Raw genomic sequence first — 114788 nt, 5'->3', positions numbered from 1 at the left:
GGCGGTCGTACGTGCACTCCTGGCAGCTGCTCGGCTCGCACGACTCGGCCCGGATCCGGACGGTGGTCGGCGACGCCGCGCGGCAGGAGGTGGCCGCCGGCCTGCTCGCCACCATGCCCGGTACGCCGGTGGTCTTCGCCGGGGACGAGCTGGGGCTGACCGGCAGCAACGGGGAGGGCTCGCGCACCCCGATGCCGTGGCACCGGCCGGAGCGCTGGGACCAGCACACGTTCGCCGCGTACCGGTCGCTGCTGGCGCTGCGCCGGGGCGAGCCGGCGCTGCGCCACGGCGGCCTGCGCTGGGTGCACGCCGACCCGGACACGCTGGTCTTCCTCCGTGAGGCGCCGACCGGATCCGTCCTGGTGTTGGCCCGCCGCGCCCCGGGCACCCCGCTCCGCCTCTCGGGCCTCCCCGCCGGAGAGAACGTCCACGGCGGCGCGCCCGCGCTCCGCCCCGACCCCACCGGCGTGGTCACCCTCCCCGCCGACGGCCCCACCTTCCAGGCCTGGCGCCTGCCGTGACCCCGCCAGCCCTGAGATCCTGCGCGTTGTCCCGGTGGCCGATGTCTGGTTCGCCGGGCACCAACCGCACGATCGCGGGAAGTCAGGGGGTGGGGCGGGAGGAGTAGGTGAGCAGGGTGCGGACGCCGGCCAGGTAGGTGGCGCGGTCCGGGGTGCCGGTCAGGATGTGCTGGGTGAAGTAGCCGGGGACCAGGGCGAACAGGGCTGCGCCGACCGCCTCCGGGTCGGCGTCCGCCGGCACCTCGCCGGCCTGCTGTGCCCGCCGTACCAGGGTGGCGAAGTGCTGGCGGAAGCTGTTGTACGTCGCCTTCACGAACTCGGCGAGGGCCGGGTCGCGCTGCGTCTCGCTCCACACCTGGATGGCCAGCGGGAGCACGCCGTCGGCCCCGGTCTGGGTGTCGACGTACGCCAGCGCCCGCTCCAGCGCGTCCATCAGCGGCAGCGGCGGCTCGACCGCGACCAGCTCGGCGAAGATCTGGTCCGCTCCGCCGATCACCGACTGGGCGATCGCGGTGATCAGGTCGTTCTTGCTCGGAAAGTAGCGGTAGACGGCACCGACCGAGAGCCCGGCCTCGGCGATCACGTCCTGCATCGAGGTGTGGTGGAAGCCGTCGCGCACGAAGCAGCGCCGGGCGGCGTCGAGGATCTGCTGACGCCGGGCGGCGAGGTGTTCGTCCGATACGCGTGGCACGACCCACATTCTAAAGCGAACGTTCGTTCTTGACGAAGGGGCAGGAGGCGGCGCACGCTCAAGAAAAGAGAATGAACGTTCGTTTTAAGGAGTCGCAGATGTCCGCTCAGCCGAACCGGGTCCGCTCGCCCTGGCTGCTGGCCGTCCTGCTCGCCGCGGCGGCGGTGGTGGCGCAGGCGCTGCTCGTACCCCTCTTCGCGGCACCGCAGGCCGACCTCGCGCCGCGGGACCTGCCGGTCGCCGTCGCCGGGCCGGCGCCCGCGACCGCCGAACTCGCCGGCCGGCTCACCGCCGCCCGGCCGGGTGCCTTCGCGGTGACCACGCTTCCGGACGCCGCGGCCGCCGACCGGGCGCTGCGCGACCGGGACGTGTATGCCGCCTTCGTCGCCGGACCGGACGGGATCGCGTTGCACACCGCCCCGGCGGCCAGCCCCATCGTTGCCGCGCTCCTCACCGAGGCCTCGGCCCAGCTCGCCGCCGGCCGGCCGATGCCGGTGATCCAGGTGGTCCCCGCCGACCCGAACGACCCCCGCGGCACCGGGTTCGCCTCCGGTTTCCTGCCACTCGCGCTGACCAGCATGCTTGCCGGCGCGCTGCTCACCTTCCTGGTCGCCCGCCGGAGCGCCCGGCTGGTCGGCCTGCTGACCTACGCCGTCCTCGCCGGGTTGGCCGGCACCGCCGTGCTGCACGGCTGGCTGGGCATTCTCGACGGCTCCCAGTGGCGGGAGGCGGGGGCGATCGGGCTCTTCGCGCTGGCCGCCGCCGGCATCGTGGCGGGTCTCGGCGGGCTGCTCGGCGGGCTCGGCATCGGGCTCGGCGCGCTGCTGGTCTTCCTCGTCGGCAACCCGCTCTCCGCGGTCGGCGCGGCGCCCGAGCTGCTGCCCCAGCCGTGGGGCGCGGTCGGGCAGTTCCTGCCGGTGGGGGCCGGTGGCACGCTGCTCCGCTCAGCGGCCTTCTTCGACGGGGCAGGCGCGGGCCGGTCCCTCGCCGTGCTGGCCGGGTACGCGGTGGTGGGCCTGGCCCTGATCCTGGTGGGCCGGTTCCAGGCCGGCGGACCGGCCGAGGCGGCGGCGGGGCCGGCTGTGCGGGCGGCGGAGATCACGGTATGAGCTCGGGTCGGCGGGCCGGCTACTACAAACCGTCGTTGGTGGGGGAGGATGACCGCCGTGGAAGCTCTTCGGCTGGTACTTCTCTACGTCCATCTGATCGGGTTCGCGCTGCTGCTCGGCGGCTCGATCGCCCAGTACGTCAACGGTCGGCTGCGGATCAACGCCGCCATGCTGTGGGGCTCGGTGATCGGCCTGCTGACCGGTTTGGGCCTCGCCGCCCCGCTGCGCGAAGGCGATGAGCCGGCGCCCGCCAAACTTGTTACCAAGTTGGTGCTCGCCCTGCTGATCTTTGTCATGGTCTTCTTCTCCCGTAAGCGGGAGTCGGTCAACCGGGGACACTTCCTCGCCATCGTGGGCTTGACCCTGGTCAACGCGGCAGTGGCGGTCTTCTGGCGGTAGCGTCGGGAGCAGGGGCAACGCCGCGGGAACCCGACGTTCGCGACACCGCTCCGGGACGATAGCGGCACGAATAGTGACCTGGCCCACGCAAGGGTTACGTAGGGGTAACAGGCACTCAACGTTCGTGCACGATTGTCGGCCGGTGGGTGGGCGCGGGCGTACGCTCCCGTCCGTAACGTGGGACGCCGGCGGCAAGCGCAGGCCGGCTCAAGGGCTGCCACCGCCGAGAACGCGGTGTGCAATGGGAAGGAGACGTCTTGCGCTCTGTGCGTGGGATGCGGATCGCCTCCGCCGTCATGGCGGGTGGGCTCGTGCTGGGCGCCGCCGCGTGTGGTGAGGCCCCCAAGGACGACAACGGCGCCGGCGACGGCGGCAAGAAGTACAGCGCCTGCATGGTGACCGACGTCGGTGGCATCGACGACAAGTCGTTCAACACCTCTGCCTGGAAGGGCCTGCAGGAGGCCAAGAAGGCCAACGACAACATCGACATCAAGTACGTCGCGTCGAAGGCCGAGGCCGACTACGAGGTCAACCTCACCGGATACGTCAACCAGAAGTGCGACTTCATCCTGGCCGTCGGTGGCCTGATGGGTGACGCCACCAAGAAGGCGGCGACCGCGAACCCGAACCAGCAGTTCGGCATCGTGGACGCCAACCCGGGCGTCGACAACATCTACCCGATGCAGTTCGACACCGCGCAGGCCGGCTTCCAGGCGGGCTACCTGGCCGCCGGGATGAGCAAGACCGGCAAGGTCGGCACCTACGGTGGCCTGCCCATCCCGCCGGTGACCATCTTCATGGACGGTTTCGCCGACGGCGTGGCGTACTACAACAAGGCGAAGAACAAGACCGTCCAGGTCCTCGGCTGGGACAAGGCGACCCAGAAGGGTTCCTTCACCAACGACTTCTCCAAGCAGGACGAGGGCAAGAAGGTCTCCGACGCGCTGGTCGCCCAGGGCGCGGACATCATCATGCCGGTCGCCGGCGGCGCCGGCCTCGGCACCACCGCCGCGGCCCAGGCCTCGAACGGCAAGTTCTCGGTGATCTGGGTCGACGTCGACGGCTGCGAGAGCACCCCGAACTGCCCGGTGCTGATGACCACCGTCGTCAAGAACATCCCGGACGCCGTCAAGGAGGCCGTGCTCAAGGCCGCCGGTGGCGAGAAGCTCCAGGCCAAGCCGGGCTTCGTGGGGACGCTGGCCAACAACGGCGTCTCGATCGCGCCGTACCACGACTTCGACAGCAAGGTCCCGGCGGACCTCAAGGCCGAGGTCGACAAGATCAAGGCGGACATCGCCGCCGGCACCATCACGGTCACCTCGAAGGCGCAGCCGACCAAGTGACCCGTCCGTCGGCCGCCGCGGTGAGATCATCGGCAGCGGAGGCCGGCGGGCACCGGGCTTGACGATCCGGCCGCCTCGGCGTACGCGGGGACACCCGCGCCGCCGGGGCGGCCGATCCGCTCCATCCGGCGCCGGGCCGGCTCGGTGCCCGGCGCGGCAGCGGCTACGCTGCACCATCGCTCGCACTCCAGGAGGTTGCGCTGAGACTCGAACTGCGCGGCATCACCAAGCGGTTCGGTGATCTGGTCGCCAACGACCACATCGATCTGACGGTGGAGCCTGGAGAGATCCACGCCCTGCTCGGCGAGAACGGCGCCGGTAAGTCGACCCTGATGAACGTCCTCTACGGGCTCTACCAGCCCGACGAGGGCGAGATCCTGGTCGACGGCAAGCCGCTGAAGCTGAAGGGCCCGTCCGACGCGATCGCGGCCGGGATCGGCATGGTGCACCAGCACTTCATGCTGGTGCCGGTCTTCACCGTGGCGGAGAACGTCATGCTCGGCGCCGAGCAGGTCAAGGGCGGCATCGCCGGCTTCCTCGACCGCCGGCGCGCCCGGCGCGAGGTCGCCGAGGTCTCCGAGCGGTACAACCTCCGGGTCGACCCGGACGGGGTGATCGAGGACCTCCCGGTCGGCATCCAGCAGCGGGTGGAGATCGTCAAGGCGCTCACCCGCGACGTCGACCTGCTGATCCTTGACGAGCCGACCGCGGTGCTGACCCCGCAGGAGACCGAGGAACTGCTCACGGTCATGCGGTCGCTCAAGGCCGCCGGCAAGTCCATCGTCTTCATCACCCACAAGCTGGGCGAGGTCAAGGCCATCGCCGACCGGATCACCGTGATCCGCCGCGGGAAGACCGTCGGCACCGCCTCGCCGACCGCCAGCCGCGACGAGCTGGCCGCGCTGATGGTCGGCCGCAGCGTCCGGCTGACCGTGGACAAGCAGCCGGCCACCCCGGGCCGGCCGGTCCTGGAGGTGGCCGGTCTGGTCGTCGACGACGACCGGCAGATCCGGGCGGTCGACGGCGTCGACCTGACCGTGCACGCGGGCGAGGTGCTCGGCGTCGCGGGGGTGCAGGGCAACGGCCAGACCGAGCTGATCGAGGCGATCATGGGCCTGCGCCCGACGCTCGCCGGCACGGTGACCCTGGACGGCCAGCCCGTGCACGGCTGGCCGACCAAGAAGGTGCTCCGCGCCGGGGTCGGCTACGTGCCGGAGGACCGCAGCGTCGACGGCCTGGTCAAGGAGTTCTCCGTGGCGGAGAACCTGGTGCTGGACATCTACGACCGGCCGCCCTTCGGCCGGGGTCTGGCCCTCAAGCCGGACGCCATCGCCAAGTCGGCGAGGGAGCGGATCGAGCAGTTCGACGTCCGTACCTCCTCGGCGAACGCCGAAGTGGGCACCCTCTCGGGCGGCAACCAGCAGAAGGTGATCGTGGCCCGGGAGCTGTCCCGGCCGCTGAAGCTCTTCATCGCCGCCCAGCCGACCCGCGGCGTGGACGTCGGTTCCATCGAGTTCATCCACAGCCAGGTGATCCGCGAGCGGGACGTCGGCACGGCGGTCATGGTCGTCTCCAGCGAACTCGACGAGGTGATCGGTCTCGCGGACCGGATCGCCGTGATGTACCGCGGCCGGATCATCGGCATCGTCGGCCCGGACACCCCGCGCGAGGAGATCGGCCTGCTGATGGCCGGCATCACCCCGGATACGGCGGATGCCAGGGCGACGCCGGCCACCGCGACGGACGGCCCGGCCGGCGAGCCCGGCGGCACGGCGGCCCCGGCCCCCGAGGGCCCTGGTAACGAGGACGAGGCATGAGCGAGCGCCAGCGAGCGAATCATCAGTACAGCCCCACGGTGTCTCATGCCGACGCCGAGCGCAGCGAGGCGGCGGCATGAGCAACCCGAACCCGGTGTCGGGCTCCCCGGACAAGGAGCCGGCGACCGAGTCCCAGGCGGCGCAGAACGCGGTCGGCAACACCGACCGCGCGGCCACGACCGCGACCGCCCCGAAGCGGCCCGAGGAGCAGCCCCGCCCCTCGCTGGGCCGGCTGTTCCTGGACAACCTCTGGGCCGCGAACACCGTCACCGTGACCGTGCTCGCCCTGGTGCTGGCGATGGTGATCGGCGCGATCCTGATCATCGTCTCCGACCCGGAGGTGCTGGCGACCTACAGCTACATCACCGCCCGCCCGGGCGACGCGATCAACGCCAGCTGGACGGTGGTCAGTGAGGCGTACGCGAACCTGTTCAAGGGCGCGGTCTTCGACCCGCAGGCGTCCGGCTTCACCGCGACGCTGAGCCCGATCTCGGAGACGCTCACCTACACCGCGCCGCTGGTCTTCACCGGCCTCGCGGTCGCGCTCGCCTTCCGCGGCGGTCTGTTCAACATCGGCGCCCAGGGTCAGGCGACCATCGGCGTCATCCTCGCCGCGGTCGCCGGCTTCGCCCTGCCGCTGCCGCCGGTGCTGCATCTGCTGGTCGCGCTGATCGCCGGCGCGGCCGGCGGCGCGCTCTGGGGCTTCGTCCCGGGCATCCTCAAGGCGCGGACCGGCGCCCACGAGGTGATCATCACGATCATGCTCAACTACGTCGCGGTCTACTTCCTCTCCTGGATCATCGTCCAGAACGGGGTGCAGAACCCGACCCGATCCGACGCGATCAGCAAGCCGGTCGAGACGTCGGCCCAGCTGCCCCGGCTGCTCGGCGACAACCTGCGGGTGCACGCCGGCATCCTGCTGGCGGTGCTGGCCACCTGGGCCATCGCCTGGCTGCTGACCCGCTCCACGATCGGCTTCGAGCTGCGCGCGGTCGGCGCCAACCCGGACGCCGCCCGGACCGCCGGCATCAGCGTCACCCGGGCGTACGTGCTGATCATGGTGATCTCCGGTCTGCTGGCCGGCCTGGGCGGCGCCAACATGGTGCTCGGCTCCACCGCCAACGCGCTCACCCCGCAGGTGGTCGCGCAGATCGGCTTCGACGGCATCCTGGTCGCGCTGCTCGGCCGGCTGAAGCCGTGGGGCGTGCTGCTCGCCGCGCTGCTCTTCGGAGCGCTGCAGGCCGGCGGCAACCGGATGCAGTCGTACTCGGGAATCTCCCTGGAGCTGGTCACCGTGCTCCAGGCGCTGATCGTCATCTTCATCGCCGCACCGGCCCTGGTGAAGGCGATCTTCCAGCTCCGGGCCGCCCGCGCCGCCCGGTTGCAGACGAGCCTGGCGAAGGGCTGGTAAGGCATGTCCACCATGGCTGTCCCCGGCGTCGCCGTCGCCGCGGTCGACGCAGGCTTCTGGACGCGGACCCGCAAGGCGGGTGCCGTCCTGCTGGCGCTGGGCTTGCTCGCGGCGGTGCTCTTCGGGGCCCTCGCCACCGGTCAGCAGGCCCGGTTCACGCTCAGCGAGACCGAGGGCGGCGCCGCCCTGGAGATCAACGGCACCATCGGGGCCATTCTCTTCGGGATCATCGCCGCCGCGGCCGGCGGCGCGCTGCTGGCCGTGCCGAAGCGCTGGCTCAGCCTGCTGCTCGGCGTCGGGCTGGTCGCCTTCGTGGTGAGCTTCCTGTGCTGGCAGGTCTCCGCCGCGCCCGAGGGCCGCAACTTCATGCCGCTGGTCAACGTCGTCCGGGGCACCTTCATCCTGGCCCTGCCGCTGATCTTCGGCGCGCTGGCCGGTGTGCTCTGCGAGCGGACCGGCGTGGTGAACGTGGCGATCGAGGGCCAGCTGCTCATGGGCGCCTTCTCCGGCGCCCTCTTCGGCAGCCTCTCCGGCAACGTCTGGGTCGGGCTGGTCGCCGCGGCGATCGGCGGCGCGTTCATCTCGCTGCTGCTCGCGTTCTTCGCCATCCGCTACCTGGTCGACCAGACGGTCATGGGCATCGTGCTCAACCTGCTGGCGGTCGGCATCACCGGCTTCCTCTACGAGCGGCTGATGCAGACCAACGCGGAGAAGTACAACAGCGCGCCCCGGTTCGGCACCTGGGAGATCCCGCTGCTCAAGGACATCCCGCTGATCGGCCCGGCGCTGTTCCGCGGGAACATCTTCCTCTACCTCGGACTGCTGCTGGTGCTCGTCATCCACCTGGCGCTGTTCCGTACCCGGTGGGGGCTGCGGACCCGCTCGGTCGGTGAGCACCCGATCGCGGCCGACACCCTCGGCGTCAAGGTGCTGCGCCTGCGCTACCGCAACGTGATCATGGCGGGGCTGGTCGCCGGCATCGGCGGCGCCTCGTACACGCTGGCGCTCTACTCCTTCACCAAGAACATGATCGGCGGTAAGGGCTTCATCGCCCTGGCCGCGCTGATCTTCGGCCGGTGGAGCCCGACCGGCGCGCTGCTCGCGGCGCTCTTCTTCGGCTTCGCCGACCAGCTCGCCACCTACCTCGGCGCGATCGGCAGCAGCATCCCCAGCCAGTTCCTGGCGATGCTGCCCTACCTGGCGACGATCCTGGCCGTGGCCGGGCTGGTCGGTCGGGTCCGGGCACCGGCGGCCGACGGCAAGCCGTACGTCAAGGGCTGAGCCCGAACGTCCGGTGCCCGGCGGGGGGATCCCGCCGGGCACCGTCGTTTCCGCGGGTGTCGACCGACACAGGGGTACCCCTTCCCGTGCCCGACCAGGGTGACTTGGGCAGAATGGTGGAATGACCGAGATCGACTGGGACCGGCTGCGGGCCGCGGCAACCGAGGCGATGCGGCACGCGTACGCGCCGTACTCGAAGTTCCCGGTCGGGGCGGCCGCCCTGGTCGACGACGGCCGGGTGGTGGTCGGCTGCAACGTGGAGAACGCGGCGTACGGCGTCACCCTCTGCGCCGAGTGCGGGGTGGTCTCCTCGCTGCACGCCACCGGCGGCGGCCGGCTGGTCGCCATGTCCTGCGTCGACGCCACCGGTGAGCCGCTGATGCCCTGCGGGCGCTGCCGGCAGCTGCTCTGGGAGAACGGCGGCCCGGACTGCCTGGTGGAGACGAAGGGCCGGCCGCTGCGGATGGCGGAGCTGCTACCACACGCCTTCGGCGTGGAGGATCTCGAGGCCGTCGTCGGGGAGACCCCGCTGCCGGTGGTGCCGGAGCGGCTGGCCGCCTGGCGGGGGCGGGGCAGCGTCTTCGTCCACCCGGACCTCTCCGCCGGACAGCAGGTGTGGACGGCGTACTGGGAGCGGTCCGCCGGGGACACCGAGGGCGCCGAGACCGGGGTGCTGGAGGAGGGCCCGAGCTGGGATGATCCCGCCGAGGCGATCACCTGGGGGCTGGCCCGGACGCCACGCGTGGTGGTGGTGGACGCGGCGGGCACGATCTTCTGGGCGGGTGAGGGCGAGCCGCCGATGGAGATACCGATTCGCTGGGGTGGTTGAGTTCTGGGGCGCGGTCACGGCCGTCGTTCGCTGTACCCGACGCGACTCAATGATGGGAACTCAAAGGTGAGTGCATTTACCGCGGTGGACGTCATTCGCGTCAAGCGGGACGGGGGTGTGCTGAGCGACGGCCAGATCGACTGGGTCGTCGACGCGTACACCAAGGGGCTGGTGGCGGACGAGCAGATGTCCGCGCTGGCCATGGCGATCCTGCTGCGCGGCATGACCGCGGCGGAGATCGCCCGGTGGACCGCCGCGATGATCGCCAGCGGGGAGCGGCTCGACCTCTCGCCGGTGGCCCGGCCGACGGTGGACAAGCACTCCACCGGCGGGGTCGGTGACAAGATCACCCTGCCGCTCACCCCGCTGGTCGCCGCCTGCGGCGGCGCGGTGCCGCAGCTCTCCGGGCGCGGCCTGGGCCACACCGGCGGCACGCTGGACAAGCTGGAGTCGATCCCCGGCTGGCGGGCCGCGCTCACCAACGACGAGTTCATCGCCCAGCTCCGCGACGTCGGCGCGGTGATCTGCGCGGCCGGCGAGGGGCTGGCCCCGGCGGACCGCAAGCTGTACGCGCTGCGCGACGTCACCGGCACCGTCGAGGCGATTCCGCTGATCGCCAGCTCCATCATGAGCAAGAAGATCGCCGAGGGCACCGGCGCCCTGGTGCTTGACGTCAAGGTCGGCTCGGGCGCGTTCATGAAGTCGGTGGACGACGCCCGCGAGCTGGCCCGGACCATGGTCGAGCTGGGCGGCGCGCACGGGGTGCGGACGGTCGCGCTGCTCACCGACATGTCCACCCCGCTCGGCCTGACCGTCGGCAACGCGGTCGAGGTGACCGAGGCGGTCGAGGTGCTGGCCGGTGGCGGCCCGGCCGACGTGGTGGAGCTGACCCTGGCCCTGGCCGGGGAGATGCTGGCCGCGGCCGGCCTGCCGGACGCCGATCCGGCGGCCGCGCTGCGCGACGGCCGGGCGATGGACGTCTGGCGGGCGATGATCCGGGCGCAGGGCGGTGACCCGGATGCGCCGATGCCGACGGCCAACGAGGTGGAGGTGGTCCGCGCCACCTCCGACGGCTTCGTCGCCGCCGTCGACGCGTACGCCATCGGGGTGGCCGCGTGGCGGCTCGGCGCCGGGCGGGCCCGCAAGGAGGACCCGGTGAGCATCCCGGCCGGGGTGGTGCTGCACAAGCGCCCCGGTGACCCGGTACGCGCCGGCGACCCCCTCTACGAGCTGCGCGCCGAGCACGCGGAGCGGATCCCGGCGGCGCTCGCCGAGGCGGAGCGCGCGGTCCGGATCGCGCCGGACGCGCCGGCGGCGACGCCACTGGTCATCGAGCGCATCGGCTGATCAATTACGGTCGACGGTGCCGTGGTGCTGGCCACTCGGAGCGGCTATTCTCCCTGCCCAGGGGGGACAGACCGGCGATGAGCCGTTGCGAGCAGACAGGGACCTGAGCCGTGCGTGTACCCGCCCCCGATCCCCGGGCCGTCCGTGAGGCGAGCCTCGACGAGCTCTCCCGGCTTGGCCTGCCCCTGCCGCCGCCCCAGTTCCCGCTGGTGTGGGAGCCGGGCGACGAGATCGAGCTGCGCCCCACCGTCGAGATCGAGGCCCGGATCGCGGTACTGCACGTGATCCTGGCCCGCTGCTTCGGGATGCCGGCGCAGGCGGCGATGAGCTGGCTGCTGGGCTCGCACCTGGTGGAGCTGGTGACCCCGCCGGAGTGGCAGTTCGTGATGGGCGGCAAGGGCGACCACCGGTCGTTCGTGCTGCACCATGACGCGCTCTTCTCGCTGTGCTGGGTGCTCGGGCTGACCAAGCAGCTCGACCCGACGGTGCCGGTGGACGAGCGGCTGGTGGAGCGGATGCCGCACCTTCCCGCCGGCGAGACGTTCGCCCAGTGGCGGTCCCGGATCCTGGCCGCCCCGCAACACCCGGCCGACGCGGCCGCCCTGCTCGACCTGCACTACTGCTTGGACTGGGCGTACCTGGAGACGGAGCAGGCCGGTGGGACGCCGCCCGGGCTGGTGGACGCGAACGCGATCGGGCAGCGCCGGTGGGCGCTGGAGTGGGCGGTGATCCTCCGCGGGCCGTACCACGACGAGCCGCCCGGCTGGGAAGAGGTCGACCTCTCCACCTGAGCGGGTCAGCGCGGCCGGTGCACGCCGAGTCGGACGGCGAGCGTCACCGGGACCGGCTCGGGCAGCGCGGCGATCCGCTCGGCGAGCCGGGCCGGGTCGGCGTGCCAGGCGCTCGGCCCCATCCCGACCAGGGTGGCCACCTCCGTCCGGGTCAGCGCGAGCCGGGCCCGGAGCACGTCGCCCGACTCCTCGACGAAGTGGGCGGCCAGGCTGCCGGCGACCCGGTCGGCCTTGGCCGGGTCGACCTTCAGCAGCCCGAGGGCGTCGACCAGTTCGACCAGGTGGTCCTCGGCCGGGGTGACCACCAGCAGCGCGCCCGCCGGGTCGAGGACCCGGTGGAACTCCGCGCCGTTGCGCGGGGCGAAGACGTTCAGCAGCACGGTGGCGGCGGCGTCGGCCAGCGGCAGCCGCTGCCAGGTGTCGGCGAGCGCCGCCGCCGCGCGCGGATGGGCCCGGGCCGCCCGGCGCAGCGCCGGCTTGGAGACGTCCAGCGCGAGACCGACGGCGTCGGGCAGCGCCGCCAGCACCGCCGCGAGGTACCACCCGGTCCCCGCGCCGGCATCCACCACCAGCGGGTACGCCCCGACCGGCGCGGCCACCTCGGCCACCATCGTGGCGAGGGCGGTGGCGATGGTGTCGTAGTGGCCGGCGGCCAGGAAGTCGGCGCGGGCGGCGATCATCTCGGCGCTGTCCCCGGCGTGCGGGGCGCGGCCGGCGAGCAGGTTGACGTACCCCTGCCGGGCGATGTCGAAGCTGTGCCGGCGCGGGCAGCGCAGGGCGCGGGCGGTGCCGGCGGCGACCTCGGCCAGCGGCTCGCCGCAGACCGGGCAGCGCAGCCGGTCGAGGATGCGGGGGTCCACGTCAGGCCGCCGGGCCGCGGGTCGCCGGCCTGGCCCGGCGGCCGTCCTCGCCGGCGAGGTGGTCGACCACCCGGTGGGTGAGCGCGCCGAGCGCCTCGACCTCCGCGGGGGTGAGCAGGTCGATGAGGTGGCGGCGGACGGCGGCCACGTGCCCGGGGGCGGCCGCCTCGATGGCCCGCCGGCCGGCCGGGGTGAGCGCGATGACGGAGCCGCGTCCGTCGGCGGTGCACTCCTCGCGGGCGACCAGGCCCCGCTGCTGCATGCGGGTCAGGTGGTGGGAGAGCCGGCTGCGCGACCAGAGCATCCGGTCGGCCAACTCGCTGAGGCGCAGCCGCTGGTCGGGCGTCTCGGAAAGGTCGGAGAGCACGTCGTAGTCGGGCTCGGAGAGGCCGGCGTCCTGGGTCAGCCCGCGGGCCAGCTCCAGGTCGAGCAGGCGGCGCATCCGCCGGTAGCCGCGCCAGGCGCGCTCCTCCCGCTCGTCCAGCCACCGTGGTTCTGCCATGTCGCCGATCCTAGCCCAATTATTGACATGTCATCGAAACCGCCCTAGGGTCGATGACATGTCAACCACATTGTCCGCCCGGCCGGCCCGACTCCTGCTCGGGCCGGCGCTGTTCGGGGCCAGCGTCGCGCTGCGGGTGGCGGCGTGAACGCCCGGCTGTGGGAGCTGTTCGGAGAGCGGGGGCGCGGCGTGGTGGTCACCCTGCGCCGGGACGGCCGGCCGCAGCTGTCGAACGTCGACTACCTCGCCGAGCCGGGCCTGATCCGCTGCTCCACCACCGGCGACCGGGCCAAGGTGCGCAACCTGCGCCGCGACCCCCGGGCCAGCTTCTATGTGACCACCGCCGACGGCGGGGCGTACGCGGTGGCGGAGGGCACCGTGACCCTCACCCCGCCGGCCGCAGTGGCCGACGACGCCACGGTCGACGAACTGGTCGAGGTCTACCGACGGATCCGCGGCGAGCACCCGGACTGGGCGGAGTACCGGGCGGCGATGGTGGCCGACGGCCGCCTGGTCGTCCGCCTGGCGGTCGAGCGGGTGTACGGCTGGCGCCCCTGACCGCCCGGCCCGGTCCCATCCCGTCCCACCCGCGCCGGTGACTAATGTCTGAGCATGGTCGCAATCCGGTACGAGGACATCGTCAAGGTCCCGAAGGCGCTGCTGCACGACCACCTGGACGGCGGTCTGCGGCCGGCGACGATCGTCGAGCTGGCCACCGAGGTCGGTCACGAGCTGCCCACCACCGATCCGGCGGCGCTGGGCCGCTGGTTCGTCGAGGCGGCGGACTCGGGTTCGCTGGAGCGCTACCTGGAGACCTTCGCGCACACCGTGGCGGTGATGCAGACCGCGCCGGCGCTGCGCCGGGTGGCCCGGGAGTGCGCGCTCGACCTGGCCGCCGACGGGGTGGTCTACGCCGAGGTCCGGTTCGCCCCTGAGCAGCACCTCGAGCAGAACCTGACGCTGGACGAGGTGGTCGAGGCGGTCGTCGCCGGGTTCGTGGAGGGGAGCGCGCAGGCCGCCGAGGCCGGCACCCCGATCCGGGTCGGGACGCTGCTCACCGCGATGCGGCACGCCGCCCGTTCGCAGGAGATCGCCGAGCTGGCCGTGCGGCACCGGGACGCCGGCGTGGTCGGCTTCGACATCGCCGGCGCGGAGGCGGGCTTCCCGCCGACCCGTCACCTGGACGCCTTCGAGTACCTCCAGCGGGAGAACTTCCACTTCACCATCCACGCCGGCGAGGCGTTCGGGCTGCCGTCGATCTGGCAGGCGATCCAGTGGTGCGGCGCGGACCGGCTCGGCCACGGGGTCCGGATCGTCGACGACATCACCCCCGGCCCGGAGCCGGCGCTCGGCCGGCTGGCCGCGTACGTGCGGGACAAGCGAATCCCGCTGGAGCTGTGCCCATCGTCGAACGTGCAGACCGGCGCCGCCCCGTCGATCGTGGAGCACCCGATCGGGCTGCTGCGGGACCTGCGCTTCCGGGCGACGGTGAACACCGATAACCGGCTGATGAGCGGGACGTCGATGTCCCGGGAGATGGCGCTGCTGGTGGAGGCCTTCGGCTACGGCTGGAAGGAGCTCCAGTGGTTCACGATCAACGCGATGAAGAGCGCCTTCATCCCGTTCGACGAGCGGCTGCGGATCATCGACGAGGTGATCAAGCCGGCGTACGGGAAGCTGATCGGCTGATCACGGGTGCTGGTGCGGGTGGCCGGCGAGCAGGGCGGCCACCCGGCGCAGCACCTCCCGAGCCCGGGCTGCCTCCGCGCCCAGTCCGGTCTGCCGGCGCAGCACCGCCGGCTCGGCGCGGAGCAGGGCCACCCCGCGGCTCAGCAGGACCCGGGGCGCCTTGCGCTGCTCGGCCAGGTCGCGGGCGAGCCGGCGGAGGAAGGTCGCCCCGCGCGGCCGGCGCAGCGCGTACGCCCCGGCGAGCAGGCCCCGGCGGCGGCACTCCTCGACGATCTCGGCGGCGAAGATCCCTTCGGCGATGAAAAGTGGCGATCCGGCGACGTCGAATGACCGGGTGGCCACCCTGCGGTCCGCGCCGATCGCATAAACCGGCACTTCGGCCTTGCCGTACCGGGCCAGTCGGGCAATTGTTTCCACCGCCGTCTCGGCGTCCCAGGAACTGGGCGAATCCCAGTCGACCTGTCCGTTCCGGCGCGGCAACGTAGGGTCATCGCCGTCCTTGTAGAAGTCGTCCAGGCACAGCACGGGAAGCCCGGTTCGATGTGAAATATACGACTTTCCCGAGCCGGACGGACCGGCGAGCAGGACGACGCGGTGACGATGTTCCATTACCTTGAGTGACTCCGGAAAGACGGATTGCGATCAAATTGCATCAACATCTCATCACACCCTTGGCGAGGGACAACCTGGGCTTTCTTCTTGCGGGGCGGCGTGATGGAATCTCGGGGGTCCGACCCGCCGGGTCGGTCGCTCGGCGTTGCCCAGGGCAACGTGCGGACGCTGTAATGCGAGGGCGGTGACGTGAGCAAACGGCCAAAGACGGCGGGCTCCTTCCTGTCGCGTCTACGCCGGCCGGCCAGCCGGCTCCGCGACATGCCGATCTGGTCCAAGCTCGGTCTGATCATGATCGTGCCGACCATCGCCACGGTCGTGGTCGGCACCAGTGGTCTGGTCGACCACCTGGAGACGCTCAACAATGCCAACCGGGCCGGGGACCTGGCCAGCATGATCAGCTACTCGGGTGACCTGGTCGACACGCTGCAGGACGAGCGGACCGCCGCCGTGCTGCTGCTGAATTCCGAGCCCGGGAAGGCCAGGACGCGGTACACCGACGCGTACAACGAGGTGAACCAGAAGGTCGACCAGGCCAACGGTCGGTACTCGCAGCAACGCATCAAGCTGGACGACCTGCCCGCCACGCTGGAGAAACTCCTCGGCGGGATCGACCAGAAGCTCACCGACCTGCCCGGCACCCGAAGCCAGGTCATCAACGGCAAGATGACGATCGGCCCAGTGAGCGCCGCGTACGGGGACCTCATCAGCGACCTGCTGCTGATCCGCGACTCGAGCATCCAGCTCGCCGCCGACAGCGACCTGAGCGACCGGATGCGCGCCGCCGCCGCCGTCGCCCACGCCAAGGAGTTCGTCTCCGAGCGCCGGGTGGTCGTGCACCGCGCACTTGAGCGCGGCAAGCTCGACCCGACCCTGCGCCGGGAGTACATCCGCACCCAAGAAGCCGAGCAGCAGGCGCAGGAGGCCTTCGCCGCCGTCGCCAATCAGCCCGAGGCCGCGTTCTACCAGCAGAACGTCGCCGGGGCCGACCGACATGAGGTGATTGTTTACGAGGGCCAGATCACCGTCAACGAGACCGGGAAACTGACGACGCTCTCCTTCGGTCCGGACGAGTGGGACACCGCGATGGTCGACAACGCCAAGCTGATCCGTACCGTCGAGTCGAAGTTCGACCGCGACGTGGTCAAGCAGGCCGACGACCTCCGGTCGAACGTGCAGCGCCAGGTCTTCCTGGAGACCGGCCTGCTGCTGAGCATGCTGCTGCTGGCCATCCTCTTCGCCTACCTGGTCGCCCGGTCGATGGCCCGCTCCCTGCGCGATCTGCGACAGGGCGCCCTCTCAGTGGCCCAGTACGGCCTGCCCCAGGCGGTGGCCCGCCTGCGCGACCCCCAGGTCACCGGGCAGCTCTCCCCGGTGCAGCTGGCCAACCAGATCGCCGAGCCGCTCCCGGTGCGAAGCAGGGACGAGTTCGGCCAGGTGACCGAGGCGTTCAACGCGGTCCACCTGGAGGCGGTCCGCACCGCGGCCGAGCAGGCAGCCCTCCGGGCGTCCGTCGCGACGATGTTCGTCAACCTGGCCCGCCGCTCGCAGATCCTGGTCGACCGGCTGATCGGTCACCTCGACCGGCTGGAGCGCGGCGAGGAGGACCCGGACCGGCTCGCCGAGCTGTTCCAGCTCGACCACCTCGCCACCCGGATGCGCCGCAACGACGAGAACCTCCTGGTCCTCGCCGGCGCCGACTCCACCCGCGTGCAGCGCGAGCCGGCCGCCCTGATCGACGTGTTCCGCGCCGCGCAGTCCGAGGTCGAGCACTACACCCGGATCGAGTTCGGCATCATCGATCGGGACATCGAGGTCGCCGCGCACGCGGTCAACGACCTCGTGCACCTGGTCGCCGAGCTCTTCGACAACGCCACCGCCTTCTCCCCGCCGGACTCCCAGGTCATGGTGGAGGCCCGGCGGGTCGGCGACCGCGCCTCCCTGTACGTGGAGGACCGGGGCATCGGCATCAGCCCCGAGCAGCTGCGTGACCTCAACGAGCGGCTCGCCACACCGCCCCAGGTGGACGTGGCGGTCTCCCGGATGATGGGTCTGGTCGTGGTCGCCCGGCTGGCCTCCCGGCACGGCGTCAAGGTCGAGCTGCGGCCCGGCGCCGACCGGGGCACCGTCGCCGACGTCACGCTGCCCACCTCCGTACTGGTGCCGCGCGCCCTTTCCGGGCGGGCGCAGCAGCCCCCGGCGTTGCCCGCGGCGAACGGCCCGGCGCCGGCCTTCGGTGGTCCGCAGCCGGTCGGCCCGGCGCCGGCCTTCGGTGGCCCGCAGCCGGTCGGCCCGGCTCCCGCCTTCGGCGCCCTGGCGGCCCTGGGCCACGGCCCGGCCACCCCGCCGGCCCCGCGCCCCGGTGAGTCGGGCAATCACGTGACTCTCGGCGGGCGGCCGTTCGACCCGGCGGAGCGCCACGGCTCCGGCACTCCGGCCACGCCCGGCGGGACGCGCCCGATGCCCGCCTGGTCGGACCTCACCGGCGCCAGCGGCATCAACGGCAGCGACTCGTTCGCGCCGCGCACCGCCAACGGCCAGCCGATCGACCCGCTGCCCCAGCGCCGCAACCCCGGCGACGGCGACCCGGCGAGTACCGGCCAGCAGCCGGTGATCCCACGGCAGCTGCCGAGCAGCCCGGAGACGCACCCGTACAACCCGCCGCCGGTCTCCGCCCCGCCGCTGCCGCCGATCTCGGGCGTGCCGGTGTCTGCGTCGCCGGTGTCCGGCTACCCGGTCTCCAGCCAGCCCGTCTCCGGTCACCCGGTGTCGGCCGCGCCGGCACCGGGCCAGCAGGTCTCCGCGCCGCCGGCGGGCCACCAGGCGCCGCAGGCGTACGCGCCGAGCGCCGGCGCGCCACCGGTCTGGCCGCCGGTGGCCACACCCGACCGGGATCCGGCGACCCCGCCGGTGCCGGAGCGGCTCGCCGCCGCCCTGGACATGACGACCGAGCTGCCCCGGGTGCCGCGTCCGGAGACGGCCGCCACGCCGCAGCCGGCGGCGCCGCCGGCCGTCAACCGGCCGCCGGTCGCGAACCGGCCGACGATGCCGCAGCAGGCCGGGAATCGTCCGACGACGCCGCAGCAGGCTGCGAACCGCCAGCGGTACGCGGACGAGACAATGGAGCTGCCGATCTTCCGGGAGCTCGAGTCGGCCTGGTTCCGCACCCGGCGACCCGGGCCGGAGGAGGCGGCAGCTGCCGCCGCCGCGCCGGCCCCGCAGGCCCCGCCGGCCGCCCCGGCGAACGGCGCCGCGACCCAGCAGTTCGCCCGGGTCGACGCGGCCGGTCGAGCCGTCCAGCAGACACCACCCGGGACGACAGGTAACGCACCGATGGCACACACTCCGACGGCCGGTGGAGCGCCGCGCGACAACGGGTCGGCCACGAACGGGGGTGCTCGCCCCGAGCACACCGACGCGCTGCCGACCCGGCGGCCGAAGCAGCCGCCGGCCGGCGGCTGGCAGACCGCGGCCGACGACGGCTGGCGGGCCGCCTCGGCGGCCACCGAGGTCCCGGTGGCCGAGACCACCCAGAAGGGGCTGCCGAAGCGGACGCCGATGGCGCAGCTCGTCCCGGGTGGCGTGGAGAAGCCGTCGGCCTCGGTGCAGCGTCGGACGCCGGAAGGCGTACGGGGTCTCCTCTCGGCCTACCATCGGGGCGTGCAGCGGGGGCGTAACAACCCGACCGACAGCAATTCGACCGGCCCGGAGGCAACCCCGGGCGGGCAGCAGTCCTCGCAGTCTGGCTCAGGCCCGGTGGCCGGGAGCGGGCAGAAGGAGCAACAACGATGACAACTACGCAGGATCTCGGATGGCTGCTGGCCAACTTCGCCGACCGGGTGCCCGGTGTCGCGCACGCGGTCGCCGTCTCCGCCGACGGCCTGCTTCTCGCGTCGTCTCGTGACCTTCCGCGGGACCGGGCGGACCAGCTCGCGGCGATCGCGTCCGGATTGGTCAGCCTGACCCAGGGCGCGGCCCGCTGCTTCGAGGGCGGGGCGGTGTTGCAGACCGTCGTGGAGATGGACAACGGCTTCCTGTTCCTGATGTCCATCTCGGACGGCTCGTCGTTCGCGGTCCTTGCCGCGCGCAGCTGCGACGTCGGTCAGGTCGGGTACGAGATGGCCCTGCTCGTCGACCGGGTGGGCGACGCGCTGACCCCGCAGCCGCGCACGGCTGTCGGAATGATGGGCTGACCGAGCTGACCAGCCGGTCGGCTCGGCAGGAACGACACAACAACAACGACGGGAACCACCGGGCGAGAGCCGGTGCCGGGTGCGAAGGAGGTGAGCGGCGACATGGATCGTGACGAACCGACCGGGGCGTTGGTCCGTCCGTACGCCGTGACCCGCGGTCGCACCCGTCCCCGGCTCGACATCGCCCTCGAGGCGCTCGTCGAGACGACGGTGCGCGGCCGGGCCGCTGCCAGTGGTAATGGCGGCCAGGGTCGTGAGCACCAGTACATCGCTGCGCTGTGTGACGGACGCGTGCAGTCGCTTGCCGAGATCGCGGCGCGGTTGCAGCTTCCGCTCGGCGTGGCCCGGGTGCTCATCGCCGACATGGCGACGGACGGCCTGGTCGCGGTCCACGAGCCGACCATTTTGGACGACTCGGATGACGCGGTGGGCACTGAACTGCTGGAGAGGGTGCTGAGTGGACTTCGCAGGCTCTGACATGTCGCACCGGCCGCCGGTCCCGAGCGGGCGCGTGACGTCGGCGAAGATCGTTATCGCCGGTGGATTCGGCGTCGGCAAGACGACGCTGGTCGGTTCGGTCTCGGAGATCACGCCGCTGACCACCGAGGCGATCATGACCTCCGCCGGCGTGGGCGTCGACGACACCCGGCAGGTGCCGGGCAAGACGACCACCACGGTGGCGATGGACTTCGGTCGTATCTCGATCGACCGTGACCTGATCCTGTACCTGTTCGGTACGCCGGGTCAGACGCGGTTCTGGTTCATGTGGGACGAGCTGGTCCGCGGCGCCATCGGCGCCGTGGTGCTGGTGGACACCCGCCGGCTGGCCGACTGCTTCGCCGCCATCGACTTCTTCGAGCACCGGCGGCTGCCGTACCTGATTGCCATCAACTGCTTCGACGGCATGCAGTACCACGACCCGCAGGACGTCCGGGACGCGCTGGCCATTTCCAGCGACGTGCCCGTGGTGGCCTGTGACGCCCGGAACCGCGAGTCGACCAAGCACGTGCTGATCTCGCTCGTCGAGTACGTGCTGACGATGCGTCGCTCGCGGGCCGTCGCGCCCGCCTGACCGACGTAGCCGGAACGCGCCCGGTGACCGCCGCAGCGGTCACCGGGCGCTTCTCGCTGTCCGGGGACGGGGCCGGCCCCTCCGCCGGGGTGCGGCCGGGCGGTCCCGACGGTCCGGCGTACGGCGTCCAGGCTGCCTGGTCAGCGTCGAGCTACCGGGCAGGCCGGATGACGGCGTACACCCTCTTTACCGTGGCGGCGTTGCGGCCCGGCAGGGTGTCCTCGGCCGCCGCGCCGGCGGCGAGGAGGAGGGGGCCCGGTAGCCGGGCCAGCCGGCGGGCGACGTCACCGGCGTCCGGGGTGAGCTTGTAGGTGCGCGGGCGGGCGATGGTCCACTCAGGAGCGATAGCCGGCGGAGCGGTACTCGTACTCCCGTTCGTCGTCCCGGTCGCCGGTGTCGCGGCTGAAGTCCCAGCCGCCGGCCGCCTCCCGGCCGGGGCGACCGCCCACCGCGAACCCGCCGATCTCCTGCCCGCGACGCCAGCCGCGGAAGTAACCGGTGGTGTTCTCGGCAAGGCTGGCCGCGTTCCGGACAATCCGCAGTGGACGCTCCTCGCGCAGCGGTGAGCCGGGGACGAGGTTGGCCTGCGGGACGCGCTTCGGCAGGCCCGCGGTCGTCTCGGCGCCGATCGCCGGGCGGGCCGCCTGCTCGGCGGCCTGCCAGCCGGTGTCCGCGGTGGTCGACCAGTCCAGCTCGGACTCCTCGGCGTGGCCGACGAACCAGGCCGACTTCGCCTGCGCGAAGATGAGCAGGTCGCCGTCGCCCTCGTCGGAGACCGGCGGAGGCCGGTGCTCCTTCGGCGCGGGCCGCCGCTCCAGCGGGGGCGGCAATTCGGCCCGGGGGTTCGGCCGGCCGGCGCGTTCCGCCTCGGCCCGCTCGACCAGCCGCAGCGGCGGAGTCTCCAGGCCCGGGTCGGTCGGCGGGTTCAGGCTGTCGCGCAGCGCCCGGTCGGCCAGCGGTGGCGGCTCGACCAGCCGCAGCATCGGCGGCTCCTGGGGCAGGTCGTCGGCGAGCCAGGGCGGGGTGACCCGACCCTCACCCGGGTCGGTCGGCGCGTCGACCTGCCGGCCGGCCCGCTCGCCGTACGGGTAGGCGGCCGGCGCGGCGGCGTTGTCGGCCAGGTCGTCGCCGTTGTTGACCAGGGGCCAGTTGGCGCGGGAACCCGGGGGAGCCGACTCCTGGCCGGGGCGCGGGGTCGGCACCGGGACGCTCAGGTCGGTCGCGCTGAAGCCACCGGTCGGCGCCGGCGGCGGCGGCGGCGTGGTCTTGGGCGGACGCGGCGGGATGATCGTCCGCTGCCGTTCGGCGCGGGCGCTGTTGATCGCCGCGGTGGTCAGGGTGGGCCGGAACGGCTCGCCGGCCTCGGCCGGCGGGACGGCGCCGCGCTGCGCCGGAGCGATCGGGGTGATGCCGGGTGGCGGCGGGGGCGGCGCGGAGACCGGACGGTTCGTCGGGGCGTCGACCCGGTGCGGCATCGGCGGCAGCTCGGGCCGCGAGGGCGGCGCGGAAATCGGCGTACCGCTGGCCGCGGCCGGGGTGACCGGTGCCGGGGCGACCGGTGGGGGTGCGACGGGGGCCGGGGCGACCGGCGGTGGGCCGAGCGGGCGGGGCGGCAGCGGGGCGGGGCCGCCGGTGACCGGCTCGGGGCGGCTACGGCGGCCCACCGGCTCGGGCTCGGTGGGCCGGATCGCCCGCAGGCCCGTCCCGGTGCTGTTCAGGCCGGGCAGCTCGCCGACCTGCTCGCCGCGTCGGGCGGCGGCCCGCCGGCCGGGGACCGGGGCGGGCGTGGTGACCCGGGCGCTGAGCGCGCCGACCAGGGCGTCGCAGCCGGCGTCGCAGGCCCGGACGGAGGCGACCGCCTGCCGCACGGTCTCCGCGACGGCGGAGGTGAGCGCCCGGTTGACCGTGGCCCGACGGGGCGTCTCGGAGATGGCGACCCGCAGGGCGGTCACCGCGTCGTTGACCTCGACGGCGCTCGCGAGGCCCTCGGCGGCGAGGTGCGCGGCGACGGCATCCGCGGCGACCGAGACCTCCCGGCCGTGGGTGACGGTGCCGCCGAGCATGCCGGGCTCCGGCAACGCGTCCAGCACGGCCAGCGAGACCGGCTCCGCCGGATCCGGGTAGGCCCGCAGGGCGGCCGGGTAGAGCTCCCGGAGGACCTCGCGCAGCGCCACCGCGGCGGAGTGCCGCCCGTTGGCCAGAGCCGCGTGTGCGGCCAGGACCTGCTTGTAGTTGGCGAGGTCCCGGGGCGCCGGCAGGGTGACCGCGGAGAGGGCGCCGGCCTGCAGGGCCCGGGCCAGCCCGACCGCGCGGCGCTCGGCCGGCGGGGACTGCATCTCCTCCAGGGAGTCGTCGTCGGCGAAGCGCTCGGCGAAGTCGTCCACCGAGTCGTCGTCGGCGATCGCCAGGGGACGCCCGGCCGCGCTGAGCAGCGAGGTGACCGTGTGGTCGTCGCTGTCGGCGGCGATCGCGGCACCGCTCGGCCCGCCCGACCGCTCCACGAGCAGCGTGACCAGCTGGGCGTAGCCCGCCGGGTCGTCGCTGATCTCGCAGACATGCAGCAGACGGCCCGCGTCGTCGACCACAGCGGACGTCAGCGCCGAACCGGCCGAAGCCGATCGGTCGGCCGGATCCGCCGAGGCCAGACCGCAGTACACGCGCACGAGCGCCACGGCGTCGTCCTCCTCCCGGGACACAGGTCGTTACTTCTGCCAGAGACTGATGCTCCCCGTTACGGGTCAGTCGCGCCAGTCCACGACAGCAGAGATCTTGCCGACAATGGTGCGCCAACCCAAACTTGCGGTTTGTGCCCCGATTTTCTTCAGGCGGCGTCGGCCCATGAAAGCACCGATCCCGCCCTTGACAGTGGCCCGCAACGCCTCGTCCAGGTCGTCCAGGCTGGAGCCTGCGGAGAGCATGTCCAGCACCGCGGGTATCCGCAGGGCGTACGCCACGTCACGGGCGACCTCGCCGGCCTCGATCAGGAGGGTGGGATCCCACGTGTCGTGCCCGCCGCGGAGGTTCTCCACCACCAGGTCGAGCTCGTAGGTGTCCTCGTCCAGCGGGGCGATGTCGGCCGGTTCGACCCGTTCGGACAGTTCATTCCAGCTGTCCAGTTGGGACAGGTCGTTGGGCGCACCGGATCGGATGAAACTGACCAGCGACTCCGGCGTCTTGAACAGCAGCAGCCGACCGCGGTGGCTGAGGAAGACCGGCACCTCCTCGTCGCCCGCGGCCTCCTCGGCCTCGTCCTCGTCCTCGTCCTCGGCCGTCTCGTCCGCCGCGTCGGCGGCGCCGCGCCGACGGCCCTCAGGCCGCTCCTCGGCCTCGTCCTCGGAGAGGGCGGCGAACTCCTCGTCGAGGATCACCACCTCCTCGTCCTCGTCCGCGGCGGTGAGGACCTGGCGACGGGCCAGGAAGGGGTCGTCCTCGTCGCGCTCGGCGACGTCGGTCGGGGTCAGCTCCCGCGCCGGCCGGTACGCGCGCAGGGTGAAGCCGGTGCCGGCGGGCAGGGCGATCTCCACCGGGTCGATGCGCAGCTCGTCCCAGAGCGCCCGGTCGGCCGCCGGGCGGTCGACGTCGACCTCGTCTGCTGCGACCGACGCGGTGGTGTCGTCGAGCTCAGGCTCGTCGGCGTCGGGTCGTTGGGGCGACTGGCGGGCCACGCTGACCTCCGTGTGCTTTCGGGTTTGCCCACCCGGCGGCACGTCTCGCCGCCGAGTGACTCTGCGCACATACCCTAGTGGGCGGCGGGCCGGGGGCGGGAGCGCACCCCGGTGGCGCCCCGGCCGGCGGACAAGTAGCGTTGCTACGCATGAAGGCCCAGGCGCTGCACGGACATCTGGACGCGCTGCTGCTGGCGGTGCTGGAGCAGGGCGAACTCCACGGGTACGCGATCATCGAGGCGCTCCGGGCGCGCAGTGGCGGCACGCTGGACCTGCCGACCGGCACCATCTATCCCGCGCTGCGCCGGCTGGAACGGGCCGGTTACGTCGCCAGCTCGTGGAGCACCGTCAACGGCCGGGAACGGCGGACCTACCAGCTCACCGAGGCGGGCGGGCGGGCGCTGGCCGGCGAGCGGGCCGGCTGGCGCGAGTTCAGCGCGACCGTCGGCCGGTTTCTCGGCGCCGACCAACCGCCGTCCGCGCCGGCCTGAGCCGGGGCGGGGCGCCGCCGCCATGCCGGCGCCCCGAGCCGCCGGCCGCCCCGCTGCGCCCGCCGGATCACCGGGTGGCGAGCAGCCAGCAGCGGGCGGCCCGGGCCAGCGCGAACCAGCCCACGCTCACCAGCACCGTCCCGACGATCATCGGCGGCCAGGTGAGGGCCGCCTCCCAAAGGCCGATCGACCAGGCGACCAGGGCGCTACCGGCGAGCACGCCGAGGCCCAGCGCGCCGGTCAGCCCGAAACCCACCGCGCGCTCGAGCCGGGGCAGCCGGTCCGACCCGTGCCGGGCGGCCAGGAACCCCAGCAGCAGCCCGGCCACGGCCAGCCCGGCGACCAGGCCCCAGATCCCGTTCATGGAGGCGGAGAGCACCTGGTAGCCCTCCGGCGGGGGACCGCCGCGCCAGTTCGCGCCCCGCCAGGTCAGGTCGCCCCCGGCCATCAACGCCACCGCCACGACCAGCGCCCGGACCGCCAGCCGGCGCAGCGCCCCGGCCGTCAGCTCGGCCTGGTAACCCGGGACGAGCTGGGTGGCCGTGCCGAACTCGGCCACCGCGCGCCGCTCGGCCTCCGTCGTCGGCAGGCCACCCTCCCGGTACGCCTCGGCGGCGTCCAGCAGCGCGTGCCGCGCCTCGGTGAGCAGGTCGGCCTTCAACCGGGCCGGCCCGCGCAGGTGTCCGGCCAGTTCGCGCACCCGCTCGTCCACGAGCACCTCGTCGTACCCCCGCATGGCACCCAGCCTGCCAGCCGGCGTGGGCCGGCGCGTCCGGGGAATTCCCGGAGACCGCTCAGGGGGTCAGGGCCATGTACCCGCGTTCCGCCGCCGCCTGGAGCAGCCACTGCTCCCGGTACCAACCGGGCCGGGCCATCAGCTCGGCGTGCCGGCCGCGCTGCGCGACCCGGCCGGCGTCGAGCACCACGATCTCGTCCAGCTCCGCCAGGCCGCTGAGCCGGTGGGTGATCAGCAGCACGGAGTGTCCGGGCGGGGTGGCGGCGAGCGCGGAGGCGAGCACCGCGTCGGCCGCGGCCGGGTCCAGGCCCTCGGTGGGCTCGTCCAGCACCAACACGGCCGGCGCGGCGAGCAGCGCCCGGGCCAGCGCGAGCCGCTGCCGCTGCCCGCCGGAGAGCTGGCCACCCTCCTCGCCGACCATGGTGTCCCAGCCCTCCGGCTGGCTGCGTACCCAGTCCAGCAGGCCAGCCGCCCGGGTCGCCGCGGTCAGCTCCGCCTCGTCCGCGCGGGGCCGGCCGAGCAGCAGGTTCTCCCGGACCGAGGCGTGGAAGACGTACGCCTCGGCGAGCAGCCCGCCGATCGCCCGGGGCAGCTCCTCGGCCGGGTACTCCGACAGGTCGCGCCCGTCCAGGGTGACCCGGCCACCGTCGGGGCGTACCGCGCCGGTGAGCACCGCCGCGAGGGTGCTCTTGCCGGCGCCGCTCGGCCCGACCACGGCGACCCGGGAGCCGGCCGGCAGATCCAGGCTCACCCCGTCCAGGGCCGGCGCCGCCCCCGGCCGGTAGCGCACGCCGACCTGGTCGAAGCGCAGGTCGTGCGGCCCGTCCGCAACGGCGGCCCGGCCCGCCGCGGCCCCCGTGGCCGCCCCGCCGCCCGGCACGGGCGCGGTGCCCGGGGCCCGGGCGGGTTCGGCACCGGGGGCCGGGACGGGCTCGCCGAGCAGTGCCGCGACCCGGACCAGGGCGGCGCGGAGCTGGGTCCACTGGCGGGCCGCCCCGACCAGGGCGGACGCGATCTCGACCGCGGCGAGGGCACCCACGGCGAGCACGCCGACCAGCACTCCGCCGACCCCGGCCCGGAGCGCGACCAGCACGACGGCGGCGGCGGTGGCCCCACCGACGAGCACCCCGGCCGCGTCCACCGCGAAGCCGGTGGCGGCGAGCCGGCGTTCCAGCCGGGCCAGGCGCCGCGCCCGCCGCTCGGCGGTGGCGAGCGCCCGGCCGGTGGCCCCGAAGGCGGCCAGGTCGGCGGCGCCGTGGGTCAGGTCGATCGCGTCCACGGCGAGCGCCCCGCGCAGCGGGGCCACCTCGGCGGCGGCCCGGCGGGTGAGCCCGGTGGCCAGCGCGGGCAGCGCCACCCCGGCGACCAGCAGCCCGGCGGCCAGCACCCCGGCCGCGGGCGGCGAGATGAGCGCCGCCCCGGCGACCGCGAGCGCGCCCACCAGCGCGGCGGCGGCCCCCGGTACGAGCACCCGCAGCAGCAGGTCCTGCACCGCCTCCACGTCGGAGACGAGGCGGCTCAGCGCGTCACCGGAGCGCTGCGCGGCGGCGTCCCGGCGGACGGCCAGGGTCGCGAAGACCCGGGCCCGGACGTCGGTGATCAGGCGGAGCACGGCATCGTGCCCGGCGAGCCGTTCGGTGTACCGGAACACGCCCCGGCTGATGGCGAGCGCGCGGACCGCGACGATGGCCACGGTCAGTCGGTCCAGCGGCGGCCGGCCGGCGGCGCTCATCAGCAGCCAGGTGGCGGTGGCCATCAGGGCCAGCCCGGCGAACTCGGTGGCGGCGGCGAGCAGTCCGGCCCCGACGAGCCGGCCCAGGTACGGCCGCGCCAGCCGCAGCACCGCCTGCTCCGCCCGCACACCGCGTCGACGGGTGGGGTCGTCGGCGGACGCCCCCGTGCCCTGGCCGGCTCCGGCGGCGACCACCCCGACCGGCGCGGCCGCGGATCCCGCGCCGGCCGCGGTCCCGGCGCGCGGGGGCTCGTCGGATTCGGGCTCGGTGGGCGCGCTACCGGAGGACAGCTCCGGTGGGTTCGTCTCCCCGGGTGTCGGGGTCCCCAGGTCGCGGGCGGCGGGCGTGGCGCCGTCGGGCGAGACCCCGCCCGGCACGGCCCGCCCCGGCTGGTCGGGGCGGTCGGGGACGATCGGTCCGGTGCTCATCGGCTCGCCCTTCCGGCCGGCGCCGGGGTCAGCTCGGTGACCCGGCCGTCGGCGACGCGGAGGATCCGGTCGGCGTCCTCCAGCAGCGCGGGCCGGTGCGCGACGAGCAGCGCCGTCCGCCCGTGGACCAGCCGCCGGGTGGCGGCCAGCACGACCGCCTCGCTGGCGCTGTCCAGCCGGGCGGTCGGCTCGTCGAGGAGCACCACCGGGGCGTCCCGGAGGAACGCCCGGGCCAGCGCCACCCGCTGCCGCTGGCCGCTGGACAGGCCGTGCCCGCGCTCGCCGAGCTCGGTGGCCAGGCCGTCGGGCAGGGCGGTGACCACCTCGTCCAGCGCGGCGTCGGCGATCGCGGTGGCGAGCGCGCCCTCCGTGGCGTCCGGGGCGCCGAGCCGGATGTTGTCGACCAGCGAGGCGGCGAAGAGGTGCGCCCGCTGCGGCACCCAGGCCACCTGCCGGCGCCAGGGCTCGGGGTCGACGTCGGCGAGGTCCACCCCGGAGACGGTGACCCGGCCGGCGGTGGGGGTGACGAAGCCGAGCAGCAGGCCGAGCAGGGTGCTCTTGCCGGCGCCGCTGGGGCCGATGATCGCGATCCGCTCACCGGGGCGGATGGTCAGCGTGACGTCCCGCAGCGCGGTCGTCCGCTCGTATTCGACGGTCACCGACTCGAACCGGATCTCGCCGCGCCCGTCCGGGGCGGGCCGCCCCTCGGCCGTAGGTCGCCCCTCGGCGGCGACGGGCGCGGCGGAGACGGTGAGTGCCTCGTCCAGCGCGGCGAGCCCTTCCATGCTGGCGTGGAACCGGCTGCCCGCCGCCCGCAGCGGCAGGTACGCCTCCGGGGTGAGCAGCAGCACCAGCAGCGCGGTGGAGAGGGTGATCCCGCCGCCGAGCAGCCGGATGCCCACCGGCACGGCGACCAGCGCCACCGAGAGGGTGGCGACCAGCTCCAGCACCAGCGCGGAGAGGAAGGCGATCCGCAGCGTCCGCATGGTGGCCTGCCGGTGACCGTCGGCCATCCGGCGGACCACGTCGACCTGCGCCCCGGCCCGTCCGAACGCGCGCAGCGTCGGCAACCCGGCGACCATGTCGAGGAAGTGCCCGCCGAGGCGGGAGAGCCGGCGCCACTGCCGCTCGGTAGCGGCCTGCGCCTGCCAGCCGAGCAGCGCGCCGAAGACCGGAATGAGCGGGATGGTCAGCGCGATGATCAGCGCCGAACTCCAGTCGGCGAGCACGATCCGGGCCAGCACGGCGAGCGGCACGGTCACGCTGAGCACCAGCTGCGGGAGGTAACCGGTGAAGTAGGCGTCCAGCGCGTCGAGGCCGCGACCGGCGAGGGTGGCCAGCTGCCCGGCCCGCTGCCCGGCGACCCAGCCCGGACCGTGCCGGCCGACGGCGCCGAGCAGGTCCGCGCGCAGCGCCGCCTTCACCGTCGCCGCCGCCCGGGCGGCCACCGTGCCCTGGGCCCAGCTGACCAGCGCGCGGGCGGCGACCGTCGCGATGAAGCCGGCCAGCGCCGCTCGGTGCAGCCGCCCGTCGACCGCGCTGGCCAGCAGCGTGGCCAGGGCGGTGGCCTGCGCGACCACCAGCAGCGCGGTGAGCCCGCCGAGGAGTGCGAGCACGGCGAGGTCGCGCCGGGCCGCGGGGACCCGACGCAGCAGACGCGGGTCGAAGGGGCGGCGGTTCACCAGTACACCGGTGCCCTGCCGTCGGTCCGTCCCCGGAACACCCACCAGCACATTGCCTGAAAGCCTAGTAGGGCCGGCAGGAGCGGCAGCGCCAGCCAGCCCAGCAGCCGCAGGGTGGGCCCGCTCGCCGCCGCGTCGGCCACGGTCAGCCCGACTCCCGGCTCGACCGTGGAGACCAGCACCCAGGGCCAGAGCGCCGCCCCGACCAGCGCCACCGGCAGCGCCAGCGTCGCGCTGGTCGCGGCGAAGGCCAGCCCGGGCCGCCCCCGGCCGAGCGCCGTACGAGCCGCCAGCAGCGCCGCCACCAGCGCCACGAGCAGCAGTACGGCCGCCGCCGGTTGCGCCACCGCGGCGCGTACCCGGCCGGAGAGCAGGCCCAGCACGGCGGCCGTGCCGACCGCGGCGAGCGCCGCCGGGACCAGCCGGCCGGCCAGCCGGGCGACCGGCGCGGCCTCGGCGGCCGGCAGGCGGAGCGTGAGGAACGTCGCACCCTGCGCCGCGACCAGCGACAGCATCGCCACCGCGGTGGCCGCCACGAACGGCGTGCCCAGGTGCGTCAGCCCGGCGACGTGGCCGTCGGACCGCAGCGGTACCCCCTGGAGCAGCCCGGCGAGCAGCGCACCCCAGCCGAGTGCGGCGAGCGCGCTGCCGGCGACGACCACCCGGTCCCAGCCGGCCCGGGCCCGTTCGCCGGTCGGCCGGCTGCGCAGTTGCACCCCGGCGGTCACCAGGACCACCCCGGCCAGCGCGCCGAGCACGGCGGGGTAGAACCCGGAGAGCAGTTCGCCCTCCAGGGTGGGAAAGGCGCCGAAGAGGATGCCGACGGTGGCCACCAGCCACACCTCGTTGCCGAGGAAGAACGGGCCGACCGCGTTGAGCGCGGCCCGCCGGGTGGCCGGGGCGGTGCGCCGGGCGAGCAGCAGCCCGACGCCGTAGTCGTAGCCGCCGAGAACGAGGTAGGTGGCGAAGAAGAGGCCGAGCAGGGCGTACCAGGCGAGTTCCACGGCGGGCTCCCTCAGGCGAACACGGGTTCGGGGCGGGTGTCGGCGTCGGGCTCGGGCGGGCGACCGAGGGCGGGGTGGGCCGCGCCGCGGGCGGCGTGCCGGGCGAGCAGCACCCAGTTGGTGACGGCGAGGGTGCCGAGCAGCAGGCTGAAGCCGATCAGCGAGGTGAGCATCACCCCGGCGCCGACCGGGGAGACGGCGTGCCCGGTGGGCAGCAGCCCGTACGCGACCCAGGGCTGGCGGCCGACCTCGCGGGCGATCCAGCCGAGGATCACCGCGACGAAGGGGAGGGGCAGGGCGAGCAGGATCACCCAGAGCGGAAAGCGCAGCCGGATGATCCAGTCCCGGAAGAGCAGGGGCACCAGCAGCGTGCCGAGGAAGAGCGTGAAGCCGATCAGGATCATGAAGCCGAGCCCGACGCTGGAGAGCGCCGGCGGGGTGTAGTCGCCCGGGCCGAACCGTGCCGTCCACTCGGCGACGAGCGCGTCCCGCTCCGGGCCGCCGCCGAACTTCGTCGGCTGTACCCGCCCGACCGGGCCGAACTGGGCGAAGCCGAAGCCGACCAGGAAGACCACGGAGATCGCCGTGGTGAGCACGCCGAGCCGCAGCGACGTCCGGAACAGGGCGAAGTCCGGCGTACGCCGGATCAGGTGCCAGGCGCTGACGGCGGCCATCAGCACGCCGCCGGTGACCAGCCCGGCCGAGACCACGTGGCCGAAGGCGAAGCCGAGGGTGGGGTTGGTGAGCAGCGCCCCGAAGTCGGTCAGGTGGGCGATCCCGTCGCGGACCTCGTAGCCGACGGGATGCTGGAGCCAGGAGTTGGCCACCATGATCCAGAACGCGGAGGCGTACGCGGTCAGCGCCACCCCCCACAGCAGCGCCAGGTGTACGCCCCGACGCAGCCGGTGCCAGCCGAAGATCCACATGCCGAGGAACGTCGACTCCAGGAAGAACGCCACCAGCGTCTCGATGGCCAGCGGCGCGCCGAAGACGTTGCCGACGTAGCGCGACAGCCCGCTCCAGTTCAGGCCGAACTGGAACTCCATCACGATGCCGGTGGCGATGCCGAGCACGTAGTTGATGACGTAGAGCTGGCCCCAGAACCGGGTCAGCCGCTCGTACATCGGTTTGCCGGTGATGAACCCGGCGGTCTGCAGGCCCACCAGGAGGGTGACCAGGCCCAGGGTGACCACCACGAAGAGGAAGTGGATCGAGGTGGTGGTGGCGAACTGCAGGCGCGCGAGGAGCAGGGTGTCCATGGCCGCCCTCCAGGCGTTGACTCGCTTGTCATAGCGAGCCTACACGTAGATTGCCTACGCATCGCTACTACGTCACGTAGTACGAAACTGTACGACGCGGCGTAGTAGTACCTGGCGTGGGGGTGTCGGGCGCGGGGCCGGAGGAAGTCAGCTCAGGAAGAGGGAGATCGGCAGGGCGACCAGGGCGGTCGCCACCGCCAGCGCGGTCGCGCCGATCAGCCGGGGCGGGCGGTCCGCCACCAGCAGCCGCTGCACCCGGACGTCGAGGTCGCGGTCGCCCATGCCGAGCGCGCCGGCCGGGGTGATCCGGTGCCCGGCCGCGGCGAACCGGCGCAGCGCCCCCGCCAGCGGCGCCTCCGCGTGCAGTTCGCGGGCCTTGTCGTCGGCGCGCATCTCGACCAGCAGGGCCACCCGCTCGTGCGCGTCGCGGACCCAGCGGAACCAGGGCAGCGCCCGGCAGAGCGCGGTGAACGGCAGCAGCACCAGGTCGTGCCGCTCCTGCGCGTGCGCCCGCTCGTGGGTCAGCACCGCCGCCAGCTCGGCCCGATCCAGCAGGCTCAGCGTCCCGGCGCTGACCACCACCCGCGGCTTGACCCCGGGCAGGCAGTACGCCGCCGCGCCCGGGTGGTCGAGCACCAGCGCGCCGGGCACCGTGGGGTCCCGCCGGGCGACCAGGGTGAGCAGGTCCCGGTGCCGACGCTGGGCGCGGACGGTGCCGTGGATGCTCCGGACGGTCGTGGTGAGCAGCACCGCGCCGATGCCGAAGCCCACCCCGACCAGGCCGAGGTGGATCACGTTCAGCCCGGCCGGCAGGGCGCCGTGGGCGAGGTCGGTGGCGAGGGCGAGCAGCGCGCTGCCGGTCGGCCGGTCGTACGCGGCCAGGCCGGCCGCCATCGGCAGGCCCATCGCGGAGAGGCCGAGCGCGAGCCCGACCGCCTGCCAGCAGACGATCGCCACGCGGGGGGCGCGCCACGTCCAGGTGGACGCGGCCAGGACCTGCGCGGTCAGCCAGCAGGCCAGGATGGTCGCGGCGAAGTGCACGGCGTACGCCACGGCGGCCGCCCTACCGGTCCGTCGCCTCGTCGGCCAGCGCCGGCCGCCCGGCCCGCGGATCCTCGACCCGGTCGGTCAGGCCCGCGCCACCGTCGTCCGGCCCGGTCAGACCCGCCTCGCCGCCCAGCGCCGCGCGGAGTACCTCCGCCTCGGTGCCGGTGACCGAGCGGGCGAAGCGCACCAGCGCGGCGTCCCGGCTGCCACCGAGGTCGAGCGCGTCGAGCATCAGCTGGGCGATGTGCGCCTCGCGGCTGGCGGACGGCCGGTAGCGCCAGGCCCGGCCCTCGCGCTCGCGCTGCACCATGCCCTTGCCGGCCAGCCGGTCCAGCACGGTCATCACCGTCGTGTACGCCAGCTCGCGGCCGTCGAGGGCGTCGGCAACCTCCCGCACGGTCACGCCAGGAGACGTGGTGGGGACCGAGTCCCACAGCACGTCCATCACCGCACGTTCAAGATCCCCAAGCCGCGTCACGCCGCAATCCTACCCCCCGTAGTAGAACCCTTCCCGAGACAGCGCCCGTGCGCCGAACCCCCACCCGGACCCTGACCGGAACGGGTTTCCGGGGGGCCCGCCCACGGAGCGATCAAGCCTGACCGCCCGGAGTGGGTGGGCTCCCCCGCAAACCCCGACAGTGACCCGCGATCACACCCCCTTGGGGTGCCAGACGGTCTTCGTCTCCAGGAGGGTGGTCATCCGGGTGACGCCCGGATCGGCGGTCCAGTCGTGGTCGGCCGGGGCGGGGCGGAGCACCCGCTTGAGGTTCTGCGCCGCCTTGACCTCCAGGTCCGCCGCCAGCTCCGCGTCGGCCACCCCGGTCAGGTCGATCGCGTTGACGTCCATGTGCGCGGCCAGCGTCGGCGCCGTCTCGCTGATCCTCCCGGTGAGGATGTTGACCACCCCGACGGGCAGGTCGGAGGTGGCCAGCACCTCGGCCAGGGTCACCGCCGCCAGCGGCTGCGCCGGCGAGGCCGCCACCACCACCGTGTTGCCGGTGACGATCGCCGGGGCGATCACGCTGACCAGGCCGAGCAGCGCCGGCTGCTCGGGTGCCACCACGGCCACCACCCCGGTCGGCTCCGGCGACGACAGGTTGAAGTACGGCCCGGCCACCGGGTTCGCGCCGCCGTACACCTGGGGGAGCTTGTCCGACCAGCCGGCGTACCAGACCCAGCGGTCGATCGCCGCGTCCACCTCGTCGGCCGGCACGCCGAGGGCGACGAACTGCTCGCGCCGGCCCTCCAGCATCTCGGCGACCCGGTAGAGGATCTGACCCCGGTTGTACGCGGTCGCCCCGGCCCACCCCTTCACGGCGGCGCGGGCGGCGAGCACGGCGTCCCGCGCGTCCTTGCGGGAGGCCAGTGGAACGTTGGAGTCCTGCACGAGATACGACCGTCCCGACTCGCTGCGGGGGAACTTCCCGCCGATGAAGAGCTTGTACGTCTTACGTACCGCGACCCGCTCAGACATTGAGGTAGCCCTCCAGCCCGTGCCGGCCGCCCTCGCGACCGTAGCCCGACTCCTTGTAGCCGCCGAACGGCGAGGTGGGGTCGAACTTGTTGAACGTGTTGGCCCAGACGACGCCGGCCCGGAGCCGGTCGGCCGTCCAGAGGATTCGCGAGCCCTTGTCGGTCCAGATCCCGGCCGACAGCCCGTACGGCGTGTTGTTGGCCTTCTCCACGGCCTCGGCCGGGGTGCGGAAGGTCAGCACCGACAGCACCGGGCCGAAGATCTCCTCGCGGGCGATCCGGTGCGCCTGGGTGACCCCGGTGAAGATGGTCGGCGCGAACCAGAAGCCCCGGTCGGGCAGCTCGCACGGCGGCGACCAGCGCTCGGCGCCCTCGGCGGAGCCGGCGTCGGAGAGCTCCTTGATCCGCGCCAGCTGGGCGGCCGAGTTGATCGCGCCGATGTCGGTGTTCTTGTCCAGCGGGTCGCCGACCCGCAGCTGGGCCATCCGCCGCTTGAGCGACTCCAGCACCCGGTCGGCCACGTTCTCCTGGATCAGCAGCCGGGAGCCCGCGCAGCAGACGTGCCCCTGGTTGAAGAAGATGCCGTTGACGATCCCCTCGACCGCCTGGTCGATCGGGGCGTCGTCGTAGACGATGTTGGCCGCCTTGCCGCCCAGTTCCAGGGTGAGCTTCTTGCGGGTGCCGGCGACGGAGCGGGCGATGGCCCGGCCGACCTCGGTGGAGCCGGTGAAGGCGACCTTGTCCACGCCCGGGTGCTCGACCAGGGCGCGGCCGGTGTCGCCGGCCCCGGTGACGATGTTGACCACGCCGGCCGGCAGGTCGGCCTGCTGGCAGATCTCGGCGAAGAGCAGCGCGGTCAGCGGCGTGGTCTCGGCCGGCTTGAGCACCACCGTGTTGCCGGCGGCCAGCGCCGGGGCGATCTTCCAGGCCAGCATGAGCAGCGGGAAGTTCCACGGGATGACCTGGGCGGCCACGCCCAGCGGCCGCGGGTTCGCGCCGAAGCCGGCGTGCTCCAGCTTGTCGGCCCAGCCGGCGTAGTAGAAGAAGTGCGCGGCGACCAGCGGCAGGTCGACGTCGCGGGACTCCTTGATCGGCTTGCCGTTGTCCAGGGACTCCAGCACGGCCAGCTCGCGGGAGCGCTCCTGAATGATCCGGGCGATCCGGAACAGGTACTTGGCCCGGTCGCGGCCCGGCATCGGGCCCCAGACCTTGTCGTACGCCTCCCGCGCTGCGGCCACCGCGCGCTCGACGTCACCCGCGCCGGCCTCGGCGACCTCGGCCAGCACCTCTTCCGAGGCCGGGTTGATCGACTTGAAGCTGCCGCCGTCGGTGGGGTCGACGAACTCGCCGTTGATGAAGAGCCCGTACGAGGGCTTGATGTCCACCACCGAGCGGGACTCGGGGGCGGGTGCGTATTCGAACATCGGCTCTCAGTCCAGGGTGAAGTAGTCGGGACCGGAGTAGACGCCGGTCGTCAGCTTGGTGCGCTGCATCAGCAGGTCGTTCAGCAGGCTCGACGCGCCGAACCGGAACCAGTCCGGGTCCAGCCAGTCCGCGCCGACGGTCTCGTTGACCATGACCAGGTACTTGATCGCGTCCTTGGTGGTCTTGATGCCGCCGGCCGGCTTCACGCCGACCTGCCGGCCGGTGGCGGCGCGGAAGTCGCGGACCGCCTCCAGCATCACCAGGCTCACCGGCAGGGTGGCCGCGACCGGGACCTTGCCGGTGGAGGTCTTGATGAAGTCGCCGCCGGCCAGCATGGCCAGCCAGGAGGCGCGCCGCACGTTGTCGTAGGTGGCCAGCTCGCCGGTCTCCAGGATCACCTTGAGGTGGGCGTCGCCGCAGGCTTCCTTGGTGGCCACGATCTCGTCGTAGACCTCCTTGTACCGCCCGGACAAGAAGGCGCTCCGGTTGATCACCATGTCGATCTCGTCCGCGCCGGCCGCGACGGCGGCCCGGGTGTCCGCGAGCTTGACCTCCAGCGGCGCCTGGCCCGAGGGGAAGGCGGTCGCGACGCTGGCCAGGTGCACGCCGCTGCCGCGCAGCACCTCGGCCACGTACGGGACCATCGCCGGGTAGACGCAGACCGCGCCGACGTGCGGGCAGGACAGGTCGGCCGGGTCGGGGCGCAGCGCCTTGGCGGCGAGCGCCCGCACCTTGCCGGGAGTGTCGGCCCCTTCGAGGGTGGTCAGGTCGACCATCCGGATGGCCAGGTCGATCGCCTGGGCCTTGGCCGTGGTCTTGATGGAGCGGGTGCCGAGCTGTGCCGCCCGCTGCTCCGCGCCGACCTGGTCCACGCCGGGCAGGCCGTGCAGGAAGGTCCGCAGAGCGGTCTCGGATCGTCCCAGCTCGGAAAGGTCCGACCGGGCCGACGTCGCTGTCGCCGTCATGCCCCGAAGTCTACGCACCGGAGCCGGCAGTGATCTTGGTCACCGCCCGTCCTGCCACACGTGAGCGGCGTCGCTGGTCACCCCGCACCCGCAGTGCCCGGGCGGGCGGACCGGTAGGTTGAGCGATCGTGGACGTACATGTCATTGACCATCCGCTCGCCCAGTCCCGGCTGACCGCCATGCGGGACGCCCGGACCGACTCGTCGTCGTTCCGGGCCGCGCTGCACGAACTCACCACCATGCTGGTGTACGAGGCCGCGCGCACCTTCCCGGTAGAGAAGTACCCGGTACAGACCCCGGTCACCGGCGCGGAGGGCACCCGGCTGGCCAACCCGCCGCTGCTGGTGCCGGTGCTGCGGGCCGGTCTCGGCATGGCCGACGCCGCCCTCGCGCTGCTGCCCGAGTCCTCGATGGGCTTCGTCGGCCTGGCCCGGGACGAGCGGACGTACGAGCCGCGCGCCTACATGGAGTCGCTGCCGCGGGACCTGGCCGGCCTGCCGGTGCTGGTGCTCGACCCGATGCTGGCCACCGGCGGCTCGCTGGAGCACAGCTGCCGGCTGCTCGCCGACCGCGGCTGCACCGACATCACCGTGCTCTGCGTGCTGGCCGCCCCGGTGGGCATCCAGCGCCTGGAGCAGTCCGGCCTCCCGCTGCGCCTGGTCACCGCCTCGATCGACGAGGGCCTCAACGACCGCATGTTCATCGTCCCCGGCCTCGGCGACGCCGGCGACCGCCAGTTCGGCGGCATGCCCCGCTTCTGACCGGGACAGCCCGCGCCGATCATGGAGTTTGTGGCAGGGGACAAGCGTCGCCCACCGGCGGAAAACCGGCGCCACAACTCCATGATCGACCGGCGGTGGGCGCGTTGGCTGCGCGGGGGTGCGGGGAGGCGCTAGCGTTCGGGGCCATGACTGGTGTTGCGCTCGCCGAAGAGCTGCTGCTCCTCGCCTATGACGACGAAACCGGCAAGGCGACCATGCCGCGGATCAGCCTCGACCTCGGGATGGCCGCCGCGGTGCTGATCGAGCTGGCCCTGGCCGGCCGGATCGCGTACGCCGAGGGAAACCTGGCGGTGATCGACCCGGCGCCCACCGGCGAGCCGATCGCCGACGAGGTGCTCGGCCGGATCGCCGCCGACACCCCGCACACCCCGTCCTCCTGGGTCCAGCGGCTGCGGCACGGCCTGCGCGATCGCATCCTCGGTGACCTGTGCGGCCAGGGCGTGGTCCGGGACGTCGACGAGACCGAGCTGGGCTTCATCCACGTCCACCGGTACCCGGTCACCGACCCGTCCGTCGAGGTGGACATCCGCCGGCGGCTCGCCGAGGCGCTGACCAGTGGCCAGCTGCCGGACGAGCGGACGGCCGCGCTCGCCACCCTGGTCGCGGTGCTGCGGATGGAGCCGGCGCTCGGGCTGTCCGGCGATGACGCCCGGGACGCCCGCCGCCGGCTGGAGGAGATCACCAACGGCGCCGGTTTCTCCGGCAACGTCAGCCTGGACGACTCCGTCGTCCGCCCCTCGGTCGCCCTCGTCGTGACCGCCCTGGGCCAGGCCGTCGACGCCGCCCTCGGCAAACGGACCTGACCCCCGCCCGCGGGCGGGTCAGAGGCCGAGGGTGGTGGCGATCTCGGTGCGGAGGGCGGCGATCGCGGCGGCCGCGCGGGCCCGGGCGGCCGGGACGTCGCCGTCCGCCACCGGCTCCACCACCTCCAGGTACGCCTTGAGCTTCGGCTCGGTGCCGGAGGGCCGGATCACCACCCGGGCCGCGTCGGTGTGCAGGATCACCACGTCGGCCTCGGGCAGCAGATCCGTCGATTCGGTGACCGGGTGCCCGAGCAGGCTCGTCGGGGTGGCCGCCCGGATCCGGGTCATCATCGCGGCGATCAGCCCCAGGTCCTCGACCCGGACCGAGAGCTGGTCGGTGTGGTGCACGCCGAACTCGGCGGCCAGCTCGTCCAGCCGGTCGTTGAGCGTGCGGCCCTGCGCCTTGAGGCCGGCGGCCAGCTCGGCGACGATCAGCGCGGCGGTGATGCCGTCCTTGTCGCGGACGTGCTCCGGGGCCACGCAGTAGCCGAGCGCCTCCTCGTACCCGAAGACCAGCGGCTTGGCCCCGCCACCGGCCCGGACGATCCACTTGAACCCGGTCAGCGTCTCGTCGTACGGCAGGCCGCGGGCCGCGCACATGGCCCGGAGCAGGGACGACGACACGATCGTGGTGGCGTACAGGCCGGTCACGCCCCGGCGCATCAGGTGGTCGGCGAGCAGCGCACCCACCTCGTCCCCGCGCAGCATCCGCCAGCGGGCGGGCCCGTCCTCGCTGGCGACCGCGGGGCTCGCAAGCTCACTCTTCGCGCTCGCAGCATCGTCGCGGACGACCACCGCACAGCGGTCCGCGTCCGGGTCGTTGGCGATCGCGATGTCGGCGTCCGTCGAGTCGGCCAGCGCCACCAGCTTGTCCACCGCGCCCGGCTCCTCCGGGTTCGGGAAGTTGACCGTCGGGAAGGCCGGGTCCGGCTCGGCCTGGTCGGGCACCACGCCCGGCACCGGGAACCCCGCCCGCGCGAAGGCGGCGGTCAGCACCGCCGCGCCCACCCCGTGCAGCGGGGTGTACGCCACCTTGAGGTCGCGCGGCCCGTCCGGGGCGATCAGCGCGACGGCCCGCCCCACGTAGGAGGCGACCAGGTCGTCGCCGAGCACCTCGCCGGCCGGGCCGAGCGGCACCGCCGCCAGCGGGCCGACCGCCCGGATCGCCGCCTCGATGCCGGCGTCGGCCGGCGGCACGATCTGCGCCCCCGCGCCGAGTTCCCCGCCGAGCTGGGCGCCCAGGTAGACCTTGTAGCCGTTGTCCTGCGGCGGGTTGTGACTGGCGGTGACCATCACGCCGGCCACCGCGCCGAGGTGCCGCACCGCGTACGCGAGCACCGGGGTGGGCAGCGGCCGGGGCAGCAGCAGCGCCGGACGACCCGCACCGGTGGCGACCTGGGCGGTGCGCTCGGCGAAGGCCCGGGAGCCGTGCCGGGCGTCGTACCCGATCACCAGCGGGCCGGTCCCGCCCTGGGCGGCGAGCCAGCCGACCAGCCCGGCGGCGGCCTGGGTGACCACGGCGAGGTTCATGCCGTTCGGGCCGGCGCGCAGCGGGCCGCGCAGCCCGGCGGTGCCGAAGGTCAGTGGCCCGGCGAACCGGTCGGCCAGCTCCGGCCCGCTCGCCGGCAACCCGTCGAGCACCTCCCGCAGCTCGTCCCGGCTGGCCGGGTCGGGGTCGTCGTCGAGCCACCGCCGGGCCTGCTCGCGAAGGTTGTCAAGGTCAGTGGTTTCCGCCGCCATTGCCTCTTGATAGCACGGCGGCGGATCACCACTGACGGTTGCCCTGACTCAGTTGGCTCCGCCGAGCTGGAAGGAGCCCGCCATCGCGTCGAAGATCGGCCGGCTGTCGGCGAACTTGGCGTCGGTCGAGGAGAGGTAGAACGAGTAGACCTTCCCGTTCTTCACCACGCCCCGCCACACCCCGTGCCGCATGGCGTCGCCCTCGCCGCAGGTGTACTCCAACTCGGCCGCCGGCTCACCCGCAAGCTTCTGCTCGGTGATCGACACCTGCTGGTACGGCTGGGGGCAGTTCTTGCTCGTGTCGCTCTTCGCCTTGAGGTTCCGGGAGGCGAACTCCGCCCAGCTGACCGAGGTGCCACTCCACTTCTCCGCGATGATGCGCACCTTCCGCCCGCTGTCGGCCGGGTCGACGAAGTCGACGTACAGGCCGCCGGTCTGGCGCTGCCAGCCCTTCGGCACCTGGACGGTGATGCCCTTGGCCGAGTGCTCCTGCATGTCCACGCCCGGCCCGGCCGGGGCCGTCGCGGTCGGCAGCGACGTGACGATCTGCCGGTTCGGCTCGTCGTCCCCGCCGAACAGCGCGACCGCGCCGACCAGCAGCAGCACGGCCAGCCCGCCGGCCGCGGCGAGCTGCATCTTGCGCGGCCAGCCCTTGACGGCGCCGACCAGCTTGCCGCCGGTGCCCTTCACCGCGCCCAGCGCGCCACCCGGGCCCGAACCGCCGGACCCGGTGCCCGGCGAGGTCCACGGCTGCCCGGTGCCCGGCACCGACCACTGGCCGCCGCCGTACACCGGCTGGGTGGCCTCGGGGGCGCGGCCGTACACCGCCTGGGTGGCGTCCGGGTGGCCGCCGCCGATCCGTTGGGTCGCCTCCGGCGCGCCCTGATGCGCGAGGCGCTGGGTGGCGTCGGGGGAGATCCGCTGGGTGGCGTCCGAGGTGCCGTACTGCGTGCCGGCACGACCCGGCGGGGGCATCGCGCCAGTCGGCGTGTGCAGCGGGCCGGCGAGGGCGTCCGCGCTGGTCTCGTCGAGCGCGGCTCCGCTCGCGGCGGCCGCCGGCTCGGGGCGCTCGCCCCGGCGCAGGGCGGCGAGCCGGTCGGTCAGCGACTCGCCCGGACCGATCATCGCCCGGCCGCCGATCTGGCCGCTCGGCTTCGGCTCCGGCGCGGCCGGCGGGGGAGCGGTCGGCCGCTGCACCGGCACCACGGCGTACGGGTCGGTGACCGAGTTGACCGCGGTCGCGGTGCTGGTCAGCGGGCCGGCGAGCAGCTCACGCAGCATCGCCCGGGCGGTGTGCACGTCCAGCCGGCGGGCCGGATCCTTCTCCAGCAGCCCCATCAGCACCCGGGTCAGCGGGCCGCTGCGCTGCGGGGTGGCCGGCGGGTCCTCGACCACGGCGTGCATGGTCTCGATCGGGTCACCCTTGTCGAACGGCGGCCGCCCCTCGACCGCGGTATAGAGCGTCACGCCCAGCGAGAAGAGGTCGCTCGGTGGGCCGAACTCCTGCCCCATCGCCCGTTCCGGCGAGATGAAGTGCGGCGACCCGAGCACCATGCCGGGCGTGGTGAGCTGCACGTCGGTGGGCATCCGGGCCACCCCGAAGTCGGTCAGCACGCAGCGACCGTCGGAGCAGATCAACACGTTGGCCGGCTTGACGTCGCGGTGCAGCACGCCGATCGCGTGCGCGACCTCCAGGGCGCCGAGCAGGGCGATGCCGATCTTGGCGACCGCGCGCGGCGCCACCGGTCCGTCCTCGATCACCATGTCGGCGAGGCTGCGGGCGTCCAGCAGCTCCATCACGATCCACGGCCGGCCACCCTCGGTGACCACGTCGTACACCTGGACCACGGCCGGGTGCTGGATCGCGGCGGCGGCGCGGGCCTCGCGCAGCGTCCGCTCGTACATCGCGTCGCGGTCGCTCGGGGCGAGCCCGGGCGGGAGGACGACCTCCTTGACCGCCACGTCACGGCGCAGCAGCGTGTCTGTGGCGCGCCAGACCGTGCCCATGCCGCCGTTGCCCACCGGGGACCGCAGCGAGTAGCGGCCACCGATGGTGGTGCCGGGTGCCGCGCGTCCGTTCGGGGGACTGACCGGTCCACCGCTCCACGTCGGGATCTGAGTCACAGAAAAGCCACCGGGGGATATCGAGGGGGGCTGGGACACAACCCCCCTATCTTGCGGGTTCCGACGGCCGATGCGAAACCCGACGCGGCGGACGTTTACCTACTCGACGCTATGTGGCCGGCCGTTCACCTCCCGTCGATGGTTGTCGACGCGGTGTGCGGTATCCCTCACCCATCGACGTCCCGTCGCGTCCTACCATCCGGTGATGAGCGAACGGCGGTCAAGCGAGTCCGGTTTCCCGATCAAGGCCGTCTACACGGCGGCCGACCTTCCGGAGGACCTGGACTCCCGGCTCGGCGCCCCGGGCGAGTTCCCGTACGCCCGTGGGGTCTACCCGACCATGTACACCTCCCGCCCCTGGACCATGCGCCAGTACGCCGGCTTCGGCACCGCCACCGAGTCCAACGCGCGCTACCACCAGTTGTTGCGGGCCGGGACGATGGGCCTGTCCGTCGCCTTCGACCTGCCGACCCAGATGGGGTACGACTCCGACGACCCGATCGCGCACGGCGAGGTGGGCAAGGTGGGTGTCGCCATCGACTCCATCGAGGACATGCGGCTGCTCTTCGACGGCATCCCGCTGGACCAGGTCTCCACCTCGATGACCATCAACGCGCCGGGTTCGGTGCTGCTGCTGCTCTACCAGCTCGTCGCCGAGGAGAACGGGGTCGCCGGAGGCGCGCTCAATGGCACCATCCAGAACGACATCCTCAAGGAGTACATCGCCCGGGGGACGTACATCTTCCCGCCGAAGCCCTCGCTGCGCCTGGTCGCCGACACCTTCGCGTACTGCCGCAAGGAGGTGCCGAAGTGGAACACCATCTCCATCTCCGGCTACCACATGGCGGAGGCCGGCGCGACGCCCGCGCAGGAGATCGCGTTCACCCTGGCCAACGGCGTGGAGTACGTCCGCGCCGCGCTCGCCGCCGGGCTGGCCGTGGACGACTTCGCGCCCCGGCTGTCGTTCTTCTTCGTCGCCCGGACCACGCTGCTCGAGGAGGTCGCCAAGTTCCGCGCCGCCCGGCGGATCTGGGCCCGGCTGATGCGTGACGAGTTCGGCGCCAAGGACCCGAAGTCGATGATGCTGCGCTTCCACACCCAGACCGCGGGCGTCCAGCTCACCGCCCAGCAGCCGGAGGTCAACCTGGTCCGGGTGGCCATCCAGGGGCTCGGCGCGGTGCTCGGCGGCACCCAGTCGCTGCACACCAACAGCTTCGACGAGGCGATCGCGCTGCCCACCGAGAAGGCGGCCCGGCTGGCGCTGCGCACCCAGCAGGTGCTGGCGTACGAGACGGACCTGACCGCCACCGTGGACCCGTTCGCCGGGTCGTACGTGGTGGAGGCGATGACCGCCGAGATCGAGGCGGCGGCGACCGAGCTGATGGAGCGGGTGGCCGACCACGGCTCGGCGGTGGACGCGATCGAGGCGGGTTTCCAGAAGCGGGAGATCGAGCAGTCCGCGTACCGGATCGCCCAGGAGATCGACTCGGGCGAGCGGGTCGTGGTCGGGCTCAACCGGTTCGCCATCGACGAGGAGGAGCCGTACGAGCCGCTGCGGGTCGACCCGACGATCGAGGCGGCCCAGGCGGAGCGGCTGGCGAAGCTGCGGGCGGAGCGGGACAACGACGCGGTCGAGCGGGCCCTGGCCGAGCTGCGTGCCGCCGCCGAGGGCGCCGTGAACGTGCTCTACCCGATGAAGGAGGCGCTGCGGGCCCGGGCCACGGTCGGCGAGGTCTGCGGCACGCTGCGCGCGGTGTGGGGGACGTACCGGCCGAGCGACCGCTTCTGATCCTCATCGACGCGGCGGTCCCGCCGGCGCCCCGGTGCCGGCGTGGGCCGCCGTTCCCGCGTCCGAGCTGCGCAAACGGGCCTCGCCGGAGGTGGCTGCGCGGCGCTACAGTCGATTTGCTCCCCGCAGGAACGCGGAGCGGAGGGTGCGACGCGGACCTCCCGGGCGACGTCGCCCGGCCCGTCCGCCGGCCCGGGGGCAGTGCGGCCCGCCGCCCGCGCGAGTGTGCGGATCGGGAATGCGGGTAAGCCGGTCGGGTGAACGGGACGGACAGCCTGTGCGGTCGGGTGCCGGTCGGCCATGTCACCGTCGGGAGTCGCCCGGCCGCACAGCGTTGCGGTTCATCGTCGGAGCGGCAGTTAATTGTCGCGACTAATGCGACAATTCGGAACGACGGCCCGGGTTTTCGTGACCGGTGAATCGGTTACGCGTTGTAGGAGGTGGGGGGCAGATGACGGCGTCCGACCGCGATCTACCTGCTGTCCCGCAGATATTCGAGCCCTCCCACCAGGGCATTCGTGACGCTGTGCGGTCCGACCGCTACGGGAAAGATGTTGCCCAGCGTCACCGTCGGAGGTCTAGGCTGTCTGCTGTTCTCCCCGATGATCCATCCATCTCTAGTGATCGAGAATTCGACGTGACGAGTGCGTTGACGCTGCCCACCGGCGGTCACCTGGCGTCGTCCTGGCCGGAGGCGCCATCCGGGTCCCAGCCCCTGCCCTTCGAGCTCGACCATCTGCTCGCCCTCCGGGTACCCGGCCTCATCGCCACCCGTCGTCACATCCACTCCCACCCGGAGCTCTCCGGCGAGGAGTTCGAGACGGCGGCCCTGATCGCCCGGGAGCTCTCCCTGGCCGGGCTGCACCCGCGCCTGCTGCCCAAGGGCAACGGCGTCATCTGCGACATCGACGGGCGTCCCGACGGGCCGGTGATCGCGCTCCGCGCCGACATCGACGCGCTGCCGCTGACCGACCCGAAGGACGTGCCGTACCGGTCCACCGTGGACGGCGTCTGCCACGCCTGCGGCCACGACGTGCACAGCACCGTGATGCTCGGCGTCGGCATGCTGCTGGCCCAGCTCGCCGACCTCGGCCAGCTCGACGGCCGGGTCCGGCTCATCTTCCAGCCGGCCGAGGAGATCCTGCCCTGCGGCTCGCTGGAGGTCATCGATGCCGGCGGCCTCGACGACGTGGTGCAGATCTTCGCCGTGCACTGCGACCCGAACCTGCCGGTGGGCAAGGTCGGCCTCCGGGTCGGCCCGATCACCGCCGCGGCCGACAACGTCACCGTCCGGCTCACCGGGCCGGGTGGGCACACCGCCCGCCCGCACCTGACGGTCGACCTGGTCGACGCCCTCGGCCGCCTGGTCACCGAGGTGCCCACCCTGGTCAGCCGCCGGGTACCGGCCAACAGCGGGCTGCTGCTGGTCTTCGGCCACGCCTCGGCCGGCACCCGCTACAACGTCATCCCGTCCGAGGCCTGCGCCGCCGGCACCCTACGGGTGATGGACCGCGACACCTGGGAGCAGGCCCCGAAGATCGTCGCCCAGGTGGTCCGGGACGTCATCGCTCCGACCGGCGCCACGGTCGACCTCGAGTACCTGCGCGGCCGCCCGCCGGTCAGCAACGACGCCCGCGCCATCGGGGTGCTCACCGCCGCGACCGCCGCCGCGCTCGGCCCCGAGGGGATCGCGGAGACTCCGCAGAGCATGGGTGGCGAGGACTTCTCCTGGTACCTGGAGCACGTGCCGGGGGCGCTCGCCCGCCTCGGCGTCGGCCGGGCCGGTCCCAATGTGGACCTGCACCGGGCCTCCTTCGACGTGGACGAGCGCGCCATCCCGGCCGGCGTACGGCTCATGGTGCAGACCGCGTTGCGGGCACTTGCGGCGGTGCGGTAGGACCACCGGGCGACGCGGGCGGCGGCATCGGCATCGGCCCGGCCGGTGGCGTCCGCCGGCGGCGGCGCAGCACCCGGACCAGCAGCACCACCGGTACGCCCACCGCCACCAGCCACGGCAGCAGCGCGCCGAGCACGGTGAGCAGCACGGTCACCGAGGCGACGAAGACGTCCCAGCCGCCGCGCAGGCCGACCAGGAAACCGATCTCGGTCGGCTCCGCCTCGGTGGAGGCGTCCTTGCCGACGAACGTCACCGTGATCGTGGAGAGGGCGGTCAGATCGGCCAGCCGACGCTTCTTCGCCTCCAACGACGCGAGGTCGGCCTCCCGCCGGCCCAGCTCGTTCTCCAGGTTGACCAGCTCGCTCGTCGACGTGGCCCGGTTCAGCAGCCTGCGGGCGCTCTCCACCCGTGCCCGCTGACTGGTGATCCGAGCGTCCAGGTCGACCGTCTCCTCGGTGACGTCCTGGGTGTGCACCTCACGCCGCTGCTGCCGCCCCAGCTTGGCCAGCTCGTCGACCACGGCGGTGAACTTCGCCGCCGGCACCCGCAGCCCCAGCTCGGCCCGCGCGTCCGCCGACTCGCTGCGCCGCTGGTCGCCGCCGACGAATCCGCCGGCCGCGTCCACCGCGGCGATCGCGTCCCGGGCGGCCCGCTCCACGTCGTCCACCTGCACCTGCATGGTTCCGGTGTAGATGATCGACCGCTGGTCGATGCGGAGGTCGGGTGCGCCGGCGCCGGCCTCGCCGGGCGCCGCCTGGTCGCGCTGGTCCGCCCCGCCACCGGCCGGCGCCTCGGCCGCCGAACCCTGGCGGTTGTCCGAATCGCCCGCGCTGCAACCCCCCGCGACCAGCACCGCGACCAGGCCCGTCACCGCCAGCAGCACACCCCGGCGACGCTTTCCTCGTACGCTCATCCCCGCTCCGATCCTCACGGCCCCGCTCCGGGGCGATACGTCGGACGCGGCGCGGTACCGCGCCGGTTCCGGCAGACTGCGCTCAGGACGTCACGATTCGATAATCGAGGAGTCACGATGCAGGTCACCAAGTACGCCCACTCCTGCCTCCGGCTCGAGCACGACGGGGGAGTGCTCGTCGTCGACCCGGGAGTGTTCAGCGAGCCCGCGGCGTTGGACGGGGCCGATGCGGTGCTGATCACCCACGAGCATCCGGACCATGTGAACGTCGAGGCGCTGACCCGGGCCCTGGACCGCCGGCCGATCCCCGTCCACGGCCCCGCCTCGCTCACCGGCCTCCTCGGCGACGCCGCCGGGGCGTTGAGCGCCGTCGAGCCCGGGCAGTCGTTCACCGCCGCCGGGGTGGCGGTCCGCGCGTACGGTGGCCAGCACGCCGTCATCCACCAGGACATCCCGGTGGTGGACAACCTCGGCTACCTGATCAACGATGTCGTCTACCACCCGGGCGACGCGCTGGTCGTGCCGGAGGACGTCCAGGTGGACACCCTCTTCGCGCCGATCCACGCGCCCTGGTCGAAGTTCTCCGAGGTGGTCGACTTCATCCGGGCGGTCGCCCCGCGCCGGGCGTACGCCCTGCACGACGGCCTGCTCAACGCCAACGGCTTCGGCGTGCTCGACCGGCAGTACACCGCGCTGTCGAAGACCGAGTACCAGCGGCTCGAACCGGGCACCCGGTTCCGTCTCTGACCGGTGGCCGGCCTGCCCCGCGAGCTGGTCCAGCGGCTCTACGCGACGCCGCCGGACCGGTTCGTCGCGGCCCGGGACGCCGCCGTCGCCGAGGCGAAGCGGGCCGGCGACCCGGCCACCGCTCGCGAAGTCGCCCGGCTGCGCCGCCCCACCGTGGCGGCCTGGCTGGTCAACCTGCTCGCCATCCGCCGCCCCGAGCTGGTCGCCGACCTCGGGCAGCTCGCCGAGGCGCTCCGGGCCGCGCAGCGTGACCTGCGCGGCGCCAAACTCCGCGAACTCACCGCCCAGCGCCGGGCCGTGGTCGGCGCCCTGGTGGCCGAGGTGCGCCGGCTGGCCGCCGAGAGCGGGGAGGCCCCGCCGGCCGGGAAGCTGCCGCTGGCCGAGGTGGAGGCGACCCTCAACGCCGCGCTCTCCGACGGCGAGGTGGCCGAGCAGGTCCGCACGGGCCGGCTGCTGCGGGCCACCAGCTACGCCGGCTTCGGCGAGGTGCCCCGCCCGCAGCTGCGGCTGGTCACCGGCGGGGCGGAGGAACCTCCCGTACCGGATCGGGCGGCCGAGCGGGCCGAGGCCCGGCGGTCCCGCGACGAGCGGGCCGCGGACCGGGCCGCCCGGGCCGAGCGGGCCCGGCGCCGCCGGGCGCTGGAGCGGGAGCTGACCCAGGCCCGAACCGACCAGGAACGCGCCGAGGCGGAGCTGGCCGGCGCCACCCGGTCCGCTCAAAACGGCGCGGCGGAGCTGGACCGGATCGAGACCGAACTGGCCGAGCTGGAGCGCCGGCGGGCCGTCGCCGAGCAGGAGCTGAGCCGCGCCAAGCTCGCCCGGCGGGCCGCCGAACGGACGGTGACCACCGCCCGTCGGCGCGTCGGCGAGGTCGAGGCCGCGGTGGAGGCGCTGGACGCCGAAGAGGGGGATGCCGCCGCGGACGGCCAGCGGGCAGACTGATCGGGATGGATGACCACGGTGGACGGACCGTGTCCGCACCCCCCGCTGCGGTGTCCGGCGGATGACCCCGGAACAGGTCGCCGCCGCCAGCAAGCCGCTGGTGCTGGAGCTCGGGGAGGCGTTCAGCCGCTGCCCGGGGACGCTGCGCCGGGCCCGGCTGCTCGGCATCTCCGGCTGGGCGTTCTACATCACCGGCCGCGCGGGCGCGCTCGGCGACGTCCGCGCCGAGACGGTCGCCGCCGCCCTCGGCTTCATCGCCCCCGACGCGGTCGCCGACGGGTGGGACGCCGCCGCCCGGACGGTGCCGCCCCTGGAGGTGGCCGCCGCGAACCTCGCCGAGTGCTGTCGCTGGGGCGTCCAGCACCTCGGCGCCGCGCCGGGGGTGGCCCGGCTCGTCGGCCTGCTGGAACGGACGGTCGACGCGGCCGAGGCGAGCGGGATGCCGCTCTTCGCCGCCTGGCGGGCCATGCCGGTGCCGGACCGGTCGCCGGGCGCCCGGACGGCCGTCGCGCTGCTCCTGCTGCGGGAGCACTTCGCCGGGGCGTACCTGCTCGCCGTCCGGGCCGCCGGGATGAGCCCGCTGGAGGCGGTACTGGCTGGGCCGGAGGGCGAGGCGGGCGCCGCCGCGTGCGGCTGGCCGCCGCCGTACCCGCCGGTGGGGCCGCTGGTCCGGCGGCGGCTCTGGGCGGAGGCGGTGACCGACCGGCTGGCCTCGGCCGCGTTCCGGGTGCTCGCACCAGGGGAGGGGGCGGAGTTGCTCGACCTGCTCACCGCCGCCCGGCTGCACCTGCGCCGGCCGGCCCCGGCGGGCTGACCGGTGCGCCGACTGCCCCGCCGGCTGGTGCCAACGGACCGGGTGCCGGCTTCGCCGCGGCTGGTCCCGGCGGCCGGGTGCCGGCTTCGCCGCCGGCCAGGCCGGGCCGGCTTCCCCGGCGGCCGGGCAAAAAATGGGCGGCGCGGCAGGCGGGCCGCCTGCCAGGATCGGCGGCGTGACGCTCCCCGCCGCCTGGACCACCCGCCGATCCACCCTCGACGATGTACCGGTGATCCTCGCGGTGGTGCACGCCGCCGACACCTTCGCCATCGGCTACCCCGACTTCTCCGCCGAGGACGTGGCGGAGTGCCTGACCGCACCGAACTTCGACCCGGCGGTGGACTCCTGGCTCGGGCTGGACCCGGATGCCGCGGTCGTCGCCTGGGCGACCGTCGACAACCCGACCGGAAAGGGACGCGAGTTCGTCGAGGTGTACGTCGACCCCGACCGCGGGTCCGCGCTCCGCGCCCCGCTGCTGGACCGGCAGCTCGCCCGGGTCGGTGAGCGGGCCGCCGAGCGGGGCCTGCCGTCGCTCACCGTCCGGTGCGCCGCGTACGAGCCCGAGGAGCAGTGGCGGAAGATCCTCCTCGACGCCGGATTCGCCCTGGTCAAGCGGTACGTCCGGATGAGTCGTCCGCTGGCCGGGCTGCCGGCCGCCCCGCCGGCTCCGCCGACCGGCGTGACGGTCCGTCCGGTCCGTGCCGACGACGAGGCGGACCTGCGCACCTTCCACCGGGTCTACGACATCGCGTTCCGGGACACCCTCGACTACGAGCCGCAGGACTATGCCGCCTGGCGGGCCCGGTTCGGCGCCGACACGGCGTGGGACGAGTGGTGGGTGGCCGAGGTGGACGGGGAGCCGGCCGGCGTGCTCCAGTCCTCCGGACAGGGGCTCGACCAGAACGAGGGCTGGGTGAAGAACCTGGCCGTGCTGCCCGAGTGGCGGCGCCGGGGGGTGGGGGCGGCGCTGCTGGCCCACGCCTTCGCCGGGTACGCGGCCAAGGGCCGGGCCAGCGCCGGCCTCGGGGTCGACCTGACCAACCTGACCGCCCCGCTCTCCCTCTACCGGTCGGTGGGGCTGCGCGAGGTGCGGGCCGTCGACATGTACGAGCTGGTGATCAAGGCCGCTGGCTGACCCCGCCGCCGACGTGTGGCGTTGACGACCCGGTCAGGGGTCGGCGGGCGGTCGGGGCGGCGGCCGGAGCAGACTGGAGGCGTGCGATACGCGCTACGCCGACGCGGTGCCGGTGGGGCGGGACCGCAGCTCGGTGACGTAGTCGTCCGGCGCGCCCGCCTTCTCCGCCGCGTTCGCGATCTCCGACAGGTACCACGAGGTCGGCAGGCCGCCCTCGTAGCCGTCGAAGACGTAGACCCACGCGGTCACATCCCCGTCCAGGGTCGAGACGCGGACGGTGAGCTTGCGGTACGTCCCGGCGGTCACGCCCTCGATCTCGTCGAGCTGGGCGGCGTCGTAGGGGTGGATGTCGTACAGCGCCACGAAGACCCGGTCACCCGGGGACTCGACCACGGTGCTGACCGAGCCCTCCCAGCCGATGACGTCCTCGCCCGCGAAGGTGAGCCGCCACCCCTCCAGCCAGCCGATGCCCACCATCGGCGAATGCGGGCAGTAGGCGCGCATCCGGGCGGGATCCAGGTTTGAGCCGTAAGCGGCGTAATGACGCACGGCGATGACGATAGCCCGCCCGGCGGGTGGGGGAGAATACGACGGTGCGTGTCGAGCGCGTGGGGGAGAAGAAAGTCACTGTGAGAACTGACGAGGGGCGAGCGCTGTGAGCCAGATCGTGATCATCGGCGGCGGGCCGGCCGGATACGAGGCGGCGCTGGTCGCCGCCCAGCTCGACGCCGATGTCACCGTGGTCGAGGCGGAGGGGGCCGGCGGCGCCTGCGTGCTCTCCGACTGCGTCCCGTCGAAGACCTTCATCGCCAGCTCGGAGGTGGTGACCGGCTACCGGGACACCGAGGAGTTCGGGGTGCACTCCGACGGGCTGGAGGCGGTCACCGTCGACGCCCGGGCGGTGCACGGCCGGGTGAAGCGGCTCGCGCTGGCCCAGTCGGCCGACATCCACACCAAGCTGATCAAGGCCGGGGTGGAGTTCGTCGCCGGCACCGCCCGGCTGGGCGAGGACACGCTCGGTCACACCCACCGGGTGATCGTGACGCCGGCCGACGGCGCCGACGAGTACTCCATCGCCGCCTCCACCGTGCTGATCGCCACCGGCGCGACCCCGCGCCAGCTCCCCACCGCGGTGCCGGACGGCGAGCGCATCCTGACCTGGCGCCAGGTGTACGACCTGCCGGAGCTGCCCGAGCACCTGATCGTGGTCGGCTCCGGCGTCACCGGTGCCGAGTTCGCCAGCGCGTACCTGGCGATGGGCGTCCAGGTCACCCTGGTCTCCAGCCGGGACCGGGTGATGCCGCACGAGGACGCGGACGCGGCGATGGCCATCGAGCGGGTGTTCCGCAACCGGGGCATGAGCATCCTCAACAACTCCCGCGCCGACGCGGTCCGCCGGACCGACGACGGCGTGGAGGTCGAGCTCTCCGATGGTCGCAAGGTGCACGGCTCGCACGCGCTGATCGCCGTCGGCTCGGTCCCGAACACCGCCGGCCTGGGGCTCGCCGAGTACGGCGTGCAGCTGGCCCGGGGCGGCTACGTCACGGTCGACCGGGTGTCCCGCACCAACGTCCCCGGCGTCTACGCCGCCGGCGACTGCACCGGGGTGCTGCCGCTGGCCAGCGTCGCCGCCATGCAGGGCCGGATCGCGATGTGGCACGCGCTCGGCGAGGCGGTCCGGCCACTGCGGCTGCGTACCGTCGCCGCGAACGTCTTCACCGACCCGGAGCTGGCCACCGTCGGCGTCTCGCAGGACGAGGTGGACTCCGGCAAGGTCCCCGCCCGCCAGGTGATGCTGCCGCTGTCCGGCAACGCCCGGGCGAAGATGGCCGACCTGGCCGACGGCTTCGTGAAGCTGTTCTGCCGGCCGGCGAGCGGCCAGGTGATCGGCGGCGTGGTCGTGGCGCCGAAGGCCAGCGAGCTGATCCTGCCGATCACCATGGCGGTGGAGAACAACCTCACGGTGAACGAGCTGGCCCAGACCATCACCATCTACCCGAGCCTCTCCGGCTCCATCACCGAGGCCGCCCGCCAGCTCATGCTCCACGAACTGGAGTAACCCCGCTCCTTCCCCCTCCTCCTCCCCCGGGCCGATCGTGCGGCTGGTCGGCCCCTGGGTGAGGTCAACCTCGGTGCCGTTCCCGTCGGGCCGGCGGACCAGGCTCGCCGCCACCACGGCGAGCAGGCCGACCTCGGTGAGGATCAGCAGCCGTTCGGCCAGGCCGAGCAGCACCCGGTCGCCGGGGTAGGCGGACCAGATCATGGCCGCGGCGAAGGCCAGGCTGGTCAGCGCGAGGGCGCGCAGCCAGGAGGCGGCGCGGCCCCGGTGCCGGGCGAGCAGCCACCCGGCGAGCGGCAGGGCGAGGAAGGCGACCACCGAGGCGTACCGGTGCAGGTAGGCGCCGGCATCCATGGGCGCGCCCGGCTCGTTGGTCGGCACCAGCGCGGCGACCACCAGCCCGGCGGTCCACGCGCCCAGCAGGACGCCCGCCGGCCGACCCGCCCCGAGCCGACGGAGAACCGGGATCAGGACGGCGGTGGCCGCGGCGAGCACCGCCATCGCCACGTCGATCACGCCGCCCCGGTCGGAGACGGCGAAGTCGCTGACGGTCAGCGACCACGGGTCCAGGTCGTCGTTCACTTGGACATGACCGAGTACGGCGAGCATCGCCGCCACGGCGATCCCGCCGAGGGCGAGCAGGCCACGGGTCCGGGTTCCAGGCATGCCTCAGCCTGTCGCCGAGGGCACCCGAAGCGGATCCGGGACCGCCACCGACATCGATCCCCGGGAGGACCCCTAGAGGGCGCCCCATCGGGTGCGGCTGTTGCCGCCGCGGCGACAACAGCCGCAGCACCCGGTGCGAGCGGCGGTCAGTCGACCGGGACCTCGGCGCGCGCGTTACGGGCGCCGATCGCGGTGATCGCCCAGCCTGCGGCCGCGAAGCCGACCGCGGCGGCGCCGGCGATCAGCGCCATCCGCCAGGCCGACTGGGTCAGCGCGGTCCCGCCGAGGTGCCCGACCAGCGTTCCGTACGTCGCCCAGCCGGCCGCCGCGGCGGCCTCGTAGACCACGAACAACCGGTACGGGTAGCGGCTGCGCCCGGCGGAGAAGCAGGCGGCCATCCGGCCACCCGGCACGAAGCGGCAGAGCAGGATCACCAGCGGTCCCGGTTCGCGCAGGCCCCGGGTGACCTTGCCGGCCATCCGGCGCGCCCGGCCGGGCATCACGTGCCGGGGCTGCCGCCGGTCCGGGGCGCGCCGGCCGAGCAGGTAGCAGGCCAGGTCCCCGGCGAAGACGCCGAGCGCGCCGACGGCGATGGTGAGCGGCAGGCTCAGCCCGCCGTACACGGTCAGCGCGCCGCTGGTGATCATGACGACCTGGGTCGGGATGACCGGTACGAAGGCGTCGGCGACGAGCAACCCCAGCAGTGCGAGGTACGCCCACGTCGGCGACGCGACGTCAGTGATGAGTTGGGCCACGACTGCCACCTCGCCGGTCTCCCCCGATTGCCTGCACCGAGCCTGACGGCGTGTCCGGCGTCACCGGGCGGGGACCTGGCCGGTGGTGACCGCTGACACGGCAGGCCCACTGAATGTGAACGACCCGGCGACGCCGGATGTGACGGGACGTCGGCGTGGCTTCCGGCGCCGCTTCGGGCGGCGGATCGGCGGTCGTCGGCGTACCGTGGTCGGCGCGCGGCCCCATGGGCGTCGGGTCCCCCGTTCCTGACGACCGGGCCGCCGCGGGTCGCCGGCAGGTCCCGTGCCGGCGACCCGCCCCCTCTCCGTCGACCGCGCCCCGAAATCCGGGTGCGCGCGGCGACGACGCGCGCGTACCGTCGCCGCATGCGCAGCGCAGTGGTGACCACGACGCCGGGAATCCCCGGCGTGCCACGCTGACGTAACCGTCGACCAGGCCCCGGGGCGAACCGCCCCGGGGCCTCGTCGCGTTCCGGGCCAGCTCGCCTCCGGGTCGTACCCGATCAAGGAGAGCGACATGATCGACCACCGCAGGCTCGGCCGGGAGCTGGAGCTGTTCGTCTCCGACCCGCTCGCGGGCGCCGGTCTGCCCATCTGGCTGCCGGCCGGCGCCGCGGCCCGGCACGCGGTGGAGGAGTACGTCCGCGACCTGGAGCGCCTGGCCGGCTACCGGCACGTCTACTCGCCGCCGCTGGGCAAACGGGAGCTGTTCGAACTCTCCGGGCACCTGGGCTACTTCGCCGACGACATGTTCCCGGCGATGCGGCTGAGCGCCGACGACGAGTTCGTGCTCCGGCCGGCGCTCTGCCCGCACCACGCGCTGGTGTTCCGCGCCCGCGGCCGCTCCTACCGGGAGCTGCCGCTGCGGATCGCCGAGCTGGGCGGGATGTACCGGGCGGAGCGCTCCGGGGTGCTGGGCGGGCTGTCCCGGGTGCGCGCCATCTCGCTGAACGACGCGCACAACTTCTGCGCGCTGGAGCAGGTCGGGGACGAGGTCCGCGAGATCCTGCGGCTGATCCGCGAGGCGCACGCCGCGCTGGGCGTACGACCGGCCGCGTTCCGGCTGTCGCTGCGCGGGCCCGGCGAGAAGTACGTCGGTGACGACGCCCAGTGGGCCCGGGCCGAGGAACTGCTCCGCGCCGCGCTCGACGGGGTGGACTTCACCGAGGAGCCCGGGGAGGCGGCCTTCTACGGGCCGAAGATCGACATCCAGATCGTCGACGCGGCCGGCCGGGAGTCCACCATCTCCACCATCCAGCTCGACTTCGACAAGCCGGAGAAGTTCGACCTGTCGTACACCGACGCGGACGGGTCGCGGCGGCGGCCGGTGCTGGTGCACCGGAGCCTGGTCGGCAGCATGGAGCGGCTCTTCGCGTACCTGATCGAGGTGCACGCGGGCGCCTTCCCGGCCTGGTACGCCCCGGTCCAGCTGCTCCTGCTCCCGGTCGACGAGGGGCAGGCCGGGCCAGCCGTCGACGTGGTCCGCCGGGCCGAGGCGGCCGGGCTGCGGGCCGAGGTCGACGTGGCCGGCTCGCTGGGCGCCCGGATCCGCGACGCCGCCCGCCGCCGCATCCCGTACGTCGGCGTGGTGGGTCCGCGCGAGGTGGCCGACGGCGCGGTCTCGCTGCGGCTCCGCGACGGTCGCGGGCTGGCCCCGATGCCCGTCGCCGACGCCCTGGGGCTGATCGAGCGGGTGGTCGCCGCCCGTTCCGGCGACCTGCTGCCGGAGCACTGATGCGGCGCCTCCGTCGTCGCGCCCCCGGGGGCGCGACGACGGGTGGCCGGCCCGATGGCCCGCCGACTCCCGTCCGTCGTGGACGGCAGCCGGTGTGGGGCCGGATCCCTCGTCCACCGTCAGTTCCCGGCCGTCGCCGGTTGGGCGAGTTGGTCGGTCTCGTCGGCGACCACCGCCTCGGCGAACTGGGACCGGTACAGGCGGGCGTAGGGCCCGTCGGCGGCGACGAGCTGGTCGTGGGTGCCCTGCTCGACGATCCGCCCGTTCTCCATCATCAGGATCAGGTCGGCGTCGCGGATGGTGGACAGCCGGTGCGCGATGACGAAGCTGGTCCGGTCCGAGCGCAGCGCGGCCATCGCCCGCTGGAGCAGCACCTCGGTGCGGGTGTCCACCGAGCTGGTCGCCTCGTCGAGGATGAGCAGCGACGGCTCGGCCAGGAACGCCCGGGCGATGGTGATGAGCTGCTTCTCGCCGGCGCTGACGTTGCTCCCCTCCTCGTCGATCACCGTGTCGTACCCGTCGGGGAGGCTGCGAACGAACCGGTCCACGAAGGTGGCCCGGGCGGCGGCCAGGATCTCCTCCTCGGTGGCGTCCGGCCGGCCGTAGGCGATGTTGTCCCGGATGGTGCCGCCGAAGAGCCAGGTGTCCTGGAGGACCATGCCGATCCGGCTGCGCAGCTCGTCCCGGCGCAGTGCGGTGATGTCCACGCCGTCGAGGGTGATCCGGCCGGCGTCCAGCTCGTAGAAGCGCATGATCAGGTTGACCAGGGTGGTCTTGCCGGCGCCGGTCGGCCCGACGATCGCCACGGTGTGGCCGGGCTCGGCCACCAGCGACAGGTCGTCGATCAGCGGCTTGTCCGGGTCGTACCGGAAGGAGACGTGGGAGAACTCGACCCGGCCGGTGACCCGGGCCGGTGCGGGCCGGTCCGGGGTCTGCTCCTCGGCGTCGAGCACCGCGAAGACCCGCTCGGCGGAGGCCACCCCGGACTGGAGCAGGTTCGCCATCGAGGCGACCTGGGTGAGCGGCTGGGTGAACTGCCGCGAGTACTGGATGAACGCCTGCACGTCGCCGAGACTCATCCTCCCGGACGCCACCCGCAGCCCGCCGACCACGGCGATCGCCACATAGCTGAGGTTCCCGACGAACATCATCGCCGGCATGATGATCCCGGAGATGAACTGGGCGCCGAAGCTGGCGTGGAACAGCTCGTCGTTCTTCGCCGCGAAGGCGGCCTGCACCTCGCGCTGCCGGCCGAAGACCTTGACCAGCTCGTGGCCGGTGTACGCCTCCTCGATGTGGCCGTTCAGCTCGCCGGTGTGCGTCCACTGGGCGATGAACTTGCGCTGCGACCGCTTGGCGATCTGCCGGGTGACGAGCACCGACAGCGGCACCGCGACCAGGGCGACCAGCGCCAGCAACGGCGAGATCCAGAACATCATCGCCAGCACGCCGATCAGGGTCAGCAGCGAGGTGAGCAGCTGGCTGAGGGTCTGCGAGAGGGTCTGCGAGATGTTGTCGATGTCGTTGGTGACCCGGCTGAGCAGTTCACCGCGTGGCTGGTGGTCGAAGTAGGGCAGCGGCAGCCGGTTGAGCTTCTCCTGTACCTCGGCACGCAGCCGCAGCACGGTCCGCTGCACCACGCCGTTGAGCAGCCAGCCCTGCCACCAGAGCAGCAGGCTGGCCGCCAGGTAGAGCGCGAGGGCCAGGGCGAGCACCCGGCCGAGGGCGGTGAAGTCGATTCCGGCGCCGGGCACCACGTCCATCCGCGCGAGCATGTCGGCGAAGTTGTCGTTGCCGGCCGCCCGGGCCGCCGCCGCGGCCTGCTCCGTGCTGGTCCCGGCGGGCAGCTGCCGGCCGATCACCCCGCTGAAGATGATGTCGGTGGCGTGGCCGAGGAGCTTCGGCCCGGCGACGCTGAGCCCGACGCTCACCAGAGCCAGCGCGATGACGGCAGCCAGCTGGAGCCGGTGCGGCCGCAGCCGGCCGAGCAGCCGCCGGGCCGACGGGCCGAAGTTCATCGACTTCTCGGTGGGCATCCCGGCGCCCATCCACGGCGGTCCGCCGGGGCGCCGGCCGGTGGGCGGTAGCCGCTTCGGCGTCGCCCCCTCCGGGCCCTGCTTCTGGCCCGGTACGGCGATCCGGCCGTCCCGGGGGCCCGGCTGTCTGGTCGGCTCGCTCACGCCGCCACCTCCGCGGTCTGCTGGGACGCCACGATCTCGGCGTACGTCGGGCAGTTCTCCAGCAGCTCCTGGTGTCGTCCGATGCCGACGACGCCCCCGTCCTCGAGCACGATGATCTGGTCGGCGTCGACGATCGTGGAGACCCGCTGGGCCACGATCACCACCGTCGCGTCCGCGGTGACCGGCTTGAGCGCGGCCCGCAGCCGGGCGTCGGTGCCGAGGTCGAGCGCCGAGAACGAGTCGTCGAAGAGGTAGATCTCCGGCTGGCGGACCAGCGCCCGGGCGATCGCCAGCCGTTGCCGCTGGCCGCCGGAGACGTTCGTGCCGCCCTGGGCGATCGGCGCGTCCAGCCCGCCCGGCATCTCGGCCACGAAGTCCCGCGCCTGGGCGATCTCCAGCGCCGCCCACAGCTCGGCGTCGGTGGCGTCCGGGTTGCCGTACCGCAGGTTGCTGGCCACCGTTCCGCTGAACAGGTACGGCCGCTGCGGCACCAGCCCGATCCGGCGCCACACCTCGTCCGGTTCCAGCAGCCGCACGTCGACCCCGTCGACCAGCACCGCGCCGGCGGTCGGGTCGACCAGCCGGGGGATCAGCGTGAGCAGGGTGGTCTTGCCGGCGCCGGTGGAGCCGATGACGGCCGTGGTCCGGCCGGGGCCGGCCCGGAACGAGATGTCGTGCAGCACCGGCGCGCTCGCCCCCGGGTACCGGAAGGCGACGCGGCGCAGCTCCAGCTCGGCGCGCCTGGTCACCGCGATCATCGGCTCGGCCGGCGGCACCACCGACGACTCGGTGTCCAGCACCTCGACGATCCGTTCGGCGCACACCGCCGCGCGCGGCACCATCATCAGCATGAAGGTGGCCATCATGACGGCCATCAGGATCTGCATCAGGTACTGCAGGAAGGCGGTCAACGCGCCGATCTGGATCTGGCCGGCGTCGACCCGCTGCGCGCCGAACCAGAGCACCGCGACGCTGGACACGTTGAGCACCAGCATCACCAGCGGGAAGATCAGGGCCATCAGCCGGCCGACGCGCAGCGCGGTCGCGGTCAGGTCGTCGTTGGCGACGCCGAACCGCTGCGTCTCGTACGGCTCGCGGACGAACGCCCGGACCACCCGGATGCCGGTGATCTGCTCGCGCAGCACCCGGTTCACCGCGTCGATCCGGGTCTGCATCTCCCGGAATCCCGGCACCATCCGCCGGATGATCAGGCCCAGCGCGATCGCCAGCACCGGCACGCTGACCACCATCAGCCAGGAGAGCCCGAGGTCCTCGCGCAGCGCCATCACCACGCCGCCGACGCACATGATCGGCGCGGCGACCAGCATGGTGCAGCTCATCAGCACGAGCATCTGCACCTGCTGCACGTCATTGGTGTTCCGGGTGATCAGCGACGGCGCGCCGAACCGGGCGACCTCGCGGGCGGAGAAGCGGTTGACGTGCTCGAAGATGGCCCCGCGTACGTCCCGCCCGAACCCCATGGCGGTCCGCGCCCCGAGGTACACCGCGGCGATCGAGCAGGCGATCTGGAGCAGGCTGACCACCAGCATCCAGCCGCCCGTACGCATGATCTGGTCGGTGTCGCCGAGGGCGACGCCCCGGTCGATGATGTCGGCGTTGAGGCTCGGCAGGTAGAGCGAGGCCATCGTGCCGACGAACTGCAGCGCCACCACGGCCGCGAGGAGTCGGCGGTACGGGCGCAGCTGGTGGCGGAGCAGGCGGATCAGCATGCACGGCTCCCCGGGTTCGTCTCGGGTGCGGATTCCTGTTCTGGGTTCAACCGCCCGACCTCCCCGTCGGACATGGTCGTCACCAGTTCGGTGAGGAACTCCCGGATCACCGCCTTCTTCGCCGGGTCGGCGTCCACGGAGGTGAGCGGTCGGTCGCTGTGGATCAGTTCGGCGAGCTGCTGGGCGTGCCGGCGACCCTGGTCAGTCAGGGTCAGCTGCACGGTGCGGCGGTCGGTGCCCTCCCGGCGACGCTCGACGAAGCCGTCGCGTTCGAGGGTGTCGACGATGCCGGTGAGGGTGGCGGGGCGGACGAAGCACCGCTCGGCGACCTCCCGGTGGGTGCTGTCGCCGACGCGGCTGAGAATGAACAGCACCCGCATGCCCGCCGAGGTGAGGCCGTGGTGCTCCGCCAGATAGCGGCCCCAGTGCTGCTCGACGACATGGCCGGCGATTGCGAGCAGTCGACCGAGCGGCGCGTGCTGGAGCATGTCGGGGAAGCGGACGAGCGGTTCCATCTTCACAGGCGTCAGATTAGCCACCAAACCGTCAGGGGCCAAACTATATTCGGAGAACGCAATCTTGTCGCTGCCAAGATATGCTCGCGGGGTGACGACCATGCGCGGATACCACCATGGCGATCTGCGGCGGGCCCTGCTCGCCGCCGCGGTCGAGGCGATCGGCGAGTCCGGGCCGGCCGCGCTCAGCCTGCGGGACCTGGCCCGTCGGGCCGGCGTCTCACACGCCGCGCCCGCGCACCACTTCGGCGACAAGGCCGGCCTGCTCACCGCCCTCGCCGCCGAGGGCTACGACCTGCTCGCCGAGGCGCTGAGCCGGCCCGGCGACGACCTGCTCGAGAGCGGCGTGGCGTACGTCCGCTTCGCCGTCGACCACCGCGCCCACTTCGAGGTGATGTTCTCGCCGGGGCTCTACCGGGCCGACGATCCCGAGGTGGCCGCCGCGCGCGCCCGGGCCGGGGCGGCGCTGCGCGGCGGGGTCGCCGCCCTGCCCGCCCGCGCGGCGGCTGAGCCCGCCCGGGACGCCCTCGCGGCCTGGTCGATCGTGCACGGCTTCGCCACGCTCTGGCTGGCCGGCGCGCTGCCGCCGGACGCGGGCCGGGACCCGGAGCAGGCCGCCCGGAACGTGATCCGCCGCCTCTTCGAGTGACCTGACCCGGTGATCGACTCCACTCCGCTCCCGGCCCCGCCGGTGATCAAGAGGCTGGCGTCGTCAGATCCGCGCGAACCTCTTGATCAACAGCGGTGGTGGGTGCGGGTCACCAGCTGGTGGGCAGCGGCATTCCCTCGGTGTAACCGGCGGTGCTCTGGACGCCCACGAGGGCCTGCTCGTGGAACTCGTCGAGGTTGCGGGCGCCGGCGTAGGTGAAGGCGCTGCGCACCCCGGAGATGATCTCGTCGATCAGGTCCTCGACGCCGGGGCGGGCCGGATCCAGGTACATCCGGGCCGAGGAGATGCCCTCCTCGAAGATCGCCTTCCGGGCCCGGTCGAACGCGCTGTCCTCGGCCGTCCGCGCGCTGACCGCCCGAGCCGACGCCATGCCGAAGCTCTCCTTGTAGCGCCGGCCGTCCGCGTCGGTGTAGAGGTCGCCGGGAGACTCGTAGGTGCCGGCGAACCAGGAACCGATCATCACGTTGGACGCCCCGGCGGCCAGGGCCAGCGCCACGTCGCGCGGGTGGCGTACGCCGCCGTCGGCCCAGACGTGCCGGCCGAGCGCGCGGGCCGCCGCCGCGCAGTCGAGGACCGCCGAGAACTGCGGCCGGCCCACCCCGGTCATCATCCGGGTGGTGCACATCGCGCCCGGGCCGACGCCCACCTTGACGATGTCGGCGCCCGCCTCGACCAGGTCGCGTACGCCGTCGGCGGTGACCACGTTGCCGGCCGCGACCGGCACCGCGGGGTCGAGCTTGCGGACCGCCCGCAGCGCCGAGATCATCCGCTCCTGGTGCCCGTGCGCGGTGTCCACGACCAGCGTGTCCACCCCCGCCTCCAGCAGGGCGGCGGCCTTGCCGGTCACGTCGCCGTTGATGCCCACCGCGGCGGCGATCCGCAGCCGGCCCCGGTCGTCGAGGGCCGGCTTGTAGAGGGTGGCGCGCAGCGCGCCCTGCCGGGTGAGCACCCCGACCAGCCGACCCTCGGCGTCCACCACCGGGGCGAGCCGCCGCCGGCCGGCCGAAAGCCGGTCGAAACCGGTACGCGGGTCGGCGTCCGCCGGCACGGTGTGCAGCTCGGTCGACATCACGTGCCGGAGCTGGGCGAACCGGTCCACGCCCACGGTGTCCGCCTCGGTGACCACGCCGAGCGGGCGGCCGGCCTCGTCGATCACCATCACCGCACCGTGCGAGCGCTTCGGCAGCAGGTGGATCGCGTCGCCCACGGTGTCGGTGGGGCCGAGCGTGATCGCCGTGTCGTGCACCAGGTGCCGCTGCTTGACCCAGGCGACGACGTTCGCCACCACCTCGATCGGGATGTCCTGCGGGATCACCGCGATGGCGCCGCGCCGGGCGACGGTCTCCGCCATCCGGCGGCCGGAGACCGCGGTCATGTTCGACACCACCAGCGGGATGGTGGTGCCGGTGCCGTCGCCGGTGGCCAGGTCGACGTCGAGTCGCGAGCCCACCTCGGAGCGGGCCGGCGCCATGAAGACGTCGTTGTAGGTCAGGTCGTGCGCGGGAACCGCGCCATGAAGAAACCGCACCCGGCCATCATTCCTGCTCGGGCCCCGGACCGCCCCCGCTGGTGTCCCAAACCACCCGGCCGGCCGCCGTCCGGCCGTCCCGGCGGGGCGAGGGTACGGCCGCCCGGTGACGCGTGTCGCGTCGGGCGGGGCATATACCTGATGAGCGATATACCTGAGAGGCATAAATATGACTCACAGGCATATCGCTCACGGTGGTGTCAGTTCCCAGCACCGGCGAGCCGTCGGGCGACGGGTCAGGCGATGGTGCAGATGGCGGCGCCGGCGGTGATGACCGCGCCGACCTCGGCGGAGAGGCCGGTGACGATGCCCGCCTTGTGGGCGTGCAGCGGCTGCTCCATCTTCATCGCCTCCAGGACGACGACCAGGTCGCCCTCGGCGACGGTGTCCCCGTCCGCGACCGCGATCTTGACGATGGTGCCCTGCATGGGGGAGGTGAGCGCGTCACCGCTGACCGCGGCGCCGGCCTTGGCCCCGCCGCCCCGGCGGGCCGGCTTCTTCGCGGCGGGCGCGCCGGTGGCCGTACCGCTGCCGAGGCCGGCGGGCAGGACCACCTCCAGCCGCTTGCCACCCACCTCGACCACGACGGTTTCGCGCTCGGCCGGCGCCTCGGCGGCCCCGGCGGCGGCGGTGAACGCCGGCACGGTGTTGTCGAACTCGGTCTCGATCCACCGGGTGTGCACGGTGAACGGCTCGGCGGTGAACGCCGGGTCCCGGACCACGAGCCGGTGGAACGGCAGCGCGGTGGCCATGCCGTCGACGACCATCTCATCCAGCGCCCGGCGGGCCCGCTCGATCGCCTCGGCGCGCGTCTCGCCGGTGATGATCACCTTGGCCAGCAGCGAGTCGAAGTTGCCGCCGATCACGTCCCCGGCCGAGATGCCGGTGTCCACCCGGACCCCCGGGCCGGTGGGCAGCCGCAGCGCGGTGACGGTGCCCGGGGCGGGCAGGAAGTTGCGGCCCGGGTCCTCGCCGTTGATCCGGAACTCGATCGAGTGGCCGCGCGGGGTGGGGTCTTCGGTGAACCGCAGCTTCTCGCCGTCGGCGATCCGGAACTGCTCGCGGACCAGGTCGATGCCGGCGGTCTCCTCGGTGACCGGGTGCTCGACCTGGAGCCGGGTGTTGACCTCCAGGAAGGAGATGGTGCCGTCCACGCCGACCAGGTACTCGACCGTGCCGGCGCCGTGGTAGCCGGCCTCGCGGCAGATCGCCTTGGCGCTGTCGTGGATCTGCTTGCGCTGGGCGTCGGTGAGGAACGGCGCGGGCGCCTCCTCCACCAGCTTCTGGTGCCGGCGCTGCAGCGAGCAGTCCCGGGTACCGACCACGATCACGTTGCCGTGCTGGTCGGCCAGGACCTGCGCCTCGACGTGCCGGGGCTGGTCCAGGTACCGCTCGACGAAGCACTCGCCGCGGCCGAACGCGGCGACCGCCTCGCGGGTGGCCGACTCGAACAGCTGCGGGATCTCCTCCATGGTGCGGGCGACCTTCAGGCCACGACCGCCGCCGCCGAAGGCGGCCTTGATGGCGACCGGCAGACCGTGGTCGACGGCGAAGGCCATCACCTCGTCGGGGCTGCCCACCGGGTCCGCCGTGCCGGGGACCAGGGGAGCGCCGGCGCGCTGGGCGATGTGCCGGGCGGTGACCTTGTCACCGAGGTCGCGGATGGCCTGGGGGGTGGGGCCGACCCAGGTCAGCCCGGCGTCCATGACGGCCTGGGCGAAGTCGGCGTTCTCGGAGAGGAAGCCGTAGCCGGGGTGCACGGCGTCGGCGCCGGCCTTGCCGGCGATGTCGATCAGCTTGTCGATCCGCAGGTAGCTCTCCGCCGCGGTGTCGCCGCCGAGCGCGTACGCCTCGTCCGCGAGGGTGACGTGCAGGGCGTCCCGGTCCGAGTCCGCGTAGACGGCGACGCTGTCCAGACCGGCGTCGCGGCAGGCGCGGATGACGCGGACGGCGATCTCGCCGCGGTTGGCGATGAGTACCTTGCGCACCTTGGTAGCTCCTCCCGGGAGGTCGATGCCGGGAGTGTATCGGCCGGCCCGGCGACCCTAACGATCGCTCAGTGTGGGATGCCGCACTCGTTTTGCGAGCACTAGTCAAACTTGTCTATTACGCTTGTCCGATGTCGGCCACACGCATGATGATCCTCGGGCTGGTCAGGTGGATGCAGCCGGTGCACGGGTACGACGTGCGCCGCGAGCTGCTGAGCTGGAACGCGGACAAGTGGGCGAACATCCAGCCCGGTTCGATCTACCACGCGTTGCGCAAGCTGACCGAGGAGGGGCTGCTCCGGGCGGTCGCCACCGAGCAGGTCGGCGGCCGGCCGGCCCGGACCACGTACGAGATCACCGAGAAGGGCGCCGACGAGTTCGAGAGCCTGCTGCGCGGGCTGTGGTGGCAGCTGCACGAGCCGACCGACCCCTTCACGGCGGCCTTCTCCTTCCTGCCCGCCCTGCCCCGCGAGGAGGCGGCCGCGGCCCTGCGCAACCGGGCGATGCTGCTGCGGGCCGGCGCCGAGTCGATGCGGGCGGCGATGGACTCGGAGTGGATGCGGACCACCCGGCCGGTGCACGTGAGCTGGATCTTCGAACTCTGGTCCGCCCGGTCGGAGGCGGAGGTCGCCTGGTGCGAGCGGATCGCGGAGCGGATCGAGTCCGGGGTGTCGTACCTGCCTGCTGGACTGCCCGCCAAGGAGAGCTGGGTCGAGTGGCAGCAGCGGACCGCCGATCCGGATGACTCCTCCACGCAATAATCAACGTTGACTAGAAGCGCTATATCGCGTTAGTTTTAGCCCGCACAACGGGGGGAGAGCGCCGTCCGGCGTCGTCCCCAGGCGAGAACGGCCGGCGCGCCGGCCCGGACGACCAGGAGCAGAAATGATCGAGACCAGGGGACTGCGGAAGTCCTTCCGCTCCCGGGCGGGTCGCGAGACGAAGACCGTGGACGCCGTCAGAGGCGTCGACCTCACGGTGGCGGAAGGCGAGATCTTCGGCTTCCTCGGCCCCAACGGCGCCGGCAAGACCACCACCTTGCGGATGCTCGCCACGCTCATCGAGCCCGACGGCGGCGAGGCCACCATCGCCGGCGCCGACCTGCGCACGGATCCGGCCGAGGTGCGCCGCCGGATCGGCTACGTGGCCCAGGGCGGCAGCACCTGGGACGAGTCCACCGCCCGCGAGGAGCTGGTCCTGCACGCCCGGCTCTACGGCATCGGCAAGGCCGAGGCGCACCGGCGGGCCGCCCGCGCCCTGGACGCCTTCCAGCTCACCGAGTACGCCGACCGCAAGTGCAAGACCTACTCCGGCGGCCAGCGGCGGCGGGTGGACATCGCCCTCGGCATCATCCACGAGCCGAAGATCGTCTTCCTGGACGAGCCGACCACCGGCCTCGACCCGCAGAGCCGGGCGCACATGTGGGACGAGATCCGCCGGCTGCGCGCCGACGGGATGACCGTCTTCATCACCACGCACTACCTGGACGAGGCGGACGCGCTCTGCGACCGGATCGCGATCATGGATCACGGCGAGGTGGTCGCCGAGGGCACCCCGGCCGAGCTGAAGCGCGAGATCTCCGGCGACGTCGTGCTCGTCGGCCTCGACGCCGCCGCCACCCCACAGGCGGCGGAGGTGCTCGACACCGAGCCGTACGTCAACAAGCTGGAGACCGGCGACGAGGGCGGCCTGCGCCTCTACGTAGACGAGGGCGCCACCGCCATCCCGCAGGTGCTGCGCCGCCTCGACCACGCCGGGCTGGACCTGCGCTCCATCGAGCTGCACCGGCCCAGCCTCGACGACGTCTTCCTCACCAAGACCGGCCGCTCGCTGCGCGAGTCCTGAGACACCGGAGACAAGACCATGAAGCTCCTCCGCGACACCTGGCTCATCTTCGAGCGCCAGATCCAGCTGCTGCTGCGCAACCCGGTCTGGGTCTTCGTCGGCGTCTTCCAGCCGGTGATGTACCTGCTGCTCTTCGCCCCGCTGCTCAAGCCGGCGCTGAACGCGCCCACCCAGGCGGCGGCTTACAAGATCTTCGTGCCCGGCCTGCTGGTGCTGCTGGCCATCTTCGGCGGCCTGTTCCAGGGCTTCGGCCTGATCGCCGAGCTGCGCGCCGGGGTCATCGAACGCTCCCGGGTCACCCCGGTCAGCCGGCTCGCCCTGCTGCTCGGACGCTCGCTGCGGGACGTGGTCTCGCTGATCGTGCAGGCCGTCATCATCACCCTGCTGGCGCTCCTGTTCGACCTGCGGGTCTTCATCGGGGACCTGCTGCTGGCGTACCTGATGCTGGCGCTGATCGCGCTGATGACCTCGGCCGTCTCGTACGGCGTCGCGCTCAAGGTCAAGAGCGAGGACGCACTCGCCCCGCTGATGAACACCGTCGCCCAGCCGGTGCTGCTGCTCTCCGGCATCCTGCTGCCGCTCACCTTCGCCCCCGGCTGGCTCCAGGGCATCGCCGACTGGAACCCGTTCTCCTGGGCGGTCGACGGCACCCGGGCGCTCTTCGCCGGCGACCTCGGCAACGACAAGGTCTGGCAGGGGCTGAGCATCATCGCGGTGCTCGCCGCCGCCGGCGTGGTCTGGGCGGCCCGGCAGTTCGCCCGCAGCGTGCGCTGAGAGAGCTGCCTCTCACCAGGGGCGGGGCACCCGGTCCGGCGCTTGTAGCGTAAGGCCGGTGCCCCGCCTCACTCATGACCGGACCACCTGGCTGACCTACGCACAGCTGGGGCTGTGGGGCTTCTTCCTCTACGGGTTCGGCCCGGTGGTCCCGCTGCTCCGCGACGAGCAGGGCACCAGCGCCGCCGTCGCCGGGCTGCACAGCACCGGCATCGCCGTCGGCGCGCTGCTCGGCGGGGCACTCTTCCCGCCGGTCGCCCGCCGGCTCGGCCGCGGCTCCGCCATCTGGCTCGGGCTCGCCGGCGTGGCCGCCGGCGTCACCGCGCTCGGTACCCTGCACCCGCTGCCGGCGACCATCGCCTCCGTCGCGGTGATCGCCACCTTCGGCATGATGGTGATCAGCGGGGTCAGCGTCGTGCTCACCGCACACCACGGCCCCGCCGCGCCCGCCGCCCTCACCGAGGCCAACGCCGCCTGCGCCGGCATGGGCATCCTCGCCCCGCTGGTCATCGGCGCCACCGTCGGGGCTGGCCTCGGCTGGCGGCCGGTGATGGCCGTCGAGGTCGGGCTGATCGCGCTGGTCGCCCTCGCCGCCCTGACCTTCCGGGTACGCCTACCGCACGCCGCCCCCGCTGCCGCGGCTGCCGGTCAGCCCACGGGGTTGACCGATCCCGACGCCAGCTCGTCCGGCCGGCTGCCGCGGGCGTACTGGATCGCCTGGGTGCTGATGGCGATCACCGGTTCCATCGAGGTGTGCCTGTCGCTCTGGACCGCCGACGTGCTGCGCAGCCACGCCGGGCTGAGCGCCGGCGGTGCCTCCGCCGCGGTCGCCGCCATCGTCTGCGGGATGTTCGCCGGCCGGGTGGTCGGCGGCCGGGTCGCCCTGCGCTGGCCGCCGGTGCCGCTGCTGCTGGCGGCGCTCACCGTGTCGCTGGCGGGCTTCGCCCTGTTCTGGGCCGCCTCGGCGGGCTGGCTCGCCGTGACCGGCCTGGTCGTGCTCGGCCTGGGCAACGCCCTGCACTACCCCCTGGCGATCTCCATCGCGCTCGCCGTCGCCGGGCCGGCCGCCGACAAGGCGGCGGGCTGGGCGTCGTACTCGATGGGGGTGGGTTTCGGCATCGCGCCGGTCGCGCTGGGGTGGGTGGCCGACGGGGTGGGGCCGCACCTGGCCTTCCTGCTGCTGCCCGGCTTCATCGCCGCGGCCGCGCTGCTCGCCGTACGGCTCGGTCGCGCCCTGCGCGCCGCCCACCCGGCCGACACCCGCGAGCCGACCCCCGCAACCGTCTGACCCCGCCCGCCCCTGGTCTCGGCCTGGCCTGGCCCGGCCCCTTTGCCGGGCTCAGTGCACCCGGGCGAGCGTGACGCCGTCGGCGATCGGCAGCATCACCACGTCCACCCGGACGTCGGCCAGGATTTCATCGTTGAACGCGGCGATCGCCCGGTCGTCGGCGTTCTGCGGGGCGAGCACCCGGCCACCGCGCAGCGTGTTGTCCACCGCGATCACCGCGCCCGGCCGCATCCGCGGCACCAGCTCATCCCAGTAGATGGGGTAGCCGACCTTGTCCGCGTCGATGAAGGCGAAGTCCAGGTACCGCTCCCGGGGCAGCTCCCGAAGGGTCTCCCCGGCCGGTCCGATGCGCAGCTCGATCCGGTCGTCCACGCCCGCCCGTGTCCAGTAGCGGCGGGCGATGCCGGTGTACTCCTCGGAGATGTCGAAGCAGGTCAACCGGCCACCGTCAGCCAGCCCCCGGGCGATCGCCAGCGAGGAGAGACCGGTGAAGGTGCCTACCTCCACCGCCTGCCGGACCCCCAGCAGCCGGGTGAGGAAGGTCAGGAACGCGGCCTGCTCCGGCGCGACCTGCATGGTCGCCTGGGCCGGCAGCGCCGCCCGGGTCTCCTCGGTCAGCTCACGGACGATCTCGTCGGGAGCGGATCCGTGCGCGACGAGGTAGGCGTGCAGTTCCGGGGTCAGTGGCAGCGGCTTCGTGCTCATGACCGGACGTTAGCCGAGATGGTCGACCTCCTGGCCCCCCGGCGCGACCTTCGTCCACAGGTCGGTGATGCTCAGCTCCAACTCGCGGAGCAGGTTCCGCAGCAGCGGCAGGCTCAACCCCACCACGGTGCCCGGGTCACCCTCGATGCCGGTCAGGAACGCACCACCCAACCCGTCGATGGTGAACGCGCCGGCCACGGCGAGCGGCTCACCCGTCCCCACGTACGCGGCGATTTCCTCGTCGCTGATGTCAGCGAAGTGCACGGTGGTGGACGCGACCGCCTCCGCCCGCACCTCACGGGTGACGTCGATCAGGCAGTGCCCGGTGTGCAGCACCCCGCTGCGCCCGCGCATCCGCTCCCACCGTCGGGTCGCGTCCGCCGCATCGGTCGGCTTCCCGAGGATCTCCCCGTCGAACGCGAGCACCGAGTCGCACCCGAGCACCAGCGTCCGCTCGTCCGGAGTCGCCCGCAGCCGGCCCAGCACCGCCTGCGCCTTGAGCCGGGCCAGCTCCAGGCACAACTCCTCGGCCTGGTCACTGACCACCTGCGACTCGTCGACCCCGCTGACCAGCACGTCGGGTTCGATCCCGGCGGCTTGGAGCAGCTTGCGGCGGGCGGGACTCTGCGAGGCGAGCACGAGGCGCAGCGGTACGGAATTCAGCACCCGACCGACGTTACCGACTTATCCGCGGCGGCGGGTCATCGGCACGGCGACGCCGCCACAGCAGGTAGCCGCCACCCGCGGCGACCAGTACGCCGAGCGTGGCCAGGCCGCGGGCCGTCGCACCGTCGTCTCCACCATCCGACGCCGGCCTCGCGGCGGTCGTCGTGGTCGGGACACTCGGCGCTGATTCGAAGCCGAGCGGCGGTACGTCCGCCGTCAGGGCGGCGACGAGGTCGATGACGCCGTAGCCGTATTCGTCGTCGCGGCCAGGTGGGCCCTTGTCAATGGCAGTGGCCGTGAGCCGGTGCGCGACTTCCTGGGCGGGCAGGTTCGGGTACTGGGACCGGATCAGAGCCGCAGCCCCCGCAACGATGGCTGCGGCGCCCGAAGTGCCTGTGCCTTTGGAGTAGTTGCCGCCGAAACTGGTGCTGTAGATATCTACGGCCGGAGCAACAACATCGATCTCGGCGCCCGTGACTGAGACATAAGCACGCCTGCCGGTCCGGTCAATTCCTCCGACAGCGATCACACCGTATTCCGCGGCGGGATAACCAACGCGCGAGTCCTCGGGCTGGTTCCCCGCTGCGGCCACCACAACAATGCCGGCGCGGAGAGCGTCCTCAACTGCATGTTGAAGGCGAGGGCTTCTTGCCGCCACGGCCGAGATGCTGATTATGTCAGCTCCTTGCTCGACAGCGTATTCGATGCCGGCTGCAAGGGTCCCGGTATCGCCTCCTTCGTTGGTGACCTTGCCCCGCACCGGCAGGATTCTTGCCGCTGGTGCGACTCCAAGCGCCCCAGTTTCATTTCTTTGACCTCGGGCGGCAATCAGACCGGCCATTGCAGTGCCGTGACCGTCTCGGTCTTCTCGGCCATTGCCACTTCCGCCTCCGACCATGTCAATTCCGGGAAGTAGATTTTCGTTCAAATCCGGGTGGGGATCAACACCGGTATCCAGGACGGCGACGATAGTCCCTTCGCCACGGCTGATCCCGTTCGCCTCAATCACTTTCAGGTATTGCAGGTGCCACTGGTCGCTCCGCACCCGATCGGCTCCATGGGGTGCGAAGGCGCCTTGAACGGGTGTGACTAACAGCAGGGCACTGGTCGACGTCAGCAAGGCGGTGAGGGCAAGGTGAGTGCGAGGGCGTCTCACCGGTCGAAACCGATTGCCGGTCCAGGATCGATCGGACCTTGGTCGTCCGGCGGGCGGACCACCGGTGTCACCCCTTCGTCGGTCTCCCACGGGTGGTCTAGGTCCCAGTAGCGCGACCCTGCCTCGCCTTGTTCACGGCGGACCGGCCGCGGGGCCGCTCCGCCGACCGCCTGTGAGCCGTAGCCCATATTGGGACCACCACCCAGAGGTGACAATCCGTGCAGGCCATTTGCATGAGAGTTGCGGCCGGCACCTGGACGGGAACCGGCCGCGCCGGTAGGCGCCGTTCCTGCGCCTCCACCCCCGATCACGCCGCCGATTGGATTGACCCGGCGAGGCGGACTAGCGCCAGCGGCTGGTTGTCCGAGACCCATGCCTGGCGTGCCGCCTATGAGGCCATTTGGCGGCATTGATCGCGCTGGGGCGGCGTGCGGTTGCTCTGAGGTGCCGCCGAAGGCGGAGCGCCCAAGGGCTCCTGTCTCATCTCGTAGTGAGGTTTTGCGTGAGCCGCCACCGCTACCGCCCAGGCCGGAGATGGCGGGCAGGCTCGGTGTCATCCCTACAGCAGTAACTGGCGGTTGAGACGGTGTCGCGGGCGGTATTGACCCTATTGAACCCGGAGTGACTGGGGCGGGTGCCAACCCGGTGCCGGCTCCACCGAGAACAGGGCCGGGCCCGACTGCGAGTCCTGCGCCGGGCTGTGGCTGCGCGGGCGCCACCCGCGCCGCCGCCGACCTTCGGCTGCCGGACGACGTGGCACCGCCCTTAACTACAGGTACCGCGACGATGGGGGGAATCACGGGGGTGGCTGGAGTGCCGTATACGTCTGGATCGACCTGCTCTCGTCCGGGCCAGGTTCTTGGTGCAGGCGGTGGCGTGCGGAGCATTACCTGGGCCTGTTGGAGTTCGCCGCTGAGCCCCGTCATGAGCCCTCGCGCCTGGACGTTAAGCCGTTCGAGGTCTCCGTCGGTCACCGGCGGCTGCTCGGGTAGCCGGCTGCCCGCCACCGCCTTCGGGTCGGCCACCGTCGCCTCGTACGCCTGCTTCTGCTGGAGCTTGGCCGCGTACTCCTGGTAGAGCGGTTCGAGCTCGGCGCGGGTGCTGCCGAGGGCGCGGGTCGCGGCGGCCAGCGCGTCGTAGTTCGCGGCGGCCGTGTCGTGGGTGCGTTGCACCTTGTCGATGAGCTGGTCCAGCTCGCCGATGTACGCGCGGGCGGCGGCGTTGGTCTCCGGCGGCCACGCCTCGGCGAGCCCGCGGCGGTATTCCTTGAGGCGGCTGAGGTGGGTGAGGGCGAGCTCGGAGACCTTGCGCCAACCGGCGACCTGCTTCCAGTGCCCGGTGGTGTCGTGGTCCTGAAGGCAGGCCCACATGCTGAGCACGTCCATCAGTCGCCAGTCGGTGAGGCCGGAGGTCCGGCCGCTGCCTCGCTCGATCACGGCAGCACCACCCGCCCGCTCTCCGGTCCGGTCGGGTCGGGGAGCGGGGGCAGGGGCCCTCTCCCGGTCGCCGAGGGGCCGGTCAGCGCCCGTTCGACGTCGGCCACCCGGGCGGAGGAGAACGCGTCGGAGCCGGCATATTCGTCCGCGATGGCGCCGGCCGCCCAGGCCAGCCGGCCGGTTGCCGGGACCATGCCCCACACCACCTCGGTGGTCGCCTGTTGGGCCTCGTGGTGTGCCTGAAGGAACTGCACCAGCTCGATGAACGCGTCGGCCGGGTTGGGGATGGGGGCCCTCATGTCGTCCGCGATGTAAGACAGGTGCGGGGCGTAGTTCCGCTCGACCTCGGCCTGTAGCCGGTCGGCGAACTCGCGCATCTGTCGGATGTCGGCCTCGATGCCGGCGTAGTCACGCAGCCAGCCCGCCGGCCGGTCCTCCTCGGGGATCATCGACCCTCCTGCCCGTCACCGCACCGTTTCCCTGAGTGAGGTTAATGGCTGCGGCGCGATCTCGGCAGTCCCGACAAATTTCTCCCAGCTCAGGACCGCCGTACCCGAAACAGGCTCAGCGGCGGGGGAGGCCGGAGGCGCGCCACGCGCCGGAGCCGGCGACGGGCCTCGCGTCGGCCGGGCGGCCGCTGCGCGCCCACACGGACGCGGCCACCGGCTCGGGTGCGGCGGTCGGGCGGGTCCGGACGACGATCGCACCGACGAGGGCGGCCAGCTCCTCGGCGGTGGGCACGCCGCGGACGATCCGGAACAGCGGCTCTTCGGCAGACATGGCCTCAGGGTACGCGTCCAGAACTTGACCTTCACCGCACAGTGGCGTGCCGGCGGTGTGAGCGTCGCTGCTGCCGGGTACCGTCTCAGCGATGTCGAACGCGCTTCCCCAACTCGTCGCCGACCGGTACCGGCTCATTTCGCCGCTCGGCCAGGGCGGCATGGGTCGGGTCTGGAAGGCGCGCGACGAGGTGCTGCACCGGGACGTTGCCATTAAGGAGCTCGTTCCGCCGCCCAGCCTCACCCCTGAGGAGCGCCGCGAGATGCGGGAACGCTCCCTACGGGAGGCTCGCGCCATCGCCCGGCTCAACCACATCAACGTGGTCCGCATCTTCGACGTGCTGCGCACCGACGGCGACCCGTGGATCGTCATGGAGTACGTGCCGTCCAGGTCCTTGCAGGACACTCTCGCCGAGGACGGGCCGGTGTCGTCCGCCAAGGCCGTCGAGATCGGACTCGGTGTGCTGGGCGCGTTGAAGGCCGCACACAAGGCCGGTGTGATGCACCGGGACGTCAAGCCGGGCAACGTGCTGCTCGGCGACGACGGCCGGGTGGTGCTCACCGACTTCGGTCTGGCCACCATCCCCGGCGACCCGAACGTCACCCGGACGGGCATGGTGCTCGGCTCGCCCGCGTACATCGCGCCGGAGCGGGCCAAGGACGGCACCGCCGGGCCGGAGGCCGACCTCTGGTCGCTGGGCGCGACCCTCTACGCGGCCGTGGAGGGCAAGTCGCCGTACGCCCGGCCGTCGGCCATCGCCACCCTGGCCGCGCTGGCCACCGAGCCACTGCCGCCGCCGAAGAACGCCGGGCCGCTCAAGCCGGTCCTGCAGGGCCTGCTCCGCAAGGACCCGGCCGAGCGGATGACCGCTGACGTCGCGGAGCGCCTGCTGCGCAAGGCCGTCGGTCGGCGGGTGAAGGGAATCCCGCTGCTGGACGGCGTACGCCGGCCGGGGCCGAACGGTCCGCGCGAGCCGCGTCCGCCGCTGGTGCCGGCGCCGCGTCCAGCCGAGGAGCGCGGCGACCGGCCGGCCGCCACGCCGGCCCCGCGCAAACCCGGCCCGGGTACGGCCGCAGCCGCCGCCGCGGGCGCCGCGCTCGCGGCCGGCGCCGACGCCAGGGCGGCCACCGGGTCGTCCGACGCCGCCCCGACCGCCAAGCTCGACCCGCCGGTGTCCGCTGCGGACGCTGAGCCGACCGCGAAGGTCGAGGCGCCGGCGCCCGCCCTCGACGAGACGCGCGTGGACGGGCCGCCGCCCGTCGCCGACGACACCCACGTGGAGGCACCGGCTGCCACGTCCGACGATGAAACCCGGGCCGATGGGCCGCCGGTCGCCGACGACACCCGGGTCGACGCCCCGCCGCCGCGTCGGCCGGCGAATCCGACCTCGGTCATGCCGGCCCCGGTGAGCCCGGCCCCATCGACCGGGCGGGCCACGGTGGTGCCAGGCACGAAGCCGGACCACCGGCGGCGCAATGTGCTCATGGGCGTGCTGGCCGCGCTGCTGCTCCTCGGGTTGGTGGTGATCGTGCCGCTACTCAACCAGGGCGATGACCCGAAGGACGACGGCGGGGGCCAGCAGGCCGGAGGCGCCGCCGCCACCAGCGCCGCCCCGGCGGAGTCGTCGGCTGCCGCGCCCACCTCGGAGCCGGCCGCGCCGCCGGCGAGCAGCGCCGCCGCCAGCCCGACCCCGTCGGCGAGCCCCTCCGGCACGGGCTTCGCGCTGCCCGCCGGTTGGCGGTACTACCAGGGCCCGAACGGCTTCCGGGTCCCGCTTCCGGACGGTTGGCGGAGCAGCCCCGGCAAGAACTCCGTGACGTTCTCAGAGCCCGACGGCCTGCGTCGGCTGTACGTGCAGTGGACCGACACTCCGAAGAAGGACGCGTACGCGGACTGGAAGCAGCAGGAGCCGTACCGCGACGACTACGTCAGCGGCTACAAGTACGTGAGCATCACGCGCTGCGACGGCTACTACCGAACCTGCGCGGACTGGGACTGGTTGCAGACACGGGACGGCACGCAGATCCACGTGCGCAACAGGGGCGTGGCCACGGCCAGTAACCGGGGCTATGCCCTGCGGTGGGAGGTGCCGGTGGAGGGCTGGGATGCCAACCTCGCCAACTTCGACGTCATCACCAAGGGCTTCAAGCCGGACCGGGTCAACTGAGCTCGACGCTCCTCAAGCACCGCGAAAGTGATTCGCATGGCCTTGCGCCGGACGGGGTACTGGTCCCGTGACGACGGAAGGAGGTGCGACATGGGTTACCGACGCAAGGATTCCCGGCCCCGGCTGGCACTGTGGATGCTGGTCGCGTTGGGGGACATCGTCCTGCTGCTGGTGAGCGCCGGCGTCTCCGCGCTGATGGCGCTGCTCGGTGTCGTGGCCGTCGCCGTCGCCGGGGTGGCCGCCTGGCGCCTGGCGCGGCGGAACGCCCTGGCCGGGGAGGGCCCGGTCGCCGTGCCGGTCCCCGCCCGACGGAGGGCCTGACCGGGTACGGGCGACGGTGGCGGCAGCCGGACCGGCCATCGACCTTTGGTGATAGCCGATCCCGCTGCCGCCGACCGATCCGGGTGGGTCAGGTGTTGTTGGCGAGGGCGATCAGTCGCGTCCGGTCGCCGTTCCAGTAGTTGCGGTCGACGTTGCCGCTGATCCCCGAGACGGTGCCGGTGCTGGTGTACTGCCAGAAGCTCCAGAACGGGGCGCCGGCGGGCAGGGTGCCGACGGTGCTGGACCAGCGGGCGATCCAGAGCGGGTGGTTGGCCCACGGACTCGTCCAGCTGCCGGTGCACTGGTTCCACCAGCTCGTGGTGGTGTAGATGACCGCGTACCGGCCGGTGCGGGACCGGTAGGTGTTGAGGAAGTCCTGGACCCAGCTCCGCATGCCGGAGGTGGTCAGGCCGTAGCAGTAGCCGCCGCTGTACGGGTTGGCCTCCAGGTCGAGGGCCGCCGGAAGGGTCCGGCTGTCGGCGGACCAGGCGCCACCGTTGCTGGCCAGGTAGCCGGCCTGGGTGGCGCCGGAGGAGATGTTCGGCCGGGCGAAGTGGTACGCCCCGCGGATCACCCCGGCGTAGTAGGAGTTCACGTAGTTGGTGTTGAAGTTGGGGTCCTTGTAGCTGGTGCCCTCGGTGGCCTTGATGAAGGCGAACTGGATGCCGGCGTTGCGGACGCTCGTCCAGTTGATCGTGCCCTGGTAGCGCGAGACGTCGATGCCGGGAGTGGTTGCCGCCGCCGCCGGTCCGGCGGTCGCGACGAGGGCCACGGCCGCGGTGGCGACCACGGTGAGGCCGGCGGCGAGGAGCCGGCGTACGGAGAAGCTGGTACGGGCCATTGATGCCTCCAGGGACGTCGATCGATTGATGCCTATCCTTGGAGTTAACTGCCCTAGATCACAAGAGGGCCTAAAGAATTTTTCATAGACGACCGTCGACGGCCGGGCGGCTGATCAATGACGGTCAGCGAAGGATGGCGGGGTCGAGGTGCCACCGGAAGGGCTCGGCCAGGGTCAGCGTCTCGCCCGCCTTGGCCACCCGGTCCTCGACGTAGTGTGCCCCGTCGAGCCGGTACAGCCGGAGCGAATGGCCGTCGCCGTCCTGCTCGACCAGCAGATACCACGGGATCCGGGCGATCGCGTACGGCTGCATCTTGACCAGCCGGTCGGCGGCGGCGTTGCCGGGCGAGACGATCTCGCAGACCAGCCTGACCTCACCCGCCTCGACCACAGTGCCCTCGTCGTCGGCTTCTGCCACCACGAGATCAGGAATGACGATGCGATCGACACCGAGCCGGACGTTCACGGCCTCGAACACCAGCAGGCCGCCTGCCTCGACTGCCGATTCAGCGGCGTTCGCCAGTCGGCGGGAGACGGTCTGGTGCCGCTTGGTCGGGGCAGGGCTCTCGATCAGGCTCCCGTCGAGCAACTCGATCCGGCTGGGGGAATCGCCCAGGGCGAAGTAGTCGGCCTCCGTCCAGAGACCGACGTGGGGCTCAAGGGGTGCCGCGCTCATCGGCGTTCACCTCCCGCTCCGGTCGCCACCCGATCAGTTTCACCCCATACGAGCCCGCGCCCCGGAAGCGACACTCGATCAGGGGGTAGGCTCCCCGCCCATGCCCCTGATCGACGGCCTGACCACCCTCTGGGACAAGCTGCTCAGCGCCCAGCCCGACCCGCCGCCGCTGCTCGTGCTGCTCACCGCCGTGGTCGCCCTGGTGGTCGTCGCCACCCGGCTGCCCTGGCGGATCGCCCGCAACGCGGTCACCATCGCCCACGAAGGCGGGCACGCCCTGGTGGCGCTGCTGACCGGCCGGAAGCTGCGCGGCATCCGGCTGCACTCGGACACCTCCGGGCTCACCCTCTCGGCCGGGCGCCCCACCGGCCCCGGGATGATCCTCACCCTGCTCGCCGGGTACGTCGCGCCGTCGCTGGTCGGCCTCGCCGGCGCCTGGTTGCTCGCCGGCAACCGGATCACGCTGCTGCTCTGGGTCGCCGTGGCGCTGCTGCTCGCCATGCTGGTGCTGATCCGCAACGTCTTCGGCGTGCTGTCACTGCTGGTCACGGGCGGCGTGGTGCTCGCCGTCTCCTGGTACGCCTCCCCGCAGGTGCAGGCCGCCTTCGCCTGGACGTCCGTCTGGTTCCTGCTCTTCGGTGGCGTACGGCCGGTGTTGGAGCTGCAGCGGATGCGCAGCCGGGGCCGGATGCCCGAGTCCGACGCCGACCAGTTGGCCCGGCTGACGCCGTTCCCGGCGCTGTTCTGGGTGACCGTCTTCATGCTGGTCAGCCTGGTCGCGCTCGGCGTCGGCGCGCTGCTGCTCGCCGGCCCGATCCTGACCGACGCCGGCCTCACCCTCTGACCACCGCGGGCCGGGCCGAGGGACGGCCGCCTGCTGGACCGGGTACGCGAGGTCGTCCCGGGCGGCAACGCCGGCTCTGCGACCTCGCCGCCGCGGCATGACCCGGCGACGGGCAGAATCGGACAGATGCGATATGTGATCATCGGGGCGGGCGCGGTCGGCGGCACCATCGGCGTACGGCTGGGGGAGGCCGGCCGGGACGTGACGCTGGTGGCCCGCGGCGCGCACCTGGAGGCGATCCGGGACCGGGGGTTGACCCTGCGCTCTCCGGACGGGACGGTGACCTGGCGCGGGCCGGCCACCGACGGGCCGCCGGCCGAGCCGCTGCCGGCCGACGCCGTGCTGGTGCTGACCGTGAAGTCGCAGGACACCGACGCGGCGCTGGCGACCTGGGTGGACGCCCCGGTCGAGGGTGGCGGCACGGCCGGCGAGCGACTGCCCCTCGTCCTCGCCCAGAACGGCGTCGCCAACGAGCGGGCCGCGCTACGGCTCTTCGCCCGGGTGCACCCGGTCTGCGTCTGGCTGCCCGCCACCCACCTGGAACCCGGCGTGGTGGTCGCCAACGGTTACCCGCACCCCGGCATGCTGCACCTGGGCCGGTACCCGTCCGGATCCGACGACACCAGCCGGGCTGTCGCCGCCGACCTGACCGCCGCGGGGTTCGTCGCCCCGGTCCGCGACGACGTGATGCGCTGGAAGTACGGAAAGCTCCTCGGCAACCTCGGCAACGGCCTCCAGGCGCTGTTCGGCCGGGACGTGCCGGAAGGCCTCACCGAGCGGGTCCGGGCGGAGGGGGTCGCGGTGCTCGCCGCGGCCGGGATCGCGCACACCTCGCCCGAGGAGGAGGCGGCCGAGCGCGGCGACCAGGTGCGGCACCGGCCGGTGGACGGCGAGGAACGGGCCGGCGGCTCGACCTGGCAGAGCCTGGCCCGGGGTGCGGGCTCCGCCGAGACCGACCACCTCAACGGCGAGATCGTGCTTCTCGGCCGGCTGTACGGCGTGCCGACTCCGGCGAACGCGGCGGTCCAGCTCGCGGTGCGCCACGCGGTGCGCGAGCGGATCCCGGCCGGCGGCTTCCCGCTCGCCGGGCTGGAGCGGCTGATCGGCTGAGGTTCCGCCGCGCTCACCGCGCGGCCCAGGGAAAGCGCTCCATGTCACGGCGGGACAGCTTCCAGGAGGGGCCGGCAAAGAAGACCGGCCGGCGGGGCAACCACCCGGGCGACGCCAGGCGTGTCTCCTGCGACCACGGGGAGGTGGCAGATTGCCGGACATCGACGGGTTCGACGAGTTCTATCGCGGCAGTCGACAACGGCTGCTCGGCTTCGTCTACGTGCTCACCGGGAATCTCGCCGAGGCGCAGGACGCCGTCCAGGAGGCGTACATCCGCGCCTGGCAGCGCTGGTCGACGGTGAGCGGGTACGACGATCCGGAGGCGTGGGTGCGGGTGGTGGCCAGCCGCATCGCGGTGAGCCGGTGGCGCAGCCTGCGCAGCCGGGCACGGGCGTACCTGCGGCACGGGGTCGAGGCGAGCGTTCCGGCGCCGAGCACCGAGACGGTGGAGGTGGTGGCCGCGCTGCGCCGGCTGCCCGAGGCCCAGCGCACCGCCATCGCGCTGCACTACCTGCTCGGTATGCCGGTCGCCGAGGTGGCGAGGGAAACCGAGGCCCCGGTGGGCACAGTCAAGGCCCGACTCTCCCGGGGGCGTGCCGCACTCGCCGGGCTGCTCGCGGTCGTGGATCTGGAGGAGGAGGCTGCAGATGCGTGACGACGTGACGTTTGTCGAACTGGTGCATCGGGACCTGCGTGAGGTCCGCTGGCGCGAGCCGGCCGAGATCCGGGCGCGGGCCCGGGGCCGCAGCCGACGTACGGCGGTGACGGCGGCCGCGGCGGTGCTGGTGCTCGCCTCGGTCTCCGCCGTCGTCGTCGACCGGGCCGTGGCGCCCGCGCCACCGCCGGCCGCCACCGCCGGCGAACACGCCGAGATCCCGGCGGAGGCGATGCTGGCACCGGCCGACGTACCGGCGAAGAGCGACGAGCGACTCGGCGACACGGGCCTCGGTGAGCGGGTCCGGGTCGACGACGTCCTCCGGACCTGCGGGCAGGAGCGGGGGCTGCTGAAGGACCAGGTGGTGTCGCGCTACTCCCGGTCGCAGACCCTGATCGGGACCGCCACGGCGGACGGCTTCGCCCCGTACCGGAGGCCGGTCGTCAGCCAGGACGTCTACCGGCTGGAGGTTGGAGCGGCGGCGCGGGTCTTCGCCGACCTCGATCGGCTGGTGGCGGCCTGCGCGACCTGGCAGCAGGTGGGCCCGGTGCAGGCGGAGCAGGGGACGGTCACCACCACGGTCGTGCACGGGTGGACGGTGGCGGCGAGCGACTTCGCCGGCGACCAGGCGATCCTGCTCCGGCACACCGTCTCCGTGCCGCCGGACGGGACGACGGGCAAGCCGGTCGGTATCCCGCCTCGGCCCGAGGACACGCTGGTCGTCCGGGTCGGAGACCTGGTCACGGTCCTGGTGCCGGGCGAGCCCCTGCGTCTCGGCGTGCCGGGGAACACGGTGACCGAGGCGCAACTGCTCGACCTGGCACGCGCCGCGGCCCGCCGGATGTGCGCCGCCGCCAACCCCGGCTGCTGACGCGCCGAGGCGCCCCGCCGGACGTACGGCGGGGGGCCCCGGCGGCGACCGCTACAGCGGGATGTTGCCGTGCTTCTTCGGCGGCAGGGTCTCGCGCTTGGTACGCAGCACCCGCAGCGCCCGGACGATCTGGGTACGCGTCTCGTGCGGCGGGATCACCGAGTCGACGTACCCGCGCTCGGCGGCGATGTACGGGTTGGCCAGGGTGTCCTCGTACTCGGCGATCTTCTCGGCCCGGACGGCGGCCGGGTCGTCGGCGTTCGCCAGATCCGAGCGGTAGAGGATGTTCACCGCACCCTGGGCGCCCATCACCGCGATCTGCGCGGTCGGCCAGGCGAAGTTCAGGTCCGCGCCGAGGTGCTTGGAACCCATCACGTCGTACGCGCCGCCGTACGCCTTTCGGGTGATCACGGTGACCTTCGGGACGGTGGCCTCGGCGTACGCGTAGATGAGCTTGGCGCCGCGCCGGATGATGCCGTCCCACTCCTGGCCGGTGCCGGGCAGGAAGCCGGGGACGTCCACGAAGGTCAGCACCGGGATGTTGAACGCGTCGCAGGTCCGCACGAACCGGGCCGCCTTCTCGGAGGCGGCGATGTCCAGGGTGCCGGCGAAGTGCATCGGCTGGTTGGCCACCACGCCGACCGGCCGACCCTCGACCCGGCCGAAGCCGACCACCAGGTTCTGCGCGTAGAGCGGCTGGACCTCCAGGAACTCGCCGTCGTCGAGGACGTGCTCGATGACCCGGTGGATGTCGTACGGCTGGTTGGCCGAGTCCGGGATCAGGGTGTCCAGCTCCCGGTCGGAATCGGTGATGTCGAGGTCGGCGGGGGCGTCGTAGACCACCGGCTCGTCCAGGTTGTTCGACGGCAGGTACGACAGCAGCGCCTTGACGTACTCGATCGCGTCGGACTCGTCGCTGCCGAGGTAGTGCGCGTTGCCGCTGCGCGAGTTGTGGGTGCGCGCGCCGCCGAGCTCCTCCATTCCGACGTCCTCGCCGGTGACCGTCTTGATCACGTCGGGGCCGGTGATGAACATGTGCGAGGTCTGGTCGACCATCACGGTGAAGTCGGTGACCGCCGGGGAGTAGACGGCGCCGCCCGCGCATGGGCCCATGATCAGCGAGATCTGCGGGATGACGCCGCTGGCCCGGACGTTGCGGAAGAAGATCTCGCCGTAGAGGCCGAGCGAGGCCACGCCCTCCTGGATGCGCGCGCCACCGGAGTCGTTGATGCCGACCACCGGGCAGCCGATCTTCATGGCCAGGTCCATCACCTTGACGATCTTCTCGCCGAAGACCTCGCCGAGGGAGCCGCCGAAGACGGTGAAGTCCTGCGCGAAGACGCAGACCTGCCGCCCGTCCACGGTGCCGTAGCCGGTGACCACGCCGTCGCCGTACGGTCGGGTCTTCTCCAGTCCGAAGTTGATGGACCGGTGCCGGGCCAGCTCGTCGAGCTCGACGAAGGAGCCCTCGTCGAGCAGCATCTCGATGCGTTCCCGCGCGGTCTTCTTGCCCCTCGCGTGCTGCTTCTCGACCGCGCGGGCCGACCCGGCGTGCACCGCCTCGTCGACCCGGCGTTCCAGGTCCGCCAGCTTGCCCGCGGTGCTGTGGATGTTGATCCCGGTCTCGGTAGTCACCCAGGGAATATAACGATGGTTCAGGCGACCGCCGCTGTGCAGTGCGCCTCACCGGGCTCCGGGCGCCATCCGGCCGACGGCCCGGCGCCGGGGCCGTAGGCTGGCGGGATGCCCGGCTCGCCGTACACCGATCTGGACCGCCCGCCGCTGTCGGCGGCCCGGCTGCGGCGCGCGCTGCTCGCCCCGCACGGGCCCTGGCGCCGGCTGGAGCTGCGCGCGGAGACCGCCTCCACCAACGCCGACGTGGTGCAGGCCGCGCGGGCCGGGGAGCCGGAGGGCCTGGTGGTGGTCGCCGAGCGGCAGACCGCGGGCCGGGGCCGGCGCGGCCGAGTCTGGGAGTCGCCGGCCCGGGCGGGCATCGCGACCAGCGTCCTGCTCCGCCCCGGCGAGGCCGTCGCGGAGCGTGGCTGGTCGCCGGTGACACCCGCCGGGTACGGGTGGCTGCCGCTGCTCGCCGGGGTGGCGCTGGTCGAGGCGGTGGCCCGCCTGGCCGAGCTGGACGCCCGCCTCAAGTGGCCCAACGACCTGCTGATCGACGGCGCCAAGTGCGCCGGGGTGCTGGCCGAGGCGGTGCCCGGGGCGTCTCCGGCCCAGCCGCCGGCCATCGTGGTCGGCATCGGCCTAAACGTCACGCTCCGTGCCGACGAGCTGCCGGAGAATCCGACCGGGCTGCCGGCCACCTCGCTGCAACTGGCCGGCGCGGCGGCCACCGATCGGGATCCGCTGCTGCGCGCCCTGCTCCGCTCGCTCGCCGACTGGTACGAACGCTGGCGCGACGCCGGGGGCGACGCAATGGCCAGCGGGCTGCGCGAGGCATACCTGGCGAACTGCGCCACGGTCGGCCGGCAGATCCGGGTGCTGCTGCCGGACGGCCGCGAGGTGCGGGGGACCGCCACCGGCGTGGACCCGGACGGCCAGCTGCTGGTCGAGGGACCGGACGGGGACCTGCGCCTCGCCGCCGGCGACGTGCTGCACGTGCGCTGACCTTCTTTACCGCCGCGCGGCTGATCCCGGGGCGAGCGCCGACCGGTTACGGTCAGCGCGTCCTGTTCTGCGAGGAGGTTTCTGTGGCGTTCCCCGAAGACGTGCTCACCGAGGATGAGCACGTCGTGCTCCACCTGCACCCGCACTGGAAGGCGCTGCTCCGGCCGATCCTGGTGCTGGTGCTCGCCGTCGCGGCGGTGGTGGCGGGCTGGCTCCTGCTGCCCGACGGTGACGGCGGCACCATCGCGCTCTACGTGATCGCCGCGCTCGGCCTGGCGCTGGTGCTCTGGCTGGGGCTCTGGCCGTTCCTGGTCTGGCGCACCACCCACTACCTCTTCACCGACGAGCGGGTGCTGCTCCAGGAGGGGGTGTTCTCCCGGAACCGGCGGGACCTCCCGCTGACCCGGATCAACGACCACTCGATGCACCAGCGTTTCCTGGAGCGGCTGCTCGGCTGCGGCACGCTCACCATCGAGTCCGCGGGCGAACGCGGCCAGTCGGTGCTCAACGACGTCCCGCGCGTCGACCAGGTGCAGACCAAGCTCTACGAGCTGGTGGAGGCCCACCACGACAAGCACTCGTTGGGCGACGGCGAGATGCGGGAGATCCTCGCCGACATGCGCGACGGCAAGCCGCTGCGCGACCCCTCGGCCTGACCGGCGGTGCCCGGTCCGCCGGCCCGGCGGACCGGGTGCGCGGGGCGGCTGAGCGGCCGAGGCGGACCTGCGGCCGGCCGACGCCGACCGGTTGGGATCAGCGGCGGGGCGAGCGGCGGGTGCCGGCGTGCAGCTCGGCGGCCAGCTCCGCGTCCAGGTCGGCGTGGAGGGCGCCACCCAGACCGGCGTCCGCCGGGGCGGGGCGGCCCTGAGGCGGGGCAGCGTACTCCGCGGCGCCGCGCCGGCCGGCCGTTCGTTCGCCGGGCTTGGGCTCGGACTCCTCCAGCTCGCTGACCGATTCGGCCAACTCCGCCACCGGGTCCATCCCCGCCATGGTGTCCCACTGGTCCCGCGGAATGCTGTGCCAGGTCTCCTGCGCGTGCTTCGGGACCGGCTGGAAGACGAATGTCCGGTAGGACCAGAAACGGAACATGGTGGCCAGCAGCACGCCGCCGGTCTTCGCCACGTTCAGCGCCAGCAGGCCGGTCACCCCCAGGCCGTACTTCGCCGCGGCGAGCACCCCGAGTTCGATGATCAGGCCGGTCGCATTGAACAGGAAGAACAGGACGTATTCGCGGCGTAGCGCCGATTTCGGGCGATCCCGGTACGTCCAGTGCCGATTCATCAGATACGACGTGATCGTCGCCACGATGGTGGCGATCACCGTTGCCTTGAGCTGCCCGTCCCGGAAAACGGTCAGTGCCAGCGCATTGAACACCGCGTAATTGATGACGGTGTTGATGCCGCCGACGATGCCGAATTTGAGCGCCTCGTGGATGAACTTCTGCCAGCGCTCGGGCAGCAGACGGACCAGACGCATGCGGAACACCTTAGGGCAGTGGCCAGGGCCGACTCGGCCCGGCAGGACGGGGTGGGCGGTAGGTCACGCCCCGGAGTCTCGGTCGTGGCTCGTTCCCGGAACGGGTGGGGTTCCCGCTTCGACGAAGACGAACCGTCGGTACGACCAGAATCGGAACAGCGTCCCGAGGCCGGTGCCGACGATGAAGCTGGCGATGTTGTCGGCCAGCGGGGTCTGGAACACGCCGGGCCAGATGCTGCCCAGGCCGTAGCGGCTGAGCGCCAGGCAGCCGACCGCGATGCCCAGGCCGACTCCGTTGAAGAAGAAGAACAGCCCGTACTCCCGGGCCGGGTGGGAGCGCTGGCGGTGCCGCCAGGTCCAGAACCGGTTGCCCAGGAACGCCAGGGTCGCGGCGATCACGGTGGAGATGGTCTTCGCCCCGACCGGCGGCAGGTGCCGGACGCTGGCCAGATAATTGAAGAGGGCGAAGTCCACCAGGAACGCCAGCCCGCCCACCGTGGCGAACTTGCTCAGCTCACGGACCAGGTGACCGAAACGGTCGAGGAGGGAAGCGATCAGACCCGGCCGGGTCTTCGGGGTACCCGGTGGGTCCCCGGTCATCGTCGCGGCCACCCGCCGAGCCTACCGGGTGCCGGCACGTCGAACGGGTAGCAACGACGAGCCGGACGTACCCACGTCCCGCAGGGCACCGGGTGTCCCCGTCAGCGCGTACCGAGCGCCGCCGTCGTGGTGACGGTGCGCGAGCGGGTGCCCCAAGGAGATGGCAGCGGTCGGCGCCGATGTCCGGTGAGCAGAGCGTAACCGACGGTGGCGCAATTGCGGATCGGATCGTCCAATCGCCGCCCTCGGCCCGCGCGGGCGCTTCCGCTCATGGTGCACCCCGGACCGCCCGCCGCGGCCGGCATCCCACGAAGGTTGACCGCAGGATTTGCGTGAAACTGCGCGCGAAAGCGGGTATCAGATCGCGATGCCGCAGCGCGGCCGTACCTTGTGCAGTTCTTCACAACCAGTCCCACTGACTCGCGAGGCAGCCCGGTTTACGCTGAGCCCAATCCCAGGTTTCCACGAAGGCGACGCCTCGCTCGCCAGAACTCGTGCATCCCATACATCGGTCAGCGTCGACCACAAGGAGATGTGACATGGTTGCTCCGGCTACTGTTCGGGGTATCGATGAGGCCCCGACGTCCCACCCCAAACTGCTCGCCTGGGTCCGTGAGGTCGCAGAACTGGCCACCCCCGACCGGGTGGTCTGGGTGGACGGGTCCGATGAGGAGTGGCGCCGCCTCACCGACGAGCTTGTCGAAAGCGGCACCCTGATCCGGCTGAATCCCGAGAAGAAGCCCAACTCGTTCTACGCGCGGACGGACCCGACGGACGTCGCCCGGGTCGAGGAGCGCACCTTCATCTGCTCCGTGGACGAGGCGGACGCCGGCCCCACCAACAACTGGATGGCGCCGGCCGAGATGAAGCGGACGATGACGGAGCTGTACCGCGGCAGCATGCGTGGGCGCACCATGTACGTCATCCCGTTCTGCATGGGCCCGGTCGAGGCCGAGAACCCCATGTTCGGCGTCGAGATCACCGACAGCCCGTACGTGGTCGCCTCGATGCGCATCATGACCCGGATGGGCGCGAAGGTGCTCGAGGCGATGGGTGACGACGCCGACTTCGTGCACGCGCTGCACTCCATCGGCGCTCCGCTGGCCCCCGGCCAGCAGGACGTGTCCTGGCCGTGCAACGACACGAAGTACATCTCCCACTTCCCGGAGACCCGCGAGATCTGGTCGTACGGCTCCGGCTACGGCGGCAACTCGCTGCTCGGCAAGAAGTGCTACTCGCTGCGCATCGCCAGCGTGATGGGGCGCGACGAGGGCTGGCTCGCCGAGCACATGCTGATCCTTAAGATCACCTCGCCCGAGGGCAAGGTCTACCACGTCGCCGGCGCCTTCCCGTCCGCCTGCGGCAAGACCAACCTGGCCATGCTGGAGCCGACCATCCCGGGCTGGAAGGTCGAGACCATCGGCGACGACATCGCCTGGATGCGCTTCGGTGCCGACGGTCGCCTCTACGCGGTCAACCCGGAGTACGGCCTGTTCGGCGTCGCGCCCGGCACCGACTGGAAGACCAACGCCAACGCCATGCGGACGCTGGACCGGGGCAACTCCATCTTCACCAACGTCGCCCTCACCGACGACGGCGACATCTGGTGGGAGGGCATGGGTGAGCCGCCGGCGCACCTGATCGACTGGAAGGGCAACGACTGGACGCCGGAGAGCGACAGCCTGTCCTCCCACGCGAACAGCCGGTTCTGCACCCCGATCACCCAGTGCCCGATCCTGGCCGACGACTACTACGACCCGAACGGCGTGCCGATCGACGCGATCCTCTTCGGTGGCCGCCGCCGGGACACCATCCCGCTGGTCACCGAGGCCCGGGACTGGGTGCACGGGGTCTACATGGGTGCCACGCTCTCCTCGGAGACCACCGCCGCCGCCTCCGGCGCCGTCGGCGTGGTCCGCCGTGACCCGATGGCCATGCTGCCGTTCATCGGCTACCACGCCGGTGACTACTTCCGGCATTGGATCGAGATGGGCAAGGGCGCCGACGGCGACGCGGCCAAGCTGCCCAAGATCTACTACGTGAACTGGTTCCGCAAGGACGCCGAGGGCAGCTTCCTCTGGCCGGGCTTCGGCGAGAACTCCCGGGTGCTCAAGTGGGTGATTGAGCGGATCGAGGGCCGGGCCGACGCGGTGGAGACCCCGATCGGCATGGTCCCGACCCAGGACGCGCTGGATGTCGAGGGCCTGGACATGACCCCGGAGGACGTCCGGATCGCCCTCAAGGTCGACCCGGAGGAGTGGCGCAAGGAGCTGCCGCTGGTCACCGAGTGGTTCGACAAGTTCGGCGACAAGCTGCCCGGCGTCCTCTGGGCCGAGCTGGACGCCCTGCGCGCCCGGCTCGACGCGCAGCCGCAGAAGTAGGTGTGACCGACGCCCGTACCGGGCAACATCGGATCCCATGAGGACGGCCGCCGCGACCACCGAGGTCCGGCGGCCGTCCGCCGTCCGGGCGCTGACCACCCTGCTCGCCGTCACGGCGGCGGCCACCGTCGTGGTCGAGCTGCTCAACTACTGGTACGCCCCGGAGCAGGAGTTCGGCCTGGCCGTCCGCACCGGCTGGGCGATGCTCCGCTCGCTCGGCTTCCTGGTGCTGATCGGCCACGTCAACCGCGGTCGTACCGTGGCCCGGCCGTTCGGGCTGATCCTCGCGGTCACCACCATCTTCGCGGTCGGCCGGTTGGTCGTACCCCGGGCCGGGGTGCCGCCGTTGCCCGGCCTGCTCGGCTTCGGGCTGCTCACCGCGCTCTGCGTGGCCGTGGTGGCGCTGCTCTACCGCTCCGACACGGTCGGTGGGCACCTGGTCCGGCACCGGAAGGGCCTGGTCGTGGAGGGCGGCACGATCTCCTGGCGGGAGGTCACGCCCAAGCGCCCACCGGTCGCCGGTTGGCTGCTCACCAGCCGGGTCGCCGCCTTCACCTACAGCCCACTCATGCTGGTCCCGGCCCTGGTCGCCGGCGGCTCCATCCTGGATGGGCGGCTGAGCGCCGTGCCGGCGGTGCTGTTCTGGTTCGCCGCCGGTATTGCGGTCAGCTACCTGGTCCTGTTCTGCACCGCGTTCCTGATGCGCGGCCGGGCCTGGGCCCGCCGGATGCTGGTCGCGGTCACCTTCGGCGTGCTCGCCGTCGACCTGCCGCTGTGCTGGTGGCTGCTCGGCGTCGACGGCCTGATCCGCGACGGCGGTCCCCTGGTCGCCGCCGCCATCCTGGCCCTCTACGGCCTCTGGCGCGCCCGCACCGCTGAGCCCACCACCCGCTCCTGACCAAACCGCCCGGCTCCGCCCTGCCCCGCGCCCACCTCTTGATCAACAGGTGTGGCGGGGGTGGGCGTCGGTGCGGCATCGGGGGTTGGGGGCGGTGGCGGGGCAGGATGGCGACAGGAGGGTCGCGGCCGGGGAGGGAGCGCGGGTGGGTGACGAGTTCGACGTGATCGTGGTCGGCGCGGGGCCGGCCGGGTCGGCGGCCGCGCTCGCCGCCCGGCGGGGCGGGGCGCGGGTGCTGCTGCTGGACCGGTCCGACTTTCCCCGGGACAAGGCATGCGGGGACGGCATCGCCGCGCACGCGCTGGATGTCCTGGCCGAGCTGGGCGTCACCGACGCCGTCGCCGGGTACGCCCCGCTGCCCGCGCTGCGGCTGGTCGGCCCCGGCGGCGGGGCGGTGGCCCGGGCGCTGCCGCGGCCCGCGTACACGGTGCCCCGGGAGGTGTTCGACGCCCGGCTGGTGACGGCGGCGGTGGCGGCCGGCGCGGAGTTGCGGCGGCACACGGTGCGCCGGGTGGAGCTCCGCGACGACCGGGTGGTGCTGGACGGTGAGCTGTCCGGGCGCGCGGTGGTGGGCGCGGACGGCGCCGGTTCGGTGGTCCGCCGGGCGCTCGGCCACCCGGCGAACCCGGACCGCCACCTGGCGCTGGCCATCCGGGGCTACGCGCCGGCACTGCCCGGCCCGCCCGAGCAACTGATCGTCACCTCGGCGGCACGCTGGCCGGCGTACGCCTGGTCCTTCCCGATCGGCGACGGCCGGGCGAACGTCGGGTACGGGGAGGTGTTGCGCGGCGAGCCGGTGACTCGCGCGCACCTGCTGGACCGCCTCGCCGCCCTGCTGCCCGGCACCGACCCGGCCACGGTCACCGCGCTGCGTGCCCACCACCTGCCGCTCTCCACCCACCGCCCGGCGCCGGGCCGGGGCCGGGCGGTGCTGGCCGGCGACGCGCTCTCGCTGATCAACCCGTTCACCGGGGAGGGGATCTTCTACGCGCTCCGCTCGGGGGCGCTCGCCGGCGCGGCCGCGGCGGCGTCCCCCGGCCAGGCCGCCCGCCGGTACGCCGACGCGCTGCGCCGCCGGCTCGGCACGCATCTGCGGCACAGTTCGGTCGCCGCCTGGCTGGCCCGGCACCGGCGGGTGGTCGACGCGGCGGTCCGCGCCGCCCGTCGGGACGACCGCGTCTACCGCAGCGTGGTCGAGTTGGGGCTGGGCGACGGGCGGCTCGACGCGCGCACCCTGGCCATGATCGGCATCGGTCTGCCGGCCACGGATCAACCACCGAGGCGCTGACCTTCCGTCGGGGTCGCTACCCTGCAAGGTGATGACTCTGCGGAAACTTCTCTACTCCGTGTACGAGCGCCGGCTGACGGCCAGGCTCGCGGGCAAGCCGGTGCCCCGGCACGTCGGCGTCATGTGCGACGGCAACCGCAGGTGGGCCCGGGAGATGGGCTTCGTCGACCCCAACGACGGCCACCGGATGGGCGCCGAGCGGATCAAGGAGCTGCTGCGCTGGTGCGACGCGGCCGGCGTCGGGCACGTGACGCTCTGGCTGCTCTCCACCGACAACCTGTCCCGGCCGGCGGCCGAGCTCGACCCGCTGCTCCAGATCATCGAGGACCTCACCAGCGAGTTGGCCGAGGAGGGCAACCCCTGGCGGCTGCGGATGGTGGGCGCGCTGGACGTACTGCCCGCGCAGCACGCCGCCGCGCTGAAGGCCGCCGAGGAGCGCACCCGCGACCGCAGCGGCGGCGCCCAGGTCAACATCGCCGTCGGGTACGGCGGCCGGCGGGAGATCGCCGACGCGGTCCGCTCGCTGCTGCTCGAGCACGCGGCGACCGGCGGCACGATCGAGGAACTGGCCAACTCGATCGACGTCGACCACATCTCCGAGCACCTCTACACCAAGGGCCTGCCTGACCCGGATCTGATCATCCGGACCAGCGGCGAGCAGCGCCTCTCCGGCTTCATGCTCTGGCAGAGCGCCCACTCCGAGTTCTACTTCTGCGAGCTCAACTGGCCCGACTTCCGCCGCGTCGACTTCCTCCGCGCCCTGCGCTCCTACGCCACCCGCCAACGCCGCTTCGGCGCCTAACCCCCCTGGCCCCTCCCGCCCCGGCGATCTTGCACTTGGGGCCCCTCATTCGCGCCGTATGCCCTTCTTGCCGGGGCATCAAGTGCAAGATCGATGCAGCGGGTTAGGTGAGGTGGGGGAGGGCTTGGGTGAGGAAGGTGGCTAGGGCGGCGGGGGAGTCGAGGGTGAGGTCGGCGGCGTCGGCGACCTCGTGACCGGTCTCCGGGTTCGCGACGGCTACGCAGATGCCGACGAAGTCGGGGTCGGTGGCGGCGCGGGCGCGCAGCGCGGCGAACGCCTTGATGTCGGAGACGTCGTCACCGAAGTACCAGGCGCCCCCGGCGTCCCGGACGATCTCGCCGATCACCATGCCCTTGTCCCGGTCGACCGGGGGCTTGAGTTCGAGCACCATCCGGCCGGCCTGGCAGCGCAGCCCGAGCCGCTCGGCCCGGGCCCGGCCCCACTCCTGCACCAGGTCGCCGAGCTGCGGGGCGGTGCGCCAGTGCAGGGCGACGGAGAGCCGCTTGAACTCGACCAGGGCGCCGGGCGGCAACTCGGCGCGGGCCTGCTCGGCCAGCTCGGACATGGTGGGCACCCAGGGCAGGGCGGCCGGCTCGGTGACCGTCTCGCCGCCGGAATGGCTGTGCTCCAGCCCGTAGAGCCCGTACAGGTCGATGCCGGCGAGGCCGCCGAGCTGGTCGCGGAGGAAATCCACCGGGCGAGCGGAGACGATCGCGATCCGGCGTACGACCGGGGCGAGCGCCGCCAGCGCGGCCAGCACCCGCGGGGCGGGCTGGACCGCGGTCGGGTCGTCGTCGACCGGTGCGAGCGTGCCGTCGAAGTCGAAGAAGAGCACCGTGTCGGCGGCTCGCGGGGCGGTGGCCCGCCACGCGCGTTCGGCGTCCAACGGGGTCTTCGGCTGCTGGTTGCCCAGATTCAACGGCGGCACGCGCGTCAGCGTACCCCGGGCGATGCGGCTCATTCGTGGCCGAGATGTGACGCTCAGCCGGCGGGGTGGGTCAGCGTTCGGCGGCCCCCCGTCCCCGGCGTCCGAACGGCACCACGGCCGCCTCCTGGCCGTGGCTGAGCAGGTAGCCCTCCACGAATCCGGTGTTCCGGTCCCCGGTGTGCGCCTCGATCTCGTTCAGCCGGGCCACCAGGAACTCGGTGAGCGCGCTGACCCGGTCGTTGAGCCGGTCGTGCAGCTCGGCGACCACGGCGAGGACCACCGCGGTGCCGGTCACGGTGAGCGCGAAGACGTTGACGACCAGAGGCAGCTGCCCGCCGTCGATGACGCCGACCACCACGTTGCCGGTCACGCACGATGTCGCCGACACCACCGCGACCACGACTGCCAACCATTTCAGGGTCATGGACAGACCCCTCCTTCTGTCCCGCAGGGCTGGGTTCGGCCTTGTCCCGTCCCCCCGCCGATGACGAGCCCAAGCAGTACGAATACGGACGCTAGCGCGCCCGTTCCGGCCCCGGAGCGAAACGATTGGGTCTGCCCCACCATTCTTTCGCTATCTGAGGAACTACCCGGCCTGTTTATCCCTGTTTCGGACATCGACCGGAAGGGTTGGGCGATAAGCGAGGTAACGAATGGTTTCCCGAATGTGGAACTTCTCCGCCTCGGACACATTCGGGTCGACCAGGCGGCGCAGCAGCGCCTCCACGTCGGGGTCCATCGGCGGCGGGGTGGGTGCGCTGCGGGGTGGCGCCGCCCGGTCCCAGCCCAGCGCGGTGAAGGCGGTCGCCGGGTTCAGGCCGAGTCCCTCGCAGAAGGCGACCACCCGTTCCGCCTCCGGGTCGCTGGCCCAGTCGCCGCGTACCCAACGGTTGATGGTCTGGCGGGAGACGCCGGTGCGGCGGGAGACCTCGGTTCCGCTCCAGGCCCGCATGGCCCGGGCGTCGTCGAGCGCGCGCCGCACGAAGGTGGCGAAGGCGATCTTCCGTGCGTTGGCCGTCTCGGTCACCCCGTGACGGTACGACCAGGCGGCGACACCGGGGCGGCCGGGCACGCCACTGTCACGCAGGCGTGACGGCTCTCTCGGATTCCCGGTAAACGATCCAGGGCTGCTCTTGAGGGGTGCCACCCGGGCAGAATAGGTGCCCGCCAGGACGGGGGTAAACAGACGAAAAGCTGATACTGTCACGCCCGTGGGACAAACTACGGTGTGTCACGTGCATGAGACGATCAGTGCTCACACGCGTCACTCCGCGGGTTTCAAGGGGGTCCGGTGACCGAACTCGCCACTCGTGCCCAGGCGTTCGGCCTGATCGCGGAGGGGGTGGCCGGCGGGCTGAGCGCCCCGTGGCGCCTGTACCTCGCCCGCGGCTGCCGTTACCTGTCCCTGAGCGTCGGTGACCGGGACGAGTGGAACGCCTGGCGTACCCACCTCGGCTGTCCGGAGTTGAGCGTCCGGGTCTACGACGCCGGCGGCGAGATCCGGCGTACCTCCGTCGCCGAGATCCTCCTGGACGGCTGCCGGATCAGCGTGGAGCTGGTCGAGGAGGTCAGCACCGCCGATCTGGAGCGGCTCCTGGTCGTGGATCCCGCGGTCGAGCCGGAGGAGCGGTGACCAGGCGGGGGGCGGCGCCCAGCGACCCGACGCCAGCGGGAGCGGCCGGATGAGCCCCATCCTCGCGGTCTTCCTCGTCCTCGTCCTCGGCTCGACCAGCTACGCGGCGGGCCGGCTGCACGGGCAGCTCAGCTACCGGATCGGTTACCGCTTCGGCTACCGGCAGGGCTACTTCGACGGTGACCGGGGCGCCTGGAACCGCCGGCGCCGCGACGCCCAGACCGCCATCGCGTCGGCGCTGGCCGGCCCGGTCGTCGCCCCGACGTCCGCCGCCGCGCCGCCCGCCGGCGGACGCCCGCACGACGGTGCGACGGCGTCCGGAGCGGTGGCGCTCGGCGGCCGGCCCGCGCCGGGTACCGCCCCCCGGGGCACCGCTACCGCACAGCTCGGCGCAGTCGCCACCCGGCAGGGCACGACGTACACCGGTTCCTCGTTCACGGCGTCGGTGGTCGGCGGCCGGCACCCGACTGGAACGCTGGTGCGCCGGCAGGGCTGAGGTGCGCCCAGGGACACGGTGCGTCGTCCGCGGCGGACGCGCACCGTCGGGACCGCGTCAGACCGGTGACGCTGGTCCCGCCGGCCGGGATGCGCGCAGGGGGCATGCATCCCGGCCGGTTCCGCCGCGTCGACCGTTCCCGCCCCGGTCGGCTGGCAGCCACGATCACCCACTAGCCGAAGGGCGCGGACGCGGCTAGCGTCTAGTCATGGCACGGGGTTCTCCCGGGCCAGCCGGCCAGCCCGGACCTGCGACCTCGCGCACGGGGCCCGCATCCGACCCCGTGTCCACCGGGCACCGGACGAGGCGGAACACGGGTGGCCGGGTGCCCATCCGCGGAGCAGGCCTGTGACGACTCGCCCTACCCCCGCCGGTGCCGACCAGACCCCGGCCGCGACTGCCACGACCCGCCGGACCACCCGGAGCCGCCGCACGGCCGCTGCCGCGTCGGTCGGCACCGAGGAGCCCCGACCAGCCGGCCATGCCTTCGTCCTGGACACCTCGGTCCTCCTCTCCGACCCCGCGGCGTTCCACCGCTTCGCCGAGCACGAGGTGGTGCTGCCCCTCGTCGTCATCTCCGAGTTGGAGGGAAAGCGGCACCACCCGGAGCTGGGCTGGTTCGCCCGGCAGTCGCTGCGGATGCTCGACGAGCTGCGGGTGACGCACGGCCGGCTGGACCGGCCGGTGCCCGCCAACGACCAGGGCGGGACGCTCCGGGTGGAGCTGAACCACACCGACGACGGGGTGCTGCCGCCCGGCTTCCGCAACGAGTCGAACGACGCCCGAATCCTCTCCGTGGCGCTCAACCTGGCCGCCGAGGGGCGCGAGGTGACCCTGGTCAGCAAGGACATGCCGCTGCGGGTGAAGGCGGCCTCGGTGGGCCTGCGCGCCGACGAGTACCGGCACGGCCAGGCCAGCGATCCCACCTGGACCGGCATGGCCGAGCTGGAGCTCGGCGAGGAGGAGATCGGCCGGCTGTACGCGGGGGAGACCCTCGACCTGGACGCCGCCGCCGGGCTGCCCTGCCACACCGGTCTGGTGCTGCACTCGGCCCGGGGCTCGGCGCTGGGCCGCGTACTGCCGGACAAGACCGTCCGGCTGGTGCGCGGTGACCGGGAGGCGTTCGGCGTGCACGGCCGCTCGGCCGAGCAGCGGGTGGCGCTGGACCTGCTGCTGGACGAGTCGATCGGGATCGTCTCGCTTGGTGGGCGGGCGGGCACCGGCAAGTCCGCCCTGGCGCTCTGCGCCGGGTTGGAGGCGGTGATGGAGCGCCGTCGGCACAAGAAGGTGATCGTCTTCCGTCCGCTCTACGCCGTCGGGGGCCAGGAGCTCGGGTACCTGCCCGGCTCGGAGTCGGAGAAGATGTCGCCCTGGGCGCAGGCGGTCTTCGACACCCTGGGCTCGGTGGTGCACGAGAACGTCCTGGAGGAGGTCACCGCGCGGGGCATCCTGGAGGTGCTCCCGCTCACCCACATCCGGGGGCGCAGCCTGCACGACGCCTTCGTGATCGTCGACGAGGCGCAGTCGCTGGAGCGGGGCGTCCTGCTCACCGTCCTGTCCCGGATCGGCCAGGGCTCGCGGGTGGTGCTCACCCACGACGTCGCCCAGCGGGACAATCTGCGGGTCGGCCGGCACGACGGGGTGACCGCGGTGATCGAGGCGCTGAAGGGCCATCCCCTCTTCGCGCACGTCACGCTCAGCCGTTCGGAGCGGTCGCCGATCGCCGCGATGGTGACGGATCTGTTGGAGGACATTCCGCTCTGACGCGATTCTCCGCCGGCTTTGGGAGCATTTAGGGGCTTTCAGTTTGTGGCCCAGATCACAAATCAGCCTCTTGGTTTCCCATCAGCCTCACTGTGCGCGATGGTGTCCCACGAGCGCTCACGCACCACGAAGATCGTCGGTCATCGCTCGCCCCCCGGCGGCGGAGATCGGTGAACGCCGGTGCGTCGGCTGCGACCGCGGGGTCGGGGCGCTCGCGACGCCGGCGCGGCCCCCGATGGCCATCCGTCGCGTCGTGTCCTTGCCCCCGACGAAGGGACCACTTCGTGAGTCGGCTGTGGAGCCGGTTCGGCGCCCGTACGGCCGCTGTCGCACTGCTCTCCGTGGGCGTTGCCGGCGGCTTCTATCTGGGCGAAGACCGGGAAACCCAGCAACAGGGCCTGACCGCGCAGGTCGGCCTCGAGGTCGACCAGGCGGAGTACGCGTACCAGCGCGACCGGCAGGCGGAGCACCAGCTGGACTCGGCCCGCCAGCGCGCCGCCGAGTACCAGGCGAAGCTGCGCGCCGCGGCGGCGGCCAAGGAGGCCGCCCAGCGGGCCCGCGAGGCCGAGGCCGCGGCGGCCTCCCGGAAGAAGGAGCGCGCGGCGGCGGAGGCGGCGGAGGCTGCCAGCAAGCCGTACGACGGCCCGATTCCGGCGTCCTGCGAGGAGTACAGCGGCAACCGGGCGATCGGCTGCGCGCTCATGCTGGAAGCGGGCTTCGGCATCGACCAGTTCCCGTGCCTGGACAAGCTCTGGACCAAGGAGAGCGGCTGGAACCACAAGGCCTACAACTCCAGCTCCGGCGCGTACGGGATCCCGCAGGCGCTGCCGGGCAGCAAGATGGCCACGGTAGCCGACGACTGGAAGACCAACCCGGCCACCCAGATCAAGTGGGGGCTCGGCTACATCGAAGGCCGGTACGACGATCCGTGCGGCGCCTGGTCGCACTCGCAGAGCACCGGCTGGTACTGATCCGACGCTGACGACGGCGGGGTGTGCGGAAATCCGCGCACCCCGCAGTCGTGTTCGGGCGGGACTCGCCCCCACGGGTGGCGGTCTGTCGCGATTGCTGATAGCCATGGGTACGTGACCTGGCGCGGCGGCCCGACGGGCGGCGATCCCCACCGGTTCGGCACCGAAGCGTTCTACGCCTCGCTGGGCCGGGCCTTCGTCGCGATGTGCGCGGTCGTGCCGGTGCTCTTCCTCATCGAGGGCCTCGACGTCGGGCTGCACGCCGACCTCGACCTGGCGGCGGGAATCATCCCGCGCCGGATCCAGGGGCTGGACGGCGTCTTCTTCTCGCCGTTCCTGCACGCCGACTTCAACCACCTCTACAGCAACAGCGTCCCACTGATCCTGCTCGGCACCTTCGTGCTCGCCGCCGGCACCCGCCGCTTCCTCTGGTCCACGCTGATGATCATCCTGGTCAGCGGGTTGGGCGTCTGGTTCACCGGCTCGCCCCACTCGGTGGTGGTTGGCGCCAGCGGCGTCATCTTCGGTTACCTGGGCATCCTGCTCACCCGGGGCGTCGTCGAGCGGAGCTGGTGGAACGTGGCGGTGGTGCTGCTGGTCGGCCTGCTCTACGGCTGGCAACTGCTCGGCATCCTCCCCACCGACGAGCGGATCTCCTGGCAGGGTCACCTGTTCGGGCTGCTCGGCGGGATCGTGGCGGCGATCCTGTTCCGGCGTCGCACCGAGCTGCCGCAGTCGCAGTCGGAGTCGCCGCTCACCCTGCCCTGACCGGCCGGCAGGGCCGTCCGAACGGGTCATGGGACCTGCTTGCCCGCCGGCACCCGCCCGCCTACCGTCGGCATCAGCACACCTTGATCCGTGAGGCGAAAGTGACGGTACGCGATGCGCGAGGTCGATGTCGCCGTGATCGGGGCCGGCCCGGCCGGGCTGTTCGCCGCGTACTACGCCGGGTTCCGGGGGCTCTCCGTGGCGGTGATCGACGCGCTGCCCGAGCCGGGCGGCCAGGTCACCGCGATGTACCCGGAGAAGCTGATCCTCGACGTCGCCGGGTTCCCGGCCGTCAAGGGGCGGGATCTGGTGGCGAACCTGGTCGCCCAGGCGGCGCCGTACGCGCCGGCGTACCTGCTCGGCACCCGGGCGGAGAAGCTCTCCTACGTTGACGGGCAGCCGGTGCTCGGGCTCGCCGGGGGCGAGCAGCTCGGTTGCGGGGCGGTGCTCATCACCGGCGGGCTGGGCAGCTTCACGCCCCGGCCGCTGCCGGCCGCGGAGAGCTTCGTCGGCGCCGGGATCGCCTACTTCGTACCGCAGCCGGCCGAGCTGGCCGGCCGGGACGTGCTCATCGTCGGTGGCGGTGACTCGGCCTTCGACTGGGCCCTGGCCCTCCAGCCGCTGGCCCGGTCGGTGACGCTGGTGCACCGCCGGGAGCGGTTCCGCGCGCACGCGGCGACCGTGTCCCGGGTGCTGGCGCTGCCGGTCCGGGTGGTGGTCAACGCCGAAGTGACCCGGCTGTACGGGGAGGACCGGGTGACCGGTGCGGAGATCGTCGCGCGGGGCGGCGCGGCGGAGACGCTGGCGGTGGACAGCGTCATCGCGGCGCTCGGCTTCACCGCCGACCTGGGCCCGCTGGCGGAGTGGGGGTTGCGCCTGGACCGCCGGCACATCGTGGTGGACAGCGCGATGGCCACGAACCTGCCCCGGGTCTTCGCCGCCGGGGACATCACCGAGTACCCGGGCAAGGTCCGGCTGATCGCCACCGGCTTCGGCGAGGCGGCCACGGCGGTGAACAACGCGGCCGTGGCGATCGACCCGACCGCCCACCTCTTCCCGGGCCATTCCTCCGACGCCGGCTGACGCCGCGGCTTCCGCCGTCGCGGCAGCGCCGGACCGGCCGGGGTCGGGTCAGGGTGAGCGGGGCAGGCCGATCACGTCGGCCATCAGGGCGGTCTGGTGGTCGAAGTACTCGTCCCGGTGCGGGAGCGACCGGTTGATCCGGCCGAAGAGCTCGAAGCTGATCAGCCCGAACAGCTGGGTCCAGCCGGCCATGCCGCGGGCCAGCAGCGCCTCGGGCATGCCCGGGTACAGGCCGGCGGCGATCTCCGCCAGGTCCTCGCGCAGCGGGTCGGGCAGCTCCTCGTCGGGCGGTGGGGTGAGCCGGCCGGTGGCCAGTCCGTCGTGGAGGATGCCGACCAGCACGATCGGGGGACGCTGGGCCGGCCCGACCGTGTCGTCGGGAGCCGCGTACCCGGGGACGGGGCTGCCGTAGAGCAGGGCGTACTCGGCGGGGTGGGCGAGCGCCCAGGCCCGGGCGGCCCGGCACACGGCGTGCCAGCGCCCGCGCAGGTCGTCCCGGGCGACGGCCCGGTCGGCCGCCTCCACCGCCTCGCCGAGGGCGTCGTACGCCTCCAGGATCAGCGCGGTCAGCAGGTCGTCGCGGCTGGGGAAGTAGCGGTAGATCGCCGAGGACACCATGCCCATGTCGCGCGCGACCGCCCGTAGCGAGAGGTTGGCGCCGTCGGTGTCGAGGTGGCGGCGGGCCACCGTCTTGATCTCGTCGAGCATTCCGGCCCGGACCCGGGCCCGCAGGGAGGGAGCGACCATGTCCCCACTCTGCCACGAGTGAGAGCGCCAATCAAAACAGAGAGCACTGCTCTTGACGAGACGGTGCGGGATGCGCCATGCTGGTCCCGTCCTCGACGAGAGCAGTGCTCTCTCATCGGATCCCTGATTCGAAAGGCGGCCTCCCATGGCCCTGCACGTCATCGTCGGCGCCGGCCCGGTCGGCACCGCCACCGCCCGGCTCCTCACCCAGCGCGGCGACCGCGTGCGGGTGGTGACCCGCCGGGGCGCCGGGCCCGAGCACCCCGCGATCGAGCGGGTCGCCGCCGACGCCGCCGACGCCGACCGGCTGACGGCACTGGCCGAGGGCGCCGACGCCCTGCACAACTGCGCCAACCCGGCGTACCACCGCTGGCCCACCGACTGGCCTCCGCTCGCCGCGGCGCTGCTCACCGCCGCCGAGCGCAGCGGCGCCGTGCTCGCCACCGTCGGCAACCTCTACGGCTACGGCCCGGTCGACGGACCGATGACCGAGGACACCCCGCTGGCCGCCCGCGGCGTCAAGGGGCGGGTGCGGAACCGGATGTGGGCCGACGCGCTCGCCGCCCATCGGGCCGGGCGGGCCCGGGTCACCGAGGTGCGCGGCTCCGACTACCTGGGGGCCGGGGCGACCTCCCTGCCGATGCTGGTGCTGCCCCGGGTGCTCGCCGGGCAGCGGGTCTTCCTGCCGGTCGACTGGGACGCCCCGCACAGCTGGACGTACATCGACGACGTCGCCCGTACCCTGGTCGCCGCCGCCACCGACCCGCGGGCCTGGGGGCGGGCCTGGCACGTGCCCAGCGCGCCCGCCGTGCCGATGCGGGAGCTGGCCACCCGGGCGGCGGCCCTGGCCGGCGCCCCGGCGCCCAAGCTGACCCGGATGCCCTACCCGGTGCTCTGGCTCGGCGGCCTGGTCAACCCGCTCGCCCGCGAGCTGCGCGAGACCGCCTACCAGTTCGACCGGCCCTACCTGCTCGAGTCCCGCGCGGCGACCGACGTCCTCGGCGTCGAGCCGACCCCGCTGGACCGCTCCCTCGCCGAGACCGTGGCCGCGCTGCGCCGCTGACCGGCCGCCGCTGGCCGCGACGCCCGCCGACCCCCGGCGGGCGTCAGCGGCGCGGTGCCGGCCCGAGCGCCGCGATCAGGACCGCGACCAGGGTCAGTGCCGCGCCGAGCAGGGTGGTCGGCCCGGGATGCGAGGCCGCGGTCGGCAGGATCAGATCCAGCAGTACGGCGCCGACGATCTGCCCGGCGATGGTGGCCAGCCCCAGCAGCAGCACCCCGGTGAAGCGGACGATGGCGGCGGCCAGCGCGATGAACACGATGCCGATCGGACCGCCCAGGTAGAGCCACGGCTCTGACGGGAAGTCGCCGCTCGGGCGGCCGCGGACCGCCACGTCGATCGCCAGGGCGACCAGCAGGGCCCCCGTGCCCACCGCGAAGTTGACCAGGGTGGCGGCCAGGGCGCTGCCGGCGGCCCCGCGCACCCGCCCGTTCACCGCCTGCTGCCAGGCGATGCCCACCCCGGCCAGCAGCGGCAGCAGCGCCAGCGCCAGGGCGCCCGGGTCGCCGAGCCGGTCACCCACCGCGAGCAGCACCGCCAGCACGGTGAGCACCGCGCCGATCAACCGGTTCGGGGTCACCGGCTGCCGGCCGGTCGGCCCGATGCCGGCCCGGTCCACCAGCAGGCCGCTGCCGGACTGGCCGGCGACCACGGCCACGGTGAAGAGGGCGACGCCGAGCGTGCCGATGGTCAGGCCCTGGGTGGCCACCAGGAACGCGCCGCACACGCCGCCCAGGCACTGCCACGGCCGCAGCGACCCCTCGGCCAGCGCCGCCCGCAACGCGGCCAGGCCCCGCCGGCCGCCCGGCGTGGCGGGGACCAGCATCAGCAGCACCAGCAGGCCCAGGCCGAACGAGACCACCGCGGCGGCGAACCCGTCGGCCAGCCGTACGCCCAACTCGCCGTTGATCCGGGACTGGACGGCCACCGCGACCCCGGAGGCGGTGGCCAGCCCGACGCCGGCGATCCGCCGCGGGGTCGGCAGCGTGGGGGGCGCCGCCGTCCCGACCAGGCTCACTCCTGCTCGGCCAGCGGCCGGCCGTCGAAGTCGACGGCCGAGTAGAGGGCGAGCTTCTCCAGCCGGTGGTACGAGTCGATCACCCGGATCGTGCCGCTCTTGGACCGCATCACGATCGACTGCGTGTACGCCCCACCCGCCCGGTAGCGGACGCCGCGCAGCAGGTCGCCGGAGGTGACCCCGGTCGCCACGAAGAAGCAGTTGTCCCCGGTGACCAGGTCGTCGGTGAGCAGCACCCGGTCCAGGTCGTGCCCGGCGGCGAGCGCCTTCTCCCGCTCCTGGTCGTCGCGGGGCCAGAGCTTGGCCTGCATCGCCCCGCCCATGCACTTGAGCGCGCAGGCGGAGATGATGCCCTCCGGCGTGCCGCCGATGCCCATCAGCACGTCGACGTCGGACTCGCCCCGGGCCGCGGCGATCGAGCCGGCGATGTCGCCGTCGGAGATGAAGCGGATGCCCGCCCCGGTCCGGCGGATTTGCCTGACCAGCTCGTCGTGGCGGGACCGGTCCAGCACGCAGACCGTCACCTCGCTGACGTCCGTGCCCTTGACCTTGGCGATCCGTCGGATGTTCTCCGCCGCACCGGCGTTGATGTCCACCACGTCGGCGTACATCGGGCCGACGGCGAGCTTCTCCATGTAGAAGACCGCGCTCGGGTCGAACATCGCGCCTCGCTCGGAGACCGCGAGCACCGCGAGGGCGTTCGGCATGCCCTTGCTCATCAGCGTGGTGCCGTCCACCGGGTCCACCGCCACGTCCACCTCGGGACCGGTGCCGTCGCCGACCTCCTCGCCGTTGAACAGCATCGGGGCGTTGTCCTTCTCGCCCTCGCCGATCACCACGATGCCACGCATCTGGATCGAGTTGATCAGCTTGCGCATCGCGTCGACGGCTGCGCCGTCGCCGCCCTCCTTGTCACCCCGGCCGACCCACCGGCCGGCGGCCATCGCCGCGGCCTCGGTGACCCGGACCAGGTCGAGGGCAAGGTTGCGGTCGAGATCCTGGGGGATCCGCGTCCTGGTGTTGGTCATGACGGCTTCCTCCTCGCGACGTTGCGGGGTGGACCGGCAGGATGCGGCCGCCGCCGCTGCCGGCGTTGTCGCTGATCCTCACACGATCGCCGATGGCGTGCCGGGCCGGGGCGGGGATGGCGGGGTTCCCGCCGACCGGGCGATCGGGGCACTGAGCCGGCACTTCACTCGCCCGCCCACACCCGGCAACCGAGTTGGGTGTGACCTAGTTCGCTCTCCGCCCACCCGCGGACGGCCGAAGTCGCTGGGGCATCGGTGGGTCGACGGCGCCGATCGGGCGGCTGCGAGAATGGGTGGGTGGAAGCCGCACAGCCAGCCGACCGCGCACCCGCCGACGCGACCCCGCCGGACGGCCAGCCGCCGGTCCCGTCGACCGCCGGGCCGTCTCCGGAGGTCCGGGAGACCGCCCTCGTCGAGCCCGCCACCGGGCCCGCGCCGGTCCTCGAGGCGGGCGAGCCTGCGCTGGTCGAGCCGGCCGACGGGCTGAGCCCGGGCGGGGTGGGCGGCGAGCCGGCCGCCGCCGTCGACCAGCCCGCGCCGCCGGCCCGGCAGGAGAAGGCGCGCTCCGAGCGGTCCCCCCGTGACATGGCGCTCTCGCTGCTCGTGCTGCTGGTCCCCATCGCGCTGCTGCTCGCCTTCTACCGGGGCTTCCTGGGCGGCGACGAGCCCGTCACCGTGGACCCGGCGCCCGCCGTCGAGCAGGCCCGGGCGGCCAACGCCTTCCCGGTCAGCACGCCGGCGGACCTCGGCTCCGGCTGGCGGACCGTCAGTGCCCGGTACCAGACCGAGCCGGCCGGGGCGACGCTGCGGATCGGCTACCTCACCCCGGAGGGCCGTGGCACCCAGCTCGTGCAGAGCAGCGTGCCCGCCGAAAAGCTGCTGCCGGCCGAGCTCAGCGGCGGCCAGCCGCAGGGCACCGCCGACCTGCCGGGCGGGAGCTGGCAGCGCTACACCGCCCGGGGCAACCAGCAGGCGTTGGTGCTGCTCGAACCGACCCGTACGGTGATCGTGGTCGGTGACGCCGGGGACATCGAGCTGCGCCAGCTCGCCAACGCCCTCCGCTGACCCCCGGCGACCCAGCTCGTCGAGGCGTCCGAGCAGACGTACGAGATGTTCAAGGGCTGAGCCCGACCGTGGCCCGCCCTCGTGGGCCGGGTGGACCGGACAGGGATTGCGGAAGGTCGCTTCAGGGAACAGAAGAGGCACGAGCTCACCGGCTCGCTGTGCCGGCCGGACAGGGCTCGTGCGCCGGAGCCGGCGTGAGGGCTCTGGTGCGACGCCTCCGGCGCTTCCGTGGGCCGGACGACCACCTGGAGAGGTTCACGTGATTATTCGACGCTTCAGCGCGGCCGCTTTCGCCGCAGCGCTGCTCACTCCTGGCCTGGCCGCCTGCAACAGCACCGGGACCGGCGAGGCGGGGGCCTCCGCGTCCCCCGCCGTCTCCGGCAGCATCGCGCCGAGCGGCGCCACGCCGGGCACGGGTGACGCCAAGCAGGCGCTGCTGGACTCCACGAATGAGATCCGCAACGGCAACTTCCGGTTCACCATGTCCGGCGCCGGCTCCACGGCCGAGGGCCAGGTGCACGAACCCAGCCAGAGCGCGGAGATGCGGGTGACCATCGGCGACCCGTCCTCCGACCTGATGATCAAGCTGGACCTGATCCACTTCAAGCCGGACAGCTGGGTGAAGGCGGAGCTGGGCGGCAAGGCGGCCAGCAGCGTCCCCGGGGTGCAGAAGCTCAACCTCGGCAAGTACCAGCACCTCGACCAGACCCGGATCAAGGGCAACCGGGCGCTCGGCTTCGACTTCGAGAAGGTCGACCCGGCCGGCAGCGCGGTGTTGACCCAGGGGATCACCGACGTCCGGCAGACCGGCGAGGGCATGTACGCCGGCACGCTCGACGTGTCCAAGGCCGCCGAGGCCGGTTCGCTCGACCCGACCGTGATCACGGCGCTCGGCCCGCAGGCGAAGTCGGTGCCGTTCACCGCGAAGCTGGACCCGCAGGGCCGGCTCAGCGAGATGGTGGTCCAGGTGCCGGCGGCCGGGCAGAGCGCCGCTCAGGACATCAAGATCACGTACTCGGACTACGGCAACGCCACCGCCGCGCAGAAGCCCCCGGCCGATCAGGTCGTCGAGGCGCCGCCGGAGTTCTACAACCTGTTCAACTGAACCGACCGGACGGCGGGGCGGCTGCGGCCGTCTCGCCGTCGCGTGGTCAGTCCTCGGCGCGCTCCCGGGCCGCGTCGATCCGCGCCCGGGCACCGTCCAGCCAGCGCTGGCAGATGTCCGCCAGCCGCTCGCCGCGCTCCCACAGCGCCAGCGACTCCTCCAGCGACGTGCCGCCGGTCTCCAGCCGCTCGACCACCTGCGCCAGCTCGGCGCGGGCCTGCTCGTAGCTGAGCCGCTCGTCCTTCTTCTCGTCAGTCATCGCGTCCATCCCACCACATCCGCTCCCCGTCGCCCGTCCGCCGGTTGCCCGTCCGCCCGTCGCCGGCCCACCCGCGACCCGTCAGCCGTCGACCGTGGCGGCCAGCTCGCCGTCGGCGAGGCGTACCCGCAGCGGGTCGCCCTTGGCCACCTCGGCGGCCGCACGGACCACGTGGCCGTCGGCGCGCTGCACGATCGCGTACCCGCGGTCGAGGGTGGCGGCCGGGGAGAGCGCGCGCAGCCGGGCCAGGGTGTGCCGCAGGTCGTCGGTGGCCGCGCCCAGCCGGTGGTCCAGGCAGCGGTCGGTGCGGTCGCGCAGCGCCGACACCTCGGCCGCCCGCTGGTCGACCATCACCTGCGGCCGGGCCAGCACCGGGCGGGAGCGGAGCAGGTCGAGGCGGTGCGACTCCCGGTCGACCAGGTTGCGCACGGCCCGCTCCAGCCGGGACCGGGCCTGGCCGATGAGGCGTACCTCCTCGGTGAGGTCCGGGACGATCCGCTTCGCCGCGTCGGTGGGCGTCGAGGCGCGCACGTCGGCCACGTAGTCGATCAGCGGGGCGTCCGTCTCGTGGCCGATCGCGCTCACCACCGGCGTACCGCAGGCGAACACCGCCCGGCAGAGCGCCTCGTCGGAGAAGGGGAGCAGATCCTCGATGCTGCCCCCGCCGCGGGCGATGATGATCACGTCGATGGTCGGGTCGGCGTCGAGCACCTTGAGCGCGTCGAGGATCTGCGGGACGGCGCCCGGCCCCTGCACCGCCACGTTGACCGTCCGGAACTCCACCGCCGGCCAGCGCCGCCTGGCGTTGGTCAGCACGTCCCGTTCGGCGGCCGACGCGCGCCCGGTGATCAGCCCGATCCGGCCGGGCAGGAACGGCGGCCGGCGCTTGCGGGCCCGGTCGAAGAGCCCCTCGGCGGCGAGCAGCTTCTTCAGCTTCTCCAGGCGGGCCAGCAGCTCACCGAGGCCCACCTGCCGGATCTCGTCGGCGCGCAGGCTGAGCGTGCCCCGGGCGGCGTAGAACTCCGGTTTGGCGTGCAGCACCACCCGGGCGCCCTCGCGCAGCTCCGGCGCGCCGGCATCCAGTACGTCCCGGTTGGTGGTGACGGTCAGACTGAGATCCGCCGACGGGTCGCGCAGGGTGAGGAAGACGGTGCTCGCCCCCGGCCGGCGGCTGATTTGCGCCACCTGCCCGTCCACCCACACCCAGCCGAGCCGCGCGATCCACGCCGCCACCTTCTGGCTGACCACTCGCACCGGCCACGGCTCTTCCGACGTGCTCCGCTCCGCCTCGCTCACCCCATCACCCTACGGACCTCGGGTCGATCAAGAGGTTTACCGCGTCGGCTCAATCTGCCAGCCCGCGCGGACCCCTGTGGCGCGGGTCGCAGCCGCTGCCGTCCGAAAACCCGACACGTAGGATGGGCGGGTGACTCAGGCTGAGACGACTCCCCGGACCGGCAAGCGCGTGCTCCTGGCCAAGCCGCGCGGCTACTGCGCGGGCGTGGACCGAGCGGTGCAGACCGTCGAGGAGGCGCTCAAGCTCTACGGCGCCCCGATCTACGTGCGCAAGCAGATCGTGCACAACAAGCACGTGGTGCAGACCCTGGAGGCCAAGGGCGCGATCTTCGTGGAGGAGAACGAGGAGGTGCCCGAGGGCGCCACCGTCATCTTCTCCGCCCACGGCGTCGCCCCGGAGGTCTACGAGCAGGCGAAGGCGCGCTCCCTCAAGGCGATCGACGCGACCTGCCCGCTGGTCACCAAGGTGCACCAGGAGGCCAAGCGGTTCGCCGCCGAGGACTACGACATCCTGCTGATCGGCCACGAGGGGCACGAGGAGGTCGTCGGCACCGCCGGTGAGGCTCCCGCGCACATCCAGCTGGTCGACGGCCCGGACGGGGCCGACAAGGTGACCGTGCGCGACCCGAACAAGGTCGTCTGGCTGTCGCAGACCACCCTGTCGGTGGACGAGACGCTGGAGACCGTGGCCCGGCTCAAGTCCCGGCTGCCGCTGCTCCAGTCGCCGCCCAGCGACGACATCTGCTACGCCACCTCCAACCGGCAGCACGTGGTCAAGGAGATCGCCCCCGAGTGCGACGTGGTGGTCGTCGTCGGGTCGCGGAACTCCTCCAACTCGGTGCGCCTGGTCGAGGTCGCCCTGGACGCCGGCGCCCGCGCCGGGTACCTGGTCGACTTCGCCGACGAGATCGACGACGCCTGGCTGGCCGGCGCCGGCACGGTCGGCGTCACCTCCGGCGCCAGCGTCCCCGACGAACTGGTCCAGCAGGTGCTCGCGCACCTGGCCGAGCGGGGCTTCACCGACGTCGAGGAGATCACCACCGCCAACGAGCGGCTGACCTTCTCGCTGCCGCAGGAGCTCAAGCGGGACATGAAGGCCGCCGCGGCGTCCGCCCGCGGCTGACCGGCCGCCGGGAACGGACCACCCCCGCCGTACGTCAGATACCGGTATGAGGAACCTTCGGCTCGCCGTCTCCGCCCTGGTCGTCTGCGCGGCGCTGAGCGCCTGCGCCGGCCAGGCCGGCACGGACGACACCGCCACCCCGACGGGAGCAGCCCCGGTGACCAGCCAGCCGACCCCGGAGCCGACCGCCACCCCGAACGACCCGGGAAACCCGGTCGACCCGCTGCCCACGAACCCGCCGAAGGGCACCCGCGGGCCCACGAAGCCGCCGCCGGCCGAAGAGACCGTCCTGACCGGCACCATCCAGGCCGGGGTCGAGCCCAACTGCCTGCTGCTGGACGGCAACCTGCTGATCGGCGGCCCCCGCGACGTGCTGAAGCCCGGCGCCCGGGTCACGGTCACCGGCCGCTCCCAGCCCGGCATGATGACCACCTGCCAGCAGGGCACCCCCTTCGTCGTCGAAGCCGCCCGCCCCGCCTGACGCCGCCCGCCCCGCCCCGGTGGGTTGATCATGAAGCTTGTCGCTCGCATCGGCGTGTCGCGACAACAACGTCACGATCATCCGGGGGGTCGGGGGCCGGAACGGGAGGAGCCCCGCCCCCGGGAACGGGGGCGGGGCTCCGTGCTGCGGTGGGCGGTCAGTTCACCGCGCCGATGGCCACCGAGCCACGGCCGACGACCGCGCCCTCGGTGGTGGTGACGGCCAGGTCGCCGTAGAGCTCACGACCGGCGGCCGGGGTGGCCAGGGCGGTCACCGTACCGGTCAGGGTCGCGGTGGCGCCGTTGGCCAGGGAGAGCGGGGTGGTCGGGGCGGACAGCGAGCCCAGCGCCGCAGCCGAGAACGAGTCCCGGTAGTCGTACGCGGTGCTGGTGCCCGGGCCGTCGACGGCGTACCCGTCGATCCGGACGCGGTAGGTGCCGGCGGCCGGGTTCTTCAGGGTCACCGCCTCTTCGGAATCACCGTCGGCCGCGCGGCCGACCTCGGTGGTGCCGAGGAAGACGTACAGGTCAAGGTCGGCACCGAGGTTGGCGGTGTTGCCGATCCGGGCGGTGAACGTGGTCGCCCCCGCCGGAACGTCCACCAGGTACTCCTGCACGGCGCCCTCGGCGATGGTCGGCCGCTCGGCGCGCACACTGGCCAGCGGGCCACCCACGCCGGTCACCTGGACCGGGCCGAAGGTGTTGGTCAGGCCCCAGCTCACCTCGGTCGGCGCGCCGGCGGTCACCGACGGCAGCTCGACCACGGCCGGCTCGACCGTGACGCCCTGCACCCGCACCTGGAGCTGGAACGGGTTGTCCAGCGTCGGCGAGGTCCGCCGCGACTCCACCTCGATCTCCCAGACACCCGGCATCGGGTTCTGGTAGTCCCGCTCCTGCGGCTTGCAGACGGCGGCGTCGGAGAAGTTGGTGTAGCAGCCCGTGCTCGCGGTGCTCTCCACCGGGACGCCGTACGGGTTGAAGGCGATGAACCGGGTCTGCGAACCGGTCGCGATGCCGGAGAGGTTGACCTGGAGCGCGCCCGCGCCCTGCGGCACCGTCACGAAGTACGAGGTGAAGCTGTTCCGCTCGACCGAGCCCTCGGCGGAGAAGGAGTAGTTCGGGGCCGAGACCGTGTCGGCGGCGACCACGACGGTGGCGACCTCGAAGTCGACCACCGAGGTGGTCGGGTCGTCGATGGTCATGATCGCGCCGTGCGCGCCGACGGTCAGCGGCTTGGCCTTGACCTTGACGGTGACGGTCTTGTTCAGCGGCAGCCAGACGGTCAGCGGCGCGTTGAAGGTGCCGTCGTTGCCCCGGAAGGCGACATTGTGCGCGATGCCCTTGTTCGGGCCGCTGGTCCGGGTCAGCTTGACCTCGTAGTAGCGACTCTCCTTGACCTGCTGGCCACCGCGGTCGGCGGCGCACCGGTTGTAGATGCCGGTGCCCACGTTCGGGCTCGGCTCGAAGGTGCCGGCGGCCGGGTTGAACTTCGTGAGGTTCTCCGACAGCTCGGTGCAGACCGGCGCCGCGGAGGTGTAGGTCCGGGTCGGCACGCCGGCGGCGAGCAGGTCCCAGGCACCCGGGGTGTTGACCATGCCGTAGCCCTGGGCGTACGTGGGGACGCCCGTGATCGGCTTGGCGGAGGTGTAGAGGGCGCGGCGCAGGGCGGCCGGGCTGACCGCCGTGCCGTTGGCCTTGGCGGCCGAGAGCAGCAGCGCGGCGGCGCCGGTGGTCTGCGGCGAGGCCATCGAGGTGCCGTTGAGCATCTGGTAGCCCGGGGGCAGCGGGTAGCCGGCCTCGGGGACCGGGACGCCGGCCTGCCAGGTCGGGGCCGTGGAGATGGCCGAGCCGGGGGCGGAGATGCTTGGCTTGAAGCCGCCGTCCTCCCGCGGGCCACGGGAGGAGAAGTTGAACAGCGCGTTGTCCTTGCGGACGACCGAGCCGTAGTTGGCCAGCCAGGTGTCCTTGCTGATGCTCGCGGCGACGCTGATCACGTCGGTGGCGACGGACGGGTCGCCCACGGTGTTCAGGCCCGGGCCGGAGTTGCCGGCCGAGATGATGAGCTGGACGCCGTAGGTGTTGATCAGCGAGTTGTAGAGGTTGGCGCGGGCGTTCGCGCCGTCGTTCAGCGCCGGCAGGCCGCCGATCGACATGTTCACCACGTCGACCTTGCGGTTGACCACCAGGTCCACCATGCCGGTGGTGAGCGCGGCGGCGGTGCAGCCGCCACCCCAGGAGCAAGCCCGGGCGGAGACCAGCTTGGCGCCGGGGGCGGCGCCGTCGAACGCGCTGTTGCCGAGCATGTCGTTGGCGGCGGTGATGCCGGCGACGTGCGTGCCGTGGGTCGCCTCGATGATGCCGATGTTCACGTAGTCGTACGGGCCCGGGAGGCCGATCGGCGAGGTGTCCACATTACGGCGGTACTCGACGACGAACGGCATCTGCTCGCGCACCGCGGTCGCCGGGTTGTCCGTGCCGAAGTGACCGACCTGGAACTTCTCCTTGTACGGCCGCATCAGCGCGTCGTCGGTGAAGTCCTTGTTCTGGTTGACGTCCACCCAGATGTTTCCGGTGGCCTGGTCGTAGAGGATGCCCCAGGTGTCGGTCTTGTCGCCGTCCCGGTTGACGTCGCCGGCCGGGTCGCTGGCGGCGGTGATGGACTCGCTGAACAGGTTGAACCGGTAGGTGCCGGCCGGGGCGGTCCAGGTGGCACCCGCGATGGCGAAGCTCGGCCCGGTCACCTCCGCCTGCATCCGGCGCCAGGTGGCGTCCTCGAGCGGGTCCGTTGCGGTGACCCAGTCCACGATCTTGCGCTCGCCGGTGGTGGTCTGCTGCAGCGCCGGCTGGTCCAGGTCGATGCCGGAGTCCATGATGCCGATGGTCACGCCGCGGCCGTCCCACGCCGGGTGGGCGGCCTTGAAGGCCTCCGCGCCGGTCTCGTTGGTCGGCATGTACGGGTTGACCGCGCCGGTGTCGCCGCCGGGGCCGGCGAGGGTCTCGCCCTGCTCGGCGGTCTTCGCGCCGGCCGGGGCGGCCTCGGGGGTCGGGTCGGGGAGCTTGATGGTCTCGTCGAGGTCGACGGCCGAGACGCCGGGGAGCGTGGCGGCCTTGAGCACCTTCGCCGTGGGAACCTTGGCGAGCAGGTAGCCGACCTGGTCGTAGCGCTGGCTGACCGAGGCACCGAGGCCCTTGAGGCCGTCGGCGACCTTCTTCGCCGAGCCCTTCTTGGCCGCGATGATCAGGGTGACGGTCGGGGCGTGCTTCGCCTCCGCCTCGTCGAGCAGCTTGGCGTCGTGCGCGCCCAGCGTCTCGACGGCGGTCGGCTGCGAGGCGTCGGGGGTGGTGGCGGGGGCTGCGCTCGCGGTTGCGGCGCCGCCTCCCACGGTCATGGCGCCGGCGGCCAGGACCGAGGCGAAGAGCGCGGCGGAGGTACGCCGGCTCCGGTTGCGGGGTTGACTCACGTTCTCTTCCTCCAGAGAACAGGGCCCTTCAGAAACAGGGCACGCGTGAGCGAAATCCTTCGCGGTGGTCCGTGTCGATGTCACTACTCCGAAGTAGGTTGTGACCGGTCCGTGACGTGAGTCGGCCCTCAGCGTCACGTTCCTCGTGTTAAACGTCGATGTCTGATGACCGTTCAGCCGATGTGGACCGACCCTCGTCCATGGGCCCGACCAGCTCCGGGGCCTGCGGCTGGCGGGGTGCCACCTCCACCTGCGCCGGGGCGGCCAGTTCCTGGTCGGAGACGCCCAGCTCGGCCAGCTTGCGCGCGCTGACCAGCACCCGTGCCTCCAGCGACCCGACCGCCCGGTTGTACGCGGTCACCGCCCCGCCGAGCGACGACCCGAGCTTGCCGACGTGGTCGCCCAGGGTGGACAGTCGCCCGTACAGCTCGCGGGCCAGGGAGTGCACGGCCACCGCGTTGCGCGCCAGCGCCTCCTGCCGCCATGAGTAGGCCACCGTGCGCAGCAGCGCCACCAGGGTGGCCGGCGTCGCCAGCACCACGTCGCGGGCGAAGGCGTGCTCCAGCAGCGTCGGGTCGCGCTGCAACGCCACGTCGAGGAACGGGTCGGCCGGTACGAAGAGCACTACGAACTCCGGCGTCGAGTCGAACGCCGCCCAGTAGGTCTTGGCCGCCAGGGCGTCCACGTGCGCCCGCAGGTGCCGCGCGTGCGCGTCGAGATGGGTGTCCCGCCCCCGCTCGTCGCGCGCCTCCATCGCGGTCAGGTACGCGTCGAAGGGCGCCTTGGCGTCGACCACCACGCTGCGCCCGCCGTGCAGCCGGACCACCAGGTCGGGGCGGACCCCCTGGTGGTCGGTGGCGGCGGTGACCTGTTCGGAGAAGTCGCAGTGCTCCAGCATGCCGGCGGCCTCGACGATCCGGCGGAGCTGGTGCTCGCCCCAGCGCCCCCGCACCTGGGGCGCGCGCAACGCGGCCACCAGCTGCTTGGTCTCGGTGCGCAGCTCCCCGGAGACCGTGCTCATCGCCCGGACCTGCTCGCGCAGCTCGGCGTACGCGTCGATCCGGTCGTGCTCCAGCTCGGCGACCCGCTGCTCGTACCGCCGGAGGGTGTCGTGCAGCGGGGCCACCGCCCGGGCGACCGCCTCCTGCGACTGGGCGGTCGCCTCGTAGCTGAGCGCGCGCATCGACTGCTCCAGCCGCCCCTCGCCGGCCCGGTTGGCCTCCAGGGTCGCCTCCAGCCGGGCCACCTGCGCCGCCGTGCGGGACCGGGCGGCCAGCCAGCCGACCGCGGCGCCGGCGGCGAGGCAGAGCAGCACCACGGCCAGCGTCGCGAAGTCCATGCCGGAAAGCTTGCCAAACGGGTACGACGGGCGCCCGGTGGGTACGTTCGACTCATGGAAGTTGCCCTGTGGGTGATCCTGATCCTGTTACTCGGAGGTGCTTTCGTGCTCTGGCGGTGGGGGAGGAGGTCGCGGCAGGCCACTGAGCTGGCCGACGCCCGCGCCGAGGCGCAGCGCTGGTACGAGCGCCTCGGTGGCCAGCTGATGAACCTGCACGGCGACGCCCCGGCGGTGCGGCAGGCGCTGGCCGACGCGGGCGAGCGGTACAACGCCGCCGGGTCGCAGCTGGAGCAGGCGCGCAGCCCGCACCAGTTCGCGCTCGCCCGGGAGACCGCCCTGGAGGGGCTGGCGTACATCCGGGCCGCGCGGACGGCGATGGGCATCGACCCCGGTCCCGAGCTGCCGCCGCTGGCCGCCGCCCGGGGCGCCGGCATGCTCACCAAGGAGCGCGAGGTCAACGTGCAGGGCCAGACCTACCGGGCCGGCCCGCAGCCGGGCAACCAGACGCCCTACTACTACCCGGGCGGCAACTGGCAGGGGCGGTCGGTGCCGGCCGGCTGGTACTCGACACCCTGGTGGAAGACCGCGCTGGGCACCGGGGCCGGCGTGCTCGGCGGCATCCTGATCGCCGACGCGCTCTTCTCGCCCGCCTTCGCCGACCCGGGCTACGAGGCCGGCTACCAGGAGGGCCTCAACGACGGCCAGGACCAGGGCGGCGACTACGGCGACCAGGGCGGGGACTACGGCGACCAGGGCGGCGGCGACCAGGGCGGCGGCGACTACGCCGGGGACTTCTCCGGCGGCGGCGACTTCGGCGGCGCTGGGGACTTCGGCGCTGGGGACTTCGGCGGCGGCGACTTCGGCGGCGGTGGGGACTTCGGCGGCGGCGGCGACTGGTGACCGCCGGCTGAACATGCGAGGAGGCCCCGGTCGCACCGACCGGGGCCCTCCTCGTCCGTTCCGGGTCAGCCGGTGTTGCGCATGCCGGCGGCGATGCCGTTGACCGTGGTCAGCAGCGCCCGCTCCAGCGCCGTACCGTCGCTGGGGGCCCGGCGACCGCCCGGCGCGGTGGCCACCGCCCGGCCGGCGGCGCCGGAGTCCCGGTACTGCCGCAGCAGCGCCACCTGGAGGTGGTGCAGCGGCTCCAGGTAGGTGTCCCGCACGGCCAGGGTGCGTTGGAGCACCGGCGAGTTCTCCAGCAGGGCCGGCGAGGCGGTCACCGCCAGCACCTCCTGCTTGGTCAGCTCGTACTCCTGCTGGATCTTGTCGAAGATCGGGTGCAGCTGCTCCGGGACCAGCGTGTCGACGTACCGGCGGGCGATGCTCAGGTCGGTCTTGGTCAGCATCATCTCGACGTTCGACAGGAATGTGCGGAAGAAGTGCCAGTTGCGGTACATCTCGGCCAGCACGTCCTGCAGCCCGGCCGCCCGGGCGGCGGCCAGGCCGGAGCCGACGCCGAACCAACCCGGCACGATCTGCCGGGTCTGCGTCCAGCCGAACACCCACGGGATGGCCCGCAGGCCAGCCAGCCCGGCCCCGGTGTTCGGCCGCTTCGCCGGCCGCGAACCGATGTTCAGCGCGCCGAGCAGCTCGGTCGGCGTCGAGGCCCAGAAGTACGCCGGCAGGTCCGGGTCCTCGACCAGCCCCCGGTACGACCGGAACGCCGACTCCGAGACCGCGTCCATGGTCGCGTCCCAGCGCTCCAGCATCTCGGCGGGCTGCCGGGGCGCGGTATGCAGCAGCGTCGCCTGGAGCACCGCGGCCACGGTCAACTCCAGGTTCTCCCGGGCCAGCGCGGGCAGCGTGTACTTGTCGGAGATGACCTCGCCCTGCTCGGTCACCTTGATCGCGCCGTCGAGGGTGCCGTACGGCTGGGCCAGGATCGCCTCGTGGGTGGGCCCGCCGCCGCGCCCGACGGTGCCGCCCCGGCCGTGGAAGAGCCGCAGGTGCACGCCGTGCCGGGCGGCCACGTCACGCAGCGCCCGCTGGGCCCGGTGGATGGACCACTGGCTGGTGGTGATGCCCGCCTCCTTGTTGGAGTCGGAGTAGCCCAGCATCACCTCCTGCACGTCGCCCCGGGCCGCGACGAGGGCCCGGTAGGCCGGCAGGGATAGCAGCTCGTCCAGCAGTTCGCCGCCGGCGTTCAGCTCGGCCGGGGTCTCCAGCAGCGGCACGAAGCCGATCCGGGCCCGGCCGGAGTGCACGTCGACCAGGCCGGCCTCGCGGGCCAGCACCACCGCGGCGAGCACGTCGTCCACGCCGAGCGTCATCGAGATGATGTACGACTCGATCACCTCGGCGCCGAACCGATCCTGCGCCTCCCGGATCGCGCCGAACACGTCGAACGTCTTCCGCGCGCTCTCGGTCAGCGGGGTGTCCACGGTGGAGAGCGGCCGGCGGCCGGTCAGCTCGTCGGCGAGCAGCTTGGTCCGCTCCAGCCGGGACAGCGACGGGTAGTCCGACACCTCGCCGACCGCCCCGTAGAGCTGCGCGAGCACCTCGTGGTGCTTCTCGGCGTGCTCGCGGACGTCCATGGTCGCCAGGTGCAGGCCGAACGCGGAGACCGTACGGATCGTGGAGGCCAGCCGGCCGACGGCGGTGAGCTGCCCCGAGTTGCGGGCCAGCGAGGCGCGCAGCAGCTCCAGGTCGGCGATCAGCTCGGCGGAGCCCCGGTAGTCGCGGCCCGGCACGTGCGCGGTGCCGGCGCGCAGCCGCTCCCGGGTGTTGGCCAGCTTCGCCTTCACGCAGCGGGCCTTGAGCCGGTACGGCTCCTCGGCGTTGACCCGGCGGAACCGGGGCGCCACCTCGGGCAGCGCGTCCAGGTCGGTGGCGAGGCTGGCGGAGAGGTCCAGCGACACGGCCCGCAGCCGGCGGGAGACGGAGACCTCGTTGATGAGCTCGTCCATCGCCCGCTCGGTGGCCTCGATGCCGTGCTCGTGCTGGATGCGCAGCACCTCCCGGGTGACCGCCGGGGTGACGAACGGGTTGCCGTCCCGGTCCCCGCCGATCCAGGTGCCGAAGGTCAGCGGGCGCGCCGTCGGAGAGGTCTCGACGCCGAGGGTGCGCAGCGTGTCGGCG

At 73.0% G+C, this 114788-nt stretch carries 104 protein-coding genes and 1 pseudogene (2 of these 105 running past the window's edge); 56 read left to right on the top strand and 49 right to left on the bottom strand.

Annotated elements, in window-relative coordinates; all coding sequences use genetic code 11:
• Positions 1-521: the end of a glycoside hydrolase family 13 protein gene (locus I8N68_RS09510; protein WP_200209504.1), read on the top strand. 1291 nt of this gene lie to the left of the window's left edge; only the last 521 of its 1812 coding nucleotides appear in the window; its start codon lies beyond the left edge, outside the window; it ends in the stop codon at positions 519-521.
• Positions 522-603: 82 nt separating this feature from the next.
• On the opposite strand, the gene I8N68_RS09505 is transcribed toward I8N68_RS09510, so the two are convergent.
• On the bottom strand, positions 604-1212 hold the full coding sequence (locus I8N68_RS09505; protein ID WP_200209503.1) for a TetR/AcrR family transcriptional regulator: 609 nt from the start codon (positions 1210-1212) through the stop codon (positions 604-606).
• 98 nt (positions 1213-1310) lie between these two features.
• On the opposite strand from I8N68_RS09505, the gene I8N68_RS09500 reads away from it, so the two are divergent.
• From I8N68_RS09500 to I8N68_RS09460, 9 genes are all read left to right on the top strand, one after another.
• Positions 1311-2321 carry a hypothetical protein gene (locus I8N68_RS09500; RefSeq protein WP_200209502.1) on the top strand — a complete coding sequence of 337 codons (1011 nt, stop codon included), beginning with the start codon at positions 1311-1313 and terminating at the stop codon, positions 2319-2321.
• A gap of 57 nt (positions 2322-2378) precedes the next feature.
• Complete coding sequence (locus tag I8N68_RS09495; RefSeq protein ID WP_200209501.1) at positions 2379-2720, top strand: hypothetical protein; 342 nt, start codon at positions 2379-2381, stop codon at positions 2718-2720.
• Between the two features lie 275 nt (positions 2721-2995).
• Positions 2996-4063: a BMP family lipoprotein gene (locus I8N68_RS09490; RefSeq protein ID WP_200209595.1), complete on the top strand. Its 1068-nt coding sequence runs from the start codon at positions 2996-2998 to the stop codon at positions 4061-4063.
• Positions 4064-4263: 200 nt separating this feature from the next.
• Positions 4264-5880, top strand: a complete 1617-nt coding sequence (locus tag I8N68_RS09485; protein WP_200209594.1) for an ABC transporter ATP-binding protein — start codon at positions 4264-4266, stop codon at positions 5878-5880.
• Positions 5881-5956: 76 nt separating this feature from the next.
• Entirely contained in the window at positions 5957-7291 is a 1335-nt protein-coding gene (locus tag I8N68_RS09480) for an ABC transporter permease (protein ID WP_200209500.1), read from the top strand.
• A gap of 3 nt (positions 7292-7294) precedes the next feature.
• Positions 7295-8572: an ABC transporter permease gene (locus I8N68_RS09475; RefSeq protein WP_200209499.1), complete on the top strand. Its 1278-nt coding sequence runs from the start codon at positions 7295-7297 to the stop codon at positions 8570-8572.
• Positions 8573-8693: 121 nt separating this feature from the next.
• A complete protein-coding gene (locus I8N68_RS09470) occupies positions 8694-9401 on the top strand; it encodes a cytidine deaminase (protein ID WP_200209498.1) in 708 nt (235 codons plus the stop codon).
• A 66-nt stretch (positions 9402-9467) separates the two neighbouring features.
• On the top strand, positions 9468-10748 hold the full coding sequence (locus tag I8N68_RS09465) for a thymidine phosphorylase (protein WP_200209497.1): 1281 nt from the start codon (positions 9468-9470) through the stop codon (positions 10746-10748).
• Between the two features lie 110 nt (positions 10749-10858).
• Positions 10859-11539, top strand: coding sequence for a DUF4272 domain-containing protein (locus I8N68_RS09460; protein ID WP_200209496.1), 681 nt, complete (start codon positions 10859-10861; stop codon positions 11537-11539).
• Between the two features lie 5 nt (positions 11540-11544).
• Here I8N68_RS09460 and I8N68_RS09455 read toward each other — a convergent pair whose 3' ends face one another.
• Both I8N68_RS09455 and I8N68_RS09450 read right to left on the bottom strand, forming a co-directional pair.
• Positions 11545-12399 (bottom strand): putative RNA methyltransferase, encoded by an 855-nt coding sequence (locus tag I8N68_RS09455; protein ID WP_200209495.1) that lies wholly within the window; start codon positions 12397-12399, stop codon positions 11545-11547.
• Position 12400: 1 nt separating this feature from the next.
• Entirely contained in the window at positions 12401-12901 is a 501-nt protein-coding gene (locus tag I8N68_RS09450; RefSeq protein ID WP_200209494.1) for a MarR family winged helix-turn-helix transcriptional regulator, read from the bottom strand.
• Between the two features lie 144 nt (positions 12902-13045).
• Between I8N68_RS09450 and I8N68_RS09445 the strand changes: the two genes are divergently transcribed.
• Both I8N68_RS09445 and I8N68_RS09440 read left to right on the top strand, forming a co-directional pair.
• Positions 13046-13459, top strand: a complete 414-nt coding sequence (locus I8N68_RS09445; protein WP_200209493.1) for a PPOX class F420-dependent oxidoreductase — start codon at positions 13046-13048, stop codon at positions 13457-13459.
• A gap of 54 nt (positions 13460-13513) precedes the next feature.
• The gene (locus I8N68_RS09440; RefSeq protein WP_200209492.1) at positions 13514-14590 is read left to right on the top strand and encodes an adenosine deaminase; all 1077 of its coding nucleotides are present in this window, start codon (positions 13514-13516) and stop codon (positions 14588-14590) included.
• On the opposite strand, the gene I8N68_RS09435 is transcribed toward I8N68_RS09440, so the two are convergent.
• Positions 14591-15115, bottom strand: coding sequence for an ATP-binding protein (locus I8N68_RS09435; protein ID WP_307812719.1), 525 nt, complete (start codon positions 15113-15115; stop codon positions 14591-14593).
• A 276-nt stretch (positions 15116-15391) separates the two neighbouring features.
• Here I8N68_RS09435 and I8N68_RS09430 point away from each other — a divergent pair, with 276 nt between their 5' ends.
• From I8N68_RS09430 to I8N68_RS09415, 4 genes are all read left to right on the top strand, one after another.
• On the top strand, positions 15392-18994 hold the full coding sequence (locus tag I8N68_RS09430; protein ID WP_200209490.1) for a sensor histidine kinase: 3603 nt from the start codon (positions 15392-15394) through the stop codon (positions 18992-18994).
• A complete protein-coding gene (locus I8N68_RS09425; RefSeq protein ID WP_013283992.1) occupies positions 18991-19395 on the top strand; it encodes a roadblock/LC7 domain-containing protein in 405 nt (134 codons plus the stop codon). The genes I8N68_RS09430 and I8N68_RS09425 overlap by 4 nt, the downstream gene beginning before the upstream one ends.
• Positions 19396-19497: 102 nt before the next feature.
• The gene (locus I8N68_RS09420; protein ID WP_200209593.1) at positions 19498-19872 is read left to right on the top strand and encodes a DUF742 domain-containing protein; all 375 of its coding nucleotides are present in this window, start codon (positions 19498-19500) and stop codon (positions 19870-19872) included.
• Position 19873: 1 nt separating this feature from the next.
• Positions 19874-20467, top strand: coding sequence for a GTP-binding protein (locus I8N68_RS09415; RefSeq protein WP_200209489.1), 594 nt, complete (start codon positions 19874-19876; stop codon positions 20465-20467).
• A 335-nt stretch (positions 20468-20802) separates the two neighbouring features.
• Here I8N68_RS09415 and I8N68_RS09410 read toward each other — a convergent pair whose 3' ends face one another.
• Together I8N68_RS09410 and I8N68_RS09405 are read right to left on the bottom strand one after the other, a co-directional pair.
• The gene (locus tag I8N68_RS09410; RefSeq protein WP_200209488.1) at positions 20803-23163 is read right to left on the bottom strand and encodes a transposase; all 2361 of its coding nucleotides are present in this window, start codon (positions 23161-23163) and stop codon (positions 20803-20805) included.
• Between the two features lie 42 nt (positions 23164-23205).
• Positions 23206-24174: a SatS C-terminal domain-containing protein gene (locus I8N68_RS09405; RefSeq protein WP_200209592.1), complete on the bottom strand. Its 969-nt coding sequence runs from the start codon at positions 24172-24174 to the stop codon at positions 23206-23208.
• 107 nt (positions 24175-24281) lie between these two features.
• On the opposite strand from I8N68_RS09405, the gene I8N68_RS09400 reads away from it, so the two are divergent.
• Positions 24282-24623 carry a PadR family transcriptional regulator gene (locus I8N68_RS09400; RefSeq protein WP_200209487.1) on the top strand — a complete coding sequence of 114 codons (342 nt, stop codon included), beginning with the start codon at positions 24282-24284 and terminating at the stop codon, positions 24621-24623.
• Positions 24624-24690: 67 nt separating this feature from the next.
• Here the strand turns inward: I8N68_RS09400 and I8N68_RS09395 are convergent, their stop codons facing one another.
• From I8N68_RS09395 to deoC, 10 genes are all read right to left on the bottom strand, one after another.
• Positions 24691-25359, bottom strand: coding sequence for a permease prefix domain 1-containing protein (locus I8N68_RS09395; protein WP_200209486.1), 669 nt, complete (start codon positions 25357-25359; stop codon positions 24691-24693).
• A 58-nt stretch (positions 25360-25417) separates the two neighbouring features.
• The gene (gene cydC / locus I8N68_RS09390; RefSeq protein ID WP_307812715.1) at positions 25418-27520 is read right to left on the bottom strand and encodes a thiol reductant ABC exporter subunit CydC; all 2103 of its coding nucleotides are present in this window, start codon (positions 27518-27520) and stop codon (positions 25418-25420) included.
• Positions 27517-29202, bottom strand: coding sequence for a thiol reductant ABC exporter subunit CydD (cydD, locus tag I8N68_RS09385; protein ID WP_200209485.1), 1686 nt, complete (start codon positions 29200-29202; stop codon positions 27517-27519). The genes cydC and cydD overlap by 4 nt, the downstream gene beginning before the upstream one ends.
• A complete protein-coding gene (locus I8N68_RS09380; protein WP_200209484.1) occupies positions 29199-30206 on the bottom strand; it encodes a cytochrome d ubiquinol oxidase subunit II in 1008 nt (335 codons plus the stop codon). The genes cydD and I8N68_RS09380 overlap by 4 nt, the downstream gene beginning before the upstream one ends.
• A gap of 11 nt (positions 30207-30217) precedes the next feature.
• Positions 30218-31465, bottom strand: coding sequence for a cytochrome ubiquinol oxidase subunit I (locus tag I8N68_RS09375; protein ID WP_200209483.1), 1248 nt, complete (start codon positions 31463-31465; stop codon positions 30218-30220).
• Positions 31466-31612: 147 nt separating this feature from the next.
• On the bottom strand, positions 31613-32518 hold the full coding sequence (locus tag I8N68_RS09370; protein WP_200209482.1) for a M56 family metallopeptidase: 906 nt from the start codon (positions 32516-32518) through the stop codon (positions 31613-31615).
• Between the two features lie 10 nt (positions 32519-32528).
• Positions 32529-32990, bottom strand: coding sequence for a BlaI/MecI/CopY family transcriptional regulator (locus I8N68_RS09365; protein WP_200209481.1), 462 nt, complete (start codon positions 32988-32990; stop codon positions 32529-32531).
• Between the two features lie 171 nt (positions 32991-33161).
• Positions 33162-33986, bottom strand: a complete 825-nt coding sequence (locus I8N68_RS09360; protein WP_200209480.1) for an aldehyde dehydrogenase family protein — start codon at positions 33984-33986, stop codon at positions 33162-33164.
• Positions 33979-35409, bottom strand: a complete 1431-nt coding sequence (locus I8N68_RS09355) for an aldehyde dehydrogenase family protein (RefSeq protein WP_200209479.1) — start codon at positions 35407-35409, stop codon at positions 33979-33981. Before I8N68_RS09355 ends, I8N68_RS09360 begins: the two co-directional genes overlap by 8 nt.
• Positions 35410-35415: 6 nt before the next feature.
• Positions 35416-36375, bottom strand: coding sequence for a deoxyribose-phosphate aldolase (deoC, locus tag I8N68_RS09350; protein ID WP_200209478.1), 960 nt, complete (start codon positions 36373-36375; stop codon positions 35416-35418).
• Positions 36376-36503: 128 nt separating this feature from the next.
• On the opposite strand from deoC, the gene upp reads away from it, so the two are divergent.
• A complete protein-coding gene (gene upp / locus I8N68_RS09345) occupies positions 36504-37136 on the top strand; it encodes a uracil phosphoribosyltransferase (RefSeq protein WP_200209477.1) in 633 nt (210 codons plus the stop codon).
• Positions 37137-37282: 146 nt separating this feature from the next.
• Positions 37283-37960, top strand: a complete 678-nt coding sequence (locus I8N68_RS09340; RefSeq protein ID WP_200209476.1) for a GOLPH3/VPS74 family protein — start codon at positions 37283-37285, stop codon at positions 37958-37960.
• Between the two features lie 18 nt (positions 37961-37978).
• Here I8N68_RS09340 and I8N68_RS09335 read toward each other — a convergent pair whose 3' ends face one another.
• Together I8N68_RS09335 and I8N68_RS09330 are read right to left on the bottom strand one after the other, a co-directional pair.
• Entirely contained in the window at positions 37979-39700 is a 1722-nt protein-coding gene (locus I8N68_RS09335) for a phospho-sugar mutase (protein ID WP_200209475.1), read from the bottom strand.
• A gap of 48 nt (positions 39701-39748) precedes the next feature.
• A complete protein-coding gene (locus I8N68_RS09330; protein WP_200209474.1) occupies positions 39749-41824 on the bottom strand; it encodes a serine/threonine-protein kinase in 2076 nt (691 codons plus the stop codon).
• 205 nt (positions 41825-42029) lie between these two features.
• Here I8N68_RS09330 and I8N68_RS09325 point away from each other — a divergent pair, with 205 nt between their 5' ends.
• A complete protein-coding gene (locus I8N68_RS09325) occupies positions 42030-43613 on the top strand; it encodes an acyl-CoA mutase large subunit family protein (RefSeq protein WP_200209473.1) in 1584 nt (527 codons plus the stop codon).
• Between the two features lie 637 nt (positions 43614-44250).
• Positions 44251-45510, top strand: coding sequence for an amidohydrolase (locus tag I8N68_RS09320; RefSeq protein WP_200209472.1), 1260 nt, complete (start codon positions 44251-44253; stop codon positions 45508-45510).
• Here I8N68_RS09320 and I8N68_RS09315 read toward each other — a convergent pair.
• Positions 45467-46423 carry a DUF4349 domain-containing protein gene (locus I8N68_RS09315; protein ID WP_200209471.1) on the bottom strand — a complete coding sequence of 319 codons (957 nt, stop codon included), beginning with the start codon at positions 46421-46423 and terminating at the stop codon, positions 45467-45469. The two genes, I8N68_RS09320 and I8N68_RS09315, sit on opposite strands and share 44 nt — an antisense overlap.
• A gap of 117 nt (positions 46424-46540) precedes the next feature.
• On the opposite strand from I8N68_RS09315, the gene I8N68_RS09310 reads away from it, so the two are divergent.
• The 4 genes from I8N68_RS09310 to I8N68_RS09295 all read left to right on the top strand — a co-directional run bounded on the left by I8N68_RS09310 (position 46541) and on the right by I8N68_RS09295 (position 50061).
• Complete coding sequence (locus I8N68_RS09310) at positions 46541-47170, top strand: MBL fold metallo-hydrolase (protein ID WP_200209470.1); 630 nt, start codon at positions 46541-46543, stop codon at positions 47168-47170.
• 3 nt (positions 47171-47173) lie between these two features.
• Positions 47174-48112, top strand: coding sequence for a hypothetical protein (locus I8N68_RS09305; RefSeq protein ID WP_200209469.1), 939 nt, complete (start codon positions 47174-47176; stop codon positions 48110-48112).
• Between the two features lie 61 nt (positions 48113-48173).
• The gene (locus I8N68_RS09300; protein WP_200209468.1) at positions 48174-48926 is read left to right on the top strand and encodes an SCO6745 family protein; all 753 of its coding nucleotides are present in this window, start codon (positions 48174-48176) and stop codon (positions 48924-48926) included.
• Between the two features lie 175 nt (positions 48927-49101).
• Positions 49102-50061, top strand: coding sequence for a GNAT family N-acetyltransferase (locus tag I8N68_RS09295; RefSeq protein WP_200209467.1), 960 nt, complete (start codon positions 49102-49104; stop codon positions 50059-50061).
• Positions 50062-50154: 93 nt separating this feature from the next.
• Here I8N68_RS09295 and I8N68_RS09290 read toward each other — a convergent pair whose 3' ends face one another.
• Positions 50155-50610 (bottom strand): gamma-glutamylcyclotransferase, encoded by a 456-nt coding sequence (locus I8N68_RS09290; RefSeq protein WP_200209466.1) that lies wholly within the window; start codon positions 50608-50610, stop codon positions 50155-50157.
• 106 nt (positions 50611-50716) lie between these two features.
• Here I8N68_RS09290 and I8N68_RS09285 point away from each other — a divergent pair, with 106 nt between their 5' ends.
• Positions 50717-52120, top strand: coding sequence for an NAD(P)H-quinone dehydrogenase (locus I8N68_RS09285; protein WP_200209465.1), 1404 nt, complete (start codon positions 50717-50719; stop codon positions 52118-52120).
• 165 nt (positions 52121-52285) lie between these two features.
• Here the strand turns inward: I8N68_RS09285 and I8N68_RS09280 are convergent.
• Together I8N68_RS09280 and I8N68_RS09275 are read right to left on the bottom strand one after the other, a co-directional pair.
• Positions 52286-52729, bottom strand: a pseudogene (locus tag I8N68_RS09280) (DUF998 domain-containing protein); the annotation flags it as partial.
• 203 nt (positions 52730-52932) lie between these two features.
• Complete coding sequence (locus I8N68_RS09275; RefSeq protein ID WP_200209464.1) at positions 52933-53541, bottom strand: DedA family protein; 609 nt, start codon at positions 53539-53541, stop codon at positions 52933-52935.
• Between the two features lie 502 nt (positions 53542-54043).
• On the opposite strand from I8N68_RS09275, the gene thrS reads away from it, so the two are divergent.
• Positions 54044-55276 carry a threonine--tRNA ligase gene (thrS, locus tag I8N68_RS09270; protein ID WP_307812731.1) on the top strand — a complete coding sequence of 411 codons (1233 nt, stop codon included), beginning with the start codon at positions 54044-54046 and terminating at the stop codon, positions 55274-55276.
• Positions 55277-55395: 119 nt separating this feature from the next.
• Here thrS and I8N68_RS09265 read toward each other — a convergent pair whose 3' ends face one another.
• Genes I8N68_RS09265 through I8N68_RS09255 form a run of 3 tightly spaced genes read right to left on the bottom strand, consistent with a single transcriptional unit; the run spans position 55396 to position 59803 of the window.
• Positions 55396-57456 carry an ABC transporter ATP-binding protein gene (locus I8N68_RS09265; RefSeq protein WP_372433687.1) on the bottom strand — a complete coding sequence of 687 codons (2061 nt, stop codon included), beginning with the start codon at positions 57454-57456 and terminating at the stop codon, positions 55396-55398.
• Positions 57453-59186 (bottom strand): ABC transporter ATP-binding protein, encoded by a 1734-nt coding sequence (locus I8N68_RS09260; RefSeq protein WP_200209462.1) that lies wholly within the window; start codon positions 59184-59186, stop codon positions 57453-57455. Before I8N68_RS09260 ends, I8N68_RS09265 begins: the two co-directional genes overlap by 4 nt.
• On the bottom strand, positions 59180-59803 hold the full coding sequence (locus I8N68_RS09255) for a MarR family winged helix-turn-helix transcriptional regulator (RefSeq protein WP_234039173.1): 624 nt from the start codon (positions 59801-59803) through the stop codon (positions 59180-59182). The genes I8N68_RS09260 and I8N68_RS09255 overlap by 7 nt, the downstream gene beginning before the upstream one ends.
• On the opposite strand from I8N68_RS09255, the gene I8N68_RS09250 reads away from it, so the two are divergent.
• Entirely contained in the window at positions 59793-60350 is a 558-nt protein-coding gene (locus I8N68_RS09250) for a TetR/AcrR family transcriptional regulator (protein WP_200209461.1), read from the top strand. The genes I8N68_RS09255 and I8N68_RS09250 overlap by 11 nt on opposite strands.
• A 109-nt stretch (positions 60351-60459) precedes the next feature.
• Here the strand turns inward: I8N68_RS09250 and I8N68_RS09245 are convergent, their stop codons facing one another.
• Both I8N68_RS09245 and I8N68_RS09240 read right to left on the bottom strand, forming a co-directional pair.
• Entirely contained in the window at positions 60460-61899 is a 1440-nt protein-coding gene (locus I8N68_RS09245; protein WP_200209460.1) for a GuaB1 family IMP dehydrogenase-related protein, read from the bottom strand.
• A 236-nt stretch (positions 61900-62135) separates the two neighbouring features.
• Entirely contained in the window at positions 62136-63887 is a 1752-nt protein-coding gene (locus I8N68_RS09240) for an acetyl/propionyl/methylcrotonyl-CoA carboxylase subunit alpha (protein ID WP_200209459.1), read from the bottom strand.
• A gap of 131 nt (positions 63888-64018) precedes the next feature.
• Between I8N68_RS09240 and I8N68_RS09235 the strand changes: the two genes are divergently transcribed.
• From I8N68_RS09235 to I8N68_RS09220, 4 genes are all read left to right on the top strand, one after another.
• Positions 64019-64648, top strand: a complete 630-nt coding sequence (locus I8N68_RS09235; protein ID WP_234039164.1) for a PadR family transcriptional regulator — start codon at positions 64019-64021, stop codon at positions 64646-64648.
• Positions 64649-64772: 124 nt separating this feature from the next.
• Positions 64773-65732 carry an ATP-binding cassette domain-containing protein gene (locus I8N68_RS09230; protein ID WP_200209458.1) on the top strand — a complete coding sequence of 320 codons (960 nt, stop codon included), beginning with the start codon at positions 64773-64775 and terminating at the stop codon, positions 65730-65732.
• Between the two features lie 18 nt (positions 65733-65750).
• Positions 65751-66506: an ABC transporter permease gene (locus I8N68_RS09225; RefSeq protein WP_200209457.1), complete on the top strand. Its 756-nt coding sequence runs from the start codon at positions 65751-65753 to the stop codon at positions 66504-66506.
• A gap of 58 nt (positions 66507-66564) precedes the next feature.
• Positions 66565-67794 carry an MFS transporter gene (locus I8N68_RS09220; RefSeq protein ID WP_200209456.1) on the top strand — a complete coding sequence of 410 codons (1230 nt, stop codon included), beginning with the start codon at positions 66565-66567 and terminating at the stop codon, positions 67792-67794.
• Between the two features lie 51 nt (positions 67795-67845).
• On the opposite strand, the gene I8N68_RS09215 is transcribed toward I8N68_RS09220, so the two are convergent.
• From I8N68_RS09215 to I8N68_RS09190, 6 genes are all read right to left on the bottom strand, one after another.
• Entirely contained in the window at positions 67846-68499 is a 654-nt protein-coding gene (locus tag I8N68_RS09215; RefSeq protein WP_200209455.1) for an O-methyltransferase, read from the bottom strand.
• 9 nt (positions 68500-68508) lie between these two features.
• The gene (locus I8N68_RS09210; RefSeq protein ID WP_200209454.1) at positions 68509-69165 is read right to left on the bottom strand and encodes a Maf family protein; all 657 of its coding nucleotides are present in this window, start codon (positions 69163-69165) and stop codon (positions 68509-68511) included.
• Between the two features lie 10 nt (positions 69166-69175).
• The gene (gene mycP / locus I8N68_RS09205) at positions 69176-70285 is read right to left on the bottom strand and encodes a type VII secretion-associated serine protease mycosin (RefSeq protein ID WP_200209453.1); all 1110 of its coding nucleotides are present in this window, start codon (positions 70283-70285) and stop codon (positions 69176-69178) included.
• A 32-nt stretch (positions 70286-70317) separates the two neighbouring features.
• Positions 70318-71757, bottom strand: a complete 1440-nt coding sequence (locus I8N68_RS09200) for a hypothetical protein (protein ID WP_200209452.1) — start codon at positions 71755-71757, stop codon at positions 70318-70320.
• Complete coding sequence (locus I8N68_RS09195) at positions 71754-72206, bottom strand: hypothetical protein (protein ID WP_200209451.1); 453 nt, start codon at positions 72204-72206, stop codon at positions 71754-71756. Before I8N68_RS09195 ends, I8N68_RS09200 begins: the two co-directional genes overlap by 4 nt.
• Positions 72207-72321: 115 nt before the next feature.
• Positions 72322-72537, bottom strand: a complete 216-nt coding sequence (locus tag I8N68_RS09190) for an acyl-CoA carboxylase subunit epsilon (protein WP_200209450.1) — start codon at positions 72535-72537, stop codon at positions 72322-72324.
• A 91-nt stretch (positions 72538-72628) separates the two neighbouring features.
• On the opposite strand from I8N68_RS09190, the gene I8N68_RS09185 reads away from it, so the two are divergent.
• Positions 72629-74704 (top strand): serine/threonine-protein kinase, encoded by a 2076-nt coding sequence (locus I8N68_RS09185; RefSeq protein ID WP_200209449.1) that lies wholly within the window; start codon positions 72629-72631, stop codon positions 74702-74704.
• 90 nt (positions 74705-74794) lie between these two features.
• Complete coding sequence (locus tag I8N68_RS09180) at positions 74795-75025, top strand: hypothetical protein (protein ID WP_200209448.1); 231 nt, start codon at positions 74795-74797, stop codon at positions 75023-75025.
• A gap of 88 nt (positions 75026-75113) precedes the next feature.
• On the opposite strand, the gene I8N68_RS09175 is transcribed toward I8N68_RS09180, so the two are convergent.
• On the bottom strand, positions 75114-75866 hold the full coding sequence (locus I8N68_RS09175) for a GH25 family lysozyme (RefSeq protein ID WP_200209447.1): 753 nt from the start codon (positions 75864-75866) through the stop codon (positions 75114-75116).
• A 124-nt stretch (positions 75867-75990) separates the two neighbouring features.
• The gene (locus I8N68_RS09170; RefSeq protein WP_200209446.1) at positions 75991-76542 is read right to left on the bottom strand and encodes a Uma2 family endonuclease; all 552 of its coding nucleotides are present in this window, start codon (positions 76540-76542) and stop codon (positions 75991-75993) included.
• A gap of 100 nt (positions 76543-76642) precedes the next feature.
• Here I8N68_RS09170 and I8N68_RS09165 point away from each other — a divergent pair, with 100 nt between their 5' ends.
• The 4 genes from I8N68_RS09165 to I8N68_RS09150 all read left to right on the top strand — a co-directional run bounded on the left by I8N68_RS09165 (position 76643) and on the right by I8N68_RS09150 (position 80022).
• On the top strand, positions 76643-77386 hold the full coding sequence (locus I8N68_RS09165) for a M50 family metallopeptidase (RefSeq protein ID WP_200209445.1): 744 nt from the start codon (positions 76643-76645) through the stop codon (positions 77384-77386).
• A 126-nt stretch (positions 77387-77512) separates the two neighbouring features.
• On the top strand, positions 77513-78496 hold the full coding sequence (locus I8N68_RS09160) for a ketopantoate reductase family protein (protein WP_200209444.1): 984 nt from the start codon (positions 77513-77515) through the stop codon (positions 78494-78496).
• Between the two features lie 151 nt (positions 78497-78647).
• Complete coding sequence (locus I8N68_RS09155) at positions 78648-79151, top strand: SigE family RNA polymerase sigma factor (protein WP_200209443.1); 504 nt, start codon at positions 78648-78650, stop codon at positions 79149-79151.
• The gene (locus tag I8N68_RS09150; RefSeq protein ID WP_200209442.1) at positions 79144-80022 is read left to right on the top strand and encodes a hypothetical protein; all 879 of its coding nucleotides are present in this window, start codon (positions 79144-79146) and stop codon (positions 80020-80022) included. Before I8N68_RS09155 ends, I8N68_RS09150 begins: the two co-directional genes overlap by 8 nt.
• Positions 80023-80073: 51 nt before the next feature.
• Here I8N68_RS09150 and I8N68_RS09145 read toward each other — a convergent pair whose 3' ends face one another.
• Positions 80074-81657 (bottom strand): acyl-CoA carboxylase subunit beta, encoded by a 1584-nt coding sequence (locus tag I8N68_RS09145; RefSeq protein ID WP_200209441.1) that lies wholly within the window; start codon positions 81655-81657, stop codon positions 80074-80076.
• A gap of 108 nt (positions 81658-81765) precedes the next feature.
• Between I8N68_RS09145 and I8N68_RS09140 the strand changes: the two genes are divergently transcribed.
• Positions 81766-82641: a biotin--[acetyl-CoA-carboxylase] ligase gene (locus I8N68_RS09140; protein ID WP_200209440.1), complete on the top strand. Its 876-nt coding sequence runs from the start codon at positions 81766-81768 to the stop codon at positions 82639-82641.
• A gap of 83 nt (positions 82642-82724) precedes the next feature.
• Positions 82725-83297, top strand: coding sequence for a PH domain-containing protein (locus I8N68_RS09135; RefSeq protein ID WP_200209439.1), 573 nt, complete (start codon positions 82725-82727; stop codon positions 83295-83297).
• Positions 83298-83394: 97 nt separating this feature from the next.
• On the opposite strand, the gene I8N68_RS09130 is transcribed toward I8N68_RS09135, so the two are convergent.
• Entirely contained in the window at positions 83395-84117 is a 723-nt protein-coding gene (locus tag I8N68_RS09130) for a GtrA family protein (protein WP_200209438.1), read from the bottom strand.
• A gap of 63 nt (positions 84118-84180) precedes the next feature.
• Entirely contained in the window at positions 84181-84717 is a 537-nt protein-coding gene (locus I8N68_RS09125) for a GtrA family protein (protein WP_200209587.1), read from the bottom strand.
• Between the two features lie 539 nt (positions 84718-85256).
• Between I8N68_RS09125 and I8N68_RS09120 the strand changes: the two genes are divergently transcribed.
• From I8N68_RS09120 to I8N68_RS09105, 4 genes are all read left to right on the top strand, one after another.
• Positions 85257-87098, top strand: coding sequence for a phosphoenolpyruvate carboxykinase (GTP) (locus I8N68_RS09120; protein WP_200209437.1), 1842 nt, complete (start codon positions 85257-85259; stop codon positions 87096-87098).
• A 37-nt stretch (positions 87099-87135) separates the two neighbouring features.
• Positions 87136-87996 carry a hypothetical protein gene (locus tag I8N68_RS09115; protein ID WP_200209436.1) on the top strand — a complete coding sequence of 287 codons (861 nt, stop codon included), beginning with the start codon at positions 87136-87138 and terminating at the stop codon, positions 87994-87996.
• A 145-nt stretch (positions 87997-88141) separates the two neighbouring features.
• Positions 88142-89284: a geranylgeranyl reductase family protein gene (locus I8N68_RS09110; protein WP_200209435.1), complete on the top strand. Its 1143-nt coding sequence runs from the start codon at positions 88142-88144 to the stop codon at positions 89282-89284.
• 31 nt (positions 89285-89315) lie between these two features.
• Entirely contained in the window at positions 89316-90086 is a 771-nt protein-coding gene (locus I8N68_RS09105; protein WP_200209434.1) for an isoprenyl transferase, read from the top strand.
• A 103-nt stretch (positions 90087-90189) separates the two neighbouring features.
• On the opposite strand, the gene otsB is transcribed toward I8N68_RS09105, so the two are convergent.
• From otsB to I8N68_RS09090, 3 genes are all read right to left on the bottom strand, one after another.
• Positions 90190-91014 (bottom strand): trehalose-phosphatase, encoded by an 825-nt coding sequence (otsB, locus tag I8N68_RS09100; RefSeq protein WP_200209433.1) that lies wholly within the window; start codon positions 91012-91014, stop codon positions 90190-90192.
• A gap of 70 nt (positions 91015-91084) precedes the next feature.
• Positions 91085-91438, bottom strand: a complete 354-nt coding sequence (locus I8N68_RS09095; protein WP_200209432.1) for a hypothetical protein — start codon at positions 91436-91438, stop codon at positions 91085-91087.
• 162 nt (positions 91439-91600) lie between these two features.
• Positions 91601-92041 (bottom strand): helix-turn-helix domain-containing protein, encoded by a 441-nt coding sequence (locus tag I8N68_RS09090; RefSeq protein ID WP_200209431.1) that lies wholly within the window; start codon positions 92039-92041, stop codon positions 91601-91603.
• Between the two features lie 264 nt (positions 92042-92305).
• On the opposite strand from I8N68_RS09090, the gene I8N68_RS09085 reads away from it, so the two are divergent.
• From I8N68_RS09085 to I8N68_RS09060, 6 genes are all read left to right on the top strand, one after another.
• A complete protein-coding gene (locus I8N68_RS09085; RefSeq protein WP_200209430.1) occupies positions 92306-92647 on the top strand; it encodes a hypothetical protein in 342 nt (113 codons plus the stop codon).
• 49 nt (positions 92648-92696) lie between these two features.
• Positions 92697-93143: a hypothetical protein gene (locus I8N68_RS09080; RefSeq protein WP_200209429.1), complete on the top strand. Its 447-nt coding sequence runs from the start codon at positions 92697-92699 to the stop codon at positions 93141-93143.
• Between the two features lie 348 nt (positions 93144-93491).
• The gene (gene phoH2 / locus I8N68_RS09075; RefSeq protein ID WP_200209428.1) at positions 93492-94907 is read left to right on the top strand and encodes an RNA 5'-3' helicase PhoH2; all 1416 of its coding nucleotides are present in this window, start codon (positions 93492-93494) and stop codon (positions 94905-94907) included.
• 284 nt (positions 94908-95191) lie between these two features.
• Complete coding sequence (locus I8N68_RS09070; protein WP_200209427.1) at positions 95192-95878, top strand: aggregation-promoting factor C-terminal-like domain-containing protein; 687 nt, start codon at positions 95192-95194, stop codon at positions 95876-95878.
• 114 nt (positions 95879-95992) lie between these two features.
• On the top strand, positions 95993-96646 hold the full coding sequence (locus I8N68_RS09065) for a rhomboid family intramembrane serine protease (RefSeq protein WP_200209426.1): 654 nt from the start codon (positions 95993-95995) through the stop codon (positions 96644-96646).
• Positions 96647-96760: 114 nt separating this feature from the next.
• A complete protein-coding gene (locus I8N68_RS09060) occupies positions 96761-97729 on the top strand; it encodes an NAD(P)/FAD-dependent oxidoreductase (RefSeq protein ID WP_200209425.1) in 969 nt (322 codons plus the stop codon).
• Between the two features lie 48 nt (positions 97730-97777).
• On the opposite strand, the gene I8N68_RS09055 is transcribed toward I8N68_RS09060, so the two are convergent.
• On the bottom strand, positions 97778-98476 hold the full coding sequence (locus tag I8N68_RS09055; protein ID WP_200209424.1) for a TetR/AcrR family transcriptional regulator: 699 nt from the start codon (positions 98474-98476) through the stop codon (positions 97778-97780).
• Between the two features lie 145 nt (positions 98477-98621).
• On the opposite strand from I8N68_RS09055, the gene I8N68_RS09050 reads away from it, so the two are divergent.
• Entirely contained in the window at positions 98622-99539 is a 918-nt protein-coding gene (locus I8N68_RS09050) for an NAD-dependent epimerase/dehydratase family protein (protein WP_200209423.1), read from the top strand.
• 43 nt (positions 99540-99582) lie between these two features.
• On the opposite strand, the gene I8N68_RS09045 is transcribed toward I8N68_RS09050, so the two are convergent.
• Both I8N68_RS09045 and glpX read right to left on the bottom strand, forming a co-directional pair.
• Positions 99583-100554 (bottom strand): DMT family transporter, encoded by a 972-nt coding sequence (locus I8N68_RS09045; RefSeq protein WP_200209422.1) that lies wholly within the window; start codon positions 100552-100554, stop codon positions 99583-99585.
• Positions 100551-101582: a class II fructose-bisphosphatase gene (gene glpX / locus I8N68_RS09040; protein WP_200209421.1), complete on the bottom strand. Its 1032-nt coding sequence runs from the start codon at positions 101580-101582 to the stop codon at positions 100551-100553. The genes I8N68_RS09045 and glpX overlap by 4 nt, the downstream gene beginning before the upstream one ends.
• Positions 101583-101879: 297 nt before the next feature.
• Here glpX and I8N68_RS09035 point away from each other — a divergent pair, with 297 nt between their 5' ends.
• Together I8N68_RS09035 and I8N68_RS09030 are read left to right on the top strand one after the other, a co-directional pair.
• Positions 101880-102647: a DUF4245 domain-containing protein gene (locus tag I8N68_RS09035; protein WP_200209420.1), complete on the top strand. Its 768-nt coding sequence runs from the start codon at positions 101880-101882 to the stop codon at positions 102645-102647.
• A gap of 259 nt (positions 102648-102906) precedes the next feature.
• Positions 102907-103752: a hypothetical protein gene (locus I8N68_RS09030; protein ID WP_200209419.1), complete on the top strand. Its 846-nt coding sequence runs from the start codon at positions 102907-102909 to the stop codon at positions 103750-103752.
• Positions 103753-103798: 46 nt separating this feature from the next.
• Here I8N68_RS09030 and I8N68_RS09025 read toward each other — a convergent pair whose 3' ends face one another.
• On the bottom strand, positions 103799-104011 hold the full coding sequence (locus I8N68_RS09025; RefSeq protein ID WP_200209418.1) for an exodeoxyribonuclease VII small subunit: 213 nt from the start codon (positions 104009-104011) through the stop codon (positions 103799-103801).
• An 81-nt stretch (positions 104012-104092) separates the two neighbouring features.
• Positions 104093-105265 carry an exodeoxyribonuclease VII large subunit gene (gene xseA, locus I8N68_RS09020; RefSeq protein ID WP_307812729.1) on the bottom strand — a complete coding sequence of 391 codons (1173 nt, stop codon included), beginning with the start codon at positions 105263-105265 and terminating at the stop codon, positions 104093-104095.
• 172 nt (positions 105266-105437) lie between these two features.
• Between xseA and I8N68_RS09015 the strand changes: the two genes are divergently transcribed.
• Positions 105438-106430 carry a 4-hydroxy-3-methylbut-2-enyl diphosphate reductase gene (locus I8N68_RS09015; RefSeq protein ID WP_200209416.1) on the top strand — a complete coding sequence of 331 codons (993 nt, stop codon included), beginning with the start codon at positions 105438-105440 and terminating at the stop codon, positions 106428-106430.
• A gap of 46 nt (positions 106431-106476) precedes the next feature.
• Positions 106477-106911, top strand: coding sequence for a hypothetical protein (locus tag I8N68_RS09010; protein WP_200209415.1), 435 nt, complete (start codon positions 106477-106479; stop codon positions 106909-106911).
• A gap of 157 nt (positions 106912-107068) precedes the next feature.
• On the opposite strand, the gene I8N68_RS09005 is transcribed toward I8N68_RS09010, so the two are convergent.
• The gene (locus I8N68_RS09005; protein ID WP_200209414.1) at positions 107069-110371 is read right to left on the bottom strand and encodes a S8 family serine peptidase; all 3303 of its coding nucleotides are present in this window, start codon (positions 110369-110371) and stop codon (positions 107069-107071) included.
• Positions 110372-110519: 148 nt separating this feature from the next.
• Positions 110520-111710: a DNA recombination protein RmuC gene (locus I8N68_RS09000; RefSeq protein WP_200209413.1), complete on the bottom strand. Its 1191-nt coding sequence runs from the start codon at positions 111708-111710 to the stop codon at positions 110520-110522.
• 54 nt (positions 111711-111764) lie between these two features.
• Between I8N68_RS09000 and I8N68_RS08995 the strand changes: the two genes are divergently transcribed.
• On the top strand, positions 111765-112610 hold the full coding sequence (locus tag I8N68_RS08995) for a hypothetical protein (protein WP_200209412.1): 846 nt from the start codon (positions 111765-111767) through the stop codon (positions 112608-112610).
• Between the two features lie 65 nt (positions 112611-112675).
• On the opposite strand, the gene ppc is transcribed toward I8N68_RS08995, so the two are convergent.
• On the bottom strand, positions 112676-114788 hold the 3' portion of the coding sequence (ppc, locus tag I8N68_RS08990; RefSeq protein ID WP_200209411.1) for a phosphoenolpyruvate carboxylase. The gene runs 674 nt beyond the window's last position; 2113 of the gene's 2787 nt are visible here — the last part of the coding sequence; its start codon lies beyond the right edge, outside the window; the stop codon is at positions 112676-112678.

Origin of the sequence: Micromonospora coerulea, from assembly GCF_016598485.1 — a bacterium.
Taxonomy (GTDB): Bacteria; Actinomycetota; Actinomycetes; order Mycobacteriales; family Micromonosporaceae; genus Micromonospora; species Micromonospora coerulea.
The sequence above is the reverse complement of the archived record's forward strand: the minus strand, read 5'-3'. Positions and strand labels throughout refer to the sequence as shown.

What these genes read in the sequence shown, in the direction of transcription:
- I8N68_RS09355 (WP_200209479.1), bottom strand. Translation starts at nt 35,409, where the DNA reads ATGTTCGAATACGCACCCGCCCCCGAGTCCCGCTCGGTGGTGGACATC.
- I8N68_RS09360 (WP_200209480.1), bottom strand. Translation starts at nt 33,986, where the DNA reads ATGTCTGAGCGGGTCGCGGTACGTAAGACGTACAAGCTCTTCATCGGC.
- I8N68_RS09395 (WP_200209486.1), bottom strand. Translation starts at nt 25,359, where the DNA reads ATGCGGGGGTACGACGAGGTGCTCGTGGACGAGCGGGTGCGCGAACTG.
- I8N68_RS09000 (WP_200209413.1), bottom strand. Translation starts at nt 111,710, where the DNA reads ATGGACTTCGCGACGCTGGCCGTGGTGCTGCTCTGCCTCGCCGCCGGC.
- I8N68_RS09010 (WP_200209415.1), top strand. Translation starts at nt 106,477, where the DNA reads ATGAGGAACCTTCGGCTCGCCGTCTCCGCCCTGGTCGTCTGCGCGGCG.
- I8N68_RS09310 (WP_200209470.1), top strand. Translation starts at nt 46,541, where the DNA reads ATGCAGGTCACCAAGTACGCCCACTCCTGCCTCCGGCTCGAGCACGAC.
- I8N68_RS09190 (WP_200209450.1), bottom strand. Translation starts at nt 72,537, where the DNA reads ATGTCTGCCGAAGAGCCGCTGTTCCGGATCGTCCGCGGCGTGCCCACC.
- I8N68_RS09335 (WP_200209475.1), bottom strand. Translation starts at nt 39,700, where the DNA reads ATGGCGGCGGAAACCACTGACCTTGACAACCTTCGCGAGCAGGCCCGG.
- I8N68_RS09450 (WP_200209494.1), bottom strand. Translation starts at nt 12,901, where the DNA reads ATGGCAGAACCACGGTGGCTGGACGAGCGGGAGGAGCGCGCCTGGCGC.
- I8N68_RS09115 (WP_200209436.1), top strand. Translation starts at nt 87,136, where the DNA reads ATGAGGACGGCCGCCGCGACCACCGAGGTCCGGCGGCCGTCCGCCGTC.
- I8N68_RS09230 (WP_200209458.1), top strand. Translation starts at nt 64,773, where the DNA reads ATGATCGAGACCAGGGGACTGCGGAAGTCCTTCCGCTCCCGGGCGGGT.
- I8N68_RS09420 (WP_200209593.1), top strand. Translation starts at nt 19,498, where the DNA reads ATGGATCGTGACGAACCGACCGGGGCGTTGGTCCGTCCGTACGCCGTG.
- I8N68_RS09215 (WP_200209455.1), bottom strand. Translation starts at nt 68,499, where the DNA reads ATGAGCACGAAGCCGCTGCCACTGACCCCGGAACTGCACGCCTACCTC.
- I8N68_RS09060 (WP_200209425.1), top strand. Translation starts at nt 96,761, where the DNA reads ATGCGCGAGGTCGATGTCGCCGTGATCGGGGCCGGCCCGGCCGGGCTG.
- I8N68_RS09325 (WP_200209473.1), top strand. Translation starts at nt 42,030, where the DNA reads ATGAGCGAACGGCGGTCAAGCGAGTCCGGTTTCCCGATCAAGGCCGTC.
- I8N68_RS09140 (WP_200209440.1), top strand. Translation starts at nt 81,766, where the DNA reads ATGCCCGGCTCGCCGTACACCGATCTGGACCGCCCGCCGCTGTCGGCG.
- I8N68_RS09235 (WP_234039164.1), top strand. Translation starts at nt 64,019, where the DNA reads ATGTCGGCCACACGCATGATGATCCTCGGGCTGGTCAGGTGGATGCAG.
- I8N68_RS09170 (WP_200209446.1), bottom strand. Translation starts at nt 76,542, where the DNA reads ATGAGCGCGGCACCCCTTGAGCCCCACGTCGGTCTCTGGACGGAGGCC.
- I8N68_RS09400 (WP_200209487.1), top strand. Translation starts at nt 24,282, where the DNA reads ATGAAGGCCCAGGCGCTGCACGGACATCTGGACGCGCTGCTGCTGGCG.
- I8N68_RS09165 (WP_200209445.1), top strand. Translation starts at nt 76,643, where the DNA reads ATGCCCCTGATCGACGGCCTGACCACCCTCTGGGACAAGCTGCTCAGC.
- I8N68_RS09125 (WP_200209587.1), bottom strand. Translation starts at nt 84,717, where the DNA reads ATGACCGGGGACCCACCGGGTACCCCGAAGACCCGGCCGGGTCTGATC.
- I8N68_RS09470 (WP_200209498.1), top strand. Translation starts at nt 8,694, where the DNA reads ATGACCGAGATCGACTGGGACCGGCTGCGGGCCGCGGCAACCGAGGCG.
- I8N68_RS09475 (WP_200209499.1), top strand. Translation starts at nt 7,295, where the DNA reads ATGTCCACCATGGCTGTCCCCGGCGTCGCCGTCGCCGCGGTCGACGCA.
- I8N68_RS09340 (WP_200209476.1), top strand. Translation starts at nt 37,283, where the DNA reads ATGACTGGTGTTGCGCTCGCCGAAGAGCTGCTGCTCCTCGCCTATGAC.
- I8N68_RS09425 (WP_013283992.1), top strand. Translation starts at nt 18,991, where the DNA reads ATGACAACTACGCAGGATCTCGGATGGCTGCTGGCCAACTTCGCCGAC.
- I8N68_RS09225 (WP_200209457.1), top strand. Translation starts at nt 65,751, where the DNA reads ATGAAGCTCCTCCGCGACACCTGGCTCATCTTCGAGCGCCAGATCCAG.
- I8N68_RS09050 (WP_200209423.1), top strand. Translation starts at nt 98,622, where the DNA reads ATGGCCCTGCACGTCATCGTCGGCGCCGGCCCGGTCGGCACCGCCACC.
- I8N68_RS09260 (WP_200209462.1), bottom strand. Translation starts at nt 59,186, where the DNA reads ATGCTGATCCGCCTGCTCCGCCACCAGCTGCGCCCGTACCGCCGACTC.
- I8N68_RS09500 (WP_200209502.1), top strand. Translation starts at nt 1,311, where the DNA reads ATGTCCGCTCAGCCGAACCGGGTCCGCTCGCCCTGGCTGCTGGCCGTC.
- I8N68_RS09480 (WP_200209500.1), top strand. Translation starts at nt 5,957, where the DNA reads ATGAGCAACCCGAACCCGGTGTCGGGCTCCCCGGACAAGGAGCCGGCG.
- I8N68_RS09080 (WP_200209429.1), top strand. Translation starts at nt 92,697, where the DNA reads ATGAGCCCCATCCTCGCGGTCTTCCTCGTCCTCGTCCTCGGCTCGACC.
- I8N68_RS08995 (WP_200209412.1), top strand. Translation starts at nt 111,765, where the DNA reads ATGGAAGTTGCCCTGTGGGTGATCCTGATCCTGTTACTCGGAGGTGCT.
- I8N68_RS09195 (WP_200209451.1), bottom strand. Translation starts at nt 72,206, where the DNA reads ATGATCCCCGAGGAGGACCGGCCGGCGGGCTGGCTGCGTGACTACGCC.
- I8N68_RS09180 (WP_200209448.1), top strand. Translation starts at nt 74,795, where the DNA reads ATGGGTTACCGACGCAAGGATTCCCGGCCCCGGCTGGCACTGTGGATG.
- I8N68_RS09175 (WP_200209447.1), bottom strand. Translation starts at nt 75,866, where the DNA reads ATGGCCCGTACCAGCTTCTCCGTACGCCGGCTCCTCGCCGCCGGCCTC.
- I8N68_RS09375 (WP_200209483.1), bottom strand. Translation starts at nt 31,465, where the DNA reads ATGGACACCCTGCTCCTCGCGCGCCTGCAGTTCGCCACCACCACCTCG.
- glpX (WP_200209421.1), bottom strand. Translation starts at nt 101,582, where the DNA reads ATGACCAACACCAGGACGCGGATCCCCCAGGATCTCGACCGCAACCTT.
- I8N68_RS09150 (WP_200209442.1), top strand. Translation starts at nt 79,144, where the DNA reads ATGCGTGACGACGTGACGTTTGTCGAACTGGTGCATCGGGACCTGCGT.
- I8N68_RS09255 (WP_234039173.1), bottom strand. Translation starts at nt 59,803, where the DNA reads ATGGTCGTCACCCCGCGAGCATATCTTGGCAGCGACAAGATTGCGTTC.
- I8N68_RS09130 (WP_200209438.1), bottom strand. Translation starts at nt 84,117, where the DNA reads ATGCGTCTGGTCCGTCTGCTGCCCGAGCGCTGGCAGAAGTTCATCCAC.
- I8N68_RS09095 (WP_200209432.1), bottom strand. Translation starts at nt 91,438, where the DNA reads ATGACCCTGAAATGGTTGGCAGTCGTGGTCGCGGTGGTGTCGGCGACA.
- I8N68_RS09415 (WP_200209489.1), top strand. Translation starts at nt 19,874, where the DNA reads ATGTCGCACCGGCCGCCGGTCCCGAGCGGGCGCGTGACGTCGGCGAAG.
- I8N68_RS09105 (WP_200209434.1), top strand. Translation starts at nt 89,316, where the DNA reads ATGACTCTGCGGAAACTTCTCTACTCCGTGTACGAGCGCCGGCTGACG.
- I8N68_RS09300 (WP_200209468.1), top strand. Translation starts at nt 48,174, where the DNA reads ATGACCCCGGAACAGGTCGCCGCCGCCAGCAAGCCGCTGGTGCTGGAG.
- I8N68_RS09490 (WP_200209595.1), top strand. Translation starts at nt 2,996, where the DNA reads ATGCGGATCGCCTCCGCCGTCATGGCGGGTGGGCTCGTGCTGGGCGCC.
- I8N68_RS09315 (WP_200209471.1), bottom strand. Translation starts at nt 46,423, where the DNA reads ATGAGCGTACGAGGAAAGCGTCGCCGGGGTGTGCTGCTGGCGGTGACG.
- deoC (WP_200209478.1), bottom strand. Translation starts at nt 36,375, where the DNA reads ATGACGGCGACAGCGACGTCGGCCCGGTCGGACCTTTCCGAGCTGGGA.
- I8N68_RS09055 (WP_200209424.1), bottom strand. Translation starts at nt 98,476, where the DNA reads ATGGTCGCTCCCTCCCTGCGGGCCCGGGTCCGGGCCGGAATGCTCGAC.
- I8N68_RS09120 (WP_200209437.1), top strand. Translation starts at nt 85,257, where the DNA reads ATGGTTGCTCCGGCTACTGTTCGGGGTATCGATGAGGCCCCGACGTCC.
- I8N68_RS09185 (WP_200209449.1), top strand. Translation starts at nt 72,629, where the DNA reads ATGTCGAACGCGCTTCCCCAACTCGTCGCCGACCGGTACCGGCTCATT.
- cydC (WP_307812715.1), bottom strand. Translation starts at nt 27,520, where the DNA reads ATGAGCACCGGACCGATCGTCCCCGACCGCCCCGACCAGCCGGGGCGG.
- I8N68_RS09160 (WP_200209444.1), top strand. Translation starts at nt 77,513, where the DNA reads ATGCGATATGTGATCATCGGGGCGGGCGCGGTCGGCGGCACCATCGGC.
- I8N68_RS09440 (WP_200209492.1), top strand. Translation starts at nt 13,514, where the DNA reads ATGGTCGCAATCCGGTACGAGGACATCGTCAAGGTCCCGAAGGCGCTG.
- I8N68_RS09025 (WP_200209418.1), bottom strand. Translation starts at nt 104,011, where the DNA reads ATGACTGACGAGAAGAAGGACGAGCGGCTCAGCTACGAGCAGGCCCGC.